At 60.8% G+C, this 115,343-nt stretch carries 95 protein-coding genes (1 of these 95 only partly in view); 52 read left to right on the top strand and 43 right to left on the bottom strand.

Features of this window, described 5'->3' with window-relative positions; genetic code table 11:
* Positions 1-224: 224 nt before the first annotated feature.
* Entirely contained in the window at positions 225-2,255 is a 2,031-nt protein-coding gene (locus JIN84_RS02715) for a histidine kinase (RefSeq protein WP_200349470.1), read from the top strand.
* A 45-nt stretch (positions 2,256-2,300) separates the two neighbouring features.
* Positions 2,301-2,966 carry a response regulator transcription factor gene (locus JIN84_RS02710; RefSeq protein WP_200349469.1) on the top strand — a complete coding sequence of 222 codons (666 nt, stop codon included), beginning with the start codon at positions 2,301-2,303 and terminating at the stop codon, positions 2,964-2,966.
* A 177-nt stretch (positions 2,967-3,143) separates the two neighbouring features.
* Here the strand turns inward: JIN84_RS02710 and JIN84_RS02705 are convergent, their stop codons facing one another.
* Both JIN84_RS02705 and JIN84_RS02700 read right to left on the bottom strand, forming a co-directional pair.
* The gene (locus JIN84_RS02705; protein ID WP_200349468.1) at positions 3,144-4,625 is read right to left on the bottom strand and encodes an SUMF1/EgtB/PvdO family nonheme iron enzyme; all 1,482 of its coding nucleotides are present in this window, start codon (positions 4,623-4,625) and stop codon (positions 3,144-3,146) included.
* Positions 4,626-4,665: 40 nt separating this feature from the next.
* Complete coding sequence (locus JIN84_RS02700) at positions 4,666-5,775, bottom strand: tetratricopeptide repeat protein (RefSeq protein WP_200349467.1); 1,110 nt, start codon at positions 5,773-5,775, stop codon at positions 4,666-4,668.
* 143 nt (positions 5,776-5,918) lie between these two features.
* Here JIN84_RS02700 and JIN84_RS02695 point away from each other — a divergent pair, with 143 nt between their 5' ends.
* Positions 5,919-6,890, top strand: coding sequence for a CPBP family intramembrane glutamic endopeptidase (locus JIN84_RS02695; protein WP_200349466.1), 972 nt, complete (start codon positions 5,919-5,921; stop codon positions 6,888-6,890).
* Between the two features lie 20 nt (positions 6,891-6,910).
* Here JIN84_RS02695 and JIN84_RS02690 read toward each other — a convergent pair whose 3' ends face one another.
* The gene (locus JIN84_RS02690; RefSeq protein ID WP_200349465.1) at positions 6,911-7,618 is read right to left on the bottom strand and encodes a ComF family protein; all 708 of its coding nucleotides are present in this window, start codon (positions 7,616-7,618) and stop codon (positions 6,911-6,913) included.
* A 34-nt stretch (positions 7,619-7,652) separates the two neighbouring features.
* Positions 7,653-8,648: a CPBP family intramembrane glutamic endopeptidase gene (locus JIN84_RS02685; RefSeq protein WP_200349464.1), complete on the bottom strand. Its 996-nt coding sequence runs from the start codon at positions 8,646-8,648 to the stop codon at positions 7,653-7,655.
* A 93-nt stretch (positions 8,649-8,741) separates the two neighbouring features.
* Between JIN84_RS02685 and JIN84_RS02680 the strand changes: the two genes are divergently transcribed.
* The 4 genes from JIN84_RS02680 to rimO all read left to right on the top strand — a co-directional run bounded on the left by JIN84_RS02680 (position 8,742) and on the right by rimO (position 13,263).
* On the top strand, positions 8,742-9,590 hold the full coding sequence (locus JIN84_RS02680; protein WP_234043152.1) for an SMP-30/gluconolactonase/LRE family protein: 849 nt from the start codon (positions 8,742-8,744) through the stop codon (positions 9,588-9,590).
* 72 nt (positions 9,591-9,662) lie between these two features.
* On the top strand, positions 9,663-10,934 hold the full coding sequence (locus tag JIN84_RS02675; RefSeq protein WP_200349463.1) for a hypothetical protein: 1,272 nt from the start codon (positions 9,663-9,665) through the stop codon (positions 10,932-10,934).
* Between the two features lie 86 nt (positions 10,935-11,020).
* The gene (locus JIN84_RS02670) at positions 11,021-11,665 is read left to right on the top strand and encodes a hypothetical protein (protein ID WP_200349462.1); all 645 of its coding nucleotides are present in this window, start codon (positions 11,021-11,023) and stop codon (positions 11,663-11,665) included.
* Positions 11,666-11,859: 194 nt separating this feature from the next.
* Positions 11,860-13,263, top strand: coding sequence for a 30S ribosomal protein S12 methylthiotransferase RimO (rimO, locus tag JIN84_RS02665; protein WP_200349461.1), 1,404 nt, complete (start codon positions 11,860-11,862; stop codon positions 13,261-13,263).
* A 42-nt stretch (positions 13,264-13,305) separates the two neighbouring features.
* Here the strand turns inward: rimO and JIN84_RS02660 are convergent, their stop codons facing one another.
* Positions 13,306-14,682: an RNA polymerase sigma factor gene (locus JIN84_RS02660; RefSeq protein WP_200349460.1), complete on the bottom strand. Its 1,377-nt coding sequence runs from the start codon at positions 14,680-14,682 to the stop codon at positions 13,306-13,308.
* A gap of 49 nt (positions 14,683-14,731) precedes the next feature.
* Positions 14,732-16,186, bottom strand: a complete 1,455-nt coding sequence (locus tag JIN84_RS02655) for a type IV pilus twitching motility protein PilT (RefSeq protein WP_200349459.1) — start codon at positions 16,184-16,186, stop codon at positions 14,732-14,734.
* Positions 16,187-16,337: 151 nt separating this feature from the next.
* On the opposite strand from JIN84_RS02655, the gene JIN84_RS02650 reads away from it, so the two are divergent.
* Complete coding sequence (locus JIN84_RS02650; RefSeq protein WP_200349458.1) at positions 16,338-19,073, top strand: helicase-related protein; 2,736 nt, start codon at positions 16,338-16,340, stop codon at positions 19,071-19,073.
* A gap of 4 nt (positions 19,074-19,077) precedes the next feature.
* Here the strand turns inward: JIN84_RS02650 and JIN84_RS02645 are convergent, their stop codons facing one another.
* Together JIN84_RS02645 and JIN84_RS02640 are read right to left on the bottom strand one after the other, a co-directional pair.
* Positions 19,078-19,737 carry a 3-keto-disaccharide hydrolase gene (locus tag JIN84_RS02645; RefSeq protein WP_200349457.1) on the bottom strand — a complete coding sequence of 220 codons (660 nt, stop codon included), beginning with the start codon at positions 19,735-19,737 and terminating at the stop codon, positions 19,078-19,080.
* Between the two features lie 52 nt (positions 19,738-19,789).
* Entirely contained in the window at positions 19,790-21,061 is a 1,272-nt protein-coding gene (locus JIN84_RS02640; protein WP_200349456.1) for an NAD(P)/FAD-dependent oxidoreductase, read from the bottom strand.
* 94 nt (positions 21,062-21,155) lie between these two features.
* Between JIN84_RS02640 and JIN84_RS02635 the strand changes: the two genes are divergently transcribed.
* Positions 21,156-22,721, top strand: a complete 1,566-nt coding sequence (locus tag JIN84_RS02635) for an NAD(P)/FAD-dependent oxidoreductase (protein WP_200349455.1) — start codon at positions 21,156-21,158, stop codon at positions 22,719-22,721.
* Between the two features lie 18 nt (positions 22,722-22,739).
* Here JIN84_RS02635 and JIN84_RS02630 read toward each other — a convergent pair whose 3' ends face one another.
* The 9 genes from JIN84_RS02630 to JIN84_RS02590 all read right to left on the bottom strand — a co-directional run bounded on the left by JIN84_RS02630 (position 22,740) and on the right by JIN84_RS02590 (position 32,418).
* Positions 22,740-23,549: a type II secretion system protein gene (locus JIN84_RS02630; RefSeq protein ID WP_200349454.1), complete on the bottom strand. Its 810-nt coding sequence runs from the start codon at positions 23,547-23,549 to the stop codon at positions 22,740-22,742.
* Positions 23,546-24,676: a hypothetical protein gene (locus JIN84_RS02625; RefSeq protein ID WP_200349453.1), complete on the bottom strand. Its 1,131-nt coding sequence runs from the start codon at positions 24,674-24,676 to the stop codon at positions 23,546-23,548. Before JIN84_RS02625 ends, JIN84_RS02630 begins: the two co-directional genes overlap by 4 nt.
* A complete protein-coding gene (locus JIN84_RS02620; RefSeq protein WP_200349452.1) occupies positions 24,669-25,310 on the bottom strand; it encodes a hypothetical protein in 642 nt (213 codons plus the stop codon). The genes JIN84_RS02625 and JIN84_RS02620 overlap by 8 nt, the downstream gene beginning before the upstream one ends.
* A gap of 23 nt (positions 25,311-25,333) precedes the next feature.
* Positions 25,334-26,251 (bottom strand): DUF6607 family protein, encoded by a 918-nt coding sequence (locus JIN84_RS02615; RefSeq protein WP_200349451.1) that lies wholly within the window; start codon positions 26,249-26,251, stop codon positions 25,334-25,336.
* Positions 26,252-26,334: 83 nt separating this feature from the next.
* On the bottom strand, positions 26,335-27,048 hold the full coding sequence (locus JIN84_RS02610; protein ID WP_200349450.1) for a pseudouridine synthase: 714 nt from the start codon (positions 27,046-27,048) through the stop codon (positions 26,335-26,337).
* A gap of 104 nt (positions 27,049-27,152) precedes the next feature.
* On the bottom strand, positions 27,153-28,202 hold the full coding sequence (locus JIN84_RS02605; RefSeq protein ID WP_200349449.1) for a class I SAM-dependent methyltransferase: 1,050 nt from the start codon (positions 28,200-28,202) through the stop codon (positions 27,153-27,155).
* 157 nt (positions 28,203-28,359) lie between these two features.
* Positions 28,360-28,734 (bottom strand): (2Fe-2S) ferredoxin domain-containing protein, encoded by a 375-nt coding sequence (locus tag JIN84_RS02600; RefSeq protein WP_200349448.1) that lies wholly within the window; start codon positions 28,732-28,734, stop codon positions 28,360-28,362.
* A gap of 56 nt (positions 28,735-28,790) precedes the next feature.
* Positions 28,791-29,840, bottom strand: coding sequence for an NAD(P)-dependent alcohol dehydrogenase (locus tag JIN84_RS02595; protein ID WP_200349447.1), 1,050 nt, complete (start codon positions 29,838-29,840; stop codon positions 28,791-28,793).
* A gap of 250 nt (positions 29,841-30,090) precedes the next feature.
* Positions 30,091-32,418, bottom strand: coding sequence for a beta-galactosidase (locus JIN84_RS02590; RefSeq protein ID WP_200349446.1), 2,328 nt, complete (start codon positions 32,416-32,418; stop codon positions 30,091-30,093).
* 304 nt (positions 32,419-32,722) lie between these two features.
* Here JIN84_RS02590 and JIN84_RS02585 point away from each other — a divergent pair, with 304 nt between their 5' ends.
* From JIN84_RS02585 to JIN84_RS02570, 4 genes are all read left to right on the top strand, one after another.
* Positions 32,723-32,977, top strand: a complete 255-nt coding sequence (locus tag JIN84_RS02585) for a hypothetical protein (protein WP_200349445.1) — start codon at positions 32,723-32,725, stop codon at positions 32,975-32,977.
* A 110-nt stretch (positions 32,978-33,087) separates the two neighbouring features.
* Positions 33,088-34,068: an alpha/beta hydrolase gene (locus JIN84_RS02580; protein WP_200349444.1), complete on the top strand. Its 981-nt coding sequence runs from the start codon at positions 33,088-33,090 to the stop codon at positions 34,066-34,068.
* A gap of 23 nt (positions 34,069-34,091) precedes the next feature.
* Positions 34,092-36,422, top strand: coding sequence for a DUF1592 domain-containing protein (locus JIN84_RS02575; RefSeq protein ID WP_200349443.1), 2,331 nt, complete (start codon positions 34,092-34,094; stop codon positions 36,420-36,422).
* Between the two features lie 26 nt (positions 36,423-36,448).
* Positions 36,449-37,819, top strand: coding sequence for a DUF1552 domain-containing protein (locus JIN84_RS02570; RefSeq protein WP_200349442.1), 1,371 nt, complete (start codon positions 36,449-36,451; stop codon positions 37,817-37,819).
* Positions 37,820-37,891: 72 nt separating this feature from the next.
* Here JIN84_RS02570 and JIN84_RS02565 read toward each other — a convergent pair whose 3' ends face one another.
* The 3 genes from JIN84_RS02565 to JIN84_RS02555 all read right to left on the bottom strand — a co-directional run bounded on the left by JIN84_RS02565 (position 37,892) and on the right by JIN84_RS02555 (position 44,852).
* Positions 37,892-39,574, bottom strand: a complete 1,683-nt coding sequence (locus tag JIN84_RS02565; protein ID WP_200349441.1) for a hypothetical protein — start codon at positions 39,572-39,574, stop codon at positions 37,892-37,894.
* 41 nt (positions 39,575-39,615) lie between these two features.
* On the bottom strand, positions 39,616-41,124 hold the full coding sequence (locus JIN84_RS02560) for a hypothetical protein (RefSeq protein WP_200349440.1): 1,509 nt from the start codon (positions 41,122-41,124) through the stop codon (positions 39,616-39,618).
* Between the two features lie 257 nt (positions 41,125-41,381).
* Positions 41,382-44,852: a PVC-type heme-binding CxxCH protein gene (locus JIN84_RS02555; protein ID WP_200349439.1), complete on the bottom strand. Its 3,471-nt coding sequence runs from the start codon at positions 44,850-44,852 to the stop codon at positions 41,382-41,384.
* A 120-nt stretch (positions 44,853-44,972) separates the two neighbouring features.
* Here JIN84_RS02555 and JIN84_RS02550 point away from each other — a divergent pair, with 120 nt between their 5' ends.
* Complete coding sequence (locus JIN84_RS02550) at positions 44,973-45,743, top strand: AraC family transcriptional regulator (protein ID WP_200349438.1); 771 nt, start codon at positions 44,973-44,975, stop codon at positions 45,741-45,743.
* A 121-nt stretch (positions 45,744-45,864) separates the two neighbouring features.
* Here JIN84_RS02550 and JIN84_RS02545 read toward each other — a convergent pair whose 3' ends face one another.
* Entirely contained in the window at positions 45,865-46,239 is a 375-nt protein-coding gene (locus JIN84_RS02545; RefSeq protein ID WP_200349437.1) for a hypothetical protein, read from the bottom strand.
* A gap of 129 nt (positions 46,240-46,368) precedes the next feature.
* On the opposite strand from JIN84_RS02545, the gene JIN84_RS02540 reads away from it, so the two are divergent.
* The 4 genes from JIN84_RS02540 to JIN84_RS02525 all read left to right on the top strand — a co-directional run bounded on the left by JIN84_RS02540 (position 46,369) and on the right by JIN84_RS02525 (position 52,704).
* The gene (locus tag JIN84_RS02540) at positions 46,369-47,220 is read left to right on the top strand and encodes a sugar phosphate isomerase/epimerase family protein (RefSeq protein WP_200349436.1); all 852 of its coding nucleotides are present in this window, start codon (positions 46,369-46,371) and stop codon (positions 47,218-47,220) included.
* Between the two features lie 24 nt (positions 47,221-47,244).
* Positions 47,245-48,372, top strand: a complete 1,128-nt coding sequence (locus tag JIN84_RS02535; protein WP_200349435.1) for a Gfo/Idh/MocA family protein — start codon at positions 47,245-47,247, stop codon at positions 48,370-48,372.
* A gap of 182 nt (positions 48,373-48,554) precedes the next feature.
* Positions 48,555-51,995: a M6 family metalloprotease domain-containing protein gene (locus JIN84_RS02530; RefSeq protein WP_200349434.1), complete on the top strand. Its 3,441-nt coding sequence runs from the start codon at positions 48,555-48,557 to the stop codon at positions 51,993-51,995.
* 127 nt (positions 51,996-52,122) lie between these two features.
* Positions 52,123-52,704 carry a SprT family zinc-dependent metalloprotease gene (locus tag JIN84_RS02525; RefSeq protein WP_200349433.1) on the top strand — a complete coding sequence of 194 codons (582 nt, stop codon included), beginning with the start codon at positions 52,123-52,125 and terminating at the stop codon, positions 52,702-52,704.
* Position 52,705: 1 nt separating this feature from the next.
* Here JIN84_RS02525 and JIN84_RS02520 read toward each other — a convergent pair whose 3' ends face one another.
* Entirely contained in the window at positions 52,706-53,374 is a 669-nt protein-coding gene (locus JIN84_RS02520; protein ID WP_234043151.1) for a spermine/spermidine synthase domain-containing protein, read from the bottom strand.
* Positions 53,375-53,463: 89 nt separating this feature from the next.
* Between JIN84_RS02520 and JIN84_RS02515 the strand changes: the two genes are divergently transcribed.
* From JIN84_RS02515 to JIN84_RS02490, 6 genes are all read left to right on the top strand, one after another.
* Entirely contained in the window at positions 53,464-53,631 is a 168-nt protein-coding gene (locus JIN84_RS02515; RefSeq protein WP_200349432.1) for a hypothetical protein, read from the top strand.
* Between the two features lie 82 nt (positions 53,632-53,713).
* Positions 53,714-54,961: a beta-ketoacyl-ACP synthase II gene (gene fabF / locus JIN84_RS02510; RefSeq protein ID WP_200349431.1), complete on the top strand. Its 1,248-nt coding sequence runs from the start codon at positions 53,714-53,716 to the stop codon at positions 54,959-54,961.
* Positions 54,962-54,969: 8 nt separating this feature from the next.
* Positions 54,970-55,404: an acyl-CoA thioesterase gene (locus JIN84_RS02505; protein WP_200349430.1), complete on the top strand. Its 435-nt coding sequence runs from the start codon at positions 54,970-54,972 to the stop codon at positions 55,402-55,404.
* Positions 55,405-55,425: 21 nt separating this feature from the next.
* Positions 55,426-56,121 (top strand): 16S rRNA (cytidine(1402)-2'-O)-methyltransferase, encoded by a 696-nt coding sequence (gene rsmI, locus JIN84_RS02500; RefSeq protein ID WP_200349429.1) that lies wholly within the window; start codon positions 55,426-55,428, stop codon positions 56,119-56,121.
* A gap of 118 nt (positions 56,122-56,239) precedes the next feature.
* Positions 56,240-56,620 (top strand): BlaI/MecI/CopY family transcriptional regulator, encoded by a 381-nt coding sequence (locus JIN84_RS02495; RefSeq protein WP_200349428.1) that lies wholly within the window; start codon positions 56,240-56,242, stop codon positions 56,618-56,620.
* 2 nt (positions 56,621-56,622) lie between these two features.
* Positions 56,623-59,010, top strand: coding sequence for a penicillin-binding transpeptidase domain-containing protein (locus tag JIN84_RS02490; RefSeq protein ID WP_200349427.1), 2,388 nt, complete (start codon positions 56,623-56,625; stop codon positions 59,008-59,010).
* Between the two features lie 2 nt (positions 59,011-59,012).
* Here the strand turns inward: JIN84_RS02490 and JIN84_RS02485 are convergent, their stop codons facing one another.
* The 7 genes from JIN84_RS02485 to JIN84_RS02455 form a co-directional block, all read right to left on the bottom strand.
* Positions 59,013-59,450 (bottom strand): type II toxin-antitoxin system VapC family toxin, encoded by a 438-nt coding sequence (locus tag JIN84_RS02485; protein WP_200349426.1) that lies wholly within the window; start codon positions 59,448-59,450, stop codon positions 59,013-59,015.
* Positions 59,447-59,689: a type II toxin-antitoxin system Phd/YefM family antitoxin gene (locus JIN84_RS02480; RefSeq protein WP_200349425.1), complete on the bottom strand. Its 243-nt coding sequence runs from the start codon at positions 59,687-59,689 to the stop codon at positions 59,447-59,449. Before JIN84_RS02480 ends, JIN84_RS02485 begins: the two co-directional genes overlap by 4 nt.
* A 31-nt stretch (positions 59,690-59,720) precedes the next feature.
* Entirely contained in the window at positions 59,721-60,479 is a 759-nt protein-coding gene (locus tag JIN84_RS02475) for an exodeoxyribonuclease III (protein WP_200349424.1), read from the bottom strand.
* Between the two features lie 18 nt (positions 60,480-60,497).
* A complete protein-coding gene (gene queA, locus JIN84_RS02470; RefSeq protein ID WP_345715829.1) occupies positions 60,498-61,463 on the bottom strand; it encodes a tRNA preQ1(34) S-adenosylmethionine ribosyltransferase-isomerase QueA in 966 nt (321 codons plus the stop codon).
* A 106-nt stretch (positions 61,464-61,569) separates the two neighbouring features.
* Entirely contained in the window at positions 61,570-61,902 is a 333-nt protein-coding gene (locus JIN84_RS02465; protein WP_200349423.1) for a hypothetical protein, read from the bottom strand.
* Positions 61,903-62,078: 176 nt separating this feature from the next.
* Positions 62,079-65,105: a c-type cytochrome gene (locus tag JIN84_RS02460; RefSeq protein ID WP_325099549.1), complete on the bottom strand. Its 3,027-nt coding sequence runs from the start codon at positions 65,103-65,105 to the stop codon at positions 62,079-62,081.
* Between the two features lie 180 nt (positions 65,106-65,285).
* Positions 65,286-67,415: a glycosyltransferase gene (locus JIN84_RS02455; RefSeq protein WP_325099548.1), complete on the bottom strand. Its 2,130-nt coding sequence runs from the start codon at positions 67,413-67,415 to the stop codon at positions 65,286-65,288.
* Positions 67,416-67,679: 264 nt separating this feature from the next.
* On the opposite strand from JIN84_RS02455, the gene JIN84_RS02450 reads away from it, so the two are divergent.
* The 4 genes from JIN84_RS02450 to JIN84_RS02435 all read left to right on the top strand — a co-directional run bounded on the left by JIN84_RS02450 (position 67,680) and on the right by JIN84_RS02435 (position 73,802).
* On the top strand, positions 67,680-69,992 hold the full coding sequence (locus JIN84_RS02450; protein WP_200349421.1) for a glycoside hydrolase family 2 protein: 2,313 nt from the start codon (positions 67,680-67,682) through the stop codon (positions 69,990-69,992).
* Between the two features lie 147 nt (positions 69,993-70,139).
* Positions 70,140-70,502: a hypothetical protein gene (locus JIN84_RS02445; protein WP_200349420.1), complete on the top strand. Its 363-nt coding sequence runs from the start codon at positions 70,140-70,142 to the stop codon at positions 70,500-70,502.
* A 93-nt stretch (positions 70,503-70,595) separates the two neighbouring features.
* Positions 70,596-71,363, top strand: coding sequence for a tetratricopeptide repeat protein (locus JIN84_RS02440; protein ID WP_234043148.1), 768 nt, complete (start codon positions 70,596-70,598; stop codon positions 71,361-71,363).
* 168 nt (positions 71,364-71,531) lie between these two features.
* Complete coding sequence (locus tag JIN84_RS02435; RefSeq protein ID WP_200349418.1) at positions 71,532-73,802, top strand: ComEC/Rec2 family competence protein; 2,271 nt, start codon at positions 71,532-71,534, stop codon at positions 73,800-73,802.
* On the opposite strand, the gene trmB is transcribed toward JIN84_RS02435, so the two are convergent.
* Positions 73,799-74,428, bottom strand: coding sequence for a tRNA (guanosine(46)-N7)-methyltransferase TrmB (trmB, locus tag JIN84_RS02430; RefSeq protein WP_325099547.1), 630 nt, complete (start codon positions 74,426-74,428; stop codon positions 73,799-73,801). The genes JIN84_RS02435 and trmB overlap by 4 nt on opposite strands.
* A gap of 170 nt (positions 74,429-74,598) precedes the next feature.
* Here trmB and accB point away from each other — a divergent pair, with 170 nt between their 5' ends.
* The 6 genes from accB to JIN84_RS02400 all read left to right on the top strand — a co-directional run bounded on the left by accB (position 74,599) and on the right by JIN84_RS02400 (position 80,450).
* Positions 74,599-75,072: an acetyl-CoA carboxylase biotin carboxyl carrier protein gene (accB, locus tag JIN84_RS02425; protein ID WP_200349417.1), complete on the top strand. Its 474-nt coding sequence runs from the start codon at positions 74,599-74,601 to the stop codon at positions 75,070-75,072.
* Positions 75,073-75,126: 54 nt separating this feature from the next.
* On the top strand, positions 75,127-76,479 hold the full coding sequence (gene accC, locus JIN84_RS02420; protein WP_200349416.1) for an acetyl-CoA carboxylase biotin carboxylase subunit: 1,353 nt from the start codon (positions 75,127-75,129) through the stop codon (positions 76,477-76,479).
* Positions 76,480-76,511: 32 nt separating this feature from the next.
* Positions 76,512-77,132, top strand: coding sequence for a thiamine phosphate synthase (gene thiE, locus JIN84_RS02415; protein WP_234043147.1), 621 nt, complete (start codon positions 76,512-76,514; stop codon positions 77,130-77,132).
* 115 nt (positions 77,133-77,247) lie between these two features.
* Positions 77,248-78,174, top strand: coding sequence for a PfkB family carbohydrate kinase (locus JIN84_RS02410; RefSeq protein ID WP_200349414.1), 927 nt, complete (start codon positions 77,248-77,250; stop codon positions 78,172-78,174).
* Positions 78,175-78,710: 536 nt separating this feature from the next.
* Positions 78,711-79,727, top strand: coding sequence for a TIGR02597 family protein (locus JIN84_RS02405; protein ID WP_200349413.1), 1,017 nt, complete (start codon positions 78,711-78,713; stop codon positions 79,725-79,727).
* A 45-nt stretch (positions 79,728-79,772) separates the two neighbouring features.
* On the top strand, positions 79,773-80,450 hold the full coding sequence (locus tag JIN84_RS02400; protein ID WP_200349412.1) for a PEP-CTERM sorting domain-containing protein: 678 nt from the start codon (positions 79,773-79,775) through the stop codon (positions 80,448-80,450).
* A 274-nt stretch (positions 80,451-80,724) separates the two neighbouring features.
* On the opposite strand, the gene JIN84_RS02395 is transcribed toward JIN84_RS02400, so the two are convergent.
* Positions 80,725-81,606, bottom strand: a complete 882-nt coding sequence (locus tag JIN84_RS02395; RefSeq protein WP_200349411.1) for an HAD family hydrolase — start codon at positions 81,604-81,606, stop codon at positions 80,725-80,727.
* A 713-nt stretch (positions 81,607-82,319) separates the two neighbouring features.
* Here JIN84_RS02395 and JIN84_RS02390 point away from each other — a divergent pair.
* From JIN84_RS02390 to JIN84_RS02375, 4 genes are all read left to right on the top strand, one after another.
* Complete coding sequence (locus JIN84_RS02390) at positions 82,320-83,075, top strand: polyphosphate polymerase domain-containing protein (protein WP_200349410.1); 756 nt, start codon at positions 82,320-82,322, stop codon at positions 83,073-83,075.
* Between the two features lie 67 nt (positions 83,076-83,142).
* The gene (locus tag JIN84_RS02385; protein WP_200349409.1) at positions 83,143-83,790 is read left to right on the top strand and encodes a DUF4956 domain-containing protein; all 648 of its coding nucleotides are present in this window, start codon (positions 83,143-83,145) and stop codon (positions 83,788-83,790) included.
* A 41-nt stretch (positions 83,791-83,831) separates the two neighbouring features.
* Positions 83,832-84,542, top strand: coding sequence for a hypothetical protein (locus JIN84_RS02380; RefSeq protein WP_200349408.1), 711 nt, complete (start codon positions 83,832-83,834; stop codon positions 84,540-84,542).
* A 60-nt stretch (positions 84,543-84,602) separates the two neighbouring features.
* The gene (locus JIN84_RS02375; RefSeq protein ID WP_200349407.1) at positions 84,603-86,402 is read left to right on the top strand and encodes an ABC transporter ATP-binding protein; all 1,800 of its coding nucleotides are present in this window, start codon (positions 84,603-84,605) and stop codon (positions 86,400-86,402) included.
* 12 nt (positions 86,403-86,414) lie between these two features.
* Here JIN84_RS02375 and JIN84_RS02370 read toward each other — a convergent pair whose 3' ends face one another.
* Complete coding sequence (locus JIN84_RS02370; RefSeq protein ID WP_200349406.1) at positions 86,415-88,154, bottom strand: ABC transporter ATP-binding protein; 1,740 nt, start codon at positions 88,152-88,154, stop codon at positions 86,415-86,417.
* A gap of 153 nt (positions 88,155-88,307) precedes the next feature.
* Here JIN84_RS02370 and JIN84_RS02365 point away from each other — a divergent pair, with 153 nt between their 5' ends.
* The 3 genes from JIN84_RS02365 to JIN84_RS02355 all read left to right on the top strand — a co-directional run bounded on the left by JIN84_RS02365 (position 88,308) and on the right by JIN84_RS02355 (position 90,244).
* On the top strand, positions 88,308-89,135 hold the full coding sequence (locus tag JIN84_RS02365) for a coiled-coil domain-containing protein (RefSeq protein ID WP_200349405.1): 828 nt from the start codon (positions 88,308-88,310) through the stop codon (positions 89,133-89,135).
* Between the two features lie 39 nt (positions 89,136-89,174).
* Positions 89,175-89,984, top strand: a complete 810-nt coding sequence (locus JIN84_RS02360; protein WP_200349404.1) for a coiled-coil domain-containing protein — start codon at positions 89,175-89,177, stop codon at positions 89,982-89,984.
* A gap of 68 nt (positions 89,985-90,052) precedes the next feature.
* The gene (locus JIN84_RS02355) at positions 90,053-90,244 is read left to right on the top strand and encodes a hypothetical protein (RefSeq protein WP_200349403.1); all 192 of its coding nucleotides are present in this window, start codon (positions 90,053-90,055) and stop codon (positions 90,242-90,244) included.
* Between the two features lie 182 nt (positions 90,245-90,426).
* Here JIN84_RS02355 and JIN84_RS02350 read toward each other — a convergent pair whose 3' ends face one another.
* Positions 90,427-90,870, bottom strand: a complete 444-nt coding sequence (locus JIN84_RS02350; RefSeq protein ID WP_200349402.1) for a 23S rRNA (pseudouridine(1915)-N(3))-methyltransferase RlmH — start codon at positions 90,868-90,870, stop codon at positions 90,427-90,429.
* Between the two features lie 50 nt (positions 90,871-90,920).
* On the opposite strand from JIN84_RS02350, the gene JIN84_RS02345 reads away from it, so the two are divergent.
* Together JIN84_RS02345 and JIN84_RS02340 are read left to right on the top strand one after the other, a co-directional pair.
* On the top strand, positions 90,921-91,232 hold the full coding sequence (locus JIN84_RS02345) for an EF-hand domain-containing protein (RefSeq protein WP_200349401.1): 312 nt from the start codon (positions 90,921-90,923) through the stop codon (positions 91,230-91,232).
* Between the two features lie 102 nt (positions 91,233-91,334).
* On the top strand, positions 91,335-92,072 hold the full coding sequence (locus JIN84_RS02340; protein ID WP_200349400.1) for a putative 4-mercaptohistidine N1-methyltransferase: 738 nt from the start codon (positions 91,335-91,337) through the stop codon (positions 92,070-92,072).
* A gap of 12 nt (positions 92,073-92,084) precedes the next feature.
* Here JIN84_RS02340 and tsaB read toward each other — a convergent pair whose 3' ends face one another.
* The 3 genes from tsaB to JIN84_RS02325 all read right to left on the bottom strand — a co-directional run bounded on the left by tsaB (position 92,085) and on the right by JIN84_RS02325 (position 97,069).
* Entirely contained in the window at positions 92,085-92,771 is a 687-nt protein-coding gene (gene tsaB, locus JIN84_RS02335; RefSeq protein WP_200349399.1) for a tRNA (adenosine(37)-N6)-threonylcarbamoyltransferase complex dimerization subunit type 1 TsaB, read from the bottom strand.
* Between the two features lie 82 nt (positions 92,772-92,853).
* Complete coding sequence (locus JIN84_RS02330; protein ID WP_200349398.1) at positions 92,854-94,563, bottom strand: transglycosylase domain-containing protein; 1,710 nt, start codon at positions 94,561-94,563, stop codon at positions 92,854-92,856.
* 154 nt (positions 94,564-94,717) lie between these two features.
* Positions 94,718-97,069, bottom strand: a complete 2,352-nt coding sequence (locus tag JIN84_RS02325) for a transglycosylase domain-containing protein (RefSeq protein WP_200349397.1) — start codon at positions 97,067-97,069, stop codon at positions 94,718-94,720.
* Positions 97,070-97,159: 90 nt separating this feature from the next.
* Here JIN84_RS02325 and JIN84_RS02320 point away from each other — a divergent pair, with 90 nt between their 5' ends.
* Positions 97,160-98,158: a S1C family serine protease gene (locus JIN84_RS02320; RefSeq protein WP_200349396.1), complete on the top strand. Its 999-nt coding sequence runs from the start codon at positions 97,160-97,162 to the stop codon at positions 98,156-98,158.
* Positions 98,159-98,172: 14 nt separating this feature from the next.
* On the top strand, positions 98,173-99,369 hold the full coding sequence (locus JIN84_RS02315) for a PDZ domain-containing protein (protein ID WP_200349395.1): 1,197 nt from the start codon (positions 98,173-98,175) through the stop codon (positions 99,367-99,369).
* Between the two features lie 21 nt (positions 99,370-99,390).
* On the opposite strand, the gene JIN84_RS02310 is transcribed toward JIN84_RS02315, so the two are convergent.
* Positions 99,391-100,866, bottom strand: a complete 1,476-nt coding sequence (locus JIN84_RS02310) for a M81 family metallopeptidase (RefSeq protein WP_200349394.1) — start codon at positions 100,864-100,866, stop codon at positions 99,391-99,393.
* Positions 100,863-101,621 (bottom strand): copper homeostasis protein CutC, encoded by a 759-nt coding sequence (locus JIN84_RS02305; RefSeq protein ID WP_425563433.1) that lies wholly within the window; start codon positions 101,619-101,621, stop codon positions 100,863-100,865. Before JIN84_RS02305 ends, JIN84_RS02310 begins: the two co-directional genes overlap by 4 nt.
* Positions 101,622-101,700: 79 nt before the next feature.
* Here JIN84_RS02305 and JIN84_RS02300 point away from each other — a divergent pair, with 79 nt between their 5' ends.
* The 4 genes from JIN84_RS02300 (at position 101,701) to JIN84_RS02285 (ending at position 106,236) form a co-directional block, all read left to right on the top strand.
* Entirely contained in the window at positions 101,701-102,249 is a 549-nt protein-coding gene (locus JIN84_RS02300; protein WP_200349392.1) for a Maf family protein, read from the top strand.
* 41 nt (positions 102,250-102,290) lie between these two features.
* Positions 102,291-103,256: a diacylglycerol/lipid kinase family protein gene (locus JIN84_RS02295; RefSeq protein WP_200349391.1), complete on the top strand. Its 966-nt coding sequence runs from the start codon at positions 102,291-102,293 to the stop codon at positions 103,254-103,256.
* A 53-nt stretch (positions 103,257-103,309) separates the two neighbouring features.
* A complete protein-coding gene (locus JIN84_RS02290; protein ID WP_200349390.1) occupies positions 103,310-103,924 on the top strand; it encodes a SanA/YdcF family protein in 615 nt (204 codons plus the stop codon).
* Between the two features lie 137 nt (positions 103,925-104,061).
* Positions 104,062-106,236 carry a hypothetical protein gene (locus JIN84_RS02285; protein ID WP_200349389.1) on the top strand — a complete coding sequence of 725 codons (2,175 nt, stop codon included), beginning with the start codon at positions 104,062-104,064 and terminating at the stop codon, positions 106,234-106,236.
* Positions 106,237-106,408: 172 nt separating this feature from the next.
* Here JIN84_RS02285 and JIN84_RS02280 read toward each other — a convergent pair whose 3' ends face one another.
* Entirely contained in the window at positions 106,409-107,335 is a 927-nt protein-coding gene (locus JIN84_RS02280) for a ribose-phosphate diphosphokinase (protein WP_200349388.1), read from the bottom strand.
* A 193-nt stretch (positions 107,336-107,528) separates the two neighbouring features.
* On the opposite strand from JIN84_RS02280, the gene JIN84_RS02275 reads away from it, so the two are divergent.
* Together JIN84_RS02275 and JIN84_RS02270 are read left to right on the top strand one after the other, a co-directional pair.
* Positions 107,529-108,437 carry an exosortase/archaeosortase family protein gene (locus tag JIN84_RS02275; RefSeq protein ID WP_200349387.1) on the top strand — a complete coding sequence of 303 codons (909 nt, stop codon included), beginning with the start codon at positions 107,529-107,531 and terminating at the stop codon, positions 108,435-108,437.
* Complete coding sequence (locus JIN84_RS02270) at positions 108,437-109,174, top strand: EpsI family protein (RefSeq protein ID WP_200349386.1); 738 nt, start codon at positions 108,437-108,439, stop codon at positions 109,172-109,174. Before JIN84_RS02275 ends, JIN84_RS02270 begins: the two co-directional genes overlap by 1 nt.
* A gap of 4 nt (positions 109,175-109,178) precedes the next feature.
* Here the strand turns inward: JIN84_RS02270 and JIN84_RS02265 are convergent, their stop codons facing one another.
* Positions 109,179-111,383, bottom strand: coding sequence for an O-antigen ligase family protein (locus JIN84_RS02265; protein WP_200349385.1), 2,205 nt, complete (start codon positions 111,381-111,383; stop codon positions 109,179-109,181).
* A 68-nt stretch (positions 111,384-111,451) separates the two neighbouring features.
* Entirely contained in the window at positions 111,452-112,846 is a 1,395-nt protein-coding gene (locus tag JIN84_RS02260; RefSeq protein WP_200349384.1) for a sugar transferase, read from the bottom strand.
* Positions 112,847-113,067: 221 nt separating this feature from the next.
* On the opposite strand from JIN84_RS02260, the gene JIN84_RS02255 reads away from it, so the two are divergent.
* Complete coding sequence (locus tag JIN84_RS02255) at positions 113,068-114,222, top strand: VanZ family protein (protein ID WP_200349383.1); 1,155 nt, start codon at positions 113,068-113,070, stop codon at positions 114,220-114,222.
* On the opposite strand, the gene JIN84_RS02250 is transcribed toward JIN84_RS02255, so the two are convergent.
* Both JIN84_RS02250 and JIN84_RS02245 read right to left on the bottom strand, forming a co-directional pair.
* Entirely contained in the window at positions 114,153-114,911 is a 759-nt protein-coding gene (locus JIN84_RS02250; protein WP_200349382.1) for an O-methyltransferase, read from the bottom strand. The two genes, JIN84_RS02255 and JIN84_RS02250, sit on opposite strands and share 70 nt — an antisense overlap.
* A 10-nt stretch (positions 114,912-114,921) precedes the next feature.
* On the bottom strand, positions 114,922-115,343 hold the 3' end of the coding sequence (locus JIN84_RS02245) for a glycosyltransferase (protein ID WP_200349381.1). 490 nt of this gene lie beyond the right edge of the window; 422 of the gene's 912 nt are visible here — the last part of the coding sequence; its start codon lies beyond the right edge, outside the window — the gene reads right to left on this strand; its stop codon occupies positions 114,922-114,924.

Below are 115,343 nucleotides of genomic sequence, written 5' to 3'. Positions count from 1 at the left end.
GAGTCACGATCTCCCTCCTTTGGTGAGGAACGGGATTTTTCTCCGGATGCCGACACACTTTTTTAGGTGCGTTTTGAAGATGCGCCCCAGGCACGGCATGCGGCAGGGACAGCTTGCGGAAATCCGGCGTCTGACCACGGTGCCGCAGGTCCCCTCTCAGTCGTCCGGCCTCCGTGAAATCCGTGCTCCCGTCTTCCCGCGCATTGTGCTAGCCCTTGCCGCACATGAATGGCTTCCCGGGTTTACTGAGATACTTCTGCGTTTCCCTGCTGGCCGCGACCGGGGTGGTCGCGGCGGAGGCGACGTGGGACAGCCGGTTGACGGAGGTTTTTTCGAACCGGTGGAAGGTCGTCCAGAAGCAGCTGGGCGAACTGAATCCCGAACTGGAGAAACTGCCGAACATCCCCATCGATGACCAGGGCGGCACGGGAGGGTACGTCGGAAACTACCAACAGGCCGGTCCGTCGCAGGATTCGCAGATGGGGGTGGAGGTCCGCTGGCGGGACACGCCGGTGGTGGATCTCGTCGCACTGGTGCCCGCGCGGCGCTACGACGCGAATGGCCTGGACCCGCAGTATGGATTGCCGGAGGATTTCACCGTGGAATTGCTGGATGGCTCGGGGGCGGTCATCCGGGAGGTGGCTTCGGAAAGGAGCACGAGCGGCAATCTTGTCAGAAAAGGGCTGCCGTTTGTCTACAAGGTTGAGCCTCCGGTGGCGGCGGCGGGACTGCGGATCACCGCGGCACGCCTGAAACCGGACCCGGAGAACAAGGGGCAGTTCATCCATGCCTGGGCGGAAGCCATGGTTTTCTCCGGGGCGCGGAACATCGCTTATGCGGCGGAGGTCCGCAGCCTGGGTGGCGGCACCCCGTCCACTCCATGGCACTGGAAACCCGCTTTCCTCGTGGACGGGAAAACCCCTCTCGGGTTGCCGGAGATTCCCGGCGAGGAACACGGAAACACCGGCTGGATGTCGGAAGCGCGTGAGTCCGCCACCGATGCCACCAGCCTGAAGGTGGATCTGCGGGAGCTTGCGACGATCGATTCGGTCCTTCTGTTTCCCGCTAAGCGGCCCACGTCGGACCTGCCCAGCGGTTTCGGGTTCCCGCGCAAGCTGGTGATCTCGGTTTCCGAATCGGCCGGTTCAGAAAATTGGAAAATCATCGCGACCCGTGACTTCGCCAACCCGGGTCACAATCCGGTGCTCGTTTCATTCGAGCCGGTGGGAGCCCGCCAGGTGAAGGTCGAGGCCACGCAGTTGTGGAAGGCGTTCGATGAATTTCCGGCGTTCTTCGCCTTGAGCGAATTGGAAATCCTGTCGGGAGAGAACAATCTCGCCCTGGGCAAGGGCGTGCAATCGCCGGACAGCATGTCGAGCGTCATCGCTCCCGGAGGGCGCTTCTGGAGCACCGCCGCGTTGAGCGACGGCTTCGGTCCGGACGGCCGGCTGGCTTCGGAAAAAGAGTGGATGAAGCTGTTGGACCAGCGGGTGCGCCTTGAGACCCGGCGTCATGACCTGCTGGCGGAGTCACGCCAACTGGTGACGGGGTGGCGCCAGGCGGCGCAGATTTGTTTCGGACTGCTGGTGCTGGCGGGAGGTTTCCTGATCGTCGCCCTGCCCATCCGCTACCGTCTGCATGCGAACCGGGAACTGACGAAGGTGCGCGAACGCATCGCCGGAGACCTGCACGACGAGGTGGGCAGCAATCTCGGCAGCATCCAGATGATCGCGGATCTGGCGGAAGGAAGATCCGGTCCGTCCGCCGAGTTGAAGCGCATCCAGCGGATCGCCGCCGAGACGGTGAGCGCCGTGCGTGACATCGTCTGGCTGCTCCGGCCCACGGGGGACCACCGCATCGGCACGGTGGAACATCTGCGCGAGACGAGTTCGATCATGCTGGAGACCCTGGAGTGGAAGTTCACGGCGAATGAAGAGGCGTGGCAGGTGGAGCTGCCCGAGGAATCCAACCGCGATCTGTTCCTGTTTTTTCGCGAGGCGCTGCACAACATCATGCGCCACGCGAAGGCGGCGACCGTGGAGATCCACGCGGAGAAGGTCGGCAATGTTTTCCGCCTGAACATCTCGGATAATGGAGTGGGAATCGAGCCCGCCAAGCTCGAGCGCCCGGCCACCCTGCGCGCGTTGCGGCAGCGCACGGAGTCGCTCGGGGCGGAGCTGCAGGTGGAAAGCAGTGCGGAAACCGGGACAAGGCTGGTGCTTGCCGTGCCGTTGGAGCGGAGAAAAAAGCGTTAAAGCCGCGCTTTCCGAATGCCGGATGTTGTTCTATTTTTTCTCCGCATGCCACCGACGACCAAGGAAAAACCGATCCGGCTCATTCTGATCGAGGACCATGCGGATTTCCGCGAATCCGTTTCCATGGTTCTTGAAGAACGCGGAGGCTACCAATGCGTCGGTGGTTTTTCCACCATGGAGGACGCGCTCGAAGCCCTGAGGGGCGGTCTGGAGGCGGATCTCGTGCTTTCCGATCTGGGGCTGCCCGGCATGAGCGGCATCGCCGGCATCCGCAAGGTACGGGAAATCCTGCCCCATGCCCGGGTGCTGGTGCTCACGGCGTTCACCGACAAGGCCAAGGTATTCGCCGCGCTGGAGGCCGGGGCACACGGCTATCTGGTGAAGGCCGGCAGCGCCGCCCGCCTGATGGATACCTTGGAGGAAGTGCTCGCGGGCGGCACGCCGCTGGACCCGAAGATCGCGGGTATGATCCTGCAAACCTTCCGCCAGCTCAGCCCCATTCCCGAGGCGGAGGCCCTTTCCTCGCGCGAGTGCGAGGTGCTCCAGCTTTCGGCCAAGGGGATGAACCGCCAGGAAATCGCCGATGAATTGAAAATCAGCCAGCACTCCGCCACGGAGTACATCAAGCGCAGCTTCGACAAACTTCACGTCCGCAGCCTGCCCGCCGCCGTGAGCGAGGCGATCCGCAGGGGATTTCTCGATTTATCCTGAGGGTATCGGCGTCTCCCGGCCCGGCGGAAACATGTCCCATAATTTAGTGACATGACAGATTTCAAAACATCCGCCACCTTTGCGTCGTCGAGGCGATGGGGATCGTCCTCTTCAGTATAGTATTCATGACTAAAAAACGGGGTCACACGAGTGTGTGACCCCTTTTTATTGCCATTTTCACTCGAAGACCACCCGGAATCCCAGATCCGGGCGGCGCAGGCCGCGATCCGCGGTCCACTCGCGGGTGAGGGCGTTGCTGCCGGACTTCAGGTAGGAGCCGCCGATGATGACCCAGAGTTTCTCGCCCAGGGGATTGGCTGGATCCGGCGCGGGTTTTGCCGTCCACTCGCAGGCACTGCCCGCCATTCCCAGAAGGCCGGTCGGAGTGCGATCGGCGGTTCCGGGGGAGACCGGCGCGAAAGAGGAAGTGGGGATGGTGGCAGGGTCCGGCAGTTGCTGGCTGAGGGCGGCGAACCATTCCTCTTGGGTGGGAAGACGGGCTTTTTTCCACTCGGCGTAGGCGGATGCGTCCCACCAATCGACCCCCGTGACGGGCGAGTCGAGCGTGACAGGCTGGTTTTTCCAACTGCCATTGGATTTCGCGGCTGCGAGAAGGGAGTCCCAATCATCCGGAATGTGACCGGGCTTGTCCTTGGGTTGGCTGGCGGGATCGAAGATGTCCGCGCGCTTTTCCTTGGCGAGGATGGAGAGGGCGGTGAGAAATTCCTCGTATTGGCCGATGGTGACTTCGTGGGCGGAGATGCGGAAAGCGGGCAAGGTTTCCTGGCTGTCGTCGGGCGTCGGATGCTCTCCGGCAGGGACGGGCACGGCATCCGGCAGCTTCGCGCGGGGTGGCGCGGTGGGTAGCGGCGGCCGGAGGGTCATGGAGACCGCGACGATGCCGACGAGAACGGCGGCCGTGGCCCCGAAGATGACGGAGGCGGGTAGTTTTTTCCTCGAGCGGGAGCCGCCCTTGGTCGGTGTGAGGACGGAGGGAGGATCGGCGAGCTGGTGCTCGATCTGCATGCAGAAATCCCGTGTTTGCGCCCAGGTGAGCGGACCTTCAAGACCCTCGCCGCGCATCCAGCTCAGAAGCGTGAGCAGCCGGGTGGCTCCCGGTTTTGTGGATGCCACGAGCGGGACCAGGGCGTGGCCGAGGTGGAAAACGTCCCTCACCGATTCTTCGGGAGTCCGGATGCCGGCGATGGCGAGATTTTTCAGGCGGATGACGGCGTGTTCATCCAGATAGACGGCATCCAGTCCCATGGGCGAGGTGGCCTGGCCGAGCGACTCGTGCTGGAGGTGAGCCTCGGAAACCCGGCGCAGGATCATGGCCAGGCGTGCGGGAGGGAAAGGATCGTTCGCCAGCCTCCGCTGCTCCAAGGTGGTGCCGGGCAGCAGTTCGTGCGCATAGAAACACGCTCCCGGCTCGGCGACAGCCTCATATACGGAACCGACGAGCGGATGGTCGACGCCGGCCTTCGCGCGGACATCCGCGAGGAAATTCCCCCGCTCGTTCTCGTCCGTGAGTTCATCCACGAGCACGAGCCGGGCGACAGAGATCTGCTCGGCGAGCCAGGTGCGGGTGGTGGCGTTTTCCGCGAGGAGCTCCCGCAGGCGGTATTCGCCGAGGTGGCGTTCGTCAGGAGCGGGATTCATGGACATGTGGGATATCGGCGGACGGGCGGGGCTGGGAAAATCACTGGCTGGGGAGGGGAGGGAGAAGCGGCAGATTCGGATCGAAATCCGGTGGCAGGGTGTCTGGTGATGGCAGCCCGCCGGAGTTCACATTGGGTTGCGGACCCACCTTGGCGGCGAGATGCGGCGGCCATGCGCGGACATCGACCACGTCGCCCTTGTAGAGAAGGGAGACGACCTGGCCATAGTAGGTTCTTTCACCGTAGAGATGCTCGTTCTGAACGTTCTGCCGGGGAATGGTATAAACCATGCGCAGCTTCTCCTCACCCTCGGCATAGTCGAAAGGCAGGGTCAGCCATTTTTCCTCGGTGACCCACTCCTTGCCATTGCCCTCCTCGATGATTTCCCCCTTGCCGTTCTTCAGGAAGAAGCGGACTTCGACGGAGACCTGGTCGAGATCCAGCTCCTCACCCGGCGCTTTCTGGGACGGGATGGTGAGCGTGACTTTCTCCCCCGCGTCGTCGTTCGGATCCTTGAACATGAGAACCTGGCCGAGCGAGAGCTTGCCCATGGCGGATGGCGTGTCGAACCCGTCGCGCAGCTTGGCGGCGGCCTGCTCGTAGAGGACTCCGGCCTTGGAGACTCCCATTTGGAAAACCTTCTCATAGTGCGCGGAGGCGGTGTCGAACACGCCCATCTGCTCGTGCACGAGGCCGAGTTCGTAATGCACGTTCGGATCGTCCGGCGACTGGGTGAGAGCGTTTTCCAGCTTCACGATCGCCTGCACCATGTCCCCGGCGACGCGCGCCTGCCGGGCCTCGCGGACCATTTTCTCAGATCGCGGATCGCCGACGGCAGGTGCCGCGACAGGCGTGGGAGCGGGCAGGGGAGCCGGTGAAAAGGTAGGGGCGGCGGGTTCGGGCATGGGTGGCCGGGAGACGATCGGAGCCACCGGCTTTTCCGGCTCGGTCACCACGGGGACCCGGACGGTGATGTATTTCGGCACCTCCTTGACGACCACCCGCGGGACCCGGGATTCTTCATAGCGCTTCGCCAGGGCCAGGCCCGCGACGAGAATTTGGGAAAATGCCATCAACGCCAGCGCCCAACACGAAATCGCGAAGACTGGCGGACGTGCGGCAGCCGGCGGATCAGATTTCAGTGAGGCCATGGCCGCAAGGTGTGATTTTGGCATGAGCTTGTCAATCCGGTCAGCGGCATGTCCTTCGGAGGATGCGTTGCTCCCGCGGGAACGGCAGGTTTGTGACAACGACCTCTGGACAAGTGGAGTGGGAGCATTCAAAAATAGCGCACTTGAAACGTTTTTTCCAATCCGAGGCGGGAGCGACCGTTTTGTGGGTCGTTGCCACCATGGTGATGGCGGCGGTGATTTCGCCATGGCTTTACCAGACAGGGATGAATCTGGCGCGTGCGGCGGAGACCCGCGAACTGCCGGGCATCCTGGAATGGTTGGGCGCCGCGTGCGGCCGTTCGGATTTCGGCCGCTATTTCAGCCGGGCGCTGGTGATTTCAGCGGTGGCGTTGCTGCCGTTCCTGTTCTGCCGGGTGAGGGCGGCGCTGGCGCTCGCCAGCTCCACCTGCGACTCGTGCGCGAGGCTCTCATGGCGGGAGGCGCTGGCGCAGGTGGGTGTGGGGGTTCTGGTGGCGGGCGTTCTGTTGTGGGGGATGGGAATGTTGCTGGAGATGGTGGGGGCGTATTCTCCGCGGCACAATCCGGTGTCATTCGGCAAGGTGGTCGGGAAAATCATCGTGCCGGCGGTGGTGGTGCCGCTGATGGAGGAGTGGTTGTTCCGGGGCATCTTGCTGGGATTGTGGCTGCGGTTCGCGCGGCCGGTGGCGGCGTGTCTCCTGACATCCCTGTTTTTCGCGTTCATCCATTTCCTGAAGCCCCCGGAGGGCGCGGGGGTGATGGACCCGGCGTCGATGTCCGCGGGCTTCGAGCTGTTGGGCAAAATCCTGCATCACTTCACCGAGCCTCTCTTCTTTGTCACGGATTTCGCCGCGTTGTTTGTCGTCGGGCTGATTCTGGCGATGGCCCGGGTAAGGACGCGGGCGCTGTGGTTTTCCATCGGATTGCACGCGGGATGGATCGCGGCGTTCAAGGGGTTCAACCTGCTTTACCGATCGGTGGAGAACCATCCGTCCCACCCATGGGGGGTGGGGGATACCCTGCGGGCGGGGCTTTTCCCGATGGCGACGTTGATGGTGACCGCCTTGGTTTGCCATTTCGTTCTGAAACGGTTCGAACCCCGCGCAAAAGCCTGACCTCCGGCCCGGGCCGCCCTTCATCCACGCATCACCGTGACGACCACGATGCCGCGCATGCCCGCCTTGCGGAGCGATCTGGCGCACTCGTCCACCGTGGACCCGGTGGTGAACACGTCATCCACCAGCACCGCACCGGCAGGCGATTGGGAGATGTGCCTGCCGCCCGCAGGGGTGACGGTGAAAGCCCCGCGGAGATTTTCCAGCCGCCGTGCCCGGGCGAGCGCGGTCTGATGCTCGGTATCGCGGATGCGTTTCAGGGCCTTCAGTACGGGGAGGCCCGTGATGCGGGAAACCTCCTGCGAAATCTCCTCGGCTTGGTTGAAATGCCGGTGACGGAACCGGGAACGGTGGAGTGGAACCGGAATCAGCGGCCATTTTCCGGCAAGGGCGGGGGCGAGGCGCGGGTCTGAAAACGCCTCGGCGGCGAGGCTGCCGAGATCGCGGGCCAGATGGATCTCCCGCTGGTATTTCAGCCGGTGGATCATATCCAGCGTGCGCTTGTCCCGTGCGGTGGCAGGGCGGGCGAAGTCGAAGGAAAACTTCAAATCGCGGCAGTTGGGACACGAGAACTCGCCATCGATGCGTCCCTGGAATGGTTCGCCGCAAATCTGGCAGAAGGGGGCGGCGAGGCGTGGGAGATCCGAAGCGCATGCGTCGCAAAGCGCCCGGCCGTCGGTGAGGATCTCACGGCAGACCGCACAGACCGGTGGATAAAAAAGATCCATCGAGCGGCTCAACCATTTCCTCCAGCCGTGGGGTTCAGTTCGTGGCGTCGTTGACATGGCGGGGCGCGGTGAGCTTGGAAACGAGGAATGCAATGAGGAGGATGCAGCCGAGCGGGACGATGCCCTGCCGCAGGGATGCGTCACCAGATCCCCAGAAAATTGATTTCCCGCGAACGATGGTGAATCCGTCGATCAGGATATGGCTGAAAATCCATCCGGCATGCAGGCCGGTGGACAATCCGGGCGAGGCGGTGGCCCAGCGGGCGAATGCGAGCACGCCGCCGAGGGCGAGCAGCGGGAGGAAGCTGATGAGGAAAATCCGGGGGTGGAAAAACGAAACAAAGAGAGCGCGCAGGAGTTCGAACCCGACTCCGGATGCATCCGGATCCACCACATCCAGCCCCGGCGGTGGATTGAGGAAATGCACGAGCGAGAACAAAACCGCCGTCATGGCGATGGCTGCCTCCGGACGCATGGCCCGCAGGAAAGTGCCCAAGGCGATGCCTCTGAAAAGCTTTTCCTGCAAAATCGCCAGACCCAGCGCGGTGGCGAATCCTTTCCAGACAAATGAAAAAACGGGATTGGCGGGCCCCTTCCACTGAAGGGCTCCTGTGAGGAAGAGAACGCCGGCGAGGAACAGGAAAAGCACGGTCACGATCAGGAATCCCATGGCTCCCTGGCGCCATGCCTGGGATCCGCCGACCGATCGCCGGGAACCGATGTCGCCCGGAGTCGCCTGCGGGTTTCTGGCAAAGATCGTCCCGCGTCCGCATTTCAACCAATCGTAGAACGGCAGGAACAGGACTCCGCCGGCGATCAGCAGGCTTGCCACGAAAAATTCGGGGAACTCCGTGCGTTGGCAGACGGCGGCGAGCCATTCGAGCGGGCTGTTCGTGTTCTTGCTCTCGGACACCTCGGCCAGCGCCTTGCCCGCGTTATAAAGAAGCGGCGCGGCCCAGCTGCCGAGCAGGACCGAAGCGATGGCATAGAGCCAGATTTTCAAAACGCCGCTGGAGGGCAGGCCGGGCATGGGCGGATTCTGCCAGCGGGTGGGTGGAATGAAAGCACGGGAATCCGGGAATTTTGCCTTGGTGTGGATTCATTCCTTATTTTAAACTGAGGAATGATCAGCATCGAACCGATTGGAAACACCCGCAGCCAATGGGGCGAAGGCCCGGTGTGGTGGCATGGAGCCCTCTATTATGTGGATATCGAGGGCCATAAGGTTCACCGGCTCGGTGCGGACGGAACCGAGAGGTCCTGGGATGTCGGCCAACGCGTCGGCACCGTCGTCCCGCGCGAGAGCGGCGGTCTGGTCATCGCGGGCGACCACGGGCTGTATTTCCTCGATGAGGAGACGGGCGATCTCACCGCCATCGCGGACCCGGAACCGGACAAGCCGGACAATCGTTTCAACGACGGCAAATGTTCGCCCGATGGCCGGTTTTTCGCCGGAACCATCAGCCTGGTGAAAAAAACAGGCGATGCGAGGCTTTATCGCCTTGATCCGGATCTGACCCTGCATGAGGCCTTCGGGCCGGTGACGAATTCGAACGGCATCGTCTGGTCCGCCGATGGCGGCACGGTTTATTACATCGACACCCCTCGCAAGGAAGTGCTCGCCTTCGACTACGAGGACGGCCAGTTGCGGAACATGCGCGGGGTTGTTTCCACCGCCCATCTGGATTCGTCCCCGGATGGAATGACGATCGATGACGAGGGGCATCTGTGGATCGCCTTCTGTCACGGTGCCTGCGTCGCCTGCTTCAGCCCGGTGAGCGGAAACGAACTCCGCCGCATCGACCTTCCATGCCTGGAGACGACGGCTTGCGCGTTCGGAGGACCGGGGCTGGCGGATCTGTATGTGACCACGGGCGTGCATAAATCCGAAGTCGAGGAACACGCCGGGCGGGTTTTTGTCATTCGCGGCCTCGGCGTGAACGGAGTGGAGGCGAACGCCTTCGCCGGTTGAGCGGGAGATTTTTGACAAATCCCGCAACACGTGGCGTATGAGTCTGTTTGATCCATCCGCTTCCTTGATTTTATGAAACCCACATCCATCACCACCCTGGCCGCGCTCGTCCTCATCGGCGCCGGCGGTTTCATGGCTGGCCGCATTTCCTCTCCGACTCCCGAGACCGCTGGCAAGGACTCCCCGACGGAGACCCGCTCGACGCGTTCCCAGTCGTCTCTGGGTTCATCTTCATCAGATGCTGAGAAGCGGTCGTCCCGTGGCACGAAATCCGACCGCAAGGGCATGGATACGGCGGAAGCGCGGCACGCACGGCTGGAATCCATTGTCCGTGGAGAGAATCCGCTGGAGCGTAACCGCGCGTTGCTCGCCTACCTCGACCAGCTCGGTCCGGGCGAGTTCGAAGGGGCCGTCGAGTACTTCCGCTCGCTGGGACTCGCCGACACGCGGACCGGTGAATACGCGTTGCTGCTGACGGCATGGGCGCAGGCCGATCCTCTGGCCGCTCTCGGATTTGCCAAGGACAACACCCAGAACGGCTTCACCCAGGACACGATCCTCACCACATGGGCCACGGTGGATCCGGAAGCCGCGCTGCGCTGGGCGCAGAGCCAGCACACCGGAGACGGACCGAATCCGTATCTCCCCGGCGTCATCCGTGGCATCGCTGCGACGGATCCGGTCCGCGCCACGGAACTGCTCTCCTCCATGCCGAACACCGGCGCACGTGGAAAAGCGCTGGATTTCATCCTGCCGCATGTCCTCCAGCAAGGGGTGGCGGCGACCCATGCCTGGATCGACTCCATTTCCGATGATGTCATGAAGAACGGTGCCATGGTCCGCGCGGCCGAGGAGCTGGCCAAGAAGGATCCCGCCGGCACCGTCACCTGGTTGCTCGCGAACCCGGGTGAGGCCGCGCAGCGCCGGATCGACGACGTCTACAGCACCTGGATCAAAACGGACTCCGTCGCGGCGCTGGCCTCCTTCGACAAGCTTCCGGCGGGCGAGGTCCGCACGGACGCCCTGCGTGGCCTCATCGGCACCACCGCCAATGACGATCCCGCGGTCGCGCTCGCCCTCATGGAGCGTTATCCGAACGATGTGAATGACCGGGTGCTCCAGGATTTCGTCCAGGAATCCTTCAAGCATGATCCCGCCACCGCGGCGAACCAGATCCCGCGCATCGCCGACGAACGCGAGCGTGACCAGGCCTACCGCCGCACTCTCGGAAACTGGCTCGAGCGGGATGCCACCGCGGCGAACGCCTGGATGGCGGCGAACGAGGTGCCCGATGCGGTCCGACAACGGCTTGCGGAGCGCCAGGAACGCCAGCGCGGAAAATGAACACGACGCCCGACATGGAATCAAACCCGGCCTCTCAACACGTTGACATCCGCCCGCCGGCCAGCCAACGTCCGCCCATGGACACGATGAAATTACTCCTTGGCGCAACCATCGCGCTCCTTCTCGGGGCACTTGCCGTCTCGTGGCAGGGGATGACCAATGGCGTCAAAAACACCCCGGCGGACGAACTCGCCCGTCTGGAGAACCAGATCAAGGAACTCCGCGCCGAGCAGGACAAGCTCGCGCTGGAGAAGCAGATGCAGCAGCTCCAAGGGCAGGCCGCCACCCCATCATCCAATGCCGCGGAAATCGAGCTGATGAAAGCCCAGATGGAGAAGGGCAAGCAGGCGTTGCTCGAACTCGAAAAGGAAAAAGCGGAACGTGACAAGCTCGTCGATGACCAGGAGGAGCTTCTCGCCGACCAGAAAAAACTCGAAAGCACGGATGTGGAACTCCGCCGCGCCCGGATGATTTCCGAGGCCCTTCTCATCGGGAAGGTCGCCGAATACATCGAAGATCCCGCCACCGGAGGTTTCGTCACCTTTTCCATCGAAATGCCGGAACAAGTCCAGGTCGGCACCATCCTCGCCATCCGCCGCAAGACCGGCATCCTCGGCCAGCTCAAGGTTTCGGACGTCACTCCCGACGGCGGCATCGCCAACCCGATGGCCAGCTTCGGCACGGTCAAACCCCAGTTGGGCGACGAACTGATCCTGCCTCCGCCATACTGAATTCGTCAGAGATGGCCGGCGGATCGCCCCGTCGGAATCCCTGTCATACACGTCGGTTGCGACGGTTTCCTTCGGGAGATTTGCCCGGGTGGCCTTTCCCGCCAGCCCGGGCCGGATTTCCAATAAAGAGTTATTTGGTTGCAAATCCCCGGCGGAATACCCTGTAACCAGTCACTCCCAACGTTTTCCCCACCATGTCCACCACCGTAGGTCTCATCTCACTCGGCTGCGCGAAAAACCTCATCGACTCGGAAGTCATGATCGGCCACCTCGCGCAGGCAGGCATGTCGCTCACTCCGGATGCCGAACTGGCGGATGTGATCATCGTCAACACCTGCTCGTTCATCGACATGGCCAAGCAGGAGTCCATCGACACCATTTTTGGCGCGGTGAAGGACCGCTCGGAAGATCCGGACCGCGCCCGCCAGAAAATCATCGTCGCCGGTTGCCTGTCCCAGCGGTTCGCCAAGGACCTGCCAGGCATCATGCCCGAGGTGGATGCGTTCATCGGCCTCGACCAGATCACCAAGGTCGCGCCGATCATCGAGAATCTCCTCGGTAAGAAAAACGACGCCGAGGTCCAGAAGACCGAAGGTCCCTCCGCCACCGAGGATCCGCGCGACTTCGTCACCCTCAAGCCCCAGTATGTGCCGGACTATTCGACGCCGCGCATGCGTCTCACTCCGGACCATTTCGCCTACGTGAAGATCGCCGAGGGCTGCAACCACACCTGCACCTTCTGCATCATCCCGAAGATCCGTGGCCAGCACCGCTCGCGCACCCAGGAGTCCGTGGTGAAGGAAGTCGAGGCGCTGGTGAAATCCGGCGTGAAGGAAATCAACCTCATTTCCCAGGACACCACCTACTTCGGCATGGACCAGTGGGAGGGCAAGCGCCCGACGCCGAGCTCCCCCGTCGATTCCACCCGGGGCGAATCGCTCGCCACCCTGCTCCGCGAGATCAACAAGATCGAGGGAGACTTCTGGGTCCGTCTTCTCTACACCCACCCGGCGCATTGGTCGGACGAACTCATCCAGACCATCGCCGAGTGCGACAAGGTGGCGAAGTATGTGGACATCCCGCTCCAGCACATTTCCGACCGCATGCTCACCGCCATGAAGCGCGTGACCACCGGTGACTACATCCGCGACCTGCTGCGCCGCATGCGCGCCGGGATTCCCGGTCTCGGCATCCGCACCACCTTCATCGTCGGCTTCCCCGGTGAGACCGAGGAGGACTTCCAGGAACTGCTGGAATTCATCCGCGAGTTCCGCTTCGAACGTGCGGGCGTGTTCTCCTACTCCAAGGAAGAAGGCACCCGCGCCGAGAAATTCGACGGCCACATCCACCACGCCACCCGCAAGAGCCGCTGGTCCCGCGCCATGGCCGAGCTTCAGAAGATCGCCGGCGAGACGAACCAGGCGCAGGTCGGCAAGGCCGTCCGCGTCCTCGTCGAACAACCCGGCGTCGGCCGCACCCAGTGGGACGCCCCGGAAATCGACGGCTCCGTGATGGTGGACGAAAGCATCCCCGTCGGCGAATTCGCGGACATCACCATCGGTGACTGGCGCGGATACGACCTCGTGGCGGCGCGCTGAAGGCAGCGGCCGTTTGGAAGTCATGGGCGCCGTTCGGCGCCTTCATGGCTTCGGTATCCGTGTTTCGACAAAATGGAGCACCTTGCCCCTATCGTCGCCTTCTCCATGGGGTAGGAAGGGCGGTTCGGTGACCGGATTGTTTTCAATGCCGGGTTCAATCCATTCCAGAAACTTGTCAATGCGCACGAGCTTATACTCGCCTGCCACGTATCGATAGAGCTGACGACTCCAATGACCGCCGCCGCCGCGCCCCCAGTTTTCGATCTGGGGTTTTCCATCATGATCCGCAAGGATCCTTCCTCCCACGCTTTGCAGGGTGACAGTCGAGGACCAGGAGCTGGTGACCTCCCGCACTTCGATCTCGATCATCCGTCCGCCGGAGCCGCCCAGCCGGGACAATTCCGCGGGCTGCCGACGGATGATCTGATAGAGATCGAAGGCTAACCGGACGTCATCTTCGGCAGGATCCGCGGCGACGGGAGGAAAATTCATCACCACTTCCGGCCAGGGAATCTTCGCGATATCCTCCCGTTCGGCCGGTGGTTTTTCCGCCCTCACGCGTTTTCTTTCCTCAATCAGCGAATTTCCGGAACCGGATCTCGCGATTTTTGTTTTTCCGGCGGGAGGAGCGGTCGGGGATGCGCCCTCATTCCCTGGTGGGTTTGCAGAACCGGCCGCCAAATAAATCACCGTTCCGGTGATGGCCGCGATGGTCCCGGGAATCAGGCATTTTCTCAGGTTTGTCATGGTAAGAACCCGGGTGATGACGGTGGCGGAAGTTCCGCCGAGCGCCGCCATGGTGCAGCCCGCCGCCGAGCCCGCCGGCGCGACTTGCACCGCATTGGCGGAGATAACCCCCGCCAGTCCTGCGGTTCCGGCGGTGATCCCGCGTTTGGCGAGATTTTCCCGCAGTCGTCCGACAGCGCGGTTCACCCGTTTCTGGGCAGCTTCCGGGCTGGTGCCAAGGATCGCCGCCATTTCCTGTGCGGGCTTGTTTTCAAAATAACGCAGCAGAACGGCGTCGCGGTCTGAAGCGTTCAGCTCATCCAGTGCGGCGTCCAGATAAGGAGAGATCGCTTCCCACGAGGCTTCGGATTCGGAAGAGGTGTTCATGGTGGCGGCCTGATGTTCACGATTGCTCCGCCTCACCTCCGTGCGGACGGTCTGGGAGGCGATGTTCCGCGTCGTCCGATGCAGCCAGCCCGACAAGGTGGGGTGATCCATCAGGCGTGCCGCGTCTTTCGACAAGGCGACGAAAACGCCTTGCGAGACATCCTGCGCACGATGCGGATCATTCACCAACCGGCGTGCCACGGAATGCACGAGATCGATGTGGCGTCTCACCAGCTCGGCGAAAGCCGCTTCCGAGCGGCGTTCGGAGTAGTCGTGCAGCAATTGGGAGTCGGTTCGGGCTTTCACTTTATCATGAGTAGCCGCCCGCCGGGAAATCGGACAGGAAAAGGAATGGTTATTCCAACAAGTGCGCCAGCAGCTTCGGATCAACCGCCGTGCGGATGGCGGTTTCCCGATCAATCAGCCGGTCCCGCACCAGGGTCGCGAGAGATCGCTCCAGCGTGACCATTCCCTCCTCGCCTCCGGTCAGCATCGCGTTGCGCATGAAATGGTCCTGACCTTCCCGGATCCCGTTGGCCACGGCGGGGGTGACCATCAGCTTTTCCACCGCCGGGACCAATCCTCCGGTGCGGGAGGGAATGAGCCGCTGGGATACCACGGCGCGCAGGGACAGTGCCAGTTGCGAACGGATATGGGTCTGCTGGTGGCCGGGAAACACATCGACGATGCGGTTCACCGCTGTCGATGCGCTTCCGGCGTGGAGCGTGGAAAGAACGAGATGCCCGGTCTCCGCCGCGGTGAGAGCGGCGGAAATCGTTTCATGATCCCTCATTTCACCGAGCAGGATCACATCCGGGCTTTCCCGCAGCGCCGCCCGCAGACCGGCTGCGAAACTCTCCACATTTCCGCCCACCTGCCGCTGGTGGATCATGCACTGGATTTCCTGATGCTCGTATTCGATGGGATCCTCGATCGTGATGACGTGTCTCGGCCGGGTGCGGTTGAGGTGGTCGACCAACGCCGCCAGGGTGGTCGATTTCCCCGCCCCCGCGACACCCGTCACCAGCACGAGGCCGTTTGGAAACGTTGCGAGCTGCTGGAAATCACCCGGTAGGGAAAGCTCCGAGATCTGTGGCACCCGCCTGCGGATGGGGCGCAGCGCGGCGGCCACACCGTCCAGATGCCGGAAAACGTTGATGCGGATGCGGCGGGGGCCGTCCGGCATCTCCCAGCGGACGGCGAAATCGACACTGCCGGACCGCTCGAGTTCCCGGCGGGCTTCTTCGTCTGGAATCATCGCCAGAATCTGCCGGAGGCCCGGTGCCGGCGAATCGAGAGGACGGATGACGCCATGCTGGCGGATGCGCGGCGGTTTGCCGGAGGAAAGAAACAGATCCGAGGCGTTCTGCGAGAGAGCTTGGTGGAGAATGGAGATCAGTTCCGGGTCCGGCCTGCCCGGCGAAGGGTTGGTTTCCTCCGGCATGGCTGCTTCTTTGGGTGATGGCTGGACGAAGTCCGCCACCTTTTGGGTCAGGGGGTCTTCGACCGGCTGGTCCGCCTTCGGCACATCGCCCAGCGTATGGACATCGATCCTCCATTCCGGACCTCCCGGTTGGATCCGGTAACCGAATTCCGCCAGGTTCGCGGCCCGGAATTTTCCCTCGTTGCCTCCCTGTTCGCCCATCATTTCTTGGGAAATGCGTCGCAGCGTGTCCTCGCGCAGCGGGGGCATGGAAAGCTCGATCGACTGTCCGTTCATCAACAGGAAAGGGGTTCGATCCGAAACAAGCACCAGCCTTTCCGCCCGTCTTTCCACCATCAGATTCAAGAATGTGTCAATGATCGCCATGGTATTTCGTTCGGTGGGTCACCACACCACCGTATGAAAAACCACCGGTCCCGGGTTTGGTTTGTAAGTCTTTCCAGGCGGTGGCGCCGTTCGTTGCAAGTTCCGCCTTTGCACTTCCCTTTTCCCGATAAAACCCGTTCGTTGTGGCAAGATGGAGGAGATCGGAAAAAGTCGGAACGCATGGACGCGAGGGCAGCGCTGGGTCAGCGATGGCGAGCCCGAACTGGGCCTCGGCATCATCCGCGGGAGTGGCGACGGGCGCGTGGAAATCCGGTTTCCGGCGGCGGGCGAGACCCGTATCTATGCCACCGATACCGCGCCGCTGCGGCGCGTCCGGTTTTCCGCCCGGGACAAGGTCAGGATCCGCTCCGGCGGGGAGGTGGAGATCACCGGCGTCCGCGAGCAGGGCGGATTGATCATCTACGAGACGGCTTCCTCAGAAATCAGCGAATCGGATTTATCCGACTCCATCAGTTTCAGCAAACCGCAGGACCGACTTTTCGGCGGCAAGCTCGATGAACCCGCGGACTTCGACCTGCGGGGCGAGGCGCTCCGCCGCCGGGCTGACATGCGCCGCTCGCCCGTGCGTGGCCTTGCGGGTGCCCGCATGGACCTGATTCCCCACCAGTTGTTCATCGCGGATGAGGTGGCGAACCGTCCGAAACCCCGTGTACTGCTGGCCGATCAGGTGGGGTTGGGAAAAACCATCGAGGCGTGTCTGATCCTGCACCGGCTGATTCTGACAGGGCGGGCCGAGCGGGTGCTGGTCCTTGTCCCGGAGCCTCTGGTCCACCAATGGTTCGTCGAGTTGTTGAGGCGTTTCCAGCTTTCCTTCAGTCTGTTTGACGAGGCGCGCTGCGAGGCGATCGAGTATGGGGACCCGGAATGCAATCCCTTCCTCGACAGCCAATGGGTGCTGGCCGCGGTGGATTTTCTGTCGGGGAACGAACAGCGTGCGGCGCAGGCGATCGAAGCCGGGTGGGATGTGCTGGTCGTCGATGAGGCGCATCATTTGGAATGGACACCCGAGGCCGCCGGGCCGGCGTATGAGGTGGTGCGCGGTCTGGCGGAGACCACGGAGAGCCTGCTGCTGCTGACAGCCACACCTCAACAACTGGGGCCGGAGGGACACTTCGCCCGATTGAAGTTGTTGGATCCGGACCGCTACACCGATCTTGAACAGTATCGGCGTGAAACGCTGCACTATGAGGAAGTTGCGGAGGTGGTGGAATCGCTCTCCACGACGGAAGAGACCGGGGTGCCGGCCTCCCGCTTGCGGGATCTTGTTTCCGGCAGGCCACGGCTGGAACAACGGGTGGCGGAATATACGGACGGGAAACCGGGGGCGCGCGAGCGTTTGATTTCGGACCTGCTGGATGGTTTCGGTGTCGGTCGGGTGATGTTCCGCAACACCCGTGCCAAGCTCGGTGGCTTCCCGACGCGCGAGCCACGCATCGCGCGGGTGGAGGACAAGTTGAAATGGCTGGCCGGATTGTTAGGCACGCTCGCGGAGGAAAAAATCCTCGTCATCACCCGGACCCGCGAACTGGCGGAAGAGGTGCTGGAGGAAATCACCTCCGCCACGGGGGTGAAAGGCGTGCTTTTCCACGAGGACCTCACGCTGCTCCAGCGCGACCGGAACGCCGCGTTTTTCGCCGAGGAGGAAGGTGCCCGCGTTCTCGTCTGTTCCGAGATCGGCAGCGAGGGACGGAACTTCCAGTTCGCGCGACATCTTGTTTTATACGACCTGCCGGAGGACGTGGATTTGTTGGAGCAGCGGATCGGGAGGCTCGACCGCATTGGCCAGAAAGGCACGATCCAGGTGCACGTGCCTTGCCTGCCCGGCACGGATGAGGAAATCCGCATGCGTTGGCTGGAGGAAGGTCTGGATGCTTTCCGCGCGAGCCCGCCCGGTGCGGCGGAAATCCAGAGTGAATTGCGTTTTGATTTGGAAGAAGCCATCGGCGAGCGTGAGGGGATCGACGAACTGATCCGCAGGACGCTTGATTGCCGGAAACGGATTTCCGAACGCCTCGCGCGCGGGCAGGATCGTCTGCTGGAGCGGAGTTCACATCGCCCCGCCAGATCCGCGTGGCTGGTGGAGAAGATCCGCGGGTGGGACGAGGACGAGGATTTCGAGGATTTCCTGATGCGGTTGTTCGAGCATTCGGGACTGCACATCGAGGAACTGGGCAGACGCCGTTATTTCCTGCTGCCGGGCAATCTGAAGTCCGACGCCTTCCCCGCGCTGCCGGCCGAGGGGCTGAGCGTGACGTTGGACCGCCAACGCGCGCTGGAGCGTGAGCAGGAGGCGTTCCTCACCTGGGATCACCCGATGGTCCGTGGCGCGCTGGACCTCATGCTGGGATCGGAGGCCGGGAATGCCAGCTTCGGCGTGTGGGATTCCGTGGGAGAAAAGATCATCCTGTTGGAAGCGTGGCTCGTCGTCGAGTGCGTGGCCCCGGCGCGCCTCCATGTGGAGCGGTTCCTTCCGCAGACCCCTCTCCGTGTGATGGTGGATCACAAGGGCACGGATCACTCGGACAACCCGGCATTCGGAAAACCGCCACTCCGCAAAGGCGATGCCGCCGCCCTGCTGAGGAATGACAAGGTGAAACGGCACTTCCTTCCGGCCATGCTGGATCATGCGCGTGATCTGGGGACCACGAAAAGCCATGCCATCGTCGCCGAGGCCCTTCTGGGCATGCGGTCGGAAATGGCTGCGGAGATCGCCCGTCTCCGTGATCTGGCGGAAGTGAATGATCACATCCGCCCGGAGGAAATCGCCGCATTGGAAGCGAGGGAAGCCGAACTGGCGGACGTGATCGGGAACGCCCGCGTCCGTCTGGACGCGGTGCGGTTGATCTGGAAGTCTCCTCCCGCCTGAGGCTTCACAACGGCTCGATGACAGCCTGCTTCACCTCGAACGCGCCACCTTCCGATTGCAGGCCGATGAAGCCGGATGAAATGTTCGCGCCGGTGAGCTTGTTCACTTCCTTGTCGTTGACGAGGATGGTCACCGCGTCCTTGTCGCAGATCACGGTGAAGGTGTTCCACTCGCCGGCGGGTTTTTCCGCGTCCTCTCCGGCGCGTCCGATGCGGTAACCCCGGATCTCGCCATTCTTGCCGGTGAGCGGCGTGGTGTTGTTCGCGGTGGCGCCGGACCAGAGGTAGAAATCACCCTGGCTTTTGTTCATGCCCTGGCACTCGATGCTCTTCGGCCAGACAGCGTCCGGCGGAGTCATGTGGACGACGACACCCGTGTTGCCGGGTTTCGTGAAACGCCACTCCACGGTGAACTTGTATTGCTCGTAGCTTTTCTCGGTCCGGAGGAATCCGGCGGGGGAGCCGGTGCAGACGAGCAGCCCGTCCTTGACCGACCATGTCTGGTCCGCGGGCGCGTCACCTTTCAGGTGGGAGACCCAGCCGGAGGTGTCCTTGCCGTTGAAAAGAGGGGTCTTCGCGGCCGGTACTTCGGCGAAGGTGGAGGCGGTCGGAAATGCGAGCGCCGAGACAAGGGTGAGGAACGAAAAACGCGGGCTTGGATTCATCCACCCAAGTTGTCTTTCCCGCCCGGGCTTTCAAGGGAAAACGTGGTGTGGTCTAACTGATCTTGATCCGCTTCGCCACCGGCACGTGCTTGTTCAGCCATGCGAGGAGGAAGAACACCCGCAGCCGCCACCGGACGGCGAATGGCGGCGAGGTGCAGCCCGCGAGGATCGCATTGATCGAGCACACCATGCCCCAGCGGTTGTAGGGTTGGAAAAAGATCTGCGCGAAGTGGTTTTTGTAGAAATTTTCAATGAACTCCCAGTAGATCGCGATGCGCTTGCGGTTGTCCTTCTCGTAGCGCTTCATCCCGGCGGTCAGGGCGTTTCCCGTCTCCAGCGCCTCGTGGATGACTTGCGCTCCCTGTTGGCCGCTGGTCATCGCCAGGAGCACTCCGCTTGAAAACATGGGGTCGATGAAACCCGATGAATCGCCCACGCGGACCACCCGGGGAGAGACGAGCGTGTGGTTTTTATAGGAGAAATCCACGATGACATGGAGTTCCTCCTTCATTTCCGCGTTCCGGAAACGCTTGCGGATGACCGGGGTGTCCGCCACCGCCTCGTCGAACACCTGCTGCGGTTTTTTCCCGAGCGCCTTGAAATCCGCCGCATCGATCACGAGGCCGACACTGGTCTTGTCCGGGGCAAGGGGAATCATCCAGCACCACGATTTCTCGCGGCGGATGATGAGGATGTCCCCCTCTTCCTCGCCTGTCGGCATGTCAATTCCCGAGAAGTGGCTGAAAATCGCGATCTTCTTGTGGCCTGGATAATATTCGCGCAGCTTCTCACGGTTCGCGGTGAAATTGTGCAGTCCGCTCGCATCGATCAGATAGGGAGCGGTGATCTCCTGCTCGGCTCCATCCGCCGCGCGGTAGCGGATGACGACCCTGCCGGCCTCCACGCGGTGTTCCAGCACGGTGCTTTCCTCGCGGACTTCGGCACCATTCTCGCGCGAGTGATGGAGCAGGATGTCGTCGAACCTGGAGCGCTCGACCTGCACCGCCTCGGGATATTTGGTGAAAGCGCCCTTCGAGAAATCCAGCCGGTTGGCACGCGAGCCGTTTCCCATGACGAATTGCGCGGCGCGTTTTTTCGTGAAGCCTTCCGCCGCGATTTTTTCCCAGACCCCGAGGTCATCGAAGATCCGGCGGTTGTAGGGCAACAATGATTCGCCGATATGGAACCGGGGGAATTTCGCTTTTTCCAACACCAGCACCCGTCTCCCCGCCTGTGCGAGCGTCGTCGCGGCGGTCGATCCCGCAGGACCTCCGCCGATGATGATGACGTCCCAGTGAGTGTCGGAGGTGGCGGGTGCGGGCATGTGGCGGGAATGTGGAGGAATCCTGATTTCCGCGCAACCGCTTGTTTGACTCCCGGAGTTGCATTTCCTCCCGATCAAGCGAAGGATCGTGACAATGAATACCGAAGATTTCCCGGAGTCCGCGAGTTATGATGTCGTCGTGATCGGTGGGGCTCTCTCAGGGGCGGCCACCGCGACCCTGCTCATGCGGCAGAATCCGGGAATCCGGGTGCTCATCGTTGAAAAAACCGAGCGCCTTTCGCGCCGTGTCGGCGAGGCGACGGTGGAGATCAGCGGTTATTTCATGTGCCGCGTGCTGGGCATGACTTCCTATCTGAATGAGAAACATCTCGTGAAACAGGGGCTGCGTTTCTGGTTCAGGAATGATGACGTGAAGTCTCTCGGCGAGGCCAGCGAGCTGGGGGCGAAATACCTGTCCCGCATTCCTTCCTTCCAGTTGGACCGGGCCGCCTTCGACGAGGAGGTCCTGCGTCGCGCGGGGGAGGCGGGTGCCATGATCCTGCGCCCGGCCACCGTTTCAAAAATCCAGCTCAACCCGGGCGGCGATCAGACAATGGAAATCCGCCATGGTGACAAACGCCAGACCGCCACCGCCCGCTGGATCGTGGACGCGTCGGGCCTCGCGGCCATGCTCGCGCGCAAGGAAGGCTGGTGGAAGTCGAACACCGAGCACCCCACCGCCGCCGCGTGGTCCCGGTGGACAGGGGTGAAGGACTGGGACAGCCGTGAGCTGGCGTTGAAATTTCCGGAATGGTCCAAGGCCGTCTACGGCACCCGGAACACCGCGACGAACCACGTCATCGGCGACGGCTGGTGGAGCTGGTGGATTCCGCTCAAGGGTGGGGACGTGAGCGTGGGGGTGGTGTTCGACCAACGGCTGGTGGATTTCCCGAAAGACGGCGGCAGCATCGGCGAGCGCGTGAAGGCGTTTCTCATGGAGCATCCCGTGGGCAGGGAGATGATCCAGGACGCGACCTATCACGAGGACGACCAGCTCTGGCGGAAAAACCTCGCCTACTACAGCACCACCTTCGCCGGGGATGGTTTCGTGCTGGTGGGGGACGCCGCCGCGTTCATGGATCCCTTCTACAGCCCTGGCATGGACTGGATTTCATTCACCACCAGCAGCGCCGCGAACCTCATCACGCAACAGCGCAAGGGGCTGAACACCCCGGCGACCTATGAAAAATACAACCGTGATTTCGCCATCAGCCACCGCCGTTGGTTCACCTCGCTCTACAAGGACAAATATGAGTACATGGGGGAATACGACCTCATGAGCCTCGCCTTCCAGATGGACCTCGGACTTTACTATTGGGGAGTCGTCGAGGTGCCGTTCAACATGGGGGAGACGGCGCTTCATTTCCCTCCGTTTTCCCCGCCGAGTGGAAAGCTCTTCGCTGCTTTGATGGGCACCTACAACCGGCGCTTCGCCCAGATCGCCCGCCGCCGCCGCAAGGAGGGCAGGCTGGGGAAAAGCAACAGGCTGAACCGCTGCCTCATCCCCGGCTTCAAGCTGAACCGCGGAAACATGCTGACGTTTTTCCCGATGCTCGCGAAGTGGATGGCCCTCGAGCTCAGGGAAGGCTGGCGGAGCTGGGGGGATCCCACCGAAACACCGGAACGGGAAACCCCCGCCGCCGAAGTCGCGGCGGAGTGACCGTCTCCGGAACAGCATCTATTGCCTGCTGATCCGGAAATCCTCGTCGTTCGCGCGGCACGCCTGGATGGACCAGCGGCGCATGTCCCGCATCTGTTCCTCATCCAGCAGCTCGACATTTCCGCCCAACATCGCGCAGACCGCCTTTCCGCTCCAGCGGAAGTCAACATAGCCGTGCTTGGAGGCTGTTCCTTCCTTCTCGAATTTATCGCTGCTCCAGACATTGGCGGTCATGTTGGGCGGCTTGATTTCGAAATAACCCGGTTCGTCCTTCGTATAGCGGGAGGATGCGAAAACGATCAATTTGCTGGGATCGTCCGCTTCGGAAAGATGCGAGAGGTAATATTTTCCATAGACCGAGACGAGCCGGGTCTGCGCGGCGTTCAGCAAGGCGGACGCCGAGCCGAAATTGCCGCCCACCAGTTCTGCATTGATGCCGAGGTTCGGCCTGAGGCTGATCTCGTAATCGTTGTTCTCCTTGTGCAGGAGCCCCTCGTTACCATTGTAGAAGATGATGCCGTCAATCGCCGGCACGTTCGCCATCAGCCGGTAGGGATAACGGGCGTTCATCGGGAAAGCCATCAGCTCTCCCTTCAGGTTCATCGCATCCGGGTCGGCCTTGAACCCCGGCATCACCTGGCTGCTGTGGTCCGCGGCATAACCGAGGTAGCCCGTGATCAGGTTTCTCGCGGCGTTGATTTCCACGATGGACTTGGCTTTCTCCTTCGCGCTGCGGTAGCCGAGCATGCCGAGCGCGGCCAATGAGATCGTGACGGTGATCGTGACCAGCAGCTCGACCAGTGTGAATCCTGGGGAACGGTGTTTCATGGTTTGACTATGCGGGATATCCGGTAGAACGACTTGGGGGAGGGGCTGCTTCCGGACCAGTTCAGGTTGCCGGCGCTCGTGGGAGTGACGCTATGGACCGGCGTCCAGCTTCCGACCGCCATCGTCTCGGATCTTTCCACCGTGTATTTATAGCCGGGTGACCCGTTCCAGGTGATGCTGGCGGTTTGCGCCGTTTCGTTTCTGGAAAAGGTGATCACCTTGACGGGCAGGGAATAGGTGACGTTCAAGGAGGGAGCCATGAACCCGAAGAGCGCATGTTCCGCGTTTTCCTTGGTATAGAACTGGGGAAATCCGCTGAACGCCTGTTGCTCGGTGGAATGGAGCGAACTGACGGTCAGCCAGATGTAGCCCTGGTTGAGCGATGTTTTCACATAATTCGCGACTCCGGGCAGGGTGGTGTTCAGTTCGAATACCGCGGCGATCAGCAGATTCGGATCATCCGGGACCATCGCACCGGGAGCGAGCTGCGTCCATGCCCCGCCATTGAATGGCCGGGTCTGGATTTTACCGATCGCCCAAGGCATCGAATCGAAACCACCGGTCACGTTGTTACTGACATCCCGCGCCACTCCGGCGGGGGTGTAGCTCATGGCGTAGGCGTTCCGTCCGCCGGCCGTCTTGGGACCGAAAGCAGAGCTTTCAGTGAACGTCGCAGCGGTGAAATTGTTCCGGAAACCGGTGCCATAGACTTCCAGAGGACGACCCGCGTCGGGGTCCGCTGTCGATCCTGGTCCGTAAGACGAGCGCGGGTCTTCCGTGGCGTCGTAGCGGATTCCCCCTGCCGTGAGAATGCAGGTCAAGGCGATCCGGGAGACATCATAATTGTCGACTCCCAGTCCGGCGGGGATGCCCGCCGCCACCGTGTTGAACCGGACGACGAATTGCGCGAGACGGTCTTCCTCCGGCGGACTATAGACGGTCGGCAACGCGGTGAACGTGGATGCCGTGCCTCCGCCGCCCAAATTGTTGGCATTCGGATACATCCAGAGGTCGGCCGTGGGGGACTGCGCCTGGGAGGAGAAAGGCCCGGTGCCAGCGGCCGTGAGGCCGGTGGCACCGAGCAGCAGGAGCACGCTCACGCGTGCGGACAAAAACGATTTATGCACGACGACGGCGGATACAGGTGAAGCTCAGGGCAGCGAATCCCAACAATGCCGAGGTGGGCTCCGGGATGACTTGGGCGAAGGTGTCGCTGGCATCCAGGGTGAACGAATTGGCCGCGAAGTGGCCGGTGAAGTTGATTTCGTAACTGGTGATCGGGACGGAGATGCCGGTGAGATCCCATTGCCACGCACGGTCGGGATATCCGGCGGCTGTCCAGACGGTGGTGAAATCGGCCGCGAGAGCCTGGGTTCCGCCGTTGTAGCTGAAAGTCGGAGCCCCCGAGAAATCATCGCTGATCTTGCCTTGGAAAACGATGGTTGCCAGGGAGGCGAGCGGGCTGCTGTCGGAAAGGGTGAAGCTGGATGAAGTCCCGGCGGTGTACATGAATCCGCCGGAAGCCATGTAGGCGCTGCTGCCGCTCACCTTGTTGAGGAGCGCGCTGGAAGATCCGCTGCTGACCGCTGCGGGGGCACCCCATGGATTCGCGGCATTTGGAAATTCGCCGTTATAGGTGGCGACCGGATAATTGGTGCGATTGAACGTCCATGTGCCGCTTTCGGTTGTTCCCGGCAGGGTGTAGGTGACGGCGGCGAACGCGGGGGCGGAAAGGGCGAGGAGGAGAGCGAGTGATTTCATGTTACTGTTCTATCTATTGGAAATTATTGTGCTGAGGAGAGGTAGGGGGTCAGGGCCTGGACGATGGCGTCCGGAGCGGGTTTTTCCTTTTCCAGCTCGTTGAACTTCTTGCTCAGGCCGACGCCGCCGGTGGTGGTGAGGTAGGTGAATTTCGCGCCGTCCTTTTGGCCGGCATCGATCCAGAAGTTGCGGATCGAGTTCCAGACGGTTGAATTTTCCTTCCACCAGTCGCTACCTTTCGCGGCGAGCGCGTCATCGGTGTGGTTGTACTGGTTCAAGCCGGTTTCGCGGGAGAGGACGAATTTCTTGCCGTCGCGGTCCACCACCTTCTGGTTGTCCTGGGCGTGGACCCAGCCGGTGGGGGTGAGGGTGTGCCGGTTGAGGACGATCAGATAATCATAGTCGTCGCGGGCTTCGTACTCGCGGCGTGGCAGCGGGCGGCGGGTGGGCTCGCTGATCCATGAGGATTCGCCGAACTCATGTGTCCACTTGCCGAGGCTTTCGTAGCGCGGGGTGTCGTCCACGCTGGTGACGAGTTGCGACCATTTGCCCGCGGCCTGTTCCGGGGTGACGGTATCGCGTTCCCATGCGTCCACTCCTTCGCTGCCGGCGTAGTCGAGGATGCGGGTGTCCTGCCAGGTCCAGATCTGGGCCCAGTGCTTGATGACGCGGGACTTCTCGGCGGTGCCGACCACCAGCAGGTGCTGGAGCGTGATGCGCTCCGGCGTGTCTTCCGCCACGGCAACCACCTCGACGGCTTCCTCGTGATACTTCTTGCTGAGCGGCTTGTAGTCCGGAGCGATGGGGTAGGTTTCCTCAAAGTCGAAGGTGACCTTGAAGTTTCCCGCCATTTTCAAAATAGCCTGACGATCTTGTTCAGGTGGAGCGGCGAGCGCGAGGGTGGCACTGGCGAGAAGAATGGAGAGGATACGGCGTTGCATGACGCCGAAGACCATGCCGGAGTCCGGGAGAGGCGGCTAACGGCTGGTTGCGCCGGATTAGCGGTCAATTGCGCGATTAGCGGTCAATTGCGCGTTGCCGGGAAAACGGCCGCCAATTCATCCGCATCAAGCGCCCGCCAGTCGCCCTCTTCCAGATCATCCGGCATTTTCAGCCCTCCGATGGAGATGCGCTTGAGTTCCAGCACGTGGTTTCCCGCGGCGGCGAACATCCGGCGGACCTGGTGGTAGCGGCCCTCGTGCAGGGTGATGAGCGCTTCCTTGTCGCCCAGCACTTCGAGCTTGGCGGGCAGGAGCGGTTTGCTCTCGCTGTTGAGCATCAATGTGCCGGAAGAGAAAAGGTCCGTCTCATGACCCTCCAGCGGACGGTCGAGCGTGACGTGATAGACTTTCCAGCAACCGGACTTGGGGTGGATGATCTTGTGGAGCAATTTACCGTCATCCGTCATCAGCAGGAAACCGGTGGTGTCTTTGTCCAGCCGGCCGATGGGGTTGAGGCCCGGGTTGCGGTGGGCGAAGCGTTCGGGAAGCAGATCATAGATCGTGCTGCCCGGGTCGTCGCTGCTGCATGTGTAGCCGTCCGGTTTGTTCAGCATGATGACCAGCGGCGCGGGCGGGTCCAGTTCCTCGCCACGGAAGAGGATGCTCTCGTGAGGTGGCAGGTCGTTTTCCGCCAGTGCGTTCCCTTCATCGTCGGTGACGGCACCGGATTTGATGAGGCGCTGGACTTCTTTGCGCGAGCCGTAGCCGAGATTGGCGAGGAGTTTGACGAGTTTCATAGAGACTTAAGACGGCAAGACGTAAGACTTGAGATGGAAAGATACAAGAGATGCAGAGCGGAGTGGCGGTCTTTTCTTAAGTCTTATGTCTTGTCGTCTTGAGCCTATCTCTTTTCCGCGAACAGGATTTTGTAGATTTTATCCTCGGCGATCTTGCGCCAGGCGAGACCGTTGACCTCCAAGGCCGCTTCGTAGGGGAGCTGGCGGTTGGCGACGAGGAGCAGCCTGCCTCCACGCCTGAGCGACGCGGTGGCGGTACGGAGGAACGCGCGGCCGAGATCGACATCGGTGGACTGGCCGGTGTGGAAAGGAGGATTCATGATGATCACATCATAGGTGTCCGGCAGGCCGATGGTGACATCGTGCCAATGGAAATGGATTTTCTCTTCCTCCTCCGCCTGACAGGGAGGTGAACTCAGCTTGGCCACAGGCTCGCGATGGTGGGACAGGTTGATGCGCGCGCAGTCCAGAGCTCGGGCGTCCGCCTCATAGAGATCCAGCCGCTCGATCTTCGGGCAACGTTTCAAGACGGCATCCGAGAGAAATCCCCAGCCCGCGCCGAGATCCGCCACCTTGCCCCGCAGGTGGGCGGGGAGGTGGTCGGCCAGAAGCTGCGAACCGGGATCGATGTGGTCGCTGCTGAAAATTCCGGGCACGACGGTGAATCCGGAAACCTCACGAGGCTCGGACAGAGCGCGCCATTCGTTGAAAACCGCTTCATCCCAGGTGCCGTCCTCCGTGGCGTGGAAGGCGCGGCATTTGTGCTTCTGCAGTGAGGTGATGCCGCCGGTGGCCTTGGTGAGTTCCTTTTCAAAACGGCTCGCTCCTGCGGTGTTCGGCATCGAAACCAACAGCGTGCCGCCCGGAGCCAGGCGGTCGCGGGCATGGGCGAACCACAGCAGCGTCTCGTCCCGTGACTTGCCCGGCAGGACCATGACGAGGGGGAATTTTTCCTCAGGCGGATCTTCGGCACGTGTGAAGCCGGCCTTTTCCCATGCGGTGGCCAGTGGTTTGAGCGGTTGCCATCCGGTGATGTCCGGCCATTCCTTCAGCGCCGGATGCGGCTCCGCCCCGATGAAGAGCGCCCGTGGCGGGATGGCGGGCGCGTCCCCGGAGGAAAAGGCGAGCAACAGTGTTTCAAGTGCGGCGGTCATGTACTGGCGCTCGAATCCATCATGGAACCCCTCGGGGCTAAAGCGAAATTGGCAGGAGCGGGAGAAGCGGACCCACTGTCGGAGCCCGCCTTTTCCGTCGGCCACGGAGAATCTGGAAAACGTGTCATCTGTCGCCGTAACGAAACCAGAGGGGAAATCATTTCCCTGGCTGCCCCAGCGGATTCTCCGCAAAGGCATACTCGCTGACGATTTCTCCGCCGATCAGGTGCCGCTGGATGATGCGTTCCAGCACCTCCGGCGTGCAGGAGTGATACCACACCCCCTCCGGATAAACGACGGCGATGGGACCGTGCAGGCAGGCGCGCAGGCAGTTCGCCTTGGTTCTGAAAACCAGCGATTCCGCGCCACCCGCCAGTCCCAGTTCCTTCAGGCGTTTTTTCAAAAACTCCCAGGAAACAAGGCCATCCTCCTTCGCGCAGCACTTCGCCTCCGTCTGGTCCGCGCAGAGGAAGATGTGACGCCGGATGTTCCCGATGCCGAGGGATTCGGCGCACCGCCGGAGATCGTTCATGTCCTTCAAGGGATTTTGACGGGTCGCGGCATCCCTGCCGCGACCCATGGAAGCGTTCACTTTTTCAGCGACTTCATGTCGATCACGAAGCGGTATTTCACGTCGCTCTTCAGCAGGCGCTCGTAAGCCTCGTTGACGTCCTGGATGTCGATGAGCTCGATGTCGGAGACGATGTTGTGCTCGCTGCAGAAATCTAGCATCTCCTGAGTCTCGGCGATGCCTCCGATGAGCGAGCCGGTGAGGATTTTCCGACCGAAGATGAGTCCGAACGAGGAAACCGGCAGCGGCTTTTCCGGAGCGCCCACGAGGGTGAGCGTGCCATCGCGCTTGAGGAGATTGAGGTAGATGTTGATGTCGTGCTCGGCGGAGACGGCGTCGATGATGAAGTCGAAGGTCCCGGCGTGGGCGTTCATCTCATCGATGTTTTTCGAAATGATCACCTCGTCCGCACCGAGACGTTTCGCGTCCTCCGTCTTGCCGGGGGAGGTGGTGAAGAGAACCACCTTGGCACCGAAGGCATGGGCGAATTTCAACGCCATGTGGCCGAGACCGCCGAGGCCGACGACGCCGACCTTGTCGCCCGGCTTGATGCCCCAGCGCTTGATGGGGGAATAGGTGGTGATCCCCGCGCAAAGCAGCGGCGCGGTGGCGGCCAGATCCAGATTCTCCGGAACGCGGAGCGTGAAGGACTCGTCGACGACGATGCTGTCGGAGTATCCGCCGTAGGTGACGCCGTGGGTGTGTTTGTCCGGGCTGTTGTAAGTGAAGGTCGCGCCGTTCTGGCAGAATTGCTCCAGGTCCTCCTTGCAGGCCGGACAATCGTGGCAGGAGTCCACCATGCACCCGACGGCGGCGAGGTCGCCCACCTTGAACTTCGTCACGTCCGCGCCGACCTTCGTCACGCGCCCGACGATTTCATGGCCGGGGATGCAGGGGTAGACGCAGCCGCCCCATTCGTCGCGCACCGTGTGGAGGTCCGAGTGGCAGACACCACAGAAAAGGATTTCAATGGCGACGTCCGTGGCCTTCGGGTCACGGCGTTCGAAATTCAGAGGAGCGAGGCGGGAAATGGCAGAGGTGCTGGCGTATCCGAGTGCTGGGGTCATGGTGCCCGATCCTAACCGGGATTTTCGGGAAGGCGAATGCTTAAAATGAGAGCAATTTCCTTTGTTCCTGGAAGGGGATGGCAGATGTCAGGCCAGGGTCGGCATCACCTGGCTCGAACCAGTGCAAATGGCTGGAATCCCCTCCGGGATGAAGAAGGGATTCCGTGTGTTTGCGAATACGGCAGTACCCTGCCGGTTCGTGGGAAGAGTCGTCGCGTCGGTTCGTCACACCACATCTCCCACCCCATCCTCACAGCCCCGGAAACTTCTCTTCCGAAACAAACACCCGATACCCCTTGATCCGTCCGCCTTCCGCTCCCTTTCCGGGGCGGGGGAGGTAGCGGAAGCCGGTGACGGTCTGCACGCTGCCGAGGTCGAGCACGACCTGGTGCGGATGTGCGGGACCTGACCCTTTCCAGGCGGTGTGCCAGAAGGTGGTCGGTTGGTTGTCGATGATGTTGGTGGCGGCTCCGTCGTCCCCGGTGAGTTCCTCGCTGTCGGCGTAGTCCACGTGGACCTGCTCGCGCGGGATGTCCCTGCCGTCCTTGTCGGTGACGAGAAGCTCGGTGATGGCTGCGTAGTTTTTCCCATCATGGGCGTCCAGCGACTCCAGGGCGAAGTAGCGCCCCGTGACGGGTTTGGAGAATTTCACGTCCTGCCACGTCGTACCTTGCGGGAATTCGCTTTCATGCGCGGGCTTGAGACCGGCTGTTTTCAATTCCTGGCCGGGCTTGCGGGACAGGCGGGCGGTCTCGACATTGAGCTGCCAGACGGGATTCGGCACGCCGCTGAGGGTGAGGGGAACCTCGGAAAGATCGGTTTCGAGAACGACGATTTCATTTCCGCCCTGCTTCAGCCAACAGCCGGGCAGGAAGAGTCCCTGTTGCGCGCCGACCTGCCAATAGCGGCCGAGGTTGCGGCCGTTCACCCAGACCATGCCCTTGCCGTATTTCGACATGTCCAGCCAGGTGTCGCCGAGATGGTCGACGTTGAAACTCCCCCGGTAGATGACCGGCTCCGCGAGTTTTCCCGTGGCAGCGGGATCTCCGGTGATGGATTTTTGTTCTCCAAGCCATTCCGAATCGAGCGGGATGGAATAGTGGTTCCAGCCTGCCAGAGTTTTGTCACCGAGTTTCACCGGGCCGACGAGGCCCTTGCGTTCGCCAACCATCTCCTTGGAGAAATTGATGCGGCCCATGTTTTCCACCAGCAGTCCGAGCGTGTGCTCGCCCGCGGGGATTTCGATCTCGCTGGAAAACCGTTTCACCCGGCGGTCCAGCGGCACGCCTTGGCGCTTGCCATCGACAAAAAGAATGGCGCGGTCGCGGACGAGTGGCACGGAGAACTGGCCGCGGAACGGACCCTTCACCTTCGTTGTGTAAAGGACGTGGCCGAAGTTCTGGCCGAGCGCTTCCATCGTCTGGGGTTGCTCGCTGACGACGGGCTCGGGCAGGGCATCGAAAAGAGTGGCCGCCGCCGTCAGCTTGATTTCCGGGATGGAAATGATCGGCTGCGGCTCCGGCATGGGACCGAAGGTGGCGGAGGGGACGCGTTTTTGAATGACTTCCTTGAACGCGAAAAACTTGTCCGTCGGACGGCCCGCCTCATCAAGCAGGGCGGAGTAGTCATAAGAGGTGGTGTCCGGTTCGTAGCGCCCACCGTTCCAGTTCGCTCCGGCGTAAAAGCCCCAGTTCGTGCCGCCGTGGAACATGTAGATGTTCGCGGAGATGCCTTCGGAAAGCGTCCAGTCGAACTCGGCGGCCTTGGACTTTGCGTCGGTGCTGGCGTGCGGCGCGCCCCAGTGGTCGAACCATCCGACCCAGAATTCCCCGATCATCCGGGCCTGGCCGGGCCGGAGTTCCTCGTATTTCTTGAAGGCGTCCCGGGCGTCTCCGCCGAAATTCACCGTCGCGGTGATGCCCGGAAGCGTGCCGTTTTTCAGGGCCGGGGGCGGGTCGGCGGTGAAAAGGGTGCCGGTGAAGCCTCCCTTGCGGATGGCATCCACGTGAGCCTGGAGGAATTTTTGATCGTCGCCGTAGGAACCGTATTCGTTCTCCACCTGGATCATCAGCACGGGGCCGCCGTTCTCGATCTGAAGCGGCTTGAGCATGGCGGAAACTTTTTCCAGGTACGCCATGGCGGGTTTGAGGAACTTCGGGTCCGTGCTGCGGACGACGGTTTTGGGATCCGCCACGATCCAGCCCGGGTAGCCGCCGAATTCCCACTCGGTGCAAACGTACGGTCCCGGGCGGACCAGAACGTAGAGACCTTCCGCCTGACAGGCCCTGATGAATTCCACGAAATCCGCATTTCCGGAAAAATCCCACTTCCCCGGCTGAGGTTCATGAACGTTCCAGAAGAGATAGGTGCAGATCGTGTTGAGACCCATCGCCTTCGCCTTTTTCAGCCGGTCCTGCCAATACTCGCGCGGGATGCGCGGGTAGTGCATCTCGCCGGAGAGAAGTTGGAGCGGTTTGCCGTCGACGAGGTAGTCGCGGCCCTTGATTTCGAAGGTGCCGGCATTGGCGGAAACGGCGAGTGAGGCCACGGTGAGAATGAGGGCGAGGCATGGGCGCATCCGGCAAGTTTGGGAAATCCCGGCGAGATTGCAATCCGCCAAAATGGGGAGAGAATCGTGCTCCGAAGAAGGAAATTGCAAAAATCGCCAGCGGGTCTAGGATCGCACCGTGAGTGTTGAAGAGATCCGAAGTGAAATCAAAACCCTTTCATCAGATGAAAGGCGTCAACTCACTGCATTTCTGGTGACGCTGAGGCATAAGGACTTGGCGGAGTATCGTTCGAGCGTCGCAAAAAAGATAGACGACTCTGATCCCGGGAATTGGCTTTCGCTCGAAGAATATGACCAACGGGTAGCCTCCTGAATGAACTACAAACTCCTCATCGCGCTGGATGTGGTGGAGTTCGTGGAGCGGTTGCCCTCCCGATTTCGGAAAAGCATCCGCTCGACGTTTGCTTCGATTGGGGAAGATCCACTTGGTTCGTCCGATGCCACCGATTACGATGAAATCGGGAGACTCCTCCACGTAACGATTATTGGAGATTTTGCCTTGATGTATTGGATCGACGATGCGGATCAGCACGTGAAGATTCTGGACATCCACTCGGCGGACCGCTGAGCCACTCTTTTTTCCGACAAAACAGATCCCCATAACGGAGGCTTGACGCGATGGCCGACAGAGGGGTTCATCAGCCTGAGTATTGCTCTGACTCCAAAATCCCATTTTTCATGAAGTTCCTGCCCCGCATCGCCTGTTGTACCGTGATTTTCCCCCTGCTCACCGCCATTTGTCCCGCGGCGGAAAAGGAATTTCCCGAGCAATCCGAGCTCACCGTCGGCCCCGACTACACCGACGCACCGGAGACCAAGGAGCAGAAGCGTGTCGACAGGGGGGAGATCCGCGAATTCACGATGGATTCAAAGGACAGCAAGATCTACAAGGGCATCGCGAAAGGCCAGGAAGGCGAGGTGCCCTACAAGCGGCAGGTCGCCGTTTATCTCCCGGCGAAGTTCCGTCCGAGCCAGGAAATGCCGTTCATCGTGGTGCAGGACGGTATCGGCTACCGGGATCTCACATCACGGGTGCTGGACAATCTCATCGACGAAAAGCGGGTGCCCGCCCAGGTCGCGATCTTCATCAACTCCGGCGGTGGCGATTCGAAAGGCAGCCAGCGCGGCTTGGAATATGACACGGTGGACGACACCTATTGCAAATTCATCGAAAAAGAAGTGCTGCCGGAGGTCACCCGCCGCTTCAAGGTTAAGTTCACCACGGACCCCGAAGCCCGTGCGACCATGGGCTTCAGTTCCGGGGCCGCCGCCGCCTTCACCATGGCATGGTTCCACCCGGAGCTCTACCGCCGCGTCGTCAGCTACTCCGGCACCTTCGTGAACCAGCAGTGGCCGGAAAACAACCGCACTCCGCATGGCGCGTGGGAGTATCACGAAAACCTCATCAAGCGCGCCGCCAAGAAGCCCATCCGCATCTGGCTGCACGTCAGCGACAAGGACAACGGCTGGGACCGCGACGACACCTCGTTCCACAACTGGGTCCGCGCGAACAAGCTCATGGCGAAGGAACTCAAGGACAAGGGCTACCCCTATCGGTTCGTCTTCTCGCAGAACTCCGGCCACACCGATGGCAAGGTCACCCGCCAGACACTCCCCGACGCGCTTGAATGGGTCTGGCACGGCTATCAGGCGAAGTGAAACTCCTCCATTTTTTCCCCCAGATGATTTCCCGATTCCTCCGTGCCGCAACCTGCGCCGTCATCACCGGCGGTGCGTTCGCGGCGGCCGATCCCTCCGATTCATATAAAAAGGAGATCGTCCCCCTGTTGGAAAACTACTGCTACAGCTGTCATGGAGAAGGCACCGCCAAGGGCAAGTTTTCCATGGATGACTTCAAGGACCTGCCCAAGCACCTTGACGACCGCAAGCACTGGCTCGCCGTGTGGCGGAATGTCCGCAGCCAGATCATGCCGCCGTCCGACGAGGACCAGCTCGCCACGGAGGAGAAGAAGAAGCTGCTGGCGTGGATCGAAAAAGACGTTTTCAAGCTGGATGCCGCGAATCCGGATCCCGGCCGTGTCACCATCCGCCGCCTGAACCGCACGGAATACCAGAACGCGGTCTTTGATTTGTTGGGCGTTGAATACGACACCCGCGAGGAGTTCCCCGCCGACGACACGGGCTATGGATTCGACAACATCGGCGACGTGCTGTCCATGTCTCCGCTGCTGATGGAGAAATACATCGCGGCGGCGGACAGCGTGGTCGCGCTCGCATTGCCGGACGGGGCCGCCGCGCAGGTCCCGCGGGTGGACATCGCGGGCAAGGAATTCAAGGGTGCCGGGGCGGACTCCGGCTGGATGCCCTTCGCGAAAACCCAGAAGGTCAGCTTCGACCAGGAAATCAAATGGGATGGCGACTACCAGATCAAGGTCGAGTATTCGGTCCACGGTGCGACCGAGGCGACCACGGATGAGGCCATGCTCCGGGTCACGGCGGCCGGTGCCGAGGTCGGCAAGGTTTCGCTCGGCTGGGACCAGCGCCGGGTCATCGAACTGACCGGGAAAGCCGCGCTGAAAAAAGGCAAGCAGACCCTCGAGATCGCCCTGAATCCCGCCCGCCGCCCGCTGCCGAGCGAGGAGGAACTGTTTTTCAAAGTCCAGCGGGTCATCGTGCAGGGACCGCTCAGCGGCGAGCAGCAGGAGCTTGCCAAAGGCTACCGCATGATCTTCGTGGACGGACCGCCGCCGGACACCGTTTCCGGAAAGGACCGCTACGCACGGAAGATCATGCGCAGCTTCGTCAGCCGAGCCTTCCGCAAACCGCTTGACGAACCTACCATCGACAGGCTCGCGAAGGTCGTGCGGGATGTCACCGAAGAACCGGGAAAAACCTTCCAGGACGGCATCAAGCAAGCCATCGCCATCTGCCTCGCGTCCCCGCGTTTCCTCTTCCGCGTCGAATTCCAGCCGGAGCCCAACAACCCGGCCAAGATCGTCCAGTTGGATGAATACTCGCTCGCCGCGCGGTTGTCCTTCTTCCTCTGGGGATCCGTGCCGGACGACGAGTTGCTCAGCCTCGCCTTCAACAACAAGCTTCGGGCGAATCTCCCGGCGCAGGTGGACCGCATGCTCAAGGATCCGCGCTCGAAACGCCTCGTGAAGAATTTCATCGGCCAGTGGCTGCAGGCGCGCGATGTGGAAACGGTCGCCATGAGCGCGAAGACCATTCTGGGGAAATCCAGCAACCGGGAGGCCGCGAAAACCTTCGATCCGCGCCTGCGCTCCGACATGCAGACCGAGACGGAAATGCTCTTCGAGTTCATCCTGCGCGAGAAACGCCCTGCGGAGGAACTCATTTCCGCCCGATACAGCTTTCTCAACGAACGGCTCGCGAATTTCTACGGAATCGATGGCGTGAAGGGCGAGGACTTCAAACCGGTGGACCTGACGGAGCACCCCGAGCGTGGCGGTATCCTCGCGCAGGGCACCTTCCTCATGGTCACTTCCAATCCCACCCGGACCTCCGCCGTGAAGCGCGGCTTGTTCGTCTTGGACAACCTGCTGGGCACGCCGGCGCCCCCCGCACCGCCGGGAGTTCCCGAATTGGAATCCGCGGTGAATTCGGCGAATCCTCACCCGACGATGCGCGAGATGATGGAAATCCACCGCAAGAAACCCGAGTGCCGCGGCTGCCACGCCCGCATGGACCCCATCGGACTCGGATTGGAAAATTTCAACGCGCTCGGCCAGTTCCGCACCCAGGAACACGGCAAGTCCATTGACGCTTCGGGCCAGTTGCTCACCGGTGAGAAATTCGCCGATGTCGCCGCGTTGAAAGAAATCCTCGCGACCCAACGCAAACAGGACTTCTACCGTTGCCTCGCCGAGAAACTCCTCACCTACGCCATCGGCCGCGGAGTGGAGTATTACGACTCCACCACCATCGACCTGCTTACCGCCCGCATGGACGCCAACAAGGGAAACCTCCGCGAACTCGTGCAGGGCATCATCGAAAGCGCTCCCTTCCAAAAACGCCGCGGCGACGATTGAAAAACCTCAGAAACTCCGAAAAAACCATGAGCTCCCATCCATTCATCGGCACCGGCCGCCGCGGCTTCCTCCGCGGCCTCGGAGCGGCGGTCGCATTGCCCGCCCTCGAATCCTTCCGTCCGTTGCTCGCCGCGGCGGGAGCGGAGCGCGCCATCGCCACCACCGCCAGTGGTGCTCCGCTGCGCATGTGCTATCTCTACATCCCGAACGGCGTGAACGTGGATCTCTGGCGTCCCAAGGGCACGACCGCCAGCTACAAGATGGGCGAGACCTTCAAGTCCATGGAGGCCCACCGGTCGGATTTCCAGATCTTCACCGGCTTTGAACAGAAAAACGCCACCGCCGGTGGTGACGGTCCGGGCGATCACGCGCGCGGCGTCGCCTCATTCCTCACCTCCGTCCGCGCCCGCAAGACGGCGGGGTCGGACATCAATCTCGGGATTTCCGTGGACCAGATCGCCGCGAAGGCCGCCGAGACCGCCACCCGGCTGCCATCGCTGGAGCTCTCCGCGGATGGCGTGAGGAAGGCCGGCCAGTGCGATTCCGGTTACTCGTGCGCCTACCAGTTCAACCTTTCCTGGCGTTCGGAAAACCAGCCGATGACTCCCGAGTCAAATCCCCGCGCCGTCTTTGAACGGCTCTTCGGCTCCGGCAGCGCGAAAGAGCGAGCGGCGAATCTCGGCCAGCGTTATGCCTCGAAAAAATCGGTGCTCGATTTCGTGGAAGCTGACGCCAAGGCACTGCACCGTTATCTGGGACGCAGCGACCGGCACAAGCTGGACGAATACCTTACCGGCGTCAGGGAGATCGAGCGCCAGATCGAGAAAGCCGAGGCCATGGGCCTGCCTGTCGATCCCGGCGTGCCCGCTCCCGACTCCACCCCCGGTTCCTACAAGGAACACCTGCGGCTGATGATGGACATGATGGTGCTCGCTTTCAAAACCGACTCCACCCGTATTTCCACCTTCCTGATGGCTCACGACGGCAGCAACCGCAGCTTCCAGGAAATCGGTGTGAACGACGGCCATCACAACATCTCCCACCACCAGAAGAACCCGGACAACCTTGCGAAGATCGCCAAGATCGACGCCTTCTACATGGAGCAGTTCGCCTACTTCCTGGAGAAGATGAAGACCACCAAGGATGTGGACGGAAAATCCCTGCTGCACAATTCCATGATCGTTTACGGTGGCTGCATTTCCGATGGCGACCGTCACAACCACGACGACCTGCCCATCGTCGTCGCGGGCAATGGCGGCGGCGCGTTCACCCCGGGCCGCCATGTCGAACTTGGGGAAGACGTGCCGATGTCGAACCTGCACCTCCGCATGCTGGAGGAATTCGGCGTGAAGGAGAAACGCTTCGGTGATTCGACGGGAGTGCTGAAGAAAATCTGACAAGTGGTTTGATGCTTTCAGGCGGTCTTCGGGATCACGCACCGGGGATATCCTGAAGGGGCGGAAAACATGCTACCTTGTCCCGAGCGACTTCACCTGGCTTTGCGTCGCGATAGGAAGTGACTTCATCCAGCCATCCGCGGCGGCGGGATCGTATTCTTTCCAAAGAGTGTGAAGGTTTCGGACCGCCCAGAGCTTGGGTGTACCATTGGGGAGGGCGGAAATCCACCTGCCAGCCCCTTCGGGATCTTGCTCCGCCATGCCGCATACGTAGTCGGAAGCGAGTTCGGCCTTCAGTTCCTCGCTTGTCGCCTCCTCGGACTGGTTGAAGCTGTAGGCGTCGCGGAGTTGTGTCGCATCCCATGGTTGCCCGATGAGATAGGCGGTCGCATCGCCCCGCAGCGGAGAGCTGCCATTGACCACCAATGCGGTCGCGAGCTTGATTTTCCTTTCCGACGGGAGGTTGTCGAACTGTTGGGTCAGGATATCGAGTTTTTCCGAATCCCACTGGCGGATCACCCAGATGTGATTTTCAAATCTTACCGAATCTTTCTCGAACGCGGCAAGCCATTCGGAGGGAGTTTCGATCGTGGGGGCGTTCGGAACCGTGGCCTTCAGAGTCTGAAAGGATTTGCTGATGAAATCCCGATCCTCGTCCTTGGCCACCATCGACAACATGGAATGGTATTCGTCTTCGTTCCCACCACGGAGATTGCGGAATATCCTGCTGAGGACGTTCCTGCGGTCCTCGGTGGACAGTTCGATGGATGCCATTTGTCGCAGCGTGTCTTCGGCGGGCATGAAATAAAGCGCGGAGAGCCGCACTTTCGATGCTTCCTTGCCGTCGAATCCGTGGCCTTCGAGATCCGCCGCGAACCACTTCATCGCAGAGCGGGATCCCATGAAATAATGACCGCTTTCGACGAGGGCGCGGCGCCATGACGCGGGGAATTCTCCCAACTCGTCGATCAAACCAAGCGAGCGGGATGCGTTATTATCGTCACGGCCCAGAATGGAAATGAGCAGCTTCAATCCATCAGGTCTTTCCCTGAGCTTATCAATCTCATCGGTGAAGGAGGTGAGCATTTTTTGTCCGATGAGATGGGACTCCGCCTCGAATCGGACGCCCCTGTCCATGGGCAGGGAATCGAGAGCGGCCTCGAGTGCGTTGGGGGAGGAGCGGGAGAGCTGGTCAACCAAATCGCTGATGTATTCGCTGCCTTCTCCAGAGAGGCCTGCGGCGAGCATTTCCTGAAACCGGCGCAAGGCGAGATCGGGATGGAATTCGGCGATCTGTGACAGGACCCGGATTTCCAGCGAGTCGTCATGGTGTTTCTCGAAGAGGGCGAGCAGGCGGTCCGGTTCCGACCGGGCCCATGTGGCGCGGAGTTTTTCGTCATCGCCATTGTCTTGCTTCATCGCCCATAGGAAAAATGACTCGGGGGCCTCGTTCTGCCAGCGCTCCTTCAGGAGGTTGGTGAAAATCATGAGATCCATTCCATCGCGGGGACTGAAACGCCCCCCATCGATCCAGGCTGCGAACCCGTCAACCGGCAGGGTGTTGGCGAGGTTCATGGTCGCCCGCATCCGATCCTCTGGTGTGCGTGCGGCACGGATGGGGGCGAGGTGTCGCGCGAACTCTCCCATGGAGTCCCGCGCTACCCTTGTCCGCCGATCATGGAATGACATCCCGCCACCGGCGGACACGTTGGGTCCTGCCTCATCCGCACCGAGATTCCAGCCGATGACAGCCATCAGCGGGAAGAGCAAAAAAAGTGGAGCTGAAGAAGGGCGGTTCATCGCAAGCGTGTGATGAAGGACTGGATGTTTTTCTTTCGTTCGGCCGGGAGGTCCGCGGACTCGAGCCATCGGGCGGGGGCTTCCGGGTCGGCCTTGATCCATTCCTCGAGTGCGGACTTCAGATTGTCCTCGTTGTCGGTCCGCCGGCTCAGTTCCCAGTCCATCGCTTCCTCGAAGAATCCATTTTCCAGCAGCTGGGTCGAGATGTGTTCCGCACCGTCGTTGCGGATGGTTTCGTCCGTCTGTTGGTTCAGCCAGTTCGTGAAGCCGCCGAGATCCCGCTCCGACCATTCCCGGGTGAGATGGGAGAAATTCACCCTGTCCACCGAACCGGGAGTGAGGCGGAGGACCATGTCCATGAACCGGGCCGGATCTTTTTCCATCAATGATCCGGCGAAGTCTTCGATGCCGCGGATATCATGGTTGAGCACCCTTTGTCCGCCGCCGGGGAACTCGATGGTGGTGGTCGGGTAAAATGCGTCCGGGCAGGCCGAGAAAAGATCTTTCGCCAATTGGAACGCCTGCTCGGAGTCGCTTCGGACGACATTTTGTCCGAGCGCCGCGTAGCGCTCAGCCGCGATGCGCGGGCTTGGCGAGGATCGTGCCTCCTCCAAGGCCGCGACCGGATCGGATTTGACGAGATTGCCAAAAAGAGCGGCTTCCATCCGCAGCTTCATTTCGCCCGAGGGTGTCTGCCCGCTGAATCGCTTGAGATCCTCCGGACGATCGCTGGCGAGGGTGTCGATCACAATCTGGCAGGCCTCCAGGTTGTCTGAAAAAGGATCGTCGTCCAAAGATTGATCTTTCGCCCAATCCAATGCGGAAAGTGGATCTTGTCGGGCGAGGGACCGGATCATGGCGGGTGATGGATGATTGTCGTTCGCGGCAAGAAAACCGAACGTTTCCAAAGGATGCTCGGGATCGGGCCATTCCTTCATTCCCCGCAGGGCGGCGGCTCGGGCCTCGTGGGGGAGTTCCGCGAAATGCTGCCGCAGCCATTTCGGGCGGAACTCGCCGAGCCCGCGGGCGACGAAATCGATCTGATCTCCCTTGGCCGCGGCGAGGGCGGCCTGGGGATCGTGGCAGGCCCATGACCACCACGCGGATGATTCTTCCCAGGTTCCGGCGACGGCCGCGGTGGCGGCCTGGGGATTATGCCGCGTCCAGTGGAGGAAGACAAGGTCGGTGATTTTCTCGTCCCGCGCGCCTTGTTTGTAAGTCGTCCAAAACGCGGCGATGTCTTCTTCTCCGGCATCGATCAGCCAAAGCGCAAGACGGGAATAGAGCATCTGCGGTGCGGTGGCGGCTAGCGTCTCGACGGTCTCGGATGAGCGGAGGAGGGGTGTCTCAACCGCAGGAACGGTTTTAATCGAAGGGTCGACCTCTGTCTGAAGGGCGGTGCTGGAGGTCGCAGGAAAAGGTCGGGTCAGCCGCCGGGCGACGAGACCGGAGGAGATGCCCGTCACACAAAGCGCGAGGAGGAGAATGGGTGGGGATTTTATCACAAAGGGAATGCGCCTGGATCACTCAACTATCCGAAGGAGGGCGGAAGCGCAATGGATTCTGTGGGAATCCCTTGGACTGTTGCAGCCCGCTGACGCTTTGTTGCCATTGCTTTGTTGGGATGGGGATCTCTCTGGGGCGACTTCGCAGCGAGCTGCTTGTTGAAAGCGGCAGCGGGCCGCGCGCGGTCCAAGGCGCAAAAAACCGCGTGCGGCTTGGATGCCACACGCGGTTGGGGAAGGAGAAACAGGTTTGATTGTTACTTCAGTTCCGGCGCGGTGAGCATCTTGCCGTGGTTGCCCCACTTGGCGCGGATCTGCTTCACGGTGTCGGCTGTCACGGCGGGGGCGTCGTTGCTCCAGGTCTGGCGGACGTAGGTGACCACGTCGGCGATCTGGTCGTCCTTGAGGTCCGTGAGCGGCGGCATGATGCTCTCGAATTTCTGGCCCGCGACTTCGATAGGGCCTTGGAGTCCGAGGATGACGACCCGGGCCGGAACCGATGGATCGCCGGTGACGAAAGGAGAGCCGTCGAGTGGAGGAAATGCTCCGGCGACGCCCTTGCCATCGGGACCGTGGCAGGCGATGCAGGTCATGTTGTAAACCGCGAGGCCACGCTCGTGCACGGCTGGATCCGGCTTGTTCTTGCGGACGATCTCCTTCACCGCGACAGGCGGCGCGCCTGCCGCCGCGTGGAATTTCGCGACCGCGTCGATGGAGCCGCTGATGTCTCCGCCGCCGAGGGCTTCGAGGTAGAGGTCGTCATAATAAGCGGTGCCGGTGCCGCCGCCGTAGCCGCCGAAGAGGCAGTGGAGAAGAACCTGGGATTGGCTGCCGCTGTTGAACTCGAGGCTGAATTCCTTCCAGTCGGATGTTCCGCTGGTGGTCTGGCTGGTCTCCCCGCCATGGACGTTGAAGAGCGCTCCCCGCCCGCCTTTGTTCTCGAGGTTTTCCGTGCGGATCCAGCCGCCGAACCGGTAGCGGGTGTTCGGCTTGACCGGGATGTCCGCGCCTGCACCGATGTCCGCAGGGAAAGGTGAGGTGATTTTCAAGGCGGTGCCGCCGTTCCGCCCGCCCGGAGCGATGCTGATTTCTACGGTGCCGGGACGGTCCACCCGGTAGGGACGGAGGCTCCAGACGCCGAGGGCGGGGCCTTCGAAGCCGGGGTCCTTGAGCAGGTTCACCGGTGCCGCGTTCTTGGTGGCGGTGGCGGGATCCGCGGTGTTGGCGGCGAGCACTCCGGCGGCGTGGTTGCGGGCGGCGGCCTGCCACGCGGCATTCAGGGTGGCGTCATCGAGGATCACGTCTTTCTGGGCGACGAGGGTGGCGCGGAGCGCCTTGCCAGTGCTTTCAGAGGGGGTGGTCTGGGAAAGGGCGACGAAGATTTCCGCCAGTTCGCGAGGGTCGTGGGCGGCGATGGCTCCCTTTTCCTCGAAGGCGGCGGCGAGGGTTCCGTCCTTCGGTGCGTTGAGGATGCCCGCGCGGCGGACGCCACGGCTGGTGGAGGCGAGCGCGGTCTTGATGGTTTCGGTATCCAGCGCGCCGAGGCTCTGGAGCGCGTAAACGGCGTGGAGCGCGGCACGGCTGGAGCTGTTGGTCTTCACGATTTCCTTGAGCTTCGCCGCGGCGGTTTGAGAACCGGACTCGACGATCAGCCGCTGGGCGGTGAGGCGCCAGAACTGGTTCGGGTGATTCAGCGCGGGGAGAAGGGAGTCGAGGTTTTTCGGGTCCAGTTTGGGGTAGACGTCGTTTTTCGATCCGGTGGGGTAGACACGGAGGATGCGGCCATAGGAATCGTTCCGGATGGGGGATTCATAGGCATTGCCCTTGCCGTTCTTGGCGTCGAAACCGGCGGAATTTTTGTTCGGCGTCGGGTTGTGCTGGATGATGAGGTTGTACCAATCAGCGATCCAGACGGCACCGTCCGGTCCGGTTTCCGCAGCTACGGGACCGGACCATGCGTCGGCGCTGGAGTAGAGGTTGTTCGGGAGTTGTTTGGAAACATAGCCGGCGCCTTTCGCGGTGATGTCGAACTGGCCGACAAGTTTGCCGGTGGCTTCGGTCACGAAGGCGACACGCTCGCGATACTCGGCGGGGAAGCGCTCGGAAGTATAGAACGCGTGTCCCGCGGCGGCGGTGTAGCGGTCCATCTGGTCCACCTGGCGGATGTCCATGGAAGCGGGGAAAAACTTGGGATTTCCATCTTCGTTGGGAGTCTTCGGCTGCGGCAGTCCGGCCTTCGCGTAGAGGTCCTTGGCGAAAGTGTAATACCACGAAGGGTTGCCGTTCGCGGTGGAGCCCAGGATGTCGAAGTCGGAGGTGAAGCCGAGGCCCCAGGTGTTGTTGGTGGTGTTCTGCAGGAATTCGAGCGCGCTGCCGTCAGGCTTGAAGCGGAAGAATCCGGTGGAGAATGAATGCTCTTTTCCTCCGACAGTCCCCTTGAAACCGGAGTAGCCGATGGTGGCGTAGATCCAGTTGTCGAAGCCGTAGCGGAGGTTCGACACGCCGGCGTGGGTGTCTCCGGTGTTGAAGCCGGTGAAGAGGACCTTGCGGACGTCCGCCTTGTCATCGCCATCCGTATCCTGGAGGAAGAGAATCTCCGAGCAATTCGTCACGATGAGGCCTCCGTTCGCAAAGACGGCGGACGCCGGGATGGAAAGCTTGTCGGCGAAGAGGGTGAACTTGTCGGCTTTGCCGTCGCCATTGGTGTCTTCGCAGATATGGATGCGGTCATGGCCGAGATTGCCGGACTGGAGGTTGTTCGGGTAGTCCACGGTCTCGATGACGTAGGCGCGGCCCTTGTGGTCCCATGCGAACTGGATGGGGTTGACGATGTCCGGCTCGCTGGCGAAGAGGGAGATGTCGAAGCCGTTGGGAACCTGTGCGAGTTTCAACGAATCCGCGGGGGAAAGGGGCTTCTGTGCCTCGGTGATGGTCTTGCGCTCGCGGTAGCCGGGGAGGATGACCTTTTCCTGTTCCAGTGTGGGAAGCTTCATCGCCGTGAGTTTCGCCCGGACGTCGCCACCGACGCTCCAAAGGATGGCGCGGCGGAGGAGTTCATGAAACTCGGGCTGGTCCCAGCAGCGCATGTCGTGGCCGTAGGCGGTGTAGAAAACCTTGCCTTTTCCTTGGTCGCGGACCCAGGTCCAGGGCTCTTTCTCACGAAGCTGGAGAACGGTGCGGTCGTCATTGAGGCGGTCGTGGACGTAGGTTTCGTCCCATGTCTCGAACCCTTCGTAACCGCGCATGATGGGGTGCTGCGGCGCGGCGATGGTGGTCTTGAAGACACCGGTTTCGTGGGATTTGAAACGGCCGCCGACGAGCTTCACGAAAGCTTCCGAGCCGCCGAAGCAGGCGGAGGCACAGTGGATCGGCAGGAACGCATGGCCATCCTCGACATAAGAGAGGAGCGCCTTTTCCTGGGACGGGTCCATCGGCTCGTTCTGCTTCCAGTTTCCATAGAGCATGAGGCCGTCGTATTGATCGAGCGTGGTGCGGTTCAGGTCCGCGAGATCCTGGGTGTAGGTGAGGGCGATGCCATCGGTGCCCAGCGCTTTTTTCAAGACGCGGTAGCGCTCGACGGGATCATGGGCGGGACCGTTCGCGGTGGGAGCGCCGAGGAAGAGGATCTGGACGTGCCGTGGCTCGACGGTGGCGGATTGCTTCGACGTCTGTGAGACGCCGATCGCGGCGGCCAGGACGGCGAGAGGGAGCAGTAGAAGTTTTTTCATGCTGTGGGCGATGCGAGGGTTTGGGAAAATGGGTTTCCTGACAAACGTGGGGTGAATGTGCTCCATTTCAATCAAGGGTGCTTGTAGGATTGCGGGTTTGTTGTGTAGGATTCCGCCAAGATGACTCCGGAGGAACAGCGCAGGGAATGGACGGAACAACTGCCGCCGGGACAGTTCCGGCACTTGTTCGACCATCTGCCCGGCACCTTGTTTTTCGCGAAAGACCGCGAGGGCAGATTGATGGCGGGGAATCCGGCCTTCGTGAAACGCTGTGGTTTCACGTTGGAGAAGGAGCTGATCGGCATCACGGACAGCGTGATTTTTCCGCCCCGGATGGCGGAGAAATTCCGCAAGGACGACGAGCAGGTGCTTTCCACGGGGAAGCCGTTGCTGGGGATCATCGAGCTGTTCCCGAACCGCGAGGGCAAGCCCGAGTGGTTCATCACGGACAAGCTGCCGCTGTTGAACACGGCGGGGAAGATCTGCGGACTGTGCGGCACCGTGCGGAGCTACGAAGCCCAGCGCGCGGCCATGCAGCCCTATCTCGAACTGGCCAGCGTGGCGGATCACTTGAAAATCCACTTCCGGGAGAAGCTGGATGTGCCGGCCCTGGCAAAGATGGCGCACATGTCGGTGCGGCAGTTCGAGAGGAAATTCCGTGCGACCTTCCAGATGACGCCTCAGGAATACATGATCCGGATGCGGGTGATCGAGGCATGTGACCTGTTGGTCCGGACCAACCTGCCGGTGACGACGGTCGCGCTGGACGCCGGATTTTACGATCACAGCGATTTCGCCCGGCAGTTCCGCAGGCAGATGGGACAGACCGCCAGCCAGTACCGCTTGGAGCGGCGGGTGGAGGTGCCGGTGCAGGTGCTGAAGGTGAGGTGAAGAAAGTGATCAGTGCCGGGGATCAGTGATCAATGGAAGAGCTGGCGCGGATTCAACCCGGGAATCCCTGCTCGGAGGAGGGCGTCACGTGTGGTAGAAACAGGTTTGGCGATAGCCGGAGTTATTTTTCCGAATCATTTTGAAGCTTCCGAACAATGCCTCGGACGTAAGGGTATGCCAAAACGGCGACTCCGCACAAGACGGAAGCAAAAGCGAAAAAGGTCAGTTCCCCGCCAACAAGCCGATAGCCCTCATTAAATACCCAGTCGTTGAGTTCCATGTTTTGCCGGGGCCCCATCAGCAATGCCGCGGCAATATAGCGGGTCGCATAGAGAAATGAGCCTATTTTCAGGAGGCCGATACCCAGATTTTGATGTTTCATAAGATTTTTCCAGAAGACGCTGACAGGCGGAACGCCCCCTGCGAGCCTTTTCTTGTCTACGGTCGCCCACCATCTTCCTGTTTCTTGAGTCTTCTCTTCTTGGGTCTGGCGCAAGGCCGCCGTCGGAATCTTACACAAGACCGCCGCGAATCTACAAGCGGCGGCGGGAGAATCCGTTATGGTCCGGCTGCCTTGTGACAAACCCGTCGGGGCGAAATTTTCATCCGAACCCTCTTATTTTCCATGTCTCTTCTCTTTGGTGCCAGCACGTGGCTGTGGACTTCGCCGTTCCGCTCGACGGATGTGGCGTTGCTGGAAAACATCGCCGCGCTTGGCTTCAAATCCGTGGAATTGCCAATCGAAGACCCGGCGCTGGTGGATGCGAAGGCTCTGCGCCCGGTGCTGGAGGATCTCGGCCTGGCGGTCCACGTCTGCGGAGCTTTCGGCCCCGGACGGGATCTTACCCATTCCGATGCCTCCGTGCGGGAATCGGCGAGGAGCTATATCTCCGCCTGCCTCGACATCGCTGCGGACCTTGGCGCGGGATTTCTCGCGGGACCCATGTATTCCGAAGTCGGCAAAGCCCGGCAGCTTTCCGAGGACGAGCGCAGGCGTGAATGGGATCTCGCGGTGTCCGAATTGAAAAAAGTTTCCGCCGACGCGGGCGGACGCGGTCTGTCGATCGCGCTGGAGCCGATCAACCGCTTCGAGACGGATCTGGTGAACACCACCGCCGATTCTCTGCGGATGATCCGCGACATCGACCACCCGGCCGCGAAGGTGATGATCGACACCTTCCACATGACCATCGAGGAGTCCGACATCGGTGCCGCGATCCGCGCGGCCGGCAAGGATCTCATCCATGTGCAGGTGAGCGAGAACCACCGCGGAGTGACAGGCACCGGCCTGACCCCCTGGACATCCTTCCGTGACGCCTTGCGCGACATCGGTTACAGTGGATCGGTCGTGATCGAGTCATTCACCCCGGACAACCGCGACCTTGCCGGAGCGGTGTGCATCTGGAAACGTTTCACTCCGACCCAGGACGAGTTCGCCTCCCGCGGGCTCGCATTCCTCCGGCAACTTTTCGCCTGATTCAAAACCCTAACTCGATTTAATATGTCAGATATCAACATCGCCATCGTCGGCCTCGGCTTCGGAGCCGAGTTCATCCCCATCTACCAGCGTCTCAAGGGCGTGAACATGTATGCCATCTGCCAGCGCACGCAGTCCAAGCTGGACGAGGTGGGCGACAAGTACGGCATCGGGAAGCGCTACGTTTCCTACGATGACCTGCTTGCGGACCCGGACGTGCACGCGGTGCACATCAATTCGCCGATCCCCGACCACGCGGAGCAATCCATCAAGGCGCTGAAGGCCGGGAAACACGTTGCCTGCACCGTGCCGATGGCCACCAGCGTGGAGGACTGCAAGAAGATCGTGGATCTGGTGAAGGAGACGGGACTCAAGTACATGATGATGGAAACGGTGCTTTACGCACGCGAGTTCCTTTTCATGAAGGAGCTCTACGACAATGGCGAACTGGGCAAAATCCAGTTCATCAAGGCCTCCCACCAGCAGGACATGGACGGCTGGCCGGGCTACTGGCCGGGTCTCCCGCCGATGTACTACGCCACCCATTGCGTCGGACCGGCGCTCGGCCTCACGCGGGATGAGGCGGAGTATGTCTCCTGCTTCGGCTCCGGCACCATCCGCGAGGAAATGCACTCGTGCTACGGCTCGCCGTTCGCCGTGCAGACCACGCACATCAAGTTCAAGAACAGCGACCTCTCGGCACAGGTTTACCGTTCGCTCTTCGACGTGGCGCGCCAGTACCGCGAGTCCATCGAGGTATACGGCGACAAGAAGTCCGTCGAGTGGCCGTTGGTCGAACACCAGCCGCTGGTGATCCACACCGCGAAACTGCCCGAGCCGGAAATCCCGTCCGAAGTCGAGACTCCGGATTTCGCGAAATATCTGCCGGAGGAGATCCAGCTCTTCACCAAGGGCGGCGTCTATGGCGGCGATACGGGCGAGGACCACCTCTCCTTCACTCAAGGCGCCGGCCACGGCGGCTCGCACCCCCACCTCGTGCATCAGTTCGTCAAAATGCTCCAGAGCGGCGAGGATTCCTATCCGAACGCCGTCGAGAGCGCGAACATCACCTGTACGGGCATCCTCGCCCATGAGTCCGCGCTCAACGGTGGCGAGCTCATCCGTCTGCCCGAGTGGACGCACCGCGGCTGATTTTCATTTTCCTGGGTAAATATGGTAAGAGCCGCATCCCTCCGGGGGTGCGGCTTTTTTTGAAAGCCTCCTACTCTCAAACCGTTGTAATTCGGGAAATGATTGCCTCGACATTTTTTTTCCGCCTCGCTTGACTTCGACATCCTGCGCCACATGAGCGTGGCATCGCCCCTCCTACAGACATGAAAAAATCCCTACTTTTCCGGCAGCTCCGGCTGTTGGCCCTTTTTGCCGGCGGCATTGGTAGTGCCGTCGCCGCTCCCTACGGTCCGGACGGACGTGAGACCAAGTGGACCCAGCCGGATGGCAAAGTCCTGCAACTGAAGGTGTTCGGTGACGAATACTATGGCCGCACCGAAACCTCCGACGGCTTTTCCGTCTATCTCAACCAAGCTGACAAGACCTATTATTACGCCGTTCTGGGAGCGGATAAAAAGTCGTTCGTGTCTTCCGGCACCCGCGCTGACGCTCCGGCTCCAGCGGGATTGGAAAAACATCTCGAACAGGCGGGGGAGGTGGTCGACTCGATCATCGGTGAAAACCACTCGAAATTCGAAGGAGACCGCGCGGACCGCTGGAACAAGCGCGTGGACGCCGTCCAGACTCTCCGCAGTGCCGCCAAGGGAGCCGGAATCAACAGGGCTGCGGTTGATGCCGCCGAGATCCTCGCCGCCCCCGTGAACGGGTCCAAAGTCGGTCTCACCATCCTGGTCCAGTTTCCGGACGACACGCGGACGACCCGCGTGGATCCGACGAATTTCCCTACGAACCGCGAAAAGATCGTCCGGTTCTGCAACAATGTGGGCTACACTGAAAACGGAAACACCGGTTCGGTTCGGGACTATTTCTCCGACCAATCCTTGGGAGCGCTCACTTATACCCAGTCCGTCACCCAGATCGTCACGCTGCCACACCCGCGTGACTACTACAATTATTCCGACTATCCCGCGAACCAGGAGCTCTACGAGGACATCGGCGCCTCCGCCACCGAGATCATCTCGGATGCGGTTGTGATCCTGAAGCAACAAGGATTTGATTTTTCGGGTCTCTCCTTGAACGGGGACCGGATTCTCGCGACCAACGTCTTTTTCGCCGGTGATGATTCCGGGGCCTGGTCGTTCGGTCTGTGGCCGCACCAATCCACGGTGAGGGGCGAAATCAACGTGGGCACCGAGGAGGCGCCACTTTACGTCGGAGACTACCAGATCACCAACCTCCCGGATACGGCACCGGTGATCGGCACCTTCTGTCACGAAAACGGACACCTGTTGCTCAACTATCCCGATCTCTACTCGAGCAAGCTGGTCCCGAACACAAACCGCACGGAACAGGGGGTCGGTGAACACTGCCTCATGGGATCGGCGAACCATCTCAACAACGGTAAAACTCCCGGTCCGATCAACGCCTACTTCAAGGAGCTGGTGGGCTGGGGGAACATCACCGACATGGCTTCGGATGATTTCCAGAAGGTGAAACTCCCGACCACCGGCAATGTCGCGCGCCGCATTCTCAATCCTGCGGACGCACGGGAGTCTTTCGTCATCGAAAACCGTGGAAACGGGGACAAGTGGGCCCAGTACGTTCCGGACAAAGGAATTGTCATCTGGCACATCGACGGGAAGGTTTCAGGCAACATGAGCGGGAACCCCCATTACCAGGTGGCCGTCATGCAGGCCGACGGCAGGCGGGACCTGGAGCGGGGCGTCAACCGTGGCGATGGTTCGGACCTCTTCGATTCTTCGGATCCGAACTTCAACGATACCACCACCCCGAACGCCAAATGGTGGGATAATTCGAATTCGTTCATCGGGGTCAAGGTCCGCTCGGCGCCGGGCAACACCATGATTGTGGATTTCGGAGCACTCAAGCCGAACACGGCCCGTGTCTTCAGTCCGAACGGAGGCGAGGTGCTTTTCCGTGGCTCGGTCTTCCCGGTGACCTGGGGGGCGAACATCACCGGAAACGTCAAGATCGAGCTCCTCAAGGCCGGCGCGCTCCATTCCGTGATCGCTGCCAACCGGGCGAACGATGGCAGCTTTGCCTGGACCGTTCCCACCACGCTGGTTCCCGCGACCGACTACAGCATCCGCGTCAGCAGTCTTACCAATACGGTGCCGGCCACGGACTCCAGCAATGGGAATTTCTCCGTAACCGCGGGAACCTTCCCTGCGGGGGGGGAGATGCCATACGGCTGGTCCAAACCGTCCGGTGTGCAGGCGGGATGGAGCGTGACGAAGAGCGAAGTTTACGAGGGCGCGCGCTGCCTCGCCACCAACAAGATGGGAGATGGTAAAACGGCGGGCATCGCCTATCGCTCCCATTTCAAAGCCGGCGTGGTAAGCTTCTACATCAAGGTCTCCTCCGAACTTGGCTACGACTACGCGCGTTTCTACATCGACGGTGAGGAGCAGCTGATCAACGATGAGCGGGGCATTTCCGGAAACGGCAAGTGGATCTATGTATCCTACCCCGTCACCGCCGGAACACATACCTTCAAGTGGACCTACCAGAAGGATGAGACCTATGGCGACATGCAGGACACGGTCTGGCTGGACGGTGTCACCATGCCCGCCACCACCCAGGAAATCGCGGTCACGAACCCTCTGGGAGAGGACATCGTCAGCGGTGCCTCCACCACGGTCTGTCCGAGCGTTGGCGTGCGCTACTCCGCCGCACCGGTGACATTCACCATCAGGAACGTCGGACAAGCCGATCTCACGGGCATCTCCGTCAAGACCATCGGTGCCAACAGCGGCGATTTCATCGTCCAGAAGTTGACCAAGACGGCGGTCTCCGCCGGACAAAACGCCACCTTCCAAGTGGTCTTCAAGCCTACGGCCGTCGGAGCGCGCACGGCGACCCTCCAGATCCGCAGCAGCGATGGTGATGAGGGGATCTTCTCCGTCGCTCTCAACGGCACGGGCTTGGAATCCTCGCGGATTGGTGTCTATCAGGCCTCCAAGGCGCTCACCGACAACGTGAGCATCGTCACCTTCGCGAAGACGGAGACGAAAAACAAAGGTCAGACGAAAACCATCGTGGTGAAGAACACCGGATCCGCCGTTTTGGACCGCCTTGCGATCTCCGTCAGCGGTCCGAAGTCCAAGGATTTCGTCGTGAGTCCGACTTCCCTTGCCCCGCTGGCGCCTGGTGCTTCCGCGTCCTTCAATGTCTCATTCAGGCCAACTGAGCCGAAAAAAGGCAAACAGCGTGACGCGGTGATCAACATCTCCAGCAACGATTACGCGACAGGCCAGTTCCAGGTCCTTCTCGCCGGCAACAGCGATCCGGTCAAAAAGGCGAAAGCCCAGGCTGCCACCACTCTGGCACAAGCGGCCTCACCTTCCGGAATCACCCGATTCTCCGTGGCGGATCCTGCCGGTGCTTCGGTGACCTTGAAGGCAACCGCCGGTGTGGAAGTCATTTCCGGGAAAAAATACCGTTCGCTCACCATCACGAAAAACGCGGGAGTGAGTGGCACGGTCGAGGTTTCATCCAACCTGCTGGATTGGTACAGTGGTAAAAAGCACACCACTGTCCTGATCGACAACGCGACAACCCTCAAGGTGCGTGACAACACTCCGTTCACCTCGGATTCCAAGCGCTACATCCGCCTGAGATAAGGCGGACGCTTTCCTGCTTCCCAAAGCCGTCCGGTATCATGCCGGGCGGCTTTTTTTGTAGCGGGAGCGAACCGCCTGTTGCCAACTTCGGGGGAAGCTGTTACCGCTTACTGCAATGGGTCGGAGCATGCCGCAACTTGAGTTTCGCTGGACTTCGTGGTTCCGCGTCCTGAAGACGCCGGACACTCCGCCGCCGAAGCCGGCACGCGAGGACGCCGGCCTGACCGCCTGGTGCGCGGAGTCCGCGAAGTCCCTCGCCCTCCACGAACTGGCGCGGAAAGTCCGCGTGACATGGAACCCGCGCATGCAGACCACCGCCGGCCGCGCCTGGTGGCCGGACCGTGCCATCGAACTCAATCCCAAGCTCCGGGAGTGCGAACCAGAGGAGCTCTGGCGCACGCTGAAGCATGAACTCGCCCACCTCGTCGCCTACGAACGCTGCGGACGCAGACGCATTGATCCCCACGGCATCGAATGGCAGCTCGCCTGTTCCGATCTGGGGATCCCTGGTGAGAAACCGTATCACACGCTTCCGTTCAAGCGGCGCCGGTTGAAGCGGAACCACGCCTACGTCTGTTCGAACTGCTTCGCGGTCATCCACCGGGTAAGACCGATCAAGAAGGCCGTGGCTTGTTACGACTGCTGCAGGAAATTCAACAACGGCGCGTATCACGACCGCTTCCGCCTCATCAAGAACAAGCTGCCGTAGTTCAGGTCCGGTCGGCCACGAACAACGTGTGGGTGAAGCGTTTCGCTTTCGGGTAGGCCTTGGCCGGGATGCACTCCACATTCCTGAACGCGCCTTGCAAGGACTTCGCGAAGGACTTGTCCGGATGCGCGGACCAGAAAATCACGCGCCCGCCCGGACGCAGCGCCTGCTTGATCCGCTCGATTCCGGGCTTCTGGTACAATCTCTCGTTCACATCCTGGACAAACGGGTCCGGCCCGTTGTCCACATCGAGCAAGATCGTGTCGTAGCGTTCGTTTCCGCAACCGTCGATCAGTTCGTAAACGTCCCGCACGTGGATTCTCACGCGTGGATCGTCCAGCAGCTGGCCATTCACCTCATGAAGGAATTCCCGATTCCACTCCACGATCACGGGCAGCAGTTCCGCCACATCCACCACGGCATCAGGCCCGGTCAGGGCGAGCACCCGTTTCAACGTGAAGCCGAATCCCAGGCCCCCGATCAGCACGCGGGCTTGCGCGGGGAGATTCGCACATGACAGTTCCGCCATCTGTTCCTCCGAGGAGGAGGCCGTGGTGCTCATCAGTTGCAGGCCTGCCACCTTGAGGAAATGATGCCCGTCGTGCTCGTGGAGCGTGATGCGTTCCCCATCGGGTGTCGTGCTGGTGGCGAGGGTGCGGGTGATTTTCATGGAACGGGTGCCCCAGTCTTCACGCAAATTCCGCTGGAGCAATCCATTCCCGTGCGTAGCTTTCCGAGGTTCCAGGTTTTCCACTCCAAATGAGACGATTGTTCACGATCATTGTCCTGCTCATGACCTTCGCGATGCTTGGAGCCGTCGTCTGGGTGGCGAATCATCTCGACACGATCAAACCTTCGCAGGGGCCTCGGAAACAATCCCCTGCTGAGACTTCCCCACCCGCTTCGAGTCCTGTTCCGGGGCGGTAACCCTTTCATTTTAAAACCTGATCCCTCATCGCATCATGAGGCTTGCGCGTTCGCTTATCCCGCGCCAACCTTTTTCACAATTATGAGCGAACGACGCGTCGTCATCACCGGCATCGGCTGTATTTCCCCACTTGGCAACGACCTGAGCACCACTTGGGACGGCCTCAAAGAGGGGCGCAGCGGCATCTCCACCATCACCCAGATCGATCCTACCCCGTTCGACTGCAAAATCGCTGGTGAAATCAAGAATTTCAATGCCGACCAGTACTTCAACGTACCCAAGGACGCCCGTCGCGCGGACCGCTATGTGCAATTCGCCGTGGCCGCTTCGAAAATGGCGATGGAGGATTCCGGCATCGATGTCTCGAAAATCGACCCGCGCCGCTTCGGCTGCATGGTCGGCAGCGGCATCGGCGGACTTTCCACGCTGGAGCGCGAGCACACGACTTTCATGGAAAAAGGACCGAAGCGCGTTTCGCCCTTCACCATTCCGATGATGATCTCGAACATCGCCAGCGGCATCGTTTCCATGGAGTTCGGCCTTCTCGGTCCGAACATGGTCATCGTCACCGCCTGCGCCACCTCCAACCATAATATCGGGGAAGCATGGCGGATCATCAAGTTCGGCGATGCGGATGCGTTCGTCTGCGGTGGTGCCGAAGCCGCCGTCCTGCCGATGGGCCTTTCCGGATTCGCAAGCATGAAGGCGCTCAGCACCCGCAACGACGAGCCTGAGAAGGCTTCCCGTCCGTTCGACAAGGGCCGCGACGGCTTTGTCATGGGCGAGGGCGCGGGTGTCGTCGTCATCGAGGAACTCGAACACGCCCTCAAGCGGGGGGCGAAGATCTACGCCGAACTCATCGGCTATGGTGTGAGCGCGGACGCCTACCACCTCAGCGCGCCATCGCCCGATGGCAGCGGCCCTGCCTACGCCATCGCGATGGCGCTCAAGCATGGGAAGAAGAATCCCGAGGACGTGCAGTATCTCAACGCCCACGCCACCTCCACCGGCCTCGGTGATGTGGCGGAGACGAAAGCCATCAAGGTTGCCTTCGGAGACTACGCGAAAAACGGCCTCATGGTCAGTTCCACCAAGTCCATGACCGGCCACATGCTGGGCGCGGCGGGCGGTATCGAGCTCATCGCCAGCGTCATGGCCATCAAGGACGGTGTCATTCCTCCGACCATCAACGTTGAAGAGCAGGATCCCGAGTGCGATCTGGACGTCGTCCCGAACGTCGCCCGCGAGGTGCCGGTGAAGGTGGCGCTCTCCAACAGCTTCGGCTTCGGAGGTCACAACGCCTCCGTGCTCGTCAGCAAATACGAGTGACCCGGACCATGGAAAATCCGATCCATCGGCAGGCGGGCGTCATCGCGTTCGCAGATACGGACGCCAGCGGATGGATGCATTTTCCAAACGTCTTCAAATACGTCGAAGCCGCCGAGCACGCGTGCCTGCGCTCGCGCGGCGTGCTCGTCTTCGATCGAGCGGAAGGCGGCTGGCCAAGGGTGAAAGTCGGTTGCGAATACAAGCGTCCGTTTCTCGCGGGAGATCCGTATGAGGTGCTGCTGGAGATTTCCAACATCGGCGCGTCCTCCATCACTTGGGAATTCCAGGTGCTTAATGCCGCCGGTGAAACCGCGGCGTTCGGCAGCATGACGAATGTCCGCGTGAATCACGTCGGCAGGCCTGTCCTGATCACCGGCGAGGAACGCTCCAGACTGGAGCGCGGGATTCATTCCGCCGCGCGAAGCGCCGATGGCGCGGAATAGCCGCACAGCAATACCATTTCCATGGAACCTTCTTCCGAAATCTCCGGCCGCATCATCCTCGTTCCGACCCCCATCGGGAATCTGTCCGACATCACCCTGCGCGCCCTTGAGATCCTCCGCGGTGCCGACCGCATCGCCTGCGAGGACACACGCCATTCCGGCCAGTTGCTCGCGCACCACGGCATCCCCGGGAAGCCCCTCGTTTCACTCCACGAACACAACGAAGCCCGCCGTGCGCCGGATCTCATCGCAGCCGCCAGAGCCGGTGAAACCATCGCCGTCATCAGCGACGCGGGCATGCCCGGCATCTCGGATCCCGGTTACCGGCTGGTGCAGGCGTGCATCGAGAGCGGCACGCCCTTCGAAGTTCTGCCAGGTCCATCCGCCGTCATCACCGCGCTCATCGGCTCGGGCTTTCCGTGCCATGCCTTCCGCTTCGGTGGATTTCTCTCTGTGAAATCCGGCAAGCGCCGCAGCGCCCTTTCCTCCGCGCTTGATTCCGGGGAAACCGGCATCTTTTTCGAGTCTCCCCACCGGATCGTTTCCACCCTGGAGATTCTGACGGAGATCAACCCGGCGGCGAAAACCTGTGTCGCCCGAGAGCTGACCAAAAAATTCGAGACGTACCATCGTGGCACCGCCGCGGAAGTGCTGGCGCATTTCCAGAGCCATGCGCCGAAAGGGGAGATCGTCCTGCTGGTTCACGCTCCGGAGTGATCGATACAGAGCCCGGAATCATTCCGCGGGAATTCTTCATCAGGGGGGAGCGAATGATATAGTTAAAAAATTAACGTTCGACGTTGACTTGTGTCTGGAAACGTTAATTTATTAACGCATGTCCGACCCCACCGAACTCAGCCGGCGAGAGCGCCAGATCATGGATGTGGTTTTCGCCCAGGGCGATGCCACGGTAAATCAGATCGCGGCCGCGCTGCCGGATCCGCCGACGGCGATGGCCGTCAGAAGGATGATGCACATTCTGGAAGAGAAGGGATTTCTCAAGCGCCGCCAGGAAGGACGCGAGGTGGTTTACAGCCCGAAGCAGTCGAAACAAAAGGCCGGGAAAAACGCGTTGCGGCACGTGCTCGACACCTTTTTCGGCGGTGCTTTGGACGAGGCGCTTGCCGCGCATCTCGGCAGCGGCGAGACATTGTCCGCGGACCAGCTTTCGCGGATCAACCAACTGATCGAGCAAGCCAGGAAGGAGGGCAGATAGCCATGAACATCCGGATGATCCTGGTGGGTTCCGGGCTGGCGGGCTGGACCGTGGCGACGTTGCTGGATGGCGCCGCGAAGGCGGGCGTTCTGCTGGCGGTGGCTGCGCTGGTGGTGCTTTGCATGCGTCGTGCGACGGCGGCGAACCGGCATCTGGTATGGTTGTGTGCGCTGACCGGCGCGCTGCTGGTGCCCTTCGGCTTCAAGATCCTCCCGACCTGGCGGGTCCTGCCGTCGTGGATGCGTTGGGAAGAAGCGCCGCAGTTGTTTTACGCCACGGGCCCGGTTGCGACGGGATGGTCGAAACTGGCGGAGACTCCTGCCGCCGATGCCGGGGCGTCGGAAAGGCACGACAGCATCACTCCGGTGAAATATGTCGTTCCGGTTGCCGGCAAGATCCCGGTCTCCAAGCCTGACATCATCCGCATCCGGGCGAAATGGCTCATCGGTGGATGGGCGGTGGCGGGATCCATCCTGTTGATGCCATTGTTCGCGAGCGCTGTCGCACTGCGCCGGAGGAAATCGCGTGCGGAACGCCTGACTTCCGGGTCGCTGGTGGAAGCTTTGGAACTCGTGAAATCCGAGTTGGGAATGCGGCGGAAAATCGTGCTGCTGGTGGGGGGACCGGATGCGATGCCGATGGTCTGGGGCATTTTCCGGAGCCATCTGTTATTGCCGCAGGGCGCGGAGAGCTGGTCGTCACAACGCCTGCGGCCGATCCTGCTGCACGAGGTTTCCCACCTTCGGCGCAACGATCCGCTCGCGCTTCTGTTAGGCCATCTGGCGCTGGCGGTCCATTGGTTCAATCCGCTCGCCTGGTGGGCGGTCCGGCAGCTCCGGATCGAACAGGAGAACGCCTGCGACGACGTGGTGCTGACCCATGGCGTGCGATCCAGCGACTATGCGATGGAGATGTTGGCGGCGGCGAATTCTTTCCGGGCAAGTGGCTTGGATCGTTTCGCGGCCCTGACCATGGCACGTCCGGCGGGGATGGAGTCGCGCATCGCTGGAATTCTGGATGCGTCGAAAAACCGCCGGGCCATCACGCGCGGACTGGTCCTGTGTGTGACGGGTATCGCATTGCTCGCGGCGTTCCCGCTCGCCATCCTGCACGCGTCGGAAGCGCGGGGGACCGGCAGGGGAAGGATCCTGGATAGGAATGGAATCGTACTGGCGGAGAGCCCTGAAGACGGGGTGAGAAGCTATCCCTGCCACGAGAGCGCGGCGCATCTGCTGGGTTACATCGCGAAAGACAAGGAGAGTGGCAAATACGTGGGGCTCACCGGAGTGGAGAAGATTTCCGACAGGCTCTTGAGCGATGGCAGGGACGTCTCGCTCGCGCTGGACATGGGAATCCAGCAAGCGGTGGAGAATGCCATGAAGGACGCCGGAGTCGCCAATGGCGCCGCGGTGGTTCTTGATTGTGAAAATGGCGATGTCCTGGCGAGTCTCTCGCTTCCTGCCTATGATCCGGGTGTTTTCATCCCGGAGCTGTCTCAGGAGAATTTTACAGCGCTTTGTAAAAGTTCAAATTTTCCGATGAGCAACCGGGTCGTGACCGCATCGACTCCGGGCTCGGTTTTCAAATTGGTCGCGGCACTCGCGGCCTGCCGCACGGGGCAGACGAACGAGGTCTTGGAATGCACCGGTTCGGAAAAAATTGGAAATGTTGAGCTGAAATGCTGGATAGCGAAACAGCACAGCGATGTGCACGGTTGGCTCGATCTGCATGGGGGTGTCATCCATTCCTGCAATTGTTACTTCATGCAGCTCGCTGAAAAATTAGGGATCGAAAAAATCACCGAAAGCGCGGGTCTGCTGGGACTGGGCCAGATATCGGGCAGCGGCTATTCCAATGAAAATGCCGGACTTTTTCCAGGCCCTCCGGCCGAGAAAAAAACATTTCCCAAGGATAAATGGACGCGCCACGACACCGCGATGACCACTGTCGGGCAGGGTTACTCATCCGCGACTCCCTTGCAGCTCGCGGTGATCGCGGCGGCGGTGGCGAATGGAGAGAAAGTCTGGGTTCCCCGTCTGATCCTGGATGGGCCGCCCCGGTATCGCACGGATCTGCAGGAGCAGGGATGGAAGGCCGCGGAGATCGGGAAAGTCCGCTCGGCCCTGCGTGACAACGTCAATGTTGATGGTGCGGTGGCGCAAGTGGCGAGAAGCGCGAAGGTGGAAATCGCCGGATTTTCAGGAACCGCGCAGATCAGGAAAAGGGGGCAAGCCTCCAGCAACGCGTGGTTCGTCAGTTATGCTCCGGCGGAGGATCCTAAATATGCCATCGCCGTCATGGTGGAAGGCGGGGTGTCCGGGGCGGCCGTCAGCGGTCCCATCGCCCGCCAGATTTTTGAAACGATCTGTGTGGATGAATGGGAAAAGTGATTTCAAACAGGCTTCACTTTCAACCCCGCGGCTTTTGCGAGAGAGACCTGGCGTTTGTCAAAGCTGAGAAACTCGGATGTTCCTAAAACAACCGCTGCGGCGACGTGCATGATGTCCATTGAACGAGTGCCGAGTTTTTCACTGTAGGCGGTACTGAGTCTTTCAGCTTCGATCATTGTTTCTGACAGGTTTGGCGAAGCGTGTTCGAGTATGCCCCCGGCAAGATCCGTTAGAAGTAGATTCAGGGATGCATTCCTCTGTAAGGCGCTGATTTCTTTTCGGAAGACGCGGAGTCGCAGGGCATTGCGTAGTTCCAACTGATGCAGCCAGGTGTAGGCAAGCGGAGTGGTCTGCCGCTGCATGATTCTCTCAGCTTTATCCGTCAGAGCGTCGGCGGAGTATAGTGAGCAGAGAAATCCGGTGTCCGCATAGGTTTTCATCGGTCACCGCGGTCTTCGGAAATGAGGTCGGTGCCGGTGACCGTGAGCAAAGCGTCTCCGTAGATCTCCTTCAACCGCCCTCGGAAGTTAGGGCGTTCGATCGGAGATTTGGCAGGGATCGGAGAAATCACGGCGACCGGCACATTCCGGCGACGGATTTCCACGCTCTCACCATTGGCCACCATGGCCATCACCGCCGTGGTGTCGTGCTTCAATTCACGGATGCTTGTCGTCTTCATGGTGACACATTGAAGTGATACATGGGCGGTGTCAAGCCAGCGTGATCGCCACCGGACAGTGGTCCGAGCCGGTGATGTGCGGCAGGATCTCCGCATCCTTGACCCGTGACATGAACGGTTCCGAGACGCCGAAGTAGTCGATCCTCCAGCCCACGTTGCGCTGGCGCGCGCCGCCCCGGAACGACCACCAGGAGTAGGCGTCCTTCTTGTCCGGGTAGAAGTGGCGGAAGCTGTCGGTGAAGCCCGCGCCCAGAAGCTCGGTAAAGCTGGCGCGTTCCTCGTCGGAAAACCCGGCCGAAAAACGGTTTTCCTTGGGGCGCGCGATGTCGATTTCCTGATGGGCGACGTTGAGGTCTCCGCAGAAGATGACTGGCTTGGTCTTGGCGAGTTCGGCGCAATGGCGGCGGAAGACGGCGTCCCAGGTGAGGCGGTAGGGAAGGCGGCGGAGGCCGTCCTGCGAGTTCGGCGTGTAAACATTCACCAGATGGAAGTCCGGATATTCGAGCGTGAGCACGCGGCCTTCCATATCGTGCTCATCCACGCCGAGGCCCACACGGACGTCCAGCGGTTGCTCGCGGGTGAAGATGGCGGTGCCGGAGTAGCCGGGCTTCTTCGCGGAATCCCAGTAGCCGTGGAAGCCGTCGAGCTCGGAAGGCAGGGTGACCTGCTCGGGCCGGGCCTTGGTTTCCTGGAGGCAGAGGATGTCCGGCTTCTCCGAGGTCACGAAATCACCGAAGCCTTTGCCAAGCGTGGCGCGGATGCCGTTTACGTTCCAGGAAATGAGTTTCATCGGCGGATACTTTCCACATCAGACCAGCAACATGCAATCCCCGTAGCTGAAAAACCGGTAACGCTCGGCGACGGCCTGGCGGTAGGCTTCCATGACGAGTTCCTGCCCGGCGAAGGCGCTGACGAGCATGATGAGCGTGCTCTGCGGCAGGTGGAAATTCGTGAGCAGAGCGCCGACCACGCCGAACTGGTAGGGCGGATGGATGAAGATGTCCGTCTCTCCTCGTTTTTCCGAGAGCGGTCTGCCGAGGGATTCCAGCACCCGGGTGACGGTGGTGCCTACGGCGACCACGCGAGCGGCGGCGTTCACCTTTTCCGCAGTCTCGGCGCTGACGACGTAGCGCTCCGAGTGCATGACGTGATCGGCGATGTTGTCCACGCTCACCGGACGGAAGGTGCCGACGCCGACGTGGAGCGTGAGAAAGGTGTGGTGGATCTTTTCCAACAGCTCCGGGGTGAAATGCAGGCCGGCGGTGGGGGCGGCGATGGCTCCTTCCTCGCGGGCGAAGACTGTCTGATAGCGGTCGCGATCCGAGAGTTCGTCCTCGCGGCCCATGTAGTGGGGGAGGGCGAGGTGGCCGTGCTGGTCCAGATCCACGAGAGCGTCCCAGTGGATGAGTCGGTCGCCATTTTCAAAGACTTCGGTGACGGTGCCGGTGATGCCGCCGACGGTCACGCTGCGGCCGAGCTTCATGCGTTTTCCCGGACGCACGAGGCAGCGCCAATCGAGCGGGGTGAGGCGGTCCAGGCAGAGTAGCTCGGTTTTTCCATCGTCGGAAAACACACGGGCGGGGATAACCTTGGTGTCATTCAGGACGAGCAGGTCGTCGGGCCGCAGGTATTCCGGAAAATCCCGGAACATCCGGTGCTCGATGATACCGCTGTTCTTGTGCACCACCATCATGCGGGAGGCGGAACGCTCGGCGAGCGGCCGTGCGGCGATGAGTTCCTCCGGCAGGTGGTAGTCGAAATCCTTGGTGAGCAGCGGCATCGCGGCCATGCGTAGCTTCCATTCGCGCCCGCCGCAAGTGCCGGGTCGCTTCAGATCGTTGTCGTTCGGGACAGAGTCCGCCAGTAAGGGAGCTGTAAGTTCAAACACCGGGCCTCTCGATGTCCGATGTTCCGGCCCGTTCTACCCTTTTCCGATCGGGCAAAGATTCTATCTGCTTCCAAGCTTTGGAAATCAACGACAGGACAAGCATGAGGGAGCAGATTCCGACCGCATATGGATAGATTTTCGAAAATGCCGATTCTCCATTGCCAATGATCTTCGGCAGGATCGTGTTGAGGAGCAAGCTTGCGATGAATGTTCCAAAACCTATGGCAAGGGGGTAGATCCAAAAACGGGATGAATTGTATCCCTTTTTCTTCGCTGCCGCAGAAAATCCGAATGCCGAGATTATTGAGATAATAAGAATGATCATAGGTTTTGATCGGGCATTGAAGCGTGGCTTGATTGAAAATCGCCGTCCAGAGCGAACCCCTGTTTTATCTCAGGGTGGAGAACGAAGGGGCGCTTCCATGCAGATTGGAAACAAAACAACGGGCCATTGGCATGATTGCCAATGGCCCGCGTATCAAGAATTTGCCGGACGGTCGCTTACTTCGCGAACTTCGCGTCCTTCGGATTTCCGCCGGAGAGGATGTAGGCGAAGAGGTCGAGGAGTTCGTCCTTGTTGAGCGGGGTGAGCAGGCCGGGTGGCATCATGGAGGTGTTGAAAGGCGAACGTGTCTTGATCTGCGCCTCATCCACCACGGTGAGGGCGTCCGGGGCGAGGGCGCTGGCCATGACGAAGAGCTTGCCGTTCTCCTGGACCACCACGCGGCCGACGACGGTGGTGCCGTCCTTGAGGTCGAGCTGCTCGCTGGGGTATTGGTCGCTGATGACCTTGGACGGCTCGATGATGTTTTCCGCGAGGTCCTTGACGGTGTAGCGGTTGCCGGAGCCGGTGAGATCGGGACCGCTGTTGCCGCCGTCACCGCCGAAGTGGTGGCAGTTGATGCAGAGCTGGGCGGAGAACATCGCCTTGCCCTGCTCGAAGTTCCGGCCCTTGAGTCCTTCTTTGGCGAGGGCGTCGATCTCATCCACGGTGTAGTCCTTGCCCGGACCCTTCGGCATGACGAGGTTGGACGGTGGGGCAGGCGGGGCGGCTTTCGAAAGCGTGTCCAAGGCGGCGCGTTCCGTTTCATCCGTCACGCAGTTGGTGAGAGCCATCGTGCGGATGTTGTTGAGGAAGCCCTTGAAGCTGTTGCCACCGCTCCACTTGGAGGTGCGGGGGAACCAGCCGAAGAAGGTTTTCCTCAGTTCCGGTGTCCAGCCGACCTTGGCCTCGCGGAGGGCGTTCGCATAGGAGATGGCCTGGCGGTTCGGGTGGCTGCCGTGCATGCCCTCGACAGCGGTGGCGTAGCCGTCGTTGCGGGAAAGCACGGCATCGCTGGCGATGGTGATGTCCGCGTCCTTCGCGGTGTCCAGCAGGGGCACGGTCTTCGCGACAATGCTGCGGGAGTCGAGGAAGACGAGGAGATCCACCAGATCCCGGTTGATGTGCGGGTCCGCATCCGGAAACAAAGGGTCGAGACGTTCGACGATTTTCGCGCAGACGTCCGGCGCGGGCTTGCCCATGCGGGTGAAGACGAGCTGCCAGGCGCGGAGGTAAGGAAGTTTGAGCTCTTGAGGAAGTTTCGCGAAATCAAGGCGGCCGAGTGAGACGAAGATCTTCGGCTGGAGGGATTTGTCTCCGACGCGGGCGAGTGCGATCAAGGCCTCGATGGACGCCTGGGGATTGGTTTCCGCGAGCGCCTTGTCGGCCCATTTCTGCGCCGGCTGGCGTTCGATCGCCTCACGGGCGGCGAAGCGGATGAAGCGGTCCTTGTGTGAGAGGTAGGGCCAGGCCTTGCCGATGGAATCTCCACCGGCCTTTTCCTCATGCAGGGTTTCGATCTGACGGCGGAGTTTCGCTTCGGCGGTCGGTTCCACTTTGGGAGCCGGGGCGGTGCTGTCCTTGCCGGTGTAGGTGACTTTATAGAGCGCGGACTGGCTCTTGCGTCCGCCGGTGGTGAAATACATCGATCCATCCGTGCGGCTGATGATCGCATCGGTGAACGGCATGGGCTTGCCTGCGACGAATTCCTCCTTCGTGGCCTTGAAGGTGGCTCCATCCGGAACGAGGTGGATGGCCCACATGGTGCCGTAGGTCCAGTCCAAGGCATACAAGGCGCGTTGGTATTTCGCGGGGAATTTCGCGCCTGTGCCGAAGACGGTGCCGGTCGGGGACCCCGGGCCGATGTCGAGCACCTCGGGCAGCGAGTCCGCGTAGTGGCTCGGCCAGCGGCCGGATCCGGAACGCCAGCCATAGTCGCCGGCGCTGACGATGTGGTTGATGCGGGTGGGCATATACCAGGGGGATCCCAGGTCCCACTCCATGTCGGAGTCATAGGTGAAAAGCTCTCCGTTCGCGTCGAAGGCGATGTCGTATTGGTTGCGGAAGCCGCCGGCGAAGAGTTCGACATGTTTGCCGTCCGGGTCGGTTTTGCAAACATAGCCACCCGGGGCCAGGATGCCGCGGGCGTGGCCGTTCGCATCCCACATGCGTGGCGTGAGATGGTCCTCGCCGATCGCGACAGGGCGGGAATAGTCGAGTTTTTCCGGGAGCTTCGTGTGGTTGCCGTTGACGAAATAAATCGATTTGCCATCCGGCCCGAGGACGATGCCGTGGGTGCCGTGCTCGCCGCCGCCGTCGCACTTGCGGATGAGCTCGGCCTTGTTGAACTCGTCGTCGCGGTTCGTGTCGGTCAGACGCCAGAGGCCGGTGTCCTCGGTTTCATTGTCCATCACGTAAAGGCTGTCGAAGGCATAGAGCAGGCCGTGCGCTCCGCCGAGGGGTTTGCCGCTGGGGCCGTTCGGCAGTTTCAGCGGTTCGACCTTGGGCGGCTCGTCCTTGCCCGCGGGAGGGAGCGTGACGCGGTAGAGTGTGCCGTATTGATCACTGGTGATGAGGCGGCCCTTGTTGTCCTCGGTGATGGCGACCCACGAACCCTGCTCGCTCTTCGGCACGGTGTAGATGAGTTTCACCTCGAAGCCCGGTGCGACGACCATGTCGGAAATTTCCCCGGTTGCGCCGCTTGAGGCACCTTTCAAAGCCTCGCCCCATGGCGAGGCTCCGTATTTGGCGATCGCGGTGGCGGGCTTGGTATCCTTGCCTCCGGTTTCGGAGGCGGTCCAATCCGCACCGGTCTCAACGAGGGTTTCCTTGCCGTCGGCGGTGGTGATCTTGAGAACCGCCACCAGTCCGGCGGTGGCGCCTTCGTTGGTCGCATCGATCTTCAGTTCGTTCTGGCCGGACTTGAGCAGCTTGGCGACATTCGCGGTGGTCGCGCTGTTCCAGTCGGCGTTTTCCGCAACCTTCGTTCCGTTGAGATAGGCCACCGCGCCATTGTCACAGGTGAAGTCGAGCCGCGCGGACTTGATGTTTCCGGAGACGGTGAAGGTCTTGGTGAAAGTGGCCTTTTCCCCGTCTTTCGCGGAGGAACCGGTCCAGATCCACTGAGGTGCGGCGTGGAGGGTTTGGAATGGAAATGCAAGACCGAACGAACAGGCCAGACCGGCGTAGAACAGGGTGCGATTCACGGAAATTTGGGGTGCGGTGGATGAGGATGGTCAGATGAAACTGCCACGAACTACGCAGGCAATATGATGCCTGTTTTCAGAATCAAAGCGTATCTGGATTTTTGGCAGGATCGAGGAATTTCAACGGAGGACGACCTACGTGAAATACGAGGATGGGGGGATGCCTTCGCGAACAGGAGGCTACTTCCTCAATCGACGCTTCGATGTGGAGGCGTGCTTCCTGCTCTCCGCGATGAGATAGGAGGGCTCCTCCTTGATCGCGTTTTTGAAATCCTCGTAGTTCGCCGCCGTGCGGATGGGGTCGTTTGTGAGCGTGCGGCGGATTTTTCCGAGCACCGGAGGATCCGCCCCCCAGACGCGGACGAGCGTGCGCTTCGCGATTCCTTCCCCGCGTTCGGTGGCCATGAGCAGACGGATGCCGGATTTTTCCAAATCCCAAGGCGCGGTGGGGGGAGAGGGGATCCAACCGGATTTCAGGAGACGTTTGAGGAAATGCTCACGATCGTGGCCTTCGGGCGAGTCGATTGAAAATTCATCGCTGTGGCCGGGTGAGGCGGACCGGTAAGGCCGTCTGCCGTGGATGAACAGCGTGCCGTTTCTCGCCCATGCCCGCAACCTCGGCTGGAGGAACGAGACGGCACGGAGGGCGAGACGGGAGAGGGGGGTGTCGAATTCTTTCGCAAGCCCGCGCAATGGGAGCATGCGGTTGATGATGCCTTGGTAGCCCGCCTCACCCATCGGACCGAAGTAGATGATGGAACCTGATTGGACCCGGACAGGACCGCCGCCATAGACGAAGCCCTGCCATTTCGCACCGCCACGCCGGGAGAAACGCGAAGGATGCTTGGCCAGCAGCAGGCGTTCGGCATGGCCGTAGCCGAGCTGCTGACGGAGGAAGGTGCGCAGCGAGGGCCGCCGCCAGTGCCAGACGAAGGCTCCCGGTGCGAAGCCGAGGCGGAAACCGGCGTCACGCAGGCGCCAGCAGAAATCCACGTCATCACCGGCGGTGTGGAACCGTGGGTCGAATCCACCGGTTTTTTCGAAGGCGGCACGCGTGACGGCGATGTTGCAGCCCGGCAGGTGCTCGGCTTCCTCGTCATCCAGCATGACGTGGCTCGGGGCTCCCGGTGCGGCGCAGACGACAGCCTCCTCCCAAGTGCGTGGGGGCGGCGGGAGGTTCGGGCCTCCGGCAGCGGCGTATCGCCCGGTTTGGAAAATGGTATCGAGGCGGGCGAGCCATTCCCGGTCGGGTTCACAATCGTCATCGGTGAAGGCGAAAATCTCACCATTCGCGGCGGCGGCACCGGCGTTGCGCGCGGCGCTGAGTCCACCGGGCGGGAGGCGTAGGAGCCTCACCCAGGGATGGTTTTTTTCAACAAAGCCGGCGGTGCCGTCGGTGGAACCGTCGTCCACGACGAGGGTTTCAAATGTAGGATAGGACTCGTAAGACTGTTGAATCGCTTCCAGGCACGCACCGATGCGTTCCCTGCCATTGCGGGTGCAGACGATGATGCTGAAAAATTTGGGTTGGGAGGCGGAGGGTTTGCAATCGGTGGGAAAGACCGCCATTGCGGGCTTCGGATTTCCGTCGCGGTCCGTCAGCCCGAAATCCCATTCGAGCACTTCGGCCCCGGCGTTCCACCAACGGTCGCTCCATGCGTAGACCGTCATTCCCGCCGTCTCGTGGTCGAGTGCCGCCTGAGTGGCCCAGCGCAGGGTTTCCGCCTGGCGGTCCAGCCCGTTGCGGGATGAATCGAGGCCGAACTCGGAAATGACCAGAGGCCTGTCCCCCGCGATGTGGTGCAACCGTTTCAGGTAATTGCGGAAGGCATCCTCGTTTTCAAGATAGACGTTGAAGGCGGTGAAGTCCGCGTTTTCCGGCTCCAGATACTCGGTGCTGGGGTAGTTCGCATAAGCGAACAAGAGATGCGGCGCCACCTCCCGTCCCGAGTCGATGAGCCGCTCGATGGACTCCCTCACCTTCAGGGGACGCATCCAGCGTGCGAGGTCGGAGGGGATTTCGTTTCCCACATAGATCCCCGCCAGCGCCGGATGCCCGCCGCTTTCCTTCAAAAACCGGACTAGATCGACCACCGCGCTGCCGAAAATTTCCGGGTTGCCGAGGAAATCCGCGCTCTGACGCCATTTCAATCCGCCGAACACTTTCAGTCCATGCCTGGCAGCGGCATCGAGCAGGCTCCCGGTCGGCAATTCGTATAGCCGGATCGCATTGAATCCGACCCCGGCCATTTTGGTGAAATCCGCGGAGAATGACTCCGGCCAACCACCGGGAAACGGTCCGTAGGTCACGGCATTCATCCGCACACGCCGGCCGCCGGCACGGAAAAATTTCCCGTCCGTCTGCCATCGGTCGCCATGTTCCGGCCCAGTCACGCCGCGACCCTAGGCGGCGGATCGGGGATTCCCAAACCCAAATTCCTGTCACGAACGGCATTTCTCGGGGGAGGAGAGCCCGCTGATTCTCCATCCCCCCGCACGGGGGGTTGCGAACCACGATCGAGGGCCTTACTAGTCCAACTCCGCAAATCAGACGGACCTATTTCCCAGAATTTCATGAAACTCCCTATATCACTCGCCAAAAACCTCCGGACCCGCTCCGCGTTGCTCATTTTCAACAGCCTGCTCTGCATGTCGCTTCCCGCACTGGCCGAATGGCAGGCCGTCAAAGGTGGCATGATGACGAAGTGGGGCAGCGAATTGAAAGCTGACAAGGTCTGGCAGGAATATCCCCGTCCCCAGATGGTGCGGGGGGATTGGACGAACCTCAACGGCCTCTGGGACTATGCCGTGACCTCCAAGGACCAGCAGACCGCCGCGAATTGGAACGGGCAGATCCTTGTTCCCTTCTGTCCCGAATCCAGCCTGTCCGGCGTCGGACGCCTCATCGAACCGACGGAAGCCCTCTGGTACAAGCGTCCGCTCCCCGCGCCGAAGGAAGGGAAGCGCACCCTGCTCAATTTCGAGGCGGTGGATCACACCACCACGGTGTGGGTGAACGGTCAGCGCATCGGCAGCCACACCGGCGGATTCACACCGTTTTCCTTCGATATCACCCCGGCGCTCAAGGCTGAGGGAAATGAGCTGCTCATCCGGGTGGACGACGCGACCGAAGGATACCAACTCCACGGCAAGCAGAAGCTCAAAAACGAAGGGATCTGGTATACCCGGGTGACGGGCATCTGGCAGACCGTGTGGTTGGAAAATGTCGCGGAACGGTTCATCCGGGATCTCGACTACACCACCGACATCAAGACCGGCACGGTGAAGGTGGACGCCAAGCTCTCCGGCAAAGCCCTTGAGGGTGAGAAAATCCGCGTGACCGCCAGCTTCGGCGGGAAGGAAATCACCAGCGGCAGCGGCACCATCACCCTGCCCGAGCCGAAGCTCTGGTCGCCCGACTCGCCGAATCTCTATGATCTGAAGGTCGAACTCCTCGGTGCGGATGGCAAGGTGGTGGATGAGGTGAAATCCTATGTCGCCCTGCGCGAATTTGGAAAAAACCAGGATGCCGCCGGAAACTGGCGCTTCACGCTCAACGGGAAATCCATTTTCCATTGGGGCCCTCTCGACCAGGGTTGGTGGCCGGACGGCCTGCTGACCCCGCCATCCGAGGCGGCCATGATCTCCGACATCGACTACCTCAAGGCCGCCGGGTTCAACATGATCCGCAAGCACATCAAGATCGAGCCACGCAGCTACTACGCCCATTGCGACAAGGTCGGCATGCTCATGTGGCAGGACCAGGTCAGCCAGGGCTACGGCCCGGAGACCAAGCCGGAGGGTTCCAATCCGCAATGGACCCGCATGGCGGAAAACCCGAAGGACGGTGTCTGGCCGGACGAGGCACACGAACAATACGTGACCGAATACAAGCGCATGGTGGATCACCTGCGCGACGTTCCCTGCATCGCGGTCTGGTCGCCATTCAACGAAGCATGGGGCCAGCACCGCACCATGGAAGTCGGTAAAATGGCCACCGAATACGACAAGACCCGCCATATCAACATCGCCAGCGGTGGTAATTTCTGGCCGATCGGGGACATCGCGGACGAACACCGCTACCCGGATCCCGGGTTCCCGTTCGAGGACAAGCGCTTCAACAACTACGTCAAGGTCGTCGGCGAATTCGGCGGACACGGCATGCCGATCGAGGGGCATCTCTGGAACAAGAACAGTCCGAACTGGGGTTACGGCGGCCTGCCGAAGGACCTGGCCGAGTGGAAGGAGCGCTACACCCGTTCCATTGAAGTGCTTGGCAGCCTCCGCAAGCGCGGGGTCTGCGCCGGTGTTTACACCCAGACCACCGACGTAGAGGTCGAGATCAACGGCCTGCTCACCTATGACCGTGTCGAGAAGGTGGATGCCGCATGGCTCAAGCCGATCTCGGACAAGCTGCTCTCCACTCCGGACGTCGTGATCCAGTCCCCCGTCATCCCCACCTCTGAAAAGGAACCGCAGGCGGCGCGCTTCACCACCGGCAAGCCTGCCGAGGGTTGGGAGAAGCCTGATTTCGACGACTCCGCGTGGAAAGAGGGCAAAGGCGGCTTCGGCACCCGGGAAACTCCGGGAACCCAGGTGGGCACCGAGTGGAACAGCGAGGATATCTGGCTCCGCCGCAGTGTGGAGGTGACCGCCGCCATCAAGGGGCAGGCCGTGCTGCGCGTTTTCCATGACGAGGAGGCGACCGTCTTCCTGAATGGGGAGAAAATCGCGGATCTCAAGGGGCACACGACCGGTTACGCGGATGTGCCGCTGTCCAAGCCCGGGCTTCTGAAATCCGGCCGCAACGTCATCGCCATCCACTGCCACCAGACCAAGGGTGGACAGTACATCGATGCGGGAATTTACGACGAGACCGCCCGTTGACCCGTCCGGCGGTTCCGAAGCCCGTGAAGAGTGCCATGCTTTTCACGGGCTTTTTGTTGTTGGTGTGGGTCCCCGGCCCGTTTTCTGTTGAAAAAACCTCCATTTTCGCGCTGGCAAACTTCTCGCCGATGGCATTAGCGTGCGGACGTGTTTCAGATAGTTTTCAACGAGATCAGCGCGGCGGAGCTTTCCAAACTCGATACGCTTGAGCAGCTTGAACTGCTTGAGGAGTTCAAGGTTGGGAAGGAGGATCTGGACAATCTGAACGGCGAGCGCTTTGGGAAAATCGATCGCGACGGTCGCGTGCTCTATCGTTTCAGGGCCGAGGACTACCGTTTTTATTTCGAGGTGAAGGACGGCTCGGTGATCGTCCACCGCGTGCTGCACAAGGGGACGTTTTCGGATTTCAAGTTCCGCTCGAACCTGCCGTTCGCCGAAGACGAGGCGCTGGCGAACTCGAAGCATTTCTGGAAGCTCATCGACGAAGGCCGCAACGCGAGGCGTTTGTAGGCGTTCGCGGGAGGATCCCCCGGCACGCCGAACTTTCAGCGACATCCTTGTTTTTTGCTTCCACCCTACCGCGGGGATGTCGCACCCTGCGGTATGATGAAATGGATCATGTATCTGGTGCTCGCGGTGCTCTGTGGTTTTGCTTGGAACGCCTACGCGAAAAAGGGGAAGGAAATGGATGATCTGAGACACAAGATCGAAGAGATCCGGAACAAGGGTGACTCGGACACCGACGACCTCGTGCCGGGTATGGAGACCGATTTGAAGGCGATGGAAGACAGCCGCACGGTCAATGGGATCTTCCTGACGTTCCTCGGCGCGGGATTCGCCGGGATTTTCTTCGTCACCACCTTGCTGCCATTCTTCGCGCAGATGCTTTCGCAAGGCATGATCGGCAGCAACGAGAAGGTGGAGAAGGATGCCATGTCCACGGCGCGCTCGCTGGTGGCGCAAGGGGATTATCAAGGTGCCATCGAAGCCTATAAACAGGCCGCTGCCGCGGATCCGCTCAACCGCCTGCCATGGGTGGAGATCGTGAAGCTCCAGAAGGAGCAGCTCGAGGACCCGCAGGCCGCGATCGCAACCATCCGCCACGCTTTGGAAAGCCAGGAGTGGGAGGTCAACGATGCCGCCTATTTCCTTTTCCGCCTCGCGGAGCTGTATGACGAAGTGGAGGGAGACCGCGCTTCCGCGGTGGCCATCATGAACCAGGTCATCGAACAATTCCCAAGCACCCGCCACTCGGCGAATGCCGCCCACAAGCTCCATGAATGGAGCACGCAGGACGCATCCGGCAACCTGGCGGCGGAGGAAGCCGCTTTCCTGGCGAAGATGAAAAACAATCCCAACGGCCCGCAGTAAGCTGGAGGAGTCCTTCCGGACCATCCGTGGCGGGGTGGAGGTCGTGATCGTCCGTGGCGTCCCGACTCAAACCCATCACCACCGCGATGATCAAAACGCCTCTCTTCGGGAATGGGAGTCGCCGCCTCGTGCGGCGGCTCCGCCGGTCGCCGTCCCACTGACCCTGGCATGAGGTGGACCTTCAAACTTGCCAGGAGGGGACATGCCGCGAATCTCATGGGCCGGCAGCCGCTTTTCTTTGCGGCGCTGGTGGCTTCGGCCTGTGTCCTGACAGCGGGTCTCGATGGCGTGTGGGCCCAGGTGCTTGCGGTGGCGGCGGGTTTGGCCGGATGGTGGCTGGGGAATGGCCGGACCGGCGCGTCGTGGTGGCTGTGTGGTCTGGTGGCGGCCGGGGTTTTCTCCTGGCGGACGGAGTCGCGGGATGCGGACGAGCGCGGATTGCTGGCATCCGGCGGAGGAATGATGGAGGGCCGGGTGATGAAGGATGGCAAGGGCGGTGGTGATTTCTGGAGAGCTCCGGTGATCTTGTCAGGCGGACCGCATGCCGGGGTGAAAGTGTGGTGGGAAGGGAAGGGGAAATCTCCGGTGGCGGGTTCACGGGTGCGTGCGGAGGGAAGTTTCGGGCCATTGCCGGTGCCTCGGAATCCCGGCGAATTCGATCCGGCGGCCTGGCTTCGCTGCCAGGGAGTGGCGGCGGTGTTCAGGGCCAGCCACATCACGGGAGAGGTGGAGACCGGGACTGGCGCGGCATTCGGTGCGGCGATCCGCCAAGGATTCCGCAGCGCGGTCACCGACGGACTCGCGGAAGATTCGCAGGCGGTGGAAGTCATCCGTGCCGTCGTGATCGGCGAGCAGCCGCCCGATGCGGAGGAGTTGATCGCGCCCTTCCGGAACAGCGGTACACTGCATGCGTTTTCCGTGAGCGGCATGCACGTGGGCATGGTGGCGCTGATCGGGTGGTTTGTGCTGGGGGCGTGCGGCATGCCCCGGCGGTGGGCGGTGCTGGTCCTGCTGCCCTTGATTTTCGGCTACTCATGGCTCACGGGAAACAGTCCGCCCGCGGTGCGTTCCGCATGGATGGCGGCGGTGTTCCTCGCCGCCTTTGTGACGCGCAGGAGGCCGGATCTGCTCAATTCCCTGGGCGCGGTGTTGCTGGTGGGGATGCTGTGGGACGGGCGTCTGTTGTTTCTTCCCGGTGTGCAGCTTTCCTACTTCGTGGTGGCCGCCATCGCGGTCGGAGCGGATTGGACGAGGTCCTGGTTCTCGTGGCTGGCGAAGCCGGAGCTCTATCTGCCGCTCGGGGTGATGACGGGGTGGCAGAGGTTCTGGCTCCGTTCCCGCCAGAAACTCGCGACATCGCTGGAGGTCTCCGTCGCGGCGGCGATCGGCTCGACCCCCTTGACCGTGTATCACTTCGGACTGCTCACCCCGGTTTCGATTGTCTCCAATCTTTTCATTTCATGGCTGATTCTCATCATGCTGTGCGGTGCGTTGTTTTCCGCCGCAGTCCATCCGTTCGTGCCGGGCGTGGCACGCATGGTAAATGGGTTGAACGGAAAGGTTGCGGACCTTTGCGTCTCCATTGCGAAGGGATTTTCGGCAATCCCGGGCGGGCATTATCAATTGCGTCAGGAAACCGAGCCGTTTTTGCTGGTGTATGACCTGGAGCGCGGCGCTGGCGCGGCATGTTTCTCCGACGGCGGCAGCGGCGCGGTGATGTTCGACTGCGCGGATCGTTATCATTTCCGCCGCAGTGTCGCTCCCTCGCTGCGGCGGCTCGGTGTGGCGCCGGACTCGGTGGTCCTGAGCCATCCGGACGGAGGCCATCTCGGTGGCGGAGACGCGGTTTGGTCGGCTTTCCCGATCAAGCAGGCGGTCCTGCCGGTGGAGAAATCAAGGAGTCCGGCGTTCCGTGCGTGGCTGGATGATTCCCCCGCTCACGGGGTGAAGCTGCTCCATGTGGCGGATTTCAAAAATCTGCCGCTGCCGGATGGCGCGACGCTGGAGGTGATCCACGTTCCCGCGCCGCGATCCCAGAACGCCCGGGCGGACGACCGGGTGGCGGTTTTCCGCATGCACTGGCGGGGCTGGAAACTGCTCTTCACCAGTGACGCGGGCATGAATACCGAAATGGCGATACTGGACCAGAAACAGGATGTGGAGGCGGATGTGATCATCGCCGGACACCACCGTGGAAACGTGATGCTGTGTGATGCCTTCCTGGCTGCGGTAAAGCCCCGGGCCATCGTCGCCTCGCATGCGGATTTCCCCTTCGCCGAGGCACTGAGACCGCAGACGGTCGCTTCCTGGCGGTCACAAGGCATCAAGGTGGTCCACCAGGGTGAGGCGGGTGGCGTCACCCTCCGGGTGGATGACGACGGAAATCTGCGGTTGGAAGGTTTTGTCGATCGTTCGGCGACGGTGCTGGAGCGCCGTTAGTCGACCCTGCGGCAGCGCAGGCGGAACATGGATTTGCCCTCGGCTTCCCATTGGAGTTGGAAATCGGTTTTCGGGTAGAAAAACGTGTCCTCCGTCCATTCAAGGATCTCAAATTTCCCGTAGGCCGCGACCTTGGCCACGGACCATTGGTAATATTCCTCGTGGTCTGTCATGAAGAGAAACTCGCCGCCGGGCCGCAGGCAGGTGCGGACGGATTCGAGAAAATCGAGCTGCATCACACGCCGGCGGTGGTGCTTGAACTTCGGCCATGGGTCCGGACACAGCAGATGCAGCCGGGAGACGGATGACTCGGGCAACAACCACTCCACCACATAGCGGCTGTCGAGCCGCAGGACCTGGGCATTTTCCAGTCCGCGCTTCGTGATCTTCTTGCAGACCTTCCGCACCCGTCCCAGCAGGCGTTCGACGCCGATGAAGTCCCGCTCGGGATGTTCCCTTGCCATCTCCATGAGGAATTTTCCGTCGCCGCAGCCGAGGTCGATCTCCAGAGGTCTGTCGTCCCGGCAGATCTCCGGACGATCCATTTTCCGGAAGTAGTCCGCTGGAACCAACTCACCGGGCATCGCCGGGCGGGGCAGGATGTTGTAAGGCTGCGTCGCAATCACCCCGCCATCTAAAATCCTCCGGCGGTGTTCGGCAATGCTTCTTCGGAATCTAACGTCCTCCACCCGGCGTTCCCGCTTGACGCTCTTTCCCCGCTCCTTCTAGCTTGCCCAACCGAGACGCATCCCGCCGGGTGCGTAGCCAACCATCCAACTCCAAACCTCTTTCTACCGTGGAACTCCAGGAAATCCGCCGCATCGTCGAACTCATGAATGAGCATGGGCTCACCCATTTCGACCTCACCAAGAAGGATTTCCATCTCAAGCTGAAAAAGGGGGCGGATCTTGACGATCTCAAGAGCCTCCTTTCCGCTCTTCCTGCTTCGGCTCCGGTGAATTACGCTCCAGCTCCGGCCGCCGCCGCGCCTGCGGCCCCGGCGGCGGCCGCTCCGGCAGCGGCACCCGTGGCGGAAGGTTCGGAAATCACCTCACCGATGGTCGGCACTTTCTACACCAAGCCCGCTCCGGATGCTCCGAATTTCGTCGACGTCGGCTCCACGGTCTCGGTCGGCCAGACGCTCTGCATCATCGAGGCCATGAAGGTCATGAACGAGATCAAGGCCGAAAAATCCGGCACCATCGTCGCAGTCATCGCAGAGGACTGCACACCGGTGCAATACGGTGACGTCCTTTTCCGCATCAAATGAGTTGCCAGGCTCTTTTCCTGGGAGCCGCAAACCGATCACCAGCAAACTTCCATCATGTTCAAGCGTGTCCTCGTCGCCAATCGTGGCGAAATCGCCCTCCGCATCATCCGCGCGTGCCGCGAGCTCGGAGTGGAATCGGTCGCCGTTTACTCCGAACCGGATGTGGACTCCATGCACGTCCAGCTCGCTGACGAGGCGGTCTGCATCGGTCCCGCATCCAGCAAGGAATCCTATTTGAAAATCGACCGCATCATCGCCGCGGCCGAAATCACCGGCGCGGATGCGATCCACCCCGGCTACGGTTTCCTCTCGGAAAACGCCCGTTTCGCGGAAATCTGCGCCAGCTCCGGAATCACCTTCATCGGCCCGTCCTCCGGCGTCATTTCCAAAATGGGTGACAAGGCCACCGCCCGCGCCACCGCGGTGGCCAATGGCGTGCCCATCACTCCCGGCACCGAAATCATGCCGGATGCCGAGACGGCGCTCGTGGAAGCGAAGAAAATCGGGCTTCCCGTGATGATCAAGGCCACCGCCGGCGGTGGCGGCCGCGGAATGCGGCCCTGCTTCAAGGAAGAGGAGTTCATCTCGCTCTTCCAAGCCGCCTCGAACGAGGCGGTCGCCTGCTTTGGCAATGGAGACTGTTATTTGGAAAAGCTCGTGATCAATCCGCATCACGTTGAGATCCAGGTGATCGGTGACTCCCACGGCAACTATATCCACCTCGGCGAGCGCGATTGTTCGATGCAGCGCCGCAACCAGAAGATCATCGAAGAATGCCCGTCGCCGCTGCTCACCCCGGAACTTCGGGCGAAAATGGGCGAGGCCTCGGTGAATCTCATCAAAAACATCGATTACCAGAACGCGGGAACCATCGAGTATCTCGTGGATGAGAAAGCGGAGAATTTCTATTTCATGGAAATGAATACCCGCATCCAGGTCGAGCATCCGGTCACGGAGGAGGTCATGGGTTGCGAGCTCATCAAGGAGCAGATCCGCGTCGCCGCCGGTGAGCCGCTCTCCCATCACGTTCTCGACGCGAAGCCGCGTGGCCATTCCATCGAGTGCCGCATCAATGCGGAGGATCCCTACAACAATTTCACACCCAGCCCCGGAACCATTTCGCTCTGGTATGCTCCGGGCGGCAAGGGCGTCCGCGTCGATACCCACGTCTATTCCGGCTATACCGTCCCGCCGCACTACGACTCGATGATCGCCAAGCTCATCGTCACCGGTGCCACCCGCGAGATCGCCATCGCCCGCATGAAGCGCGCGCTCGGCGAGTTCATGATCCGGGGCATCAAGACCACCATCCCGTTCCAGCAGGAAATCATCGCCCATCCGGATTTTATCTCCGGAAACTATGACATCGGCTGGGTCGCGAGATACCTTGAGGAGCGTGCGAAGTAAGTGGAAATAGGTCGATGCGGCCTATGACGCCTATGAACGATTCGCAACTCTACACCATCCTCGACCTCGGCTACACTCCCGAGGAAAAGGCGGAGCAAGTCACCTCCGCCCTCCTTTCCGGTGGGGCCGACATCCTCCAACTCAGGGCAAAAGGCCACGATCCCGCCACCATCGAGCGTGTCGCCCGGAAACTGATCCCTCTCTGCCGTTTGGCGGGAGTTCCTTTCATCCTCAACGATTTCCCCGCGCTCGCCGCAGCGTTGGATGCGGACGGCGTCCACATCGGCCAGGATGACGGGCCTCTCTCCGAAGCCCGGAAAATCGTGGGTCCGGGAAAAATCATCGGCCGTTCCACCCATTCACTCGATCAAGCCCGCGCCGCACTTGCCGAAGGCTTCGACTACATCGGCTTCGGCCCGCTTTTCCCCACGCCCACCAAACTCGGACGCCCGGCCATCGGGCTGGAGGAGATTTCCACAATGGAGCACGATGTCGGGTCGGAGATCCCCGCTTTCTGCATCGGGGGGATCACTCCGGAAACCCTGCCGACCGTCCTCGCGGCGGGAGCGCGCCGCGTCGTGGTGGTTTCCGCGTTGTTGCGGGCGCCCGATGTGGAGGCCGCGACCCGCAAGCTCCGCGAATCGCTCGGATGATTCAAAACCGGGCATTTGGCCCTTTAAATCTTCCGCTGTTTTCTCTCATCTTCTCCGCGTCCCTTGGCGATTCCTGCGCCCCGGCGGCTGATTCTTCATTGTCACCTACCTAACCATGTCCACTTCCCCAAGCATCATCATCGGCGGCACCGTCGCGATCGACCACGTCAAAACTCCCGAAGCAGAGGGCAAGAACCTTCTCGGTGGTTCCGCCGCCTATGCCGCGCTTGCCGCCTCGTTCTTCAACCGGCCCGTCGATCTCGTCGGCATCATCGGCCACGATTTCCCGCAGGAGCATCTGGAAATGCTCGAATCCCGTGGTGTCACCTTGACCGGCGTGGAGCGTTCCGAAAGCGAATCCTTCACGTGGTCCGGCGAATATCACGCCAACATGAACGAGCGTACGACCCACAACGTCGGCCTCAACGTCCTCGAAAGCTGGCAGGTCAAGGTTCCCGCGGAGATCGCCGCCGCCTCCATCGTGGTTTTGGCGAACATGTCTCCGGACAACCAACTGCAGATGCTCTCCCAAAGCACGCATTCCAACCCGTTTGTCATCGCGGATACCATGGACCTCTGGATCGCCATCGCCAACGAACGCCTGCACGAAGTCCTGCCGAAACTCGATATCTTCGTCCTCAACGAAGGAGAAGCCCGGGAACTCGCCGGCACCAACAATCTTGTCAAGGCCGGCCGGATACTGCTGGAAAAGGGGCCGAAAAACGTCGTTGTGAAACTCGGGGAATTCGGAGCCATGCTGTTTGCCGGGAACGGCGAGCTCTTCCGCTGCTCCGCCTACCCTCTGGAATCCTTGGCTGACCCCACCGGAGCGGGCGATACCTTCCTCGGCGGCATGGCGGGCTACCTGGCTTCCCAAGGAGCCGCGCCTTACGACAGTGCGACCCTCCGCCAGGCGGTCATCCAGGGTTCCATCCTCGCCTCCTTCACCTGCGAGGCCTTCTCCACCCGCCGCCTTCAGGAAATCGGCAGGGACGAACTGAATGCGCGGATCGAGGAATTCCGCGGAGCCACGGCGTGGTGAACGGGGGATCGTCCTGGACTCCGCTCTGGATCTTCCAGCAACTTCCCTTCGCGGGACCGATCACTTCCGATTTCTGTCCTCCCGCTGTCCCAAATTCATGGGACAGCGGGAATTTTGCTCGGAGGGCGCGAAAACAGCCCTTTTGGTTAAGAAAAGTTGACCATTTTTGGAGGTTTTTTCCCTTTGAAAGGTCGCCGGATCTGATCCGATTTTGAGTTGTTTGTGACTGATAATGAGAACTTAATGGTGAGGTGATCGAACTTCGATTTTCCGGCGAGCCACTCTCCTCGAAAAGGTCCCAAATTTCCGTATAATTTTCTTGCTGTTTGCGCCCCGGCACTGTTTTCTCTCCATGAAATCTATGAATGCGCAAAAGTTTTGCCCGGGTGATTCACTCGCCGCAATATTTCGGCGCAGGCCTCTGGATGTCGCCCTGACTCAAAACTAAAAACCCAACGCCGCTTCAGGCAATTCTCCAAAACAATCCCCAAACAAACACATCCCCAATCCAAAAGACCCAATCTCAACATATTGTCATGAAAACATACATTCCCTATTCTCTTATCCTCGCCGCCGCCTCCGCAGGGATGGCCTTCGGCGCTGAAACCGCATACACCACTCCGGTTGGTTATGTCAGCCTTGGTGATACCACTCCTGGGCAGCCTGCTGTCAAGGCGAACACCGACGTGTATTTGTCCGTTCCTGTGCTCAAAAGCTCCGAATTCACGGGTGCTGTGTCGGGCGTCGCTGGTAATGTCATTTCGATCACCGGAGCAGCGTTCACCGCAGGGCAATTTTCCAATCCTGCCAACCCTTACTACGTTGTGGTTGAAAGCGGCACCAAGTCCGGACTGGTGGCCGTTGTTTCAGCGAACGGCACCGGCGATGTCACCGCCATGGTTCAAGTTGGCGACAGTTTGACCGGAGTTGCCTCCGGAGATCGGGTCACGCTTCGTAAGGCCTGGACTGTAGGTTCGTTCTTGGGATCCAGCCTGCCTTCTAGTGGAGTTTCGCTCTTTACGCTACCTGCTACCGGCGCGCCTAACCCATCCGCTGAGAACATCTATGATTGGGATGGAACAAACTGGGTGGATAACGTAAACACAGGTGCTCCAGCGGATAATGATATTCTTTATCCGGGAGAAACCTTGATTCTCCGTAACGCAAGTGCGACCCCAATTGCTTCATTGGTTGTTTCCGGTGAGGTTCTTAAGGCTAATGAGCGCATTCCACTTGGCGCTGTTAGCGGACCCTCGGACCTTGCTGTCAGCTACTTCGGGGCGGTAGGCGAGCCAATTGGAACATCGAGTCTTGGAAGCGTGGTCGCCAACGGCGATTCCTTGCTGGGATTTGATAACAGCGCTCCTGGCTTTAACAAGGCGGCATCTGTGATTCTTGATTTCGATGGTACCAACTGGGTTGATAACGTGAACACTGGTGCTCCTGACAACGGATTCCTCATTGGTGGTGGGCAAGGTTTCATTCTCCGCCGGAATAGTCCTGCAGCCGCCCAAGTGTGGTCTGATCAAGCTACTTACGTTCCATCTCTTTGATTTGTATTCAATCTCTAACTAGTTGACATCTAATCCATAAAGCCTATGAAAAAAATACTGACAGTCGCAACCGCTGCAACATTATTGTGCAGTGCCGCAAACGGTGCCGTCTCACTGCAATTCTCGGACACCAACAATGTTCTCACAAACTTCCTGAATGGTGCTGGAAATAACACAACCGGCATGGTGTGGGGTATTCTTGTCGATACGCAAGGCAACGGTTTTGCTGGAGGCAATTATGATCCGGGCTTCAGCTTGGCTGCTACGACCAATGCATTGACCCTGACCGTTTCCAATGGATTGGCGAGCGATGATCGTCTCTTCATTGCCAGTGCCAATATGGTGACCACAACCACTACGGCTGACGAGACTCCTGCTGGAATGAACCGGATCCTCACGATGGGCAACATGAACATCAATTCTCCTGTGGCCTTTGGTCAGAGCTATGCGATCATCTGGTTCGATACCACCACACGTCCAACTGCGACAACCGATGGTTTGAAGTATGGTATCTTCGTTCCGCCTGCCACCAACGTGGGCTTGGCGAACACCACGACAGCTAACAAGCTGCCAGGCGCTGATGGTACCTTCTCCTATGCCGCAATCTTTGATGGTCCGGACGCACCTAAGACCATGGATTATGTCTTGGGAGTTCCCGAGCCTTCCGCGCTCGCTCTCGGCGCGATTGGTGCGCTCGGCTTGCTTCGCCGCCGCCGCAACTGAGATTGAGGTCTATCGTTTCCTAAGAGGCGGGCATTTGCCCGCCTCTTTTTTTTGAAACAGGCATGCTCGTCCAGATTCAATCCCGTGAGGGAGATTCGGACGCCTGCTCAATGTGTCGGGGGGTAAAAAGTTCCGCTAGGCGCTCACATGGTGGATCGTAACACCGAGGCTGACAGTCGGACGTGTCCCCATGACTGCTGATCCGTGACGGGATGAAGAATCAATCAAATGTTGCCCTTCCAGGCCAGGATCCGATTCCCAGGAATATTGGTTGTTAGAACGTCGGAGCCGCCACGGTGGCGTTTTCGCGTTCCTCGCTCCTTCTCCGGAGGATGCGGTCGGCGGTTTCGGTGACCATTTCCTGGAGCAGGAGCCAGAGGTGGGAGCCCTGGCGGTAGTCGGCGGGGGCGATGTGCTTGACGCGGCCGGCGTGGGTGGAGAGTTGGAAGCATTTCCGGAAGGATCTGCCCGTGGCGTCCTCGGGGTTGTATACGGCGATGCCTTGGCCGCCGTTTCTGGCCATGACGGTGAAGCAGGGAACATCGGTCGGACCGTCGCCGACATAGACCATGTTTTCGAACGGGATGGGCCGTTGTTCGGCAGGCATGTGATCGTTCACGTCCTGATCGTAGCCGAGCATGCCCTTGTTGATGCGGAAGAGGAACTGGGTCTTGGTGGTGTGCGAGATGACCCGCTTGGGAAAGCTGATGCGTCCATCGGCGGTTTCGCCGAATTCGCAGCCGAACATGGCTTTCACGTGGGGCTGCAGCCGTGATCCGTCGAGCAAGGCCTTGAGGCCGGATGAAATGATGTAGTGCTCGATCTTGATGCCGGCCGCCTCGTGTTCGGGGCGTAGCGCGGATTTTGGGAAGGTATCGAAGAGTTCGGGCAGTCCGGGGAAGAACCGCAGGCCCGCACCGAGTTCGGTGAGGCGTTTGTTCGTCACGTTGTCCATGCCGAGGTAGTCCAGCAGGCATTTCATGTAGGCGAGTTCTCCATCCCATTTCTGGTCATGTACGAGCGTGTTGCACCTTGCCCAGAATTGTGCCGGATCGATGCCGAATTCCGGGAAAAGCACATCGTCCTGCATGTAGCGGGGGCTGAGGGTTTGATCGTAGTCGTAAACCAGCGCGATGGTGTTTTGGGGTGCGGCCATGAAAGTGTGCAGGCAGGCAAGCAAGCGCATCGGCTTGCGACAAGGGAAAATAGGAAGTTCCGGCGGGGCGGCGGTTTGGATGGTCCGGTATCGTCGCTCTCCGCTGTTGTCCGCAAATGCCATGATTCTGGCTTTTTGTTTTGGACGTTCATGGACATCCTGCTTTCCAAGAATCCCGGAGCGGAGATGAGGAATTCCGATACCCGGTGTCGGATTGGACGAAACGGGGGTCAGAGGAGCGCCATCCTGATATCAAGGTGGGGTGCTTTCAGATTTATCAGAGCGGCCGCATGCGCGTCACGTTTCATCCCGCCGCTGGACAGGATGTCCTGGGCACGTGGCATTCAGAATGAACGCGCTCCTTTCGGAGGCCACCAGCGGGGCGTCGTCATTCTGGCTACTGCTCCGAAGGACATCCTGTCCCGCGGAAGATCCCGAGGATGGAGACAAGTCCAAAAGCTCTGCTTTTTGGTGTGAATGAATGCGGCGGCCAATCGCATTCCTACGACGAAAAGTTTCAGAATGGCCACCTGTTTTCAGCTTCTCCGGGACCCATTGCGGAGAGAGAAATCCCATTAAACGGAACTTTGTAACCAACCCTTTCGGAGGATGGCGATTTTGGATGATTTCTGCCAAATCCATTATAAAATGGTGACAAAATTGTCATTTTCATCGACGCGCCTAACCGACTGGCTAGGTTGCGCATCCTACCGATGGATGCAACCCAAGATCGCCGAGAGTTCAAATTCCTGCTGCCTGCGGAGGAAGGAGAGGATTTCCGCCACTTCATCGCCGGGCAGATCCCGGTGGACCGAGGTGCGGAGAATGGCTATCCGGTCATCTCCGAGTATTACGACACCACGGACCGCCACAGCTATTGGCAGAAGATCTGGGGCGCGGGAAACCGCCGCCGGGTGAGGGCGAGGGTTTATGGTCGGCCGGATGGTCTGATTCCTCCCGCGGCTTTCATCGAGATCAAGCACAAGCTGGACAGCGATGGGGTGAAGCGCCGCGCTTCGTTGCCGTTGGATTCCTTGCGCGAGCTTTCTTCAGGAAACATCCCCGCCCCATTGCTCGAAGCACACCGTTCGAAAGCGGACCAGCGGGTGGTGGCGGAGCTGGAGGACCTGATCGTACGTGGCGGCGCCCGTCCGGTGGTGCAGGTGCGTTACGACCGGATGGCGTATGACAGCGGCCCGGAGGGGACCATCCGGGTGACCTTCGATACGAAATTGTGCTGCCGTTTTGATTTGAAGCCGCTTGAGCCGGACTGCCGGAACTTCCCGCTGCCGGTGGTGGATCGGGAAATCGCCGTGGTGGAGGTGAAAACCATCGGATCGGTTCCCATCTGGCTGCGTGAGGCCACCGCGAAATTCTGCCTCCAGGCGCAAAGCATGAGCAAATACTGCCTGTCACTCGAGCGTTATGATCCGGCTGTGACGCGGACGCCGCTGGCTCTCGCGATCTGATCGATTTTTATAGATAAAACCCATGGATGAAATACTGACGTCAATTGACGAATACTTGAATACGGACATGCCCCAGCCACTGGAAGTGTTGGGAGCGATGTTATTGAGCTTCGCCCTCAACCTCTTCATCGCACAGCTCTACAGGAGCACTTATAAGGGAACCCGCTACTCGCAGGATTTCGTGCAGACGCTGATCATGATCGGCACCATCACGACGATCCTGATCATGGTGGTGAGCGGAAACTCCGGCATCGCCTTCGGCATGTTCGCGGCGTTCTCGATGATCCGTTTCCGCCGGAATCTCGGACAGGCGCGGGATCTGGGGTTTGTTTTCTATGCCATGGCCACGGGCATGGTGGTGGGGGCGCGGCTCTATGAGATGGCGCTGATCGTCACCCTGCTTGTCGGAGCGCTGCTCTACTTCATTTCCCGCAGTGACGCGTTTTCCCCGAGGAAGGCTTCCCATCTCCTCACCTTGCGGATGACGAGCGACATGAGCTTCGAGGAGCGCCTCAATCCATTGTGGGGCGAGTTCACCGATCAGGCGGAACTGCTCAGCGTTCGTTCCGCCCAAGCCGGCATGATGACCGAACTGCGCTACGGCCTCCAGTTGAAAACCGGGGTGAAAGTCTCCGATCTGATGGAGCGTCTGCAGATCGCTTGCGGAAACAACCGTGTGGTCCTGACTCCGACCGGTAACGAACTGGACGTATGAAAAGACGCTCCCGAGGATTTACCCGAATCGAAATCCTGATCGTGTTGGGCGTTGCCATCGCCTTGGGGGCGGTTGCGGTGACCCTTACGAAAACATCCAGGGCCAGGACCCACCAGGTCAACACGCTGGCCAGGATGAAGGCCCTCGGGGCGGCGTTTTCCACTTACGTTAACGAAAAAAACGGAGCCATGCCCTACGAGAGCGGGGTGGGTGGAGATGGCTGGGCCCGTGCCGCGAAGCCGGAGAATCAGGAGGTATGGTATAACGCGCTTCCCAAGTTGATGGATGCGCCGGGAGTCGGGGAAATCGGGGTGGACAAGCCCGAGGCATTTTACGAAAGCTCTTATCCCCTGCAGGTGCCCGGTGCGAAGTATCCCCCGAAACCTTCAAGATTGGAGGCACCCGCCTTTGCCATCGGCATGAACAGCCAGCTCCGGAAGAAAAACGAGGGGGCGGCCCAGATGCAGGGGCGCTTCGGCCAAATCCAGGCTCCTGAAAAGACCGTGGTTTTCCTCGAGCGCGGATTGCCCAAGGAACGGCCCGCCGTGACGGGACAGGCGGGATTCGACGGTTCGCCGAAGGCGGACGCGCGTGCGTTTGTCGCCCGCCACAACCAAAAAGGCATCCTCGTTTTCGCGGACGGTCATGCGGAAGCCTGTGCCGCGTCCGGAATTTTCAACAAGAGCGGAGACATTGTCACCCCGCAGACCCGCATCGTCTGGACACTCAAATCCGAGTCGAACCCGAACTGACCTACCGAGAGAATCGCGCTTGCCCCCATGGAATCGGGCGGTGATTCTTCCTGTCTTCACGTGAATCGTTTTCGTCCTTATTACAAATACCTGCTGACTGTCAGATGGCAGTTCGGCATGGGAGTCCTGGCCGGCCTTGTCTATGCCGTCGCCAGCGGTGCGGGGCTGCCCTTGATGACCAAGGTGGTGTTTCCAATGTTGTTTCCCGACCACAATGCGAAGGCGCAGAAATGGTGGGTGGTGATGATTCAGGAAAAGCTGCATCTGATGGAGATCGCTCCAAACCAGCTGTTGATCATCACCTGCCTCTGGATCCCCGTCATTTTCGCCATCCGTGCCCTCGCGGGATATGCGAACTCGATTCTGATCCAATATTCCGGCCTGCGTGTGGTCGAGGCCATCCGCACCGATCTTTTCACCAAGCTGCAATACCTGCCGCTGTCGTTCTTCAAGAAAAACAAGTCCGGCGACCTCCTGGCCAGGTTGATGAGCGATACGGAGGTCCTGCGCCAGGTGATCGTGCAGAACTCGAGCGATCTCATCAAGCAGCCCGCGACGCTGCTTTCCGCGCTGGGATTCCTCGGCTACCTCGCGATGGAGAACCGCAGCATCTTCGTCGCGCTCATCGCGCTGGTGACGGTGCCGGTCTGCGTGATGGTCATCCGCATCGCCGGGAAACGCCTCATCGTGCGCGCGAGAAGTCTCCAGCAGCGTGGCGGAGACCTGACAGCGGCACTTTCCGAAAGCCTGCAATCCCCCTTGGAAATCCGTGCCTACAATCTGGAGGGCCGCCAGGTGGGCATGTTCCGCGGACGGGTGCGTGAGATGTTGAGGCTGACCATGAAGGTCGCAAGGTACCGTCAGGCGATTTCTCCCACCATCGAGGTGGTGGCGGCCTGCGGGTTCGCCGCGGCACTCTATTTCGGGGCGAACAACGGGATGAGGCTGGATGATTTCATCACCTTGGGCATGGCGCTCTACATGTCCTACGAGCCGATCAAGAAGCTGGGGATGGTGCATTCCCAACTCAAGCAGGGGGCCGCCGCCGCCGAGCGGATCGAGTTCATCCTGCATGAGCCGGAAGGCCTGCTGGATCCCGTGAAACCGGAAGCCTACACGCCTCCCTCGAAATCGATCCGGTTCGACAACCTCTCTTTCGCCTATGGTGAGGAGCCGGTGCTTAAGGATTTGAATCTGGAAATCCCCATCGGTCAGGTCGTCGCCCTGGTGGGGCCCAGCGGCGCGGGGAAATCCACCTTCGCCCACCTCATTCCGCGGTTCTACGATCCACAATCGGGAAGCATCCGGTTCGACGGGACGGACATCCGAGGGTTCGCGAAAAAAGACCTGAGGAACTCCATCGCCGTGGTGCCGCAGATGCCATCCCTTTTCCTCGGTTCCATCGCCGAAAACATCCGCATCGGCAGGGAGCGTGCGAGTGACGAGGAAGTGCGTGAGGCCGCCCGGCGGGCGAATGCGCATGACTTCATTTCCAGCCTTCCGGAAGGCTATGAAACCCAGGTGGGAGAGCGCGGGGATCTTCTTTCAGGCGGCCAGCGCCAGCGCATCGCCATTGCCCGGGCTTTCCTCAAGGATGCTCCCATCCTGATCCTGGACGAGGCCACAAGCGCGCTGGATTCCGAGAGCGAGGGGATGGTCCAGCAGGCGCTGGCGGCCCTCGTCAGAGGAAGGACCACCTTCATCATCGCCCACCGCTACAGCACCATCACCATCGCGGACCGCATCCTCGTCTTCCAGCAAGGCCGGATCGTCGGAGATGGGAATCACGAAACACTGCGCGAGACGGACCCCATCTATCAGTCGATGATCGGCAGCCAGTTCCTGGGTGCGGGGGTGTGACGGGCCGCTTTGTCAGCGGTTGTCATCCTCCGGCGCAAGGAATGATTTCCTGCAGAGTTCCGCGTATTTTCCGCCTTGCGACAGCAGGGATGCGTGCGTGCCCTGCTCGATGACATGACCCTTTTCCAGCACGTAGATCCGGTCCGCGTTCTGGATCGTCGAAAGGCGGTGCGCGATGACAAATGCGGTGCGGTTCTCCATCAGCCTGTCCAGCGCGTCCTGGATCTGGCGCTCCGTTTCGGAATCCACGGAGGCGGTGGCCTCGTCCAACAACAGGATCGGCGCGTTCTTCAGCAGGGCGCGGGCGATGGAAAGCCGCTGCTTCTCGCCGCCGGACAATTTCACCCCCCGCTCGCCGACGTTCGTGTCCAGCAACTCGGGCAGGTTTCTGACGAACTTGTCCGCGTGCGCGGCTTCCAGAGCCTGCCACAGATCCGTGTCGGTCGCATGACGCATCGCAAGCAGCAGGTTTTCACGCACCGTGCCGTTGAAGAGGAACGGCTCCTGCGTCACATAGGCAAGTTGCTCGCGGAGTGATGGCTTGGCCAGGGTCGCGGTGTTCACTCCGTCGATGGTGATCTCCCCGTCCGTGGCCTCGTAAAAACGTGCCAGGAGGGAAAGCACGGTGGTTTTTCCCGCTCCTGTGGATCCCACCAAGGCGATGGTTTGACCGGGCCGGGCCTCAAGCGTCACCGAATGCAGCGTCGGTTGTTCCTGGTAGGAAAATGAAACGTTTGAAAAGCGGACATGACCGGTGATCCGGGTGGGAAGCCTGGCCCCTTCCGTGGCATTCAGTTCCTCCGTGCTGTCGAGGATTTCAAACACCCGGTCGGCGGCGGCCCGGCCGGAAAGAAGCATCTGGTTGAGGGAATTGAGACGGTCGATGGGCTCGTAGAACAGCGAGAGAAACAACAGGAATTTCGTGAAATCACCCATGCTCAGTTTCCCTTCCATCGCCGCCGCGCCACCGAAAGCGAGGACCAGCACATACCCGCTCATGCGCAGGAGCGACATGCTTGGCGAGTAGATCGCCCACCATTTCATCATCCTCAGGGAGGCGATCCGCAGCAGGTCGGAAAATCGATTGAATCTCACATGTTCAACGGATTCCGCGGCATAGGCCTTGATCTGCCGGACGCCGGAGATGTTGTCGTGAAGCAGTGCGTTCAGGTCGGATGCGGCATCGCGTTGGTTGCGGTAGCGGTCCCTTCCCTTTGTCGAATAGATCCATGCTCCCACCGCCAGCAGCGGAACCGGCAGCGTCGCCCACGCCGCGACCGTGGGGTTGAGATAAAACAGGAAGATGCCGATGCCCAGCACCTGCAGGCTGGCGATCAATCCCTGCTCCACTCCGTCGATGATCACGCGCTCCATGTTCGTCACGTCCTCCACCACCCGGGTCATGACGTCGCCGGTGCGCCGTGTATCGAACCACTGGAGGGGCAGACGCTGGATTTTTTCATAAAGGTCCGAGCGGATGTCGTAGATCACCTTTTGTTCAAACGTGTTGTTGATGAAAATACGGAGCGAATTCAGGCCCTCCTTTGTAAAAAAACCGAGCATCGCGACGAAAATCCAAAAAGAAAATTCGTTGTGCCGGGCCGGATTTGGAATAATTTTATCGATCACGTACCCGGTGGCGTTCGGGAACACAAAAACCGCCAAAGTCATGCCCACGGCGCACATAAGTTGTGCAGTGGCAAGGCCTGGGTAGTGACGCAGGTAGGAAAAGACACGGAGGATGGACTTCATGGGACGGGGAAAGCGATGCTACCATGTGGGTGCTTTGTAAAGCCAAGGTCGGGAAGACTTTGAAAGTCCGTGAAATTTGAGATTGCGGAGGCCAATTCGGACTACCTAGTGTCCTTCCACACATACGGAATTCAAAGCTCACTACAAAACCCCATGGCCAACGTCTTCGGAATCCTCACAGCAATCGTCCTCGCCCTTGCGGCCTACATTGCCAACAAGAACAAAACCGCCTACGATGCTAAAATAACAGCAACGAAGGAAAAGCAAACAGCACTTGCTGATACGGAAGTAAAACTCAAGGTCGCGAAAACCACGCTGACCGAGGAGCTGCCCGCGCAGCGCACCGAAGTGGAGGCGGACGTGGAAAAGCTCACCGCTCAGGAGGCTGCCCAAACCAAGGCGAACACCGCTCTGGAAGAGGTCACCAAGACCAAGTCCGCCAAGCTTGCCGAGAACAAGGCCAAGCTCGATGATTTCCGCGAGAAGTCCAAAAACACCGGGGACATCGACCAGCTTGCCGCCAAGCTCAAGACGACCCTTGCCGAAGTCGAGGAACTGCAGCAGTCCATCACCGTTGCCGAGGCCAAGCTCAGCGACCTGAACGCGCAGAACACCGCCTCCGGTGCCGAAGTCGGCGCGGCGAAGACCAAGTTTGAAAACTTCACCGGTGGCCAATCGCTTGCCACCCTCCAGACCCGCATCCGTTCGATCTATCCGAACTGGGGCTTCGTCACCCTCGCTGCCGGCAACAACGCCGGAGTCGTCGCAAACTCCACTCTCAATGTCATCCGTGACGGCGAGGTGATTGCGAAGCTGCTCGTCACCGCCGTGGAAAGCGGCACGGCCTCCGCCAGCATCGTTCCTGATTCCCTCTCCTCGGACGTGACCCTCGCTGTGGGTGATCGTGTTGTGCCTGGTCAGAAGGCCGCGGTTTCGACGCCAGCCTCCGCTCCCGTCGTCACTCCTCCTGCAAGTAACTGATCCTGCCGATCCCCAGTAAAACCCCTTCAAGGATATCAAATGAAAGCAACTTTTTACGTCGTCGCCATCCTCGCAGCCTGCGGAGCAGCCTTCTTCTCTTTCAACCAGTCGAACAAGTTCAAGAGCATCAACAAGGTTCACGATGAGGCGGTGTCCAGCCACGCGACCGCCACCGCGGAACTCACCACCACCGACAAGGCTATCACTGAAGAAAAGGCCGTCATCGCCGCCGCTCAGGAAAAGCAAGGTCTGCTGACCCAGAGCGTTTCCTCGCTCAAGTCCACCGAGACCTCCCTCAAATCGGAGTCGGTCAAGTTGGATGCCGACTTGAAAACGCAGGAAGCGGAATTCGCTCAAGTCCAGGTCGCTCTCGATCAGGTCAAAAAAGCTCTCGAAACCATTGGTGGCGATGTCACCATTGAAACCCTTCCGGGCAAGATCCAGGAGATCGAGGACGACAAGACCGCCAAGACAAAGAAGCTTGAGGAACTCACCACCCTTGCTGATGGCGCGGAGAAGAATCTCGTCAACAGCCGCGCCGAGCTGGACCGCCTTGCCAAGCGCCTGGTCGAGCGTAACTCACGCATTGGTCGCAACTCCATGGAAGCGGTTGTCACCGCGGTCAACCAGGACTGGGGCTTCCTCGTCATCGGTGCTGGTTCGAATTCCGGATTCTCCCCGCAAACCACCCTCCTGGTGGAGCGTGATGGCCAGAAGATCGGCCGTGTCCGTCCTTCCTCCATCGAGCCTACCCAGACGATCGCGGAAATCGATCTTGAGAGCCTTTCCGCCGGTGTCCGCGTCCAGCCAGGTGACCGCGTGATCCTTGCCGAGCCCGCCTCGAACTGATCCAGGTATTTCTCTTCCATAGGCTCCGCGGGCTTGCATGCCTGCGGAGCCTTTTTTAGTGTCAGGGCATGAAGCGAAACATTGCCCTGCTGTTTTTCTCCCTTGCCGCCGCATTCGGATTTTCCTCCTGCGCGGACGATGCGGATCCGAAGCCTGTTGGTCCTGTGTCCGAAACCAGCCGTATTCCTTGGAACAGCCCCGTGGCGGGTCAGGGACAAGGTCAGTTTGGCATGATGCCGCAAAACCAATACCGGCGCTGAGACCCGGGTGATGCGCTTGAAATCGCCGAACCCGATGGTGTTGTCCCGAAGGATCTCCTGACGTCTGATTCCTTCACGAGGGTTTGGCGGGCATACGGTAGCACGCCTTAGTAAAAAATCCGCTTCGATCGGAAGGCGGTGCCACAGGCGACAGTGATCCGGTGACGACACCTGGGATGGAATCAATCCCGGTGATAGGGTGACCCGCTCTTGAGGGAGGCGACCCGGTAAAGTTGTTCAAGCAAGACCAGCAGCGCGAGTTCGTGTTGCAGGGTGAAGGGTGAGAGGGTCAGCACGAGATCGCACTTCTTTCTCAATTCCTCATTGTGCCCGTCGGCAGCCCCGATGAGGAATGCCACGGTTTTGACGTCCCCGCGCATTTCCAACGATTCCAATTTTTCCGCGAATCTCCGGGTCGTCAGACATTCACCGCGTTCGTCCAAAGCGATGCGGAAGCAACCTTGGGAGCGTTCGAGCAGCCTGTTGGAGACGTCGTCCCGGTCGCCGGCCTTGATGACCTGCATCTCGTGGCCTCCGAAGCGCGAGAGGCGTTTCAGATACTCCTCCACTCCGGTCTTGGCGTAGGCGAGCGCGGGTTTTCCCGCGACGATGAGGCGAATTTGCATATGACGTATCCAAGCTTGCCCGATCCCGGGCCGTCCGCCAACGTCAATCCATGACGAAATTCCTGAGTGTGCCGTTGTTGTTCGCATTCGTTTCCTGCTCCAGCGGACCCGGACCCGTCACCCCGACCACACGTGTCGAACGGCAGATGATCGGCCTGCTCCAGAAGTTCGACCGCTGGGATGAAAGTGGCGACGGATTCCTTGTCGCCAGCGAGCTCAAGCAGGCGGAAAAACTCAGCGGGCATCCTCCTGAGAAAATCATCGGATTTTACGACACCAACCACGACGGCAAGATCTCGCTGCGCGAGGCGCAGAAAGGCTACTCCCGTGTGGAGGAGGCGGAGATCCAGGCGAGACAGTGATCCGACGGCTCCGCATGAGGCGGTGCGGATTCGTGTCACGGAGTGTCTGCATCCGCGGCACCCATGCCAGGCGACAGACTTTCATCGTCATTTCCCCAATTTATGAGCGATATCTACGAATCTGAAAAAATCCTTTCCGAGTATCTCCTGTTCCACTTCGGGCAGGCTGGGGAAATTCTGACGACGGATCGCACATGGCCTGCCGGCATGCGGGAGGCGCTGGATTTTCCCGTACGCACGGCCGCTCATTTCTCCGCAGGAGAGGTGGGACGCGGACTCGATCTTGGTTGTGCGGTGGGGCGCTCGGCATTCGAAATGTCACGCACCTGTCGCAAGGTGACGGGCATCGATTTTTCCCACGCGTTCATCCAGGCTGCGGAGACCCTGCGGAGCGGACGGGTCCTATCTTACGAGCGTCGCGAGGAAGCGGCGCTGACCACCCGCCTTGAGGCGGCCCTGCCTGCCGGGGTGGATGGGGAGCGTCTCTCCTTCCTGCAAGGGGATGCGATGGATCTGCCCGCTGATCTCGATGGTTTCGACCGTGTGCATGCCGCGAACCTGCTTTGCCGCCTGCCGCAACCGGAACGGCTGTTGGAGCGGCTGCCTTCATTGGTGCGGGCTGGAGGCGAGTTGGTTCTAGCGACTCCGTGCACCTGGTTGGAGGAATTCACTCCTGTGGAAAACTGGCCGAAAGGAGGAACCTTTGATTGGCTGAAAAGCAAGCTCTCGACCGACTTCGAATTGGTCCGGCAGGCGGACGAGCCGTTCCTCATCCGGGAAACCGCCCGTAAATTCCAGTGGACGACATCGCTCGTCACTGTCTGGCGGCGGCTTGCCTGAAGGCCATCATCGTCATGCAAGTGGCCGGACCAGCCACGAGCGCTTGGCTGGCGTGATGTGTGGTGGCTTCAAGTACATCGGCTGGGGCGGCTCCGAGAGCCATCGTTCGCGTGTCTCCTGGGGAGACGCCTTCCAGATTTGCCAGAGCCGTCCGGCGTCCGGGACTTCCAACCGGATCAATTCAATGAGTTCCGCAGGAAGGGGAAAACGTTTCGCGTCTTCAAAGGAAAAAACACCCAGGCCGTGCGAGGCAGCCTCTGACACGAGTGCTTGAAGTCCGTCCGCATCCGTGAGTTCCGGAGCGTCCAGCAGACAGGAACCTTCGATGCGGGCGGTCCAGAAGCTTCCGCGCCGGGCATCGCCGATGGCGAGGCAAGCGGCACCATCATCCGCGGATCTCACCGCAAGAATGGAAGGAACCGCGACAGCGGGGCATCCCGAGGCGATGGCGACCCCCTGCGCCGCAGCGATGCCGACCCGTGTGCCGCTGTAGTTTCCCGGTCCGCTGCCGACGAGAACCAGGCCGATTTGAGGTGCCTGCCGGGCGTCGAGAAGCTCCTGCAGCGGGGAAAACAGCACCGCGTTGTGACTGCGGTCGCTGGTGAATTCCCGCTGTTGCATCCGGCCGTCCGGCTCGATGGTGGCGAGCGACGCATGGGGCGTGGAGGTTTCCAGAACGAGGGTGAAGGAGGCGGACATGGAGAAATCGTAAATCGCGGGCCGGAAGCCTGCCAGCCCGCTTTCCCAAGAAAAGAGGCGCTGCCGGTGGCTGGGGGACGGGTCAATTGTTTCCCAACCGCTGGACAAACTCATCGAGCAGGGATTTCAACCTTGGTTCGCGGGCGATGGCCGCCGGTTTGTCGAAGCCCAGCCAGATTGCTGTCGCTCCGCCGGGCCCGAGACGGAGCGTCCATGCGTCGCGCTCGGAACCGGTCGCTCCGGTGAAACAACGGGTGCCCCCGGAACGGGCGAGCACACTCGTCGCATCCGAGGCGGCGTTCGGGCTGAGGGCTTGGACGAGTTCCGGTTTCGCGGTGTAGATGACCTCACCGACAGAGTCGCGGATTTCCCGGATAAGATAGGGTTTGGCCCGTTTTCCTTTGTTTCCGAGAGTGGCGAGACCTATCGACATCTCGAGCGGGGTGGCGGCGACGGAGCCGCGGAAGAGGTCTTCGGTTTTCAAAAAGGGCCCGGCGATGCCGCAGCGCTTGGCGAGGCGTTCGACCTCCGCCGGCCCGATCTGGCGGCCGGTCAGCACCGGTTTGCCCGGCAGCACGAGCTTGCCACGCTCCGCGGCTGCGGCTGCGACGAATGGCTCGAAAGCGGAGCCGAGATCCCGGCTGGAACGGGTGCGGTCGAAACGCGAGTGGCTGTAGTTCCGCCCGCCGATGAGGGCGAGAGTGGCACCTGTCCTCGTCTCGGTGGTGACGGCGGCGTATTGGATGTAGGCCGGCTCGGTGCCGGGCACATGCGCGGCTTCGGTGGAGTGGGTCCAGCCTTTTTCATGTTCGAGATCCTCCACTGCCCGGGTGAGTTCGACCTCCAGACGGTTCTGCCAACCTGCGTCGAGAGTGGTGTAAACGTGCAGGCCGCCGAGCTGGATCTCATCGCTGTCCAGCACCCGGTCCAGCTCGCGGCGGACGGCCTGCAGCGCGTAGGATGTCTGGGTCGCGCGTTGCTCCTCGCTGACGAGTTTCACAGGTTCCGCGGCGATTTCGTCCCGGCGCTTCTTGTCGATGAGCCCCATGGCGATGAGGCGGTCGAGGGTCTGGCTTCGTTGTTCCAGAGCCGCGTCCAGATTGCGGAATGGCGAGAAGATGTGGGGCCCCCGGATGATGCCGACGATGAGGGCGCACTCGCCGTCGCTGAGTTCGCTCGTGGTTTTTCCGAAATACGTGTTGGCCGCCTGTTCGATGCCGTCCGCCCCGGCTCCGAAATAGATGCGGTTGAGATAATGGGTCAGGATCTCGTCCTTGGTGTAGTTCGCTTCAAGCCGCAGGGTGAGGGCGATCTCCAACAGTTTGCGGTGGATCGACTTTTGCTTCATCTTGAAGCTGTTCCGGGCGAGCTGCATGCTCACGGTGGACGCGCCTTGGGTGAAGTCCCAGTCCTTGAAGTTCCGGACGGTCGCACGCAACAGGCCGCGGACATCCACGCCGCTGTGCTCGAAGAAGCGGGCGTCCTCGCGCGCGCGCAGCGATTTGACGAGGAAATCCGGAATGTCCGAGCGTTTCACCAGCTTGCGGCCCGAGCCACCGGGAGCTGAGATTTCAACTCCCTTGCGATCATAAAAGGTCGTGCCCGCAGGCAGCTTTGCCACTTCCGCCATGTCGAAACGCATGGCCAGCATGAAATAGAAAAACGCGATGCCTGAAAAAACGGCGAGTCCCACAAGCGAGAGCTGGAACGCGATTTTCACCGGCAGGTGCGACCACTCCGGCAGCCAGCGTCTCCAGAATGCGGGACGTGATATCGGGTGCCAGGTGGACATGGGTGGGAGCGGGGTGTTGCTGGAGATGGCGGCAAATGCCAGGTCGTGCTCTATGGTCGTTTTTCCAATTTGGTCAACAGGGAGCGCGCGCCGTGCGCACGGTCATTTACCGTCGCTGGAATTTCACGCTGTATCAACTCCCACCTGTTCACTTTTATTCAACCGGAATGGCTCTGAGAGGGATGTCCTGATCCTCCTCCACCGGGATGGCCTTGAGAGGCTGGGCCTCCGGGACAGGCATTGCGGCGGGCACCGACACGGCGGACTCGTCCACCGGTTGCGCGCGTGCGGGATGGATGGGGCAGAGGTCGTTGTCCGGCAGGGCGATGTCCGCCGGAACCTGATCGGTATAATTCGTGTGGGCTTCGCGGCAGCCCGCGGTGGCGCGCTTTGAGGAAAGGTGGCAGAGTTCCATGTTCACGAGGTTGACCCTGCTGTTGAGCTTTCCGGCCTTGTAGCCGAGGCGGTCGGCGGTCTTCATGATATCCACCCAGATCGGCAGCGAGAGCGCGGAACCGTAGCCGCCTTGGATGGTTTTTTTCGGTGTGTCGAAGCCGACCCATACGCAGCAGGTGAGCGTGGAGGTGTAGCCGGTGAACCACGCGTCCTTGAAATCATTGGTCGTGCCGGTTTTGCCGCCGCAGGGTTTGTCGAAACCGAGGCGGCTGATGGATGCCGCCGTGCCGTGGGTGGCGACCTCGTTGAGAATGCGGGAGATGGACCACGCGGAGCCGGCCTTGGCGGCGGGATAGCTGAGCTGCGGACTGATGGGGTGGCCTTTTTCGTCCTTGCCCGGGTAGAGGATGTTGCCGTCGCGATCCTTGATCTCCGAAATCAGATAAGGGCGGTAGCGGATGCCATCGTTGGGAAAGATGGTGTAGGCGGAAGCGACCTCCCATGGCGTGGCTTCCCATGAACCGAGGAAGGAAACCGGCGAATCCGGCATGGGGGTGGCGAATCCGGCCATGCGGGCGACTTCCTGCACGCGATCGATTCCCGCGTAGTTTCCGACCCGCACGGACATCGTGTTGCGGGAGCGCACCAGCCCGGTGGAGATCGGCAGCATTCCGCCGAACTTGCCGTCCGAGTTGTGGGGCCTCCAGTTTCCGGCCCCTTTGATTTCTCCGGGCTGCAGGGGGCCGTCGCTGATGCTGGTGTTCGGCCGGAGACCCCGGTCGAAGGCGGCGAGATAAACAAAGGGTTTGAACAAGGAGCCGATCTGGCGGCTGGCCTGTGTCGCACGGTTGAAGTGTGACTCGTCCGCATCCCGCCCGCCGACGACGGCGAGCACCGCGCCGGTGCGGTTTTCAACCACGGCGGCGGCACCCTGGATGTACTCGGGTTCCTCACGCTTGCCGTCCGGCAGGGCTTTCCACGCGGTCCGCGTCTGGTGCTGATAGCCGGAATAGCGCTCCACCTCGCGGAGTTTTTTATCCAGCGCTTCCTCGCCCTTCCGCTGGATGCGGAGGTCGATGGTGGAGGTGATGGTCAGGCCGCCGAGTTCGATGTTCTCGTCCTCAAGGATGATTTCCAGTTCCCTGCGGATCTGCTCCAGCGCGTAGGACTCGTGGGTCTCACGGCGGCCCTTGGGCCGGACTTCGATGGGTTCGAGCTTCGCCTTGTCCGCCTCCGCCTGGGTGATCGCGCCGGCGGTGACCATGCGGCCCAGCGTCGTGTTGCGTTCGTTGATCGCGGCATCGATGGAACGGAATGGGTTGAACGCGTCCGGACCGCGGACGATTCCGGCGAGCAGGGCGGATTCCGAGAGAGTCAGTTCCGCCGGATGCTTTTCGAAATAGATCCGGGAGGCCTCGCCGATACCCTTGATCTGGCGGCCCCAGTTGATCTGGTTGATGTAGGCACCCAGGATGGCGTCTTTTTCCATGGCGGACTCAAGCCGCACCGCGAGGGCGATCTCCAGCAGCTTGCGATCGATCTGCCTGAGTGTCTGACCGCGCTTTTCGCCGGCCTTGAGCTGGAAAATGTCGGACGCGAGTTGCTGGGTGATGGTGGAAGCCCCCTCTTTTTTTCCCTGGATGTTCTTCAGGAGGGCGCGGCCGATGCCGATGGTGTCAAAGGCGCCGTGTTTGTAAAACCGCTCGTCTTCCCGCGCGAGAATGGCTTTGCGGAAATTTTCCGATACCTGGTCCAGAGGGACAAGGGAGCGTTTTTCCCCGTGGATGCGGCCGATTTCCTCTCCCTGCCGGTCGAGAATGATCGACCGTTCCGGCATGGCGTGGACTTTCGAAAGATCGTAACCCTGTGAGCGCAAGCCATAAACCACCGCGAGGAAACCCGCTCCATAAAGCCCCGCGACCACCGGGTATCCCACGACGCGGGCGAATAATTTCAGCGGCAAACCCAAGGGCCACGTCAGCAGGTTCAGCAGGTGGAACGGCCAGAAAAAGAGGAGGGATGCGGCGCTCGGAACGCGTGACGGGGCGCTGGCGGGCGCATCGGAACGGAAGCGGTTGGCGTCTGGCGGGTTGCGTTTTGGCATCTTCATGCAAATGATAAGCGATCCTCCGCCGCCGATCCACCCTTGTTATTTGAAAGACGAAACGTTTTCGCGGCGGCGATGTTCATTATGTAAATCATGAAAGTGAATCCCCTCTTTCCGCTCACCTGCCTCTCCCTGTGGCTGGCCGCCGGAACTCCGCCCGCTCAGGCCAGCGAGCCTGTGAAAACGCTGTCGGACCTTCAGAAACTGGAGTCCAAGGTGGAGACGGTCAGCCAGAAAGTGATGCCCGCCACCGTGGCGTTGCTGTCGGACAAAACCGGCTCATCCGGGTCCGGCGTGATCACCACGGCGGATGGTCTCATCCTTACTGCCGCCCACGTCGTGCAAGGCGCGGAGGAACTCGTCGTGGTATTCTCGGACGGCAAGGAAGTTCCGGGGAAAGTCCTCGGTGCGAATTACTCGAAGGACATCGCCATGGTGCAGATCCAGGGCAAGGGGCCGTGGCCCTTCGCCGCCATGGGAAATTCCAGGCCTCTGGCCGCCGGAGACTGGGTGCTCGCTCTCGGGCATTCGGCCGGTTTCGACGCCGCCCGGACGCCGCCTGTGCGTTTCGGCCACGTGGTTTCCAAAGGTCCGGGAAATTTTCTCACCACCGACTGCACGCTCATCGGCGGCGATTCCGGCGGGCCGTTGTTTGATCTCGACGGGAAGATCGTCGGCATCAACTCGTCCATCGGGGTCTCCCTGACAAACAACAACCATGCCGGGATCGACGGATTCAAGGACGACTGGGACCGCATCCGTGCGGGCGACACTTGGGGGCGGCTCTCGATGGACGCGTTGAGAAATCCGGACATGCCGGTGCTTGGCATCGGCTACGGCCAGCCGCGCGGCATCAAGGGCGTGCCGGTCGAGGAACTGGTCCCGGATTCACCGGCCGCCGCCGCCGGAGTCAGGGTGGGGGACGTGATCCTGTCGCTGCAAGGGAATGCCATCCCCGACGCCCGCAAATTGCTGATCGCCCTGGCGAAATGCAGTCCCGGCGACAAGGTGAAGCTCGGCATTTTGCGGGATCGCAAGGAATTCCAGGTGGAGGTCGTCCTCGCCAGTCTCGAAAACTTGTATTCAGAATGATTCATCCAACCGTTATGAAACCGATCGCCTATTTCATCGTTGCCTCCGCACTCGCCAATGTCGCGTTCGCGGATGACGAGGTCCCGTTGCTGCTTCCGGAGGAACGCCGCGTCGTGGAGGCGCAGTCCGACGAGTTCAGCGAAGCCATCAAGCCCGCGCTGGCGGATGCGGCGAAATCCACCGTCCGTGTCTGGGCGGGGTCCCGCCGCGTCGCGTATGGCACCGTCGTTGGTGACGGCACCAAGATCCTCAGCAAATGGAGCGAGATCGCGAGCAGCAAGGGAAAGCTGCGTGTGGATGTGGCTGGCAACCAGTATCGTGATGTCACTCTCGGCGGGGTTTACCAGGACGAGGATCTGGTTCTGCTGAACGTGGAGGGTTCCGCCCTGAAGCCGGTCACCTGGTCTTTCGAGTCGCCGAAAATCGGCGGCTTCCTCGCGGCTCCGCAGCCGGATGGAAATCTCGCCGCGTTCGGCGTGGTCAGTGTCTTGGAACGAAATCTCCGGGATACCGACATGGCGTTTCTTGGTGTGAGGGGGGATCCCGAATTCAAGGGTGCCGGTGTCAAGATCTGGACTGTCGAGGAAAAATCCGGGGCTTTCGACGCCGGACTGGTATCCGGAGACGTCATCCTGAAAGTCGGAGACCGCGTGATCTCGGGCATGTTGGAGCTCAAGAACGCGCTGTCCGGGACCACTCCGGGTTCGACGGTGGATTTGCTTGTCGATTCCCAAGGCCGTGCGAAAACCGTGAAAGTGGTGTTGGGAAACCGCACCGCGAACATGGCGCAATACGGCGGGCAGCGGCTGCAGGTCATGGAACGCATGGGAGGCGCCCTCAGCCAGGTGCGCGGGTCATTCACCCACGCGCTGCAAACCGACATGCGCCCGAAGCCGAACCAGATCGGCGGACCCGTGGTGGACTTGGAAGGCCGTGTGCTGGGAATCACCCTCGCGCGCGCGGATCGCACCCGGTCCTTCGTCATGCCCGCCGCCGCGGTCGATGCGATGCTCAAGAAGCCGGCCCAGGATCCTTCGGTGGCCCAGGTCCGTACCGAGGAAATCCAAGGTAACGGGCTCCTGAGCGGCTCCGAGGCTCCACGCCCCCAACGGATGCGCGGCGGAGAAAACCGCGCGCGCCGCCACCTCAGCGACATGCGCCGCCTGATGGATCACATGCGTGACGAGATGGATGCGCTGGAGGGAAGATGAGGCTGAGAAAAGGCGGGGCTGTCAGTTTTCCCCGGTCACGGGTTCGGAGCGGAAAACCCGCGCGTCCGGTTGCCACTCGAAGTCCCTGTCCAAAGGGTAAATCGGACGCTTCAGATTCTTGTAGTCGATCGATGTGAGCAGCGGCTGCACGGCACCGGGCGAGAGAACCAGCAGATGACCTGCGGCCATCGCCTTGAGCTCGGGCTCGAGATAGCCGATCTTCACGATGGTGATGGTGTGCTCCAAGGGATCCAGTCCCATTGTGAGGAAGTCCTGGCGTTTGTGAAACGGCTTGCGCAGCTCGGTGAGGATGATGTGGATGCCGCCACACCGCACCACGGCCTGCCGGCCTGCGACGGGATCTCCTTCTGTCATGGAAACCAGCCTCGCCGTCACTTCAAGAGGTTTGCCGTGTATGGGATCGAGCTTTCCTCCGAGAGTGAGGTTCAGGAGGTCCCCGGTTCCGGCCCCGGCGCAGATTGAAACGGCGTCCGCATCCGGCATGGACGCGAAGATGGCGGTCGCGCCATTGTGAAACGCGGGATGGGCGACGAGCGCGGAGAGGGTGGCCGGCACATCTCCCGCCGCACCGGCGGTGGGGTTGTCCCCGGCATCACTGAGGAAAACCGCGGAGCGGTTCTGTTTGAGAGCTTCTTCAATGCACCATTCAGCAGGACCCGCAGGGGCCACAAAATGGAAATCCCCGCGGGCCTCCCAATAGCGGCGGGCGATCGCCCCGGCGGTGGTTTTGACCGCGTCCGCATCGTGCCCGGTGACCACGGCGGTGGCCATCGAGCGGGCCTGGTCCGCCCATGCGTAGCCGACCCAGAGCGAGGCATCCCACACTCCGGGCAGGTCGGATTCCGCAGGCAGCGGGGCATACAAGCTCATGCCCGGTTCGCTCTCGGTGCTCGACATCTCACCGGAAACAAGCACGGGAATGCCGACGCGGGCGCGGAAAACGGGTTGCGGATTCCGCCACCATTTCAACAAAAGGGAAACCGCCCGTTCGCGGGTTTCCATCCAGTCCACATGCGGTGCGGTGCGGTAGGTGGTGATGAAATCGACATTTCCGATCAATGCGTCCGAGACGTTTCCGTGCAGGTCCTGGCTGCAGGTGATCGGCATGGAGGAACCTGTTTTTTCACGGATGGAAGCCAGCAGGTCGGCTTCGGCATCTTCAAGCCCCTCGACGGTCATCGCGCCGTGCACATCGAAGAAAAAGGCGTCCACGGGTCCGGCGGTCTCGAGCCGGTCGAGGATTTCCCTCTTCATCGTTTCATAACAATCCCTGCGCACCTGCCCGCCGGGGATGGCGCGGAAGTGGGCGAGCGGGACAGGGCTGACCGCTGCGAACGCCGGTTCCATGAGAAACGGATAGCGGGGCAGCATCTCCGCCCCCCGGGTGGCGAGGAAATCTTCCTGGCGCGTCCTCTGTGGGGAAAAGGTGCTGGCTTCGATGTGGATGCCGGCGATGGCGAGGCGAAACGGTTTCATCGGGCGGCGAGTGCGGCGTTCAGCGCATCCTTGCAAATGCGGACCTTGGCCGGGTCCGCCTCGCGCCAGTTGTATTCATCGTCCTTGGTGAAGCTTCCCATGTAGCAGCCGGGGTTGAAGAATGTCATGCCGCCACGCACGGAACTGCGGGCACTGAGGTGGATTTCATCCACGCCGGTGGCGCGCACGAGATCGCCGAGGTTGAGTTCCGTCACGCCACCGCCGGGCATGATCGAGGCGCGGCCCGCCGCCTGTTTGACGAGGCTGGCGATCCGGCAGGCTCCGGCAGGCACGTCCGGCTGGCCGCCCGAGCTGAGGATGCGCCGGATGCCCAGGCCGATGATGTCCTCGAGCGCCTCGCCCATGTCCCGCGTCATGTCGAACGCCCGGTGGAAGGTGATGTCGAGAGGGCCCGCCGCTTCGATCAAACGGATCACACGTTCCTTGTCCACCCGTCCCTCGGAAGTGAGGCAGCCGATGACCACCCCGTCCGCTCCCAGACTTCTGGCGACACGGATGTCCTCCAGCATGATTTCCATCTCCTCTTCGGAAAAGAGAAAGTCGTACCCCCGTGGCCGGATGATGACCATCAGTCCTCCGGAAAATGCGGAGCGCACGGCGCGGATCATGCCCGCGCTCGGAGTGGTTCCCCCCTCCGGCAGTCCGGCGCATAGTTCCACGCGGTCCGCGCCCCCCTCCGCCGCCGCTTTCGCGGAAGCCACACTGTCGATACAGATTTCAAGCATCGGCGGCATTTTCCAGCGCGGGACGGTGGTGGCAAGGAGGAAGCTCGCGAGCCTTGCACGTTGGCGCGATCCGGGGCATGGATCCGCCATGTCCATCGTTCTCGCATCATCATCCCCGCGCCGCCGTGAGCTGTTGGAGCGGGCCGGCGTCGTCTTTGAAGTGGTCGTGTCACCCGCGGAGGAGATCCATGACGCAGGCATGAAGCCGCATTTGCTCTGCGAACTCAATGCGACCTTGAAAGCGGCGGCGGTGGCGGAAACCAGGCCGGACGCGACGGTGATCGGCTCGGACACCCTGGTATTCATCGATGACATGCCGTTGGGCAAACCCGCCGACATGGATCAGGCGCGCGAGATGCTGCGCCGTTTGTCAGGGCGGACCCACCAGGTCTGCACCGGCGTTTGCGTGATTCATCCGGGTGGCGGAAAAAATGTGTTTCACGATCTGACCGACGTGACGTTCCGGCAGCTCGACGATGCGACCATCGAAAACTATTTTTCCAAGGTGAATCCGCTGGATAAGGCGGGAGCCTACGGGATCCAGGAGTGCGGGGAGATGATTGTTTCGGAAATTTCCGGCAGCTTTGAAAATGTGATGGGCCTGCCGGTGGCCAAGGTGGTTGAGGCGTTGGAATGAATCGGATTGCGGTGGGGGTGCGGATGGGTGAAGAATCGCGCATGCAGACGCCGCACCGGTACCCGGTCATCTACAACCCCAAGGCACGCAGCCAGAAGGGCGGGCGGATGCTGCGTTTCCTGATGAGCCACGCCGGGAGGTTCGCCCTCTATGCGACGAACCATGCGGGCGAGGCGCAGGAACTCGCCGCACGCTTCGCGGCGAAGGGTGAGCCGGTGGTCATCGCCGCCGGTGGGGATGGCACGCTGAACGAGGTGGTCCGGGGACTGGCGGGCACCAACACCGTGCTCGGAGTGCTGCCGGCGGGGACGATGAATGTTTTCGCGAGGGAGATGGGCATCCCGTATGATTCGCTGGACCGTGCGCTCCAGGTGATCGACCAGGGATTCATGCATGAGGTGGATCTTTTCGCGGCGAACGGCTCCCCATTCGTGCAGATGGCGGGGATCGGGTTCGACGCCATGGTCATCGAGGAGACGACATGGGAATCGAAAAAGATGCTCGGTCCGCTCGCCTACCTACTGGCTGCGGTGAAGGTGCTTGGTGAGAAACCGCCGAGGCTGGAAGTGATCTGCGCCGACGGCCGGCGCGAGGAAGGGGTGGCGGTCCTCGCTGGAAACGGCTCGTTGTATGGAGGGCAGTTCAAGTTTTTCCCCAGTGCCAACAACCATGACTCGAAGCTGGACGTGCTGGTTTACAAGGAGGCCGGCTACCGGCTGGTGCTGGATTCGTTGCGCGGGCTTGCGTTCGGGGGAATCGACCTCGTGGCGTCGACAAGTTATTTCCAAGCGGAGGAATTCACCGTGAAATCGGACCGCGAGGTGCCGGTGGAGGTGGATGGCGAGCTGATCGGCCGGTTTTCCGAGGTGCGTTTCGCGGAAACGGAGAACCGGCTGCGGGTGCTTGCTCCGGAGGAAGCGGTCGTCGGCGGTTTCGCGGATGCCGTGAAATCCCTTCTCCCATGGACACGGCGTCCGGTGGAATTACAGACATCCCGGAGCACATGAAGGCGGTGAGGACCGGACGAATGCGACGCTTCCTGCGGCGTTGCGTCATTTTCATGCTTTTGCTGGCCCTGGCGGGTGTCGGGGTGGTGGCATACGCGAATTTCACCCCTGTCTGGCGTTCGCGCGGCCGGTTGTTTTCCGATGTCAAGGATCTGCCGGAAACCAAGGTGGCGTTGGTTTTCGGAACGACGGATCGGGTGAACGGGAGGGAGAATCTTTATTTCCGCTACCGGATCGATGCGGCGGTGAGGGTTTGGAAATCCGGGAAAATCAAGACCATCATCGTATCCGGGGACAATCGGACCCAGTATTACAATGAACCGGAGAAAATGAAGCAGGCGCTGACCGAGCGGGGGATTCCGGCGGGACGCATCGTCTGCGATTTCGCGGGCCTGAGCACGCTGGATTCGGTGGTGCGGGCGAAGGAGATCTTCGGAACGGATTCGATCCTGGTCATCAGCCAGCGGTTCCAGAACGAGCGGGCGGTGTACCTGGCGCAGGCTCACGGCATCGAGGCATACGGCTTCAATGCCCGGGATGTGGAAACCCGGGGCGGTGCGAGAACGAAGATCCGGGAGGTTGGCGCGAGGGTGAAGATGTGGCTGGACGTGAATTTTCTGAAAACCAGGCCGACCCACATGGGTGAGAAGGAAGAGTTGCCGAATTAGCAGACAAATTCCGCCTCCGGAGGAGTTTGTGAAACGGTGCAATCCGCTTGCCTCTTGCTTTTTAGTTACATCCCCGCAGTCTATCTCCGATGAATCGTGTGTTCTTTCGCTCCCTCCGCCTTCTGCTTCCAGTGTTCGTGTCGATAACTCCCTCCCTGCATGCGGAGGAGCCGGAGGACCTGTCCGGGGCGGAATTGGATGGGATTCTGGCCGCCCAGCAGGCCGCCGGCTCGACGGCGGTTTCCCAGAAAAAGTTGTTCCGGGCCAGCAATGCGGAAGCGGGAGACTATTTCCAAGCGGTTGCGATCTCGGGAGATACCGTGGTGGTGGGCGCTCCATTCGAGGACAGCAATGCGAAGGGGGTGGGCGGTAAACAGTCCAGCAACAGTCTGACGCATTCCGGCGCGGCATATGTTTATGTCCGCAGCGGCGGCAAATGGACCCAGCAGGCCTACCTGAAAGCGAGCACTCCGGGGAAAAACGACCAGTTCGGATTTTCCGTGGCCATTTCCGGGAACACCATCGTCATCGGCGCGTTCGGCGAGGATTCCAAATCCACCGGTGTCAATTCCTCCCAGACCGATGATTCGGCGGAGGAATCTGGCGCCGCCTATGTTTTCACCCGCACGGGGACCACCTGGACGCAACAGGCATACTTGAAATCAAGCGCCGTGGCGGCGGGAAACCTGTTTGGTTATTCCGTCGCCATCGCGGACAACACGCTGGTGGTCGGTGCTTTCGGAGAGACCTCCGGAACCACCAGTACCGACGGTTCCACCGGCCCGACCCGGGCGGGAGCCGCCTATGTTTTCACCCGCAGCGGCACCGCGTGGACCCAGCAGGCGGCCTTGAAGGCAAGCAACCCCGGAGCAGGAGACTGGTTCGGCATTTCCGTCGGCGTCTCGGGCGATACGCTGGTGGTAGGGGCCCAGAATGAGGCCAGCGATTCCACCGGAGTGAACGGTGCCGAGAATGACGACAGCCAGGCGGGAGCCGGTGCGGCCTACGTGTTTGTCCGCTCGGGAACCACTTGGACGAAGCAAGCTTATCTCAAGGCCAGCAACACCGGCAAAGGTGATCGGTTCGGCCACTCGGTGGCGGTTTCCGGCAGCACTGTCGTGGTCGGCGCGCATCAGGAATCCAGCAAGGCGAAGGGAGTGGATAAAAACCAATCCGACAACAGCGCCTCCAAGTCCGGAGCCGTCTACGTCTTCACCAGGACCGACAGCAAATGGCGTCAGCAGGCGTATCTGAAGGCCAGCAACACCGGCGCGGGGGATGGTTTCGGGCAGTCCGTCTCCTTGTCGGGAGATTCCATGGTGGTTGGAGCTGCCGGAGAGGACAGCGGTGCCCAGGGAGTGGAGGGAAATCAGGCGAACAACAGCTCGGCGGAGTCCGGTGCCGCCTATTTCTTCACCCGCAGCGGGACGAAATGGAGCCAGAAAGCTTATTTGAAAGCCAGCAACACCGTGAACGGCGCCCGATTTGGCGCGTATGTCTCGACAAACGGGGGCGTGTCGGTGGTTGCCGCACCCGGGGTGGCCAAGAACGCCGGTGCCGCTTATCTGTTCGGGCCGGATGATTCGCCGGAACCGGAAATCGAGATCCAGTCGGCGGCGGGCACGAATCTCAGCAGCGGTGCGGCGACCGTGAATTATGACAGCCTCAAAATCGGAGCTGCCAATTCCACACAAATCTTCAAGATCCGCAACTCGGGCACGGCAAACCTCACCGGATTATCGGTGATCAAGAGTGGCACGGACTCCGTGAGCTACACCTTGGACCCCTCGGCAATGCTGACCACCGTTCCTCCGGGTGGAAGCACCACATTCAGTCTCACCCTTTCGTCTGCAGCCAGCGCCAGTGTGAACCGCACGGCGGTGATCACGGTCAAGAGCAACGATTCAGACGAACCTGAATTCAAGATCAACCTCAGTGGATTGGTTCTTTCTTCGACGGCGGACACCGATGGGGACGGGTTGAAGGATTACGCGGAATCCCAGTACGCGGCATTGGGGTTCGACTGGAAAATCAAAAATGATAAATTGTATCAGGCACTCATGGGTGGTGCCAGCGAGGCCGGGCTTTATACCGATGTTGAAACAGCGGTCAGGGCAGGCACGCCTCTATTGACCAAGGATCCCGCCTCCAACACTTTCACCCTGACTCTGGGGTTGGAAAAATCTTCCGATTTGAAGAAGTTTGAATCGATGAGTCTCTCGGGAAGCACCTTCACAACTGACGGCAAGCTGCAGTTCAAGTTCACCTCCTCGGAGGAGAAGGCGGCGTTTTACCGGGTTCTGGCAAAATGACCCATCGGGCCGGACGGTTTCCCTACCCGGCTGCCGCCCCCTACCGTCCATCAACGGGAAAAAATAGGATCAGACGGATCGATGGATTCCTATCGATCCGCCGCTTCCGCCGCTTCCGCCGCTTCCGCCGCTTCCGACATCGCCGGGCTGGATACGCCCCTGAGCCCCCCTTTCAAACCGAGAAAAGCGAAGTGATCGACTCACCGCCATGGATGCGGCGGATGGCTTCGCCCAAAAGCGGGGCGATGCCGACGACCTGGACCTTGGGGCCGGCGGCCTGGGGCACGGAGTCGGTGGTGATGACCTCCTCGATGGATGAGTCACGGATGCGCTGGTGGGCGAGATCGCCGAGGATGGCGTGGGAAACACCGGCGTAGATCCGCTTGGCTCCGTGCTTGTGAAGAATGTCGGCGGCGGCGGTGAGGGTGCCCGCGGTCTCGGTCATGTCATCCACCAGCAGGACGTCCCTGCCCTCAACCTCGCCAATGACGTTCATCGCCTCCACCCGGGTCGCGCTGACACGGTGTTTGGCGACGATCGCGAGCTCGGCTCCGAGGGCATCCGCGTAGGCGCGGGCCATTTTCACACCGCCGACGTCCGGGGAGACCACGGTGAGGTTCGAGGTGTCCGGATGGCGCTGGCGGAGGTAGGAGATCAGGACGGATTTCGCGTAGAGATGATCCACGGGAATGTCGAAGAAGCCTTGGATCTGCGGGGCGTGGAGATCCATGGTGAGGACGCGGTTTACGCCGGCGGAGGTGAGCAGGTTCGCGACGAGTTTGGCGGTGATCGGCACCCGTGGTTGGTCCTTGCGGTCCTGTCTGGCGTAGCCGAAGAACGGCATGACGGCGGTGATGCGCTCGGCGCTGGCCCGGCGGGCGGCATCCACCATGATGAGCAGCTCCATCAGGTTGTGGTTCGTCGGCGGACAGCTGGGCTGGACGATGAAAACGTCTTCTCCACGGACGTTTTCGTTGATTTTCACTTCGGTTTCTCCGTCTGGAAACGCCGAGACGTGGACGTCTGCAAGCGATTGGCCGAGGTTTTCGGCGATGCGTTCGGCGAGGGCGCGGTGGGCGGTTCCACTGATGATCTTCATAGGAGAAAAAGGAGCGTTGGGCGGATGGCGGGGGGATTGTTGACAGTGAAGCGGCTGTCGGCAATACTTTGCTCGGAAATCGTCCCACCCTTTCGCTCCCCTGATGTCCCTATCTCCTCCGCAACCGGGCCCGACCAGACCTCAGCCTGCCGGCCGACCGGCTCAATGGGTGCTGTGGGCAAGCCTGGCCGCAATGGCCGCCTTGCTGGTCTGGTTCTTCGGAATCGAGTCCCGTTACAATTCCGATCGGAGCTATTCGGCGATCCGGTGGTTGATGAGCGCTTGGAATTCCGACTTGGATTACGAACACGGCCCGCTGGTTCCTGTCGTCGCGCTGGGGCTGGTGATCTACCGTTACAAGGATTTGAAGGCCGCCGCGGGTGACGGGAATGTTCTCGGGCTGCTGGTGGTGCTGATCGGCGTTTTGTCCTACATCGCCGGTTACCGGACGTTGCAACCGCGCATCACGGTGGGAAGCCTGCCATTCATCCTGTGGGGATCGGTGTTGTATTTGTGGGGCTGGCGGCCGGCGAAGCTGCTGCTGTTTCCCGTGTTTTTCCTATGGCTGGCCGTTCCTCTGCCGAGCTTTCAACAGGCGACCACCCACCTGCAGCTGATCGCCACCTCCATGGCCCACCACGGTTCCAGCCTGTTCGGGGTGGAGACCTATGTGGAGGGAACGAAAGTCCTGCCGATCAAGGGAGATTGGAAACCGCTCGACATCGCGGCGGGATGCAGCGGGATCCGCTCGCTGATGGCCCTGCTGATGATTTCAGCGGCCTGGGCGTATGTGGCGAAGATCGCGTTCTGGAAAAAAGTGCTGTTGTTCTTCGCCGCGTTTCCGCTCGCCATCCTCGGTAACGCGCTGCGCGTCATTTCCATTTTCGTCATCGCGGAATACGGAGATGCGAAATGGGCCACCACCACCTGGCATGATTGGTCGGGCCTGTTGCTCTTCTACCCGTTCTCCCTTCTTCTCCTGCTGGCGATCCATTCGTTGCTCGAGGGCGGCCTGCCGTGGAAGAAGTCCGATGCACGCCGCCTCCGGCGGGTGGTGGTGAATCACAAGGCCGGCGCATCCAACTCTTTGCAAACCGAATGATGAAAGCCCCACCTTGGATATTGCCGTTGTTTTTGGGCGGCGCGTTGAGCGCGATCTACTTTCTCCCGAAAGTCGGAGCCGTCGCGCAGTCGGCGGTGGAAATGAAGCTGCCCCAGGAGATGGATGGATGGGTGTTCGAGGGGCAGCCCGCCTCGGAAGCGGAAATCAAGACGCTCGCACCGGATACCCAGTTCTCAAAAGGGCTGTGCTACCGGGAGAGGCCGGGGGAGATCAACTCCTACGGAAATCCGGCACAGGACAACATCCAGCTGTCGATCGTCTTGTCCGGGGCGGACATCAATAACTCCATCCACCGTCCGGAGCGCTGCATGCCGGCACAGGGACACAATATCACGGGTACGAGCAGCAGCGTGCTCAAACTTTCGAACGGTCGTGAATTGGAAACAAAACGGTTGGTTTCCGTCTTGGGAAAAAAGGACCTGCGGGTGCAGGATCGCGAGACCTACCTGAAGTACAACTGCCTCACTTATTATTTTTTCGTGGGGCACGACCGCCTTTCCAACGACCACCTGAAGCGGACCTTGCTCGACATGCAGGACCGCCTTCTTCGTGGCATGGACCAGCGCTGGGCCTACGTCACCGTCACCATGAGCTACGGAAAAATTCCGGGAGAAGACGGGGAGGGAATCAGCCAAGAGGAGGCGGATGCCAAGCTGGTGAAATTCCTGACTGAATTTTCAGAGGGGCAGATCAATTGGAAGCAGATCACCCACTGAGGGATCAGTTCGCGGGAGGAACCGGAACGACCTTCGCGCCTTGGAGATAGGAAATCGATTTGTCCAGGTAACTGAGGTATTCCGCCCGTTGTTCGGGAGTCACATGGGTCGGAAGTGACTGCCTGGCTTGAAGGATGCGTTTTTTCGCCTCCATGAAAAATCCGAGCGCCTCTCCCGGACGGCGGGAAGACCAGGCGGAATCCGCCATTTTGCCATAGAGGAGGCCCGCACGGTAGTGGACCCGGCCTCCATTGACGAGTGTCGAGGCGAAGTCATAGGCAGCCATGGCTCCCTTGTAATCCCCGTTCGCCTCGCGGGCCGAACCGAGATTTTCATGGATGTAAACCCGGGGGCCTCCCATGTCCGGCGTCTCCCAGTGCATTTGTTTGAGGGATTCCTCCATCTGTTGTGCCGAGGACTCCATCGTGACCAGGGCCGCCGACGGGTCTGTTGCGTCAAACTGGCGGAGCGCTTTGGTCATGAGATGTTTGGCAAATGAGAAGCGGGCGTGGAAACACGGTTCCATCCCACCCTGCAATCGGATCGCCCGGTTGTAGGCTGCTTCGGCTTCCGTGTCTTTTTTGAGCAAACTGAGAAGATTCGCACGGTTGACGACCGGATTGGGATCGTAAGGATGGAGCTGTTCCGTTTGTTCGTAGTTCTCGATCGCCTTGGTGGTCGCCAGTTCGAAATCGGCGCCTTCGCTGGAAACCGCGGATTGCTGATAGCTGAATGCCCGCTCCTTGAAGAGTGAAGGCTGGGGCCAGATGCGGAGGGCTTCCGTAAGCGCATCAATGCGCGACTCCTCCGTGGTGAGCGGCGTCTTGCTGAAATAAACGGGCCACAAGGCCGCCGTCACACGACTCCCCTTCCAGCCGAAGGGAATCAGAAGGAGCACGCATCCGACGGCCGCGAGAGAGAGGAGCGCCTTTGATCCGATGAGCCGGGGCCCACGGACATCCTTCGGCGGAGTCCTGGAAATCATGCCGAGGCATATTCCGAGCAACAGGATGCCGGGCAGGAGATGGAACACGAAGCTGAAGCAGGATTGGGTGAACATGCCGGCGAGTGCCGCCAATCCACCCAGCCTCCATGCATCCCCGGTGTTGGACGTGCGGTCGGAATCGGACAGCAGGATCCTGATCATGGCGACGATCACCAACGCACCGAGCAAGGCGGTCAGCAATCCGGCTCCGATAAGGCCGTAGTCCGTGGCCGCCTGCACCAGTTCGTTATGCACCAGTTCCGGCTTGTGGGTGATGATGTCACCCTGCGCCTTTCCATCTCCGAACCGGAAACATTCCCAACTGAAACTCCGGCTTCCACCGCCTGCGAGCGGATGCAGTCCGATGCACGACAGGGCCATCCCGAGGAAATAGAGACGGGAGCTGTTGTCCAAAACCATTTCCATGCCCGGCTCGATGCCGCGCATGTCTTGGGCGTTCTGCCAGCCCATCATGAGGAACGCGCCGATAACCAGTCCGACGACGGGGATGGCCACCAATGCGTAGGGGAACCAGCGCGCCTGCCGCCGTTTTCCAACCATCAGCGCGGCCATCGCGAAGACTCCTCCGCCCACGGCGGCTCCAAGGATGCCACCCCGCGACGGACTTGTCCCGATAAACGCCAACCCCGCGGCCGCGATCAACAGCCACACGATCCGCGTGACCATCGAGTGCCTGCCGAACAAGGCGGCTGCTCCAACCAACAGCGTCGAAGCGATGAGATAGTTCGCGGATTCACTGTAGTGGGTTAGGAAGCCGGTTATCGCCGAATTACTGCGTGAACGGAAAACCGGAGTGAACGAGGGGTCGATCATCTGCCTGCCCATCACCACCACATTGGCCAGCAGCAGCAGGGCGATTCCCCAAACGAGGATTTTCTCAGCCAATTCGTTACCTTCGATGGCCCTCAGGCTCACGAACACTCCCATCACCACCGCAAGCAACAGCAGATCCGCCTGGCCGAGTTCCGTCACCGGCGAAGTCAGCGCCCGCCACGCGAACCAGCCCGCCGCGAGCGCGCCAAGTGCCAATAGTCCGAAGTCCGCGGAAAACCGGCCCTTCCGCCAGAATACGGGGAGTGCCGCGGACGCCGCGACTCCCAGCGGAAGCAACCCCACCCCCCATGTCCAAGGCTTGGTCTGCGACCCCACCGTTACGGAAAGAACGAACGCGAGGACGAGGAATATGGCTGAGAGGGCGGGCATGTCCGTTGGGAAATCTGGGAAATGATCCGGCGGTTCATCCGGAAATTCTGATCAAGAAAACATCGCTGTCAGGCCGCTCCCTTGCCGAAAAAAACGGCGGGGATGGTCCTGAGCAGAATCTTGATGTCCAACCACAGCGACCAGTTGTCGATGTACCGCAGATCCATCGCCACCCATTCTTCGAAACTCGTGATCGTGTTCCGTCCGCCCGCCTGCCATTCGCAGGTGATGCCGGGTTTCACGCTCAGCCGCCGACGGTGGGAGATGTCGCCAAACGCGTCCACCTCGTAAATGGGCAGCGGGCGGGGGCCGACCAAGCTCATGTCACCCTTGAGCACGTTGACCAGCTGTGGCAGCTCATCGATGCTGTACTTCCGCAGGAAGGCTCCAAATGGAAAGATCCGGGGGTCGTTCTGCAGCTTGAAAACCGGCCCCTCCATCTGGTTTCCATGGTCGGCCTTGATCTGGTCCAGCATCTTGTCCGCATCCGGCACCATCGTCCGGAATTTCCACATGCGGAACGGCTTGCCGTAGCGTCCCGCACGCATCTGGGGGAAAAATACGGGAGCCCCCGGACTTTTCAGCATGATGCCGAGCATGGCGAAGAGCCAGAATCCGGAACACGCTGCGAGTATCATCGCCGCACCCACCCGGTCGAAAACCTCCTTGCACAGCAATTCCCACGAAAGTTCGGGAGTCGAACGCAGCACCAGCATGGGCTTGTTTCCAATGGCATCAAAAACCGGGCGGGCGATCTGGGTGCGGATGAACGAAGCCGCGATCCACGCCTCGACTCCCTGCAGCTCGCATGCTTCCACGGCACGGGCGACTTTCTCGAATTCCGTATTTTTCGCGGAAAACACCACACGGCTTACGGATTGCTCTTTCAGCAGGGCGAAAAGCTCCAGCACGTCCCGCTTCCCGAGGTCGAAATGGTCGACCACTTTCCAACTGGAGGTGATCTCCGGATCGAGTTCCGCCAGGAGTTCCGTCATTTCATCGCCTGATCCGGCGAGGACGATGCGCTCTTTATTGTAATCACTTGCGATCCGTTTCTTCAGCCAGACATGGGTGACGCGGTCCCGCACGATCAGCAGGAGAAACGACAAGCTCAACCCCAGTCCGAGAACCAACCGCCTTGTTCCGGCAATTTGGGCGAAAACCACGAACAGTCCCATGATCAGGGCGATGACGAGCAACCCCCGGATGAGCTGCCATAGGGCGGTGCTGGTACCCTTGTGCCGGAGATGGTCGTAAAATCCGAACCGTTCGATGACCAGGGGAGTGAACGGGACCGCGATGTAGAGAGCCCAGTTCATGGATTGCAGCACCGCTTCATCGTCGTTCGCCCAACCAAGCCAGACCCGGGCGATTCCACCCAGCCAGAATGCCAGCCAAACCAACAGGGCGTCCGAGAGCTGCAAGGCCTGGATGGTGAACGAATCTTTGCGGCTGATAGCCATGGGTCGATAACGGGCTGGTAAAGTGGGGCGGGGGAGCTGTTGCAGTTATCCAGGAGCAAGGGAGGAGGGCAGCCGGCGGCAGCTGCGCCAGTATCACCACGCGCGGAGACTGATGGCTGCTTCCGATTTGGTCAAGCGACGAGCATGCGAACGGCTTGAATCGAAACCGTTACGGGAATTAGATTGGAAATTTGCCTGAGGCATGCTTCTTGGCGATGGAAATGCGCCGCCTCACTCTCTTCGGTATGCCGGTTTTGTTGCTGGCGGCGCTTTTTTTCCTCTGGCAGTTTCGTTTCGAACGGGTTCCCGGGTATCCCACCCTCCAACTCCGCGATTTGAAGCTGGGACCGCAGCTCCCACCCGGAGCTGCATGGACCGGAACCGAAACGAGCCCGGTTCTCAGGCTTTCCGCCGCGCCCGGCGTCGGGCAGGTGGTGCTCAAACCGGATATTCCGCAAATCCCGGCGGTGGATCACATTCATGTGACCCTCCGGACCTCTTCCCAGAACCTCGAACCCGGGGCTGAAAAATGGGAGGACGGGCGCGGGATCATCGAGTGGTCGTCACCCATTTCCGGAGAAGTGGAGAATGATCCGATTTTTTCACTGACGGGCACCTCCACCGGAAAATCCATCGAACAGGTTATGCGGCCGGAGAAATCACCGGCCACACCAGCCTTGCGATTTGAGAATCTGGGGAGCAGTGGTTTTTATGAAATCTCCCAACTGGAAATCACCGTGGTGCGGGAGCGCTGGCTTTGGAAGATCGGGCGCTGGTTCCTGATTTCCAGTTGCTTCGCCTGGGCCCTCGCATGGTGCCGATGTGGCGGGAGGGTCGGACTCCTGCGGGCGTCCGCCGCGGCTTTCATCTGGTTGTTCATGTTCCTCTATTTCGTGGTGCCGGGGCCGTGGAAGTCATTGCATCCGCTGGCCGCTCCGTTCCAAATGGGGGAGCGGATCGTTCCGGCACGGACGGAAACCGCATCCCGGGTGGCGGCGGATCAGATGAATGTTCCACCCGCAGTTTTACCATCCGCCGGAAAAATCCCCCACAAGGGGGATCTCACCCTCCTGGTCAAGGTATATGCGGCGAAAGCCCGGCCGTTGCTGCACATCATCCTCTTGTTCACTCCCACGCTCCTGATCGCTTGTTTGGCCGGAAGATCACCCGCGATGTCGCTGGGCGTCATCCTGTCCGTCAGTATCGAAGCCGCACAGGTCTGCTTCGGCTACGGCTTCGACAGGGTGGATGTCTTCGATCTCCTCTGTGATGCCACGGGCATCGCGCTCGGCCTCGCCGCCGTCCGTCATCCCTGGCTGAGGGAGCGTCTGCGCTGGAGCAGCGAGAAGCCGTGCCGCAGCGTCGCGGTGGAGTGAAAGTGGATCGCGGAGAATTCCGGGTATTCCGACAAGATCCAATCAATGAACCGTCGCTCGCCGGGTTGGTGCGCGTAGAGGTTTTCCGTCACCCATTCCCCGGGCATGCCGCGCTCGAACTCGTGGTGGATGCTTTCGAAATATTCCCGCGGCCACAGTCCCGTGTCGTGCACCGCCATCATTCCTTCCGGTGCGAGATGAGGCGCGATCCTGCGGAACGTCTCCTGGTTCAGGTCCAATTCGTGCGCGGCATCGAAAAACACGAAGTCGATTTCCCGCCGACCGACATCCGCCGCATCGAATTCCGTCTGGGATTTGGCAATGAAGGTGAACCTGCGATCGAAACCGAATTCCGACTTCGCGCGTCTGATGGATTCCGGGTCGATGTCATAGCTGAACAAACGCGCATCGCCGGAAAGCGCCTGGAGAAAATTGAAGGCGCTGTGGCCATGGAAAAAACCGAACTCCACCACCACCTTCGGCCGCAGGCTGCGGATGATCCCGAAGAGGGCGATCGCCTCATCCCTCTGCAGCGGGCCGATGGCGTCATTTTCCCGGTAGGACGCGAGATGGGAGATTCCCATTCCGCGAGTGCGGCCGGACAATACCGAAAAGAAGCCAACCAAGTTCTGGAAGGTTCCGGAGCGGTAGAACAACTGGCGGATAAGGGATTTCAAATGAGAGGTCATGTCACGAAGTTCACATTTTGCCCAAGCGGCCGCTCCATCCGTCCGAGATCGCACGGCGGAGCAGCGGGATGCGGTTCCATCCATCGATCAGGATCGCGGCGAAGGCATAAACCACCGCCATGCGCAGCGCGGCCGGGCCACCGGCCTGTCCGCGCTTCAGCCAGATCATGTTCCGCACCTTGTAGTAGAGCTTCCAATCCGCCAGCCCCCGTTCGAAGAAAAAGCTTTTTCCAAGAAAGTGCCAGTGAACCACATCCAGAGGTCCCGGATGATCCATCACCGCGCCACGGATGGCCTCCTGCGTGAAACCCGCCTGTTCGATCCTCCATGGATATTCCTCGTCCTCCCCCCGGATGAAAAGATCCCCGTTCACCGGGCCCACCTTTTTCCGGACCTCCTTCGGCAGGAGGGCTCCCGTCCATGAGATCCTGC

The organism is Luteolibacter yonseiensis, from assembly GCF_016595465.1.
Taxonomy (GTDB): Bacteria; Verrucomicrobiota; Verrucomicrobiia; order Verrucomicrobiales; family Akkermansiaceae; genus Luteolibacter; species Luteolibacter yonseiensis.
Note: the sequence above shows the minus strand (reverse complement) of the source record. Positions and strands in the feature narration are given on the sequence as shown.

Bases quoted from the DNA above. Each gene is read 5' to 3' on its own strand.
- JIN84_RS02555 (WP_200349439.1), bottom strand. From the start codon at position 44,852: ATGAAAAAACTTCTACTGCTCCCTCTCGCCGTCCTGGCCGCCGCGATC.
- JIN84_RS02320 (WP_200349396.1), top strand. From the start codon at position 97,160: ATGAAAGTGAATCCCCTCTTTCCGCTCACCTGCCTCTCCCTGTGGCTG.
- JIN84_RS02715 (WP_200349470.1), top strand. From the start codon at position 225: ATGAATGGCTTCCCGGGTTTACTGAGATACTTCTGCGTTTCCCTGCTG.
- JIN84_RS02410 (WP_200349414.1), top strand. From the start codon at position 77,248: ATGTCCACTTCCCCAAGCATCATCATCGGCGGCACCGTCGCGATCGAC.
- JIN84_RS02535 (WP_200349435.1), top strand. From the start codon at position 47,245: ATGTCAGATATCAACATCGCCATCGTCGGCCTCGGCTTCGGAGCCGAG.
- JIN84_RS02710 (WP_200349469.1), top strand. From the start codon at position 2,301: ATGCCACCGACGACCAAGGAAAAACCGATCCGGCTCATTCTGATCGAG.
- JIN84_RS02360 (WP_200349404.1), top strand. From the start codon at position 89,175: ATGAAAGCAACTTTTTACGTCGTCGCCATCCTCGCAGCCTGCGGAGCA.
- JIN84_RS02465 (WP_200349423.1), bottom strand. From the start codon at position 61,902: ATGATCATTCTTATTATCTCAATAATCTCGGCATTCGGATTTTCTGCG.
- JIN84_RS02305 (WP_425563433.1), bottom strand. From the start codon at position 101,621: ATGCCGCCGATGCTTGAAATCTGTATCGACAGTGTGGCTTCCGCGAAA.
- JIN84_RS02685 (WP_200349464.1), bottom strand. From the start codon at position 8,648: ATGCCCGGCCTGCCCTCCAGCGGCGTTTTGAAAATCTGGCTCTATGCC.
- JIN84_RS02495 (WP_200349428.1), top strand. From the start codon at position 56,240: ATGTCCGACCCCACCGAACTCAGCCGGCGAGAGCGCCAGATCATGGAT.
- JIN84_RS02340 (WP_200349400.1), top strand. From the start codon at position 91,335: ATGAGCGATATCTACGAATCTGAAAAAATCCTTTCCGAGTATCTCCTG.
- JIN84_RS02690 (WP_200349465.1), bottom strand. From the start codon at position 7,618: ATGGATCTTTTTTATCCACCGGTCTGTGCGGTCTGCCGTGAGATCCTC.
- JIN84_RS02620 (WP_200349452.1), bottom strand. From the start codon at position 25,310: ATGAAATCACTCGCTCTCCTCCTCGCCCTTTCCGCCCCCGCGTTCGCC.
- JIN84_RS02570 (WP_200349442.1), top strand. From the start codon at position 36,449: ATGAGCTCCCATCCATTCATCGGCACCGGCCGCCGCGGCTTCCTCCGC.
- JIN84_RS02475 (WP_200349424.1), bottom strand. From the start codon at position 60,479: ATGAAACTCATTTCCTGGAACGTAAACGGCATCCGCGCCACGCTTGGC.
- JIN84_RS02645 (WP_200349457.1), bottom strand. From the start codon at position 19,737: ATGAATCCAAGCCCGCGTTTTTCGTTCCTCACCCTTGTCTCGGCGCTC.
- rsmI (WP_200349429.1), top strand. From the start codon at position 55,426: ATGGAACCTTCTTCCGAAATCTCCGGCCGCATCATCCTCGTTCCGACC.
- fabF (WP_200349431.1), top strand. From the start codon at position 53,714: ATGAGCGAACGACGCGTCGTCATCACCGGCATCGGCTGTATTTCCCCA.
- JIN84_RS02520 (WP_234043151.1), bottom strand. From the start codon at position 53,374: ATGAAAATCACCCGCACCCTCGCCACCAGCACGACACCCGATGGGGAA.
- JIN84_RS02435 (WP_200349418.1), top strand. From the start codon at position 71,532: ATGAGGTGGACCTTCAAACTTGCCAGGAGGGGACATGCCGCGAATCTC.
- JIN84_RS02585 (WP_200349445.1), top strand. From the start codon at position 32,723: ATGAACTACAAACTCCTCATCGCGCTGGATGTGGTGGAGTTCGTGGAG.
- JIN84_RS02610 (WP_200349450.1), bottom strand. From the start codon at position 27,048: ATGAAACTCGTCAAACTCCTCGCCAATCTCGGCTACGGCTCGCGCAAA.
- JIN84_RS02655 (WP_200349459.1), bottom strand. From the start codon at position 16,186: ATGGCGATCATTGACACATTCTTGAATCTGATGGTGGAAAGACGGGCG.
- JIN84_RS02600 (WP_200349448.1), bottom strand. From the start codon at position 28,734: ATGAACGATCTCCGGCGGTGCGCCGAATCCCTCGGCATCGGGAACATC.
- JIN84_RS02670 (WP_200349462.1), top strand. From the start codon at position 11,021: ATGAAATTACTCCTTGGCGCAACCATCGCGCTCCTTCTCGGGGCACTT.
- JIN84_RS02365 (WP_200349405.1), top strand. From the start codon at position 88,308: ATGGCCAACGTCTTCGGAATCCTCACAGCAATCGTCCTCGCCCTTGCG.
- JIN84_RS02480 (WP_200349425.1), bottom strand. From the start codon at position 59,689: ATGAAGACGACAAGCATCCGTGAATTGAAGCACGACACCACGGCGGTG.
- JIN84_RS02315 (WP_200349395.1), top strand. From the start codon at position 98,173: ATGAAACCGATCGCCTATTTCATCGTTGCCTCCGCACTCGCCAATGTC.
- JIN84_RS02595 (WP_200349447.1), bottom strand. From the start codon at position 29,840: ATGACCCCAGCACTCGGATACGCCAGCACCTCTGCCATTTCCCGCCTC.
- accC (WP_200349416.1), top strand. From the start codon at position 75,127: ATGTTCAAGCGTGTCCTCGTCGCCAATCGTGGCGAAATCGCCCTCCGC.
- tsaB (WP_200349399.1), bottom strand. From the start codon at position 92,771: ATGTCCGCCTCCTTCACCCTCGTTCTGGAAACCTCCACGCCCCATGCG.
- JIN84_RS02490 (WP_200349427.1), top strand. From the start codon at position 56,623: ATGAACATCCGGATGATCCTGGTGGGTTCCGGGCTGGCGGGCTGGACC.
- JIN84_RS02565 (WP_200349441.1), bottom strand. From the start codon at position 39,574: ATGGCTGTCATCGGCTGGAATCTCGGTGCGGATGAGGCAGGACCCAAC.
- JIN84_RS02300 (WP_200349392.1), top strand. From the start codon at position 101,701: ATGTCCATCGTTCTCGCATCATCATCCCCGCGCCGCCGTGAGCTGTTG.
- JIN84_RS02260 (WP_200349384.1), bottom strand. From the start codon at position 112,846: ATGGCTATCAGCCGCAAAGATTCGTTCACCATCCAGGCCTTGCAGCTC.
- JIN84_RS02485 (WP_200349426.1), bottom strand. From the start codon at position 59,450: ATGAAAACCTATGCGGACACCGGATTTCTCTGCTCACTATACTCCGCC.
- JIN84_RS02650 (WP_200349458.1), top strand. From the start codon at position 16,338: ATGGAGGAGATCGGAAAAAGTCGGAACGCATGGACGCGAGGGCAGCGC.
- JIN84_RS02325 (WP_200349397.1), bottom strand. From the start codon at position 97,069: ATGAAGATGCCAAAACGCAACCCGCCAGACGCCAACCGCTTCCGTTCC.
- JIN84_RS02590 (WP_200349446.1), bottom strand. From the start codon at position 32,418: ATGCGCCCATGCCTCGCCCTCATTCTCACCGTGGCCTCACTCGCCGTT.
- JIN84_RS02640 (WP_200349456.1), bottom strand. From the start codon at position 21,061: ATGCCCGCACCCGCCACCTCCGACACTCACTGGGACGTCATCATCATC.
- JIN84_RS02575 (WP_200349443.1), top strand. From the start codon at position 34,092: ATGATTTCCCGATTCCTCCGTGCCGCAACCTGCGCCGTCATCACCGGC.
- JIN84_RS02295 (WP_200349391.1), top strand. From the start codon at position 102,291: ATGCAGACGCCGCACCGGTACCCGGTCATCTACAACCCCAAGGCACGC.
- JIN84_RS02680 (WP_234043152.1), top strand. From the start codon at position 8,742: ATGATCAGCATCGAACCGATTGGAAACACCCGCAGCCAATGGGGCGAA.
- JIN84_RS02450 (WP_200349421.1), top strand. From the start codon at position 67,680: ATGAAACTCCCTATATCACTCGCCAAAAACCTCCGGACCCGCTCCGCG.
- JIN84_RS02330 (WP_200349398.1), bottom strand. From the start codon at position 94,563: ATGTCCACCTGGCACCCGATATCACGTCCCGCATTCTGGAGACGCTGG.
- JIN84_RS02525 (WP_200349433.1), top strand. From the start codon at position 52,123: ATGCCGCAACTTGAGTTTCGCTGGACTTCGTGGTTCCGCGTCCTGAAG.
- JIN84_RS02440 (WP_234043148.1), top strand. From the start codon at position 70,596: ATGATGAAATGGATCATGTATCTGGTGCTCGCGGTGCTCTGTGGTTTT.
- JIN84_RS02355 (WP_200349403.1), top strand. From the start codon at position 90,053: ATGAAGCGAAACATTGCCCTGCTGTTTTTCTCCCTTGCCGCCGCATTC.
- JIN84_RS02615 (WP_200349451.1), bottom strand. From the start codon at position 26,251: ATGCAACGCCGTATCCTCTCCATTCTTCTCGCCAGTGCCACCCTCGCG.
- JIN84_RS02350 (WP_200349402.1), bottom strand. From the start codon at position 90,870: ATGCAAATTCGCCTCATCGTCGCGGGAAAACCCGCGCTCGCCTACGCC.
- JIN84_RS02275 (WP_200349387.1), top strand. From the start codon at position 107,529: ATGGCCGCCTTGCTGGTCTGGTTCTTCGGAATCGAGTCCCGTTACAAT.
- JIN84_RS02390 (WP_200349410.1), top strand. From the start codon at position 82,320: ATGGATGCAACCCAAGATCGCCGAGAGTTCAAATTCCTGCTGCCTGCG.
- JIN84_RS02270 (WP_200349386.1), top strand. From the start codon at position 108,437: ATGAAAGCCCCACCTTGGATATTGCCGTTGTTTTTGGGCGGCGCGTTG.
- JIN84_RS02540 (WP_200349436.1), top strand. From the start codon at position 46,369: ATGTCTCTTCTCTTTGGTGCCAGCACGTGGCTGTGGACTTCGCCGTTC.
- JIN84_RS02290 (WP_200349390.1), top strand. From the start codon at position 103,310: ATGCTTTTGCTGGCCCTGGCGGGTGTCGGGGTGGTGGCATACGCGAAT.
- JIN84_RS02250 (WP_200349382.1), bottom strand. From the start codon at position 114,911: ATGACCTCTCATTTGAAATCCCTTATCCGCCAGTTGTTCTACCGCTCC.
- rimO (WP_200349461.1), top strand. From the start codon at position 11,860: ATGTCCACCACCGTAGGTCTCATCTCACTCGGCTGCGCGAAAAACCTC.
- JIN84_RS02705 (WP_200349468.1), bottom strand. From the start codon at position 4,625: ATGAATCCCGCTCCTGACGAACGCCACCTCGGCGAATACCGCCTGCGG.
- JIN84_RS02630 (WP_200349454.1), bottom strand. From the start codon at position 23,549: ATGAAACACCGTTCCCCAGGATTCACACTGGTCGAGCTGCTGGTCACG.
- thiE (WP_234043147.1), top strand. From the start codon at position 76,512: ATGAACGATTCGCAACTCTACACCATCCTCGACCTCGGCTACACTCCC.
- JIN84_RS02550 (WP_200349438.1), top strand. From the start codon at position 44,973: ATGACTCCGGAGGAACAGCGCAGGGAATGGACGGAACAACTGCCGCCG.
- JIN84_RS02675 (WP_200349463.1), top strand. From the start codon at position 9,663: ATGAAACCCACATCCATCACCACCCTGGCCGCGCTCGTCCTCATCGGC.
- JIN84_RS02505 (WP_200349430.1), top strand. From the start codon at position 54,970: ATGGAAAATCCGATCCATCGGCAGGCGGGCGTCATCGCGTTCGCAGAT.
- JIN84_RS02310 (WP_200349394.1), bottom strand. From the start codon at position 100,866: ATGAAACCGTTTCGCCTCGCCATCGCCGGCATCCACATCGAAGCCAGC.
- JIN84_RS02405 (WP_200349413.1), top strand. From the start codon at position 78,711: ATGAAAACATACATTCCCTATTCTCTTATCCTCGCCGCCGCCTCCGCA.
- JIN84_RS02370 (WP_200349406.1), bottom strand. From the start codon at position 88,154: ATGAAGTCCATCCTCCGTGTCTTTTCCTACCTGCGTCACTACCCAGGC.
- JIN84_RS02385 (WP_200349409.1), top strand. From the start codon at position 83,143: ATGCCCCAGCCACTGGAAGTGTTGGGAGCGATGTTATTGAGCTTCGCC.
- JIN84_RS02580 (WP_200349444.1), top strand. From the start codon at position 33,088: ATGAAGTTCCTGCCCCGCATCGCCTGTTGTACCGTGATTTTCCCCCTG.
- JIN84_RS02400 (WP_200349412.1), top strand. From the start codon at position 79,773: ATGAAAAAAATACTGACAGTCGCAACCGCTGCAACATTATTGTGCAGT.
- JIN84_RS02255 (WP_200349383.1), top strand. From the start codon at position 113,068: ATGCGCCGCCTCACTCTCTTCGGTATGCCGGTTTTGTTGCTGGCGGCG.
- JIN84_RS02265 (WP_200349385.1), bottom strand. From the start codon at position 111,383: ATGCCCGCCCTCTCAGCCATATTCCTCGTCCTCGCGTTCGTTCTTTCC.
- JIN84_RS02345 (WP_200349401.1), top strand. From the start codon at position 90,921: ATGACGAAATTCCTGAGTGTGCCGTTGTTGTTCGCATTCGTTTCCTGC.
- JIN84_RS02395 (WP_200349411.1), bottom strand. From the start codon at position 81,606: ATGGCCGCACCCCAAAACACCATCGCGCTGGTTTACGACTACGATCAA.
- JIN84_RS02280 (WP_200349388.1), bottom strand. From the start codon at position 107,335: ATGAAGATCATCAGTGGAACCGCCCACCGCGCCCTCGCCGAACGCATC.
- JIN84_RS02635 (WP_200349455.1), top strand. From the start codon at position 21,156: ATGAATACCGAAGATTTCCCGGAGTCCGCGAGTTATGATGTCGTCGTG.
- JIN84_RS02700 (WP_200349467.1), bottom strand. From the start codon at position 5,775: ATGGCCTCACTGAAATCTGATCCGCCGGCTGCCGCACGTCCGCCAGTC.
- JIN84_RS02605 (WP_200349449.1), bottom strand. From the start codon at position 28,202: ATGACCGCCGCACTTGAAACACTGTTGCTCGCCTTTTCCTCCGGGGAC.
- JIN84_RS02530 (WP_200349434.1), top strand. From the start codon at position 48,555: ATGAAAAAATCCCTACTTTTCCGGCAGCTCCGGCTGTTGGCCCTTTTT.
- JIN84_RS02515 (WP_200349432.1), top strand. From the start codon at position 53,464: ATGAGACGATTGTTCACGATCATTGTCCTGCTCATGACCTTCGCGATG.